The sequence below is a fragment of the Nitrosospira sp. Nsp14 genome (assembly GCF_900113575.1).
Taxonomy (GTDB): Bacteria; Pseudomonadota; Gammaproteobacteria; order Burkholderiales; family Nitrosomonadaceae; genus Nitrosospira.
This window is the reverse complement of sequence record NZ_FOPV01000001.1, coordinates 229883-329868: the sequence shown is the minus strand read 5'-3', so window position 1 is coordinate 329868 and position 99986 is coordinate 229883. Positions and strand designations below refer to the sequence as shown.

Below are 99986 nucleotides of genomic sequence, written 5' to 3'. Positions count from 1 at the left end.
CACTCGAAACTGGGCTACCTGTCGCCCGTCGTCTATGAACGGAAAATGGTAGCAATACCACCTATCACGGTGTCTGAAATGATTTGACCACCACATCCAAGGGGACCTGCCTTATCGATAGTCGGCGTTCTATATCAGAAAAAGCGATAAACAAATCAATACTTATTAGTTGCCGTCATAAGGATGGGCTGATAACGTTCTCCCCAAGTTCATATTGGCTTAGCAAACAGCAACAACTAGTAATAACGAGGTGCAGATCCCATGACTGGATGCGGTCGAAACAACAACGCCGCGCCTGATCCGGCCACCGAGTTTATTTGGAGAAAACAATGAAACATTTTTGGCGAATCGCGCTTGCACCCGCGATCGGCTTATTATTCACCAGCACTAGCCAGGCGGAGGAAACCACCAGGCTGTCGAAGAACCTGCTGCTTAGCCAGGGGGTAGAACAAAAGAATGTTCGGAATGGAGTAACGGATCTTGATAAATCGTCTTTAAATGCTTCAGACCGTAAATACAAATGGACAATCCCATCATTGGATAGCAGTGATAAGTGGGCTATCCCGTCAGCGGCGAATCCTGTCCCATCAGACAAATCTGCGGCAAAACCGGAAGCCAGCAAAAAATCTACAAGCTACTACAGACCTGCAAGCAGCTATAGTACCCAACCGGAATCTGATCCACCGAGATATGTGCGTAATCTGAGCAAAACCGGTATCGAGGCTTTCAAGGACATCACGTGGCTGGATGTAGGACTGGATCACCGGACACGTTACGAATTCCGCAGTAACGACATAAGGCGGACTGATCTCACCCTCGATCAGCCGTTCCTGCTCCGTTCGCGGGCTTATCTGGGCATTAAGGAGATTCTTGATCCATTAAGGGGCGCGGTCGAGTTTCAGGACTCGCGGCGTTATAACGGTAAGTTTCCCCATGACGATCGCGACTTCAATTACTACGAATTGATCCAAGCCTATGGCGAACTTTATTTCAAAGGCGCGCTAGGGGAAGACGACAGGAAGCAGCAACGACCGTTACGATTCCGAGCGGGCCGGATGGCCTATGAAGCGCTTGACCGGCGTTTCATCGGCCGCAACGAGTGGCGCAATACTACCAATACGTTTGAGGGGTTCCGCCTGAATCTCGGCCAGGAGGCCAATGACTGGGAAGTAGATCTGTGGGCATACCAACCCGTCAAACGCCTGTTGACCGATTTTGACCAGCGCGTGGAAAACCAATGGTTTTACGGTGCCATCACCCATTGGCGGAAATGGTCGGACATCATTACACTCCAGCCGTATTACATGGGGCTGATGCAGGATGGCAGTAAAGTTCCAGGCCAGATAGACCGTGAAATTCACTCGCCTGGCTTGCGCGGCTACGGGAAGATAGGCAGCACGAACCTTGACTATGACTTCAACCTGATCTACCAATTTGGAAGAAATGGCGCGGATCGGCATGATGCCCATGGCTATACCCTTGAAGCCGGATATACCTTCAAGCACGAGTGGAAACCACGGATCAGCGCGTTTTATGGCTACGCAACCGGAGACCGGAATCCGAATGACAACGTAAACAACCGCTTTGAACGCTTCTTTGGTTTTGCGCGGCCCTGGTCGGCGGACGACTACATCGTATTCGAGAATGTCAAGGCGCCAAAGATAAAGCTGGAGCTTCAACCAGCCAAGGACCTGCGTATAGATGGCGGCTACAGCTGGTATTGGCTTGCAAGCAGCACAGACCGCTTTAATAACCTTCTCGATGGCAATACCAGCGCACGCCCTAACCCCGGATTCAATCGTGACGCAACCGGCAGAAGTGGTGATTTTATTGGCCACAACTTTGACATACGCGCACGCTACAAGCTTACTGAACGCATCGATACCACGATTGGCTACTCGCATTTTGTCAGCGGCAACTTCACCCGTAACCGTCAGGTGGCCGCACTTGGTCGGAGTCCGGGAAGTTCAGATTTTTTCTACGCGGAGGTCGTAATCAGCGCGTTCTAAATGAAGCGTTTCCTGTTTCTCAATCGGTTACTAAAAGTAGTTGAAGACTTATTTATTAAAGGACAAATAAAATGAAATTGAAAACATTCCTTTCGACGGCTCTGCTGGCAGCGAGTTTTTTTTCCGTCAGTGCGTTTGCGGAGAAAAACCTGCTAAACGTCTCCTATGATCCGACCCGGGAGCTTTACCAGGAATTCAACGCCGCTTTCGCGAAGTACTGGGAGTCCAAAACCGGGGAGAAGGTCTCAATCAAGCAATCCCACGGCGGGTCGGGCAAGCAGGCCCGATCGATCATTGATGGCCTGGAGGGCGATGTTGTGACGCTTGCACTGGCAAACGATATTAACGCGATCGCCGAGAAAGCAAAACTGCTGCCGGAAGATTGGCAGAAACGATTGCCGCAGAATAGCACCCCGTATACCTCGACGATTGTTTTCCTGGTGCGAAAGGGGAACCCAAAAGGAATTAAGGACTGGAACGATCTAGCCCGCCCCGGGGTCGCGGTGATCACGCCGAATCCGAAGACTTCCGGAGGAGCACAATGGAACTACCTCGCGGCCTGGGAATTCGGCAAGCGGCATTTTGGCGACGCCAAAGCAAAGGAATTTGTCGCGGACATCTATAAAAACGTTCCTGTACTCGATTCCGGCGCGCGCGGCTCGACCACGACCTTTGTAGAGCGCGGTGTCGGGGATGTGTTCATCTCCTGGGAAAACGAGGCTTTTCTGGCGATCAAGGAACTGGGCCCCGGGAAATTCGAAATTGTCGTGCCGTCACTCAGCATTCTTGCGGAACCTCCGGTTGCAGTGGTAGACAAGGTGGTTGATAAGAAGGGCACACGAGCGGTTGCCGAAGCGTATCTCCAGTATCTGTATTCGGATGAAGGGCAGGAAATAGCGGCAAAAAATTTCTACCGTCCCAGCAATTCCGCTATTGCCGAGAAGTATGCAAAACAGTTCCCGGTTATCAAGCTGTTCAAGATCGACGACGCATTTGGCGGTTGGAAAAAAGCTCACAAAATTCATTTTGCCGACGGCGGGACCTTTGACCAGATTTATCAGAAGTAGCAGGCTTGGATATAACACCAAACCCGATAATCCGGAGGTACGATGACTGCATTGCTCGTAGGCGGTGACTATATAGAAACACTCAAACGAGAACTTATCGCCCACGGCTTGACTCGCGTGGAGCACTGGGATGGACGCGGGTCCAGGTTTACCAAACGCACAATTCCGGGGAATGCAAGGCTCGTGGTGATACTGTACGATTATGTCAGCCATAGTGTCTCGAATGCGCTTAAACAGCAGGCTAACAAAAGTGGCATCCCATTAGTCTTTTGCCGCAACTCGACCCATGAATTGCGCGGTAAACTGGAAAGCTTGGCGCTCAGCCCCACCCCCTGTCGCTGCTGCGACATAATCAGTCATCTAAAAGATTTCATTGGACATTGGGCTTTTCGGGCAACTGAAACTACATTCACGGCTGAACAGGGGAAAGAGCATAGATATGAAAGCGACAAATGCGCGGGACAACTTGTTCCAGGTTCAGGCAACCACCGATTACCTGCTGCAGCGTCTGGAAGATAACTGGATAGTTGGGCATTTCGCTAATAATCGGCTGGCAAGCGTGTTTCAACCGATCGTTGCCGCGAATGCACTACAGGTTATTGGACATGGCGCCTACATTCAATGCGATCCTGACAGTAAAAACTTCGTTTCGCCTTGGGAAATTTTTTCGCTGGGGACGGAGGACTCAATGCTGGTTAAGCTGGATCGCCTGTGCCGCACAGTGCATGCGCTCAATTATTTCCACGCCGGTTCCGGACCGGGCAATCTCTTTGTCAACGTCCAGCCCCGTCTGCTTGAGAGTGTCAAGGATGATCATGGTCACGCGTTCGCAAAAGTGCTTGATCTCATTGGCATATCTACGTCTCGCGTGGTCATTGAGATCCCTGCGGAAGTAAATCGCAACTGGAAACTGCTCGGGCATGTGATCGGTAACTATCGCTCGCACGGCTACCGCATCGCAGCTAATCACAGCGGTACAGGTGAGAACTGGATGGCCGAATTGGGGAGTCTGTATCCCGATATTGTCAGGCTGGAGGCTTCGGCGCTAATGGGCCGGTTCGGTGCGCGGACGCTCGTCGATTCGATACACCAGTTTGGCGCATCAGTGCTGGTGTGCGAGATCGAAACATCACAGCATAAGGCGGCGGCCCTCCAGGAAGGGGCGGATTTATTGCAGGGCCGAGCCTTGGGTGTGCCGGTGCGCGCGGTTGAGCCTTCGGTACCAGTACCTGCGGGTAATCATTACCCGGCGCCGTCGGAAAATTATCGTCAGAGATCGTTTAGGGGAAGCCCTGATTGAACAAATTCAAACAACACAGTGTCCTGCCAGGATTTAACCTGGCACTGGGATTTACGCTGCTTTATCTCAGCCTGATCGTACTGATTCCTCTTTCCGCCACGTTTATCCGCGCATCAGCTCTCAGTTGGCCGGAATTCTGGAGCATAGTAACCACCCCGAGGGTGTTGGCTTCCTACCGGTTGACATTTGGCGCATCTTTCGCAGCGGCGCTCGTCAATGCGGTGTTTGGGCTATTGGTCGCTTGGGTATTGGTACGTTACCGTTTCCCCGGCAAAAAGCTGGTGGATGCACTGGTTGATCTTCCGTTTGCGTTGCCAACGGCTGTGGCCGGAATTGCGCTGACGGCGCTCTACGCTGGCAATGGCTGGATCGGGCAGTTCTTTGAGCCGCTTGGTATCAAGATTGCATTCACGCCTATTGGTATCTTTGTGGCCTTGACCTTCATCGGCCTCCCCTTCGTGGTGCGGACAGTCCAGCCGGTCCTCGAGGACATCGAAGCAGAGCTGGAGGAAGCGGCGGCGACGCTCGGCGCCACCCGCTTTCAGACCTTCTCGCGAGTAATCTTTCCGACCGTGATGCCCGCGTTGATGACAGGTTTCGCACTTGCGTTCGCGCGTGCCATTGGGGAGTATGGATCAGTTATTTTTATCGCGGGCAACATGCCGATGGTTTCGGAGATCACGCCCCTTCTTATCATCACGAAGCTTGAGCAATATGATTACGCAGGAGCAACCGCGCTCGCGGTTGTGATGCTGGTGATTTCGTTCATTATGCTTCTGGTCATTAATTTACTGCAATGGTGGACCCGGCATCGGAGCGCTTTAGCATGAGGACATTGCAATGAGCGCCATCGCGATTTCCTCGCCCGGCCGCAACCGTAACGCGCGAGCCACAACCGAATCCGCGTGGATACGGAGGAGCTTGATCTCAATCGCGCTTGCATTTCTGACTCTTTTTCTCTTTGTCCCCTTAATTTCAGTATTTTATGAGGCATTGAAGAAGGGTCTGGACGTCTATGTCGCGGCAGCAACTGAGCCAGAAGCGGTATCTGCCATCAAACTGACGCTTACCGCCGCTGCAATTGCTGTACCCCTTAATGTGATATTCGGCCTCGCGGCGGCCTGGGCGATTGCCAAGTTTGAATTTCGGGGAAAGAGCGTTCTTACCACCCTGATAGATCTACCTTTTTCGGTATCTCCAGTGGTAGCCGGGTTGATCTATGTGCTCATGTTCGGCTTGCAGGGCTGGCTTGGACCCTGGCTTGCAGAGAATGACATCAAGATCATTTTTGCTGTGCCCGGAATTGTGCTTGCGACCATTTTTGTAACCGTTCCGTTTATCGCTCGTGAGTTGATTCCACTGATGCAAGCGCAGGGAACCGAGGAGGAGGAGGCGGCGGTAATTCTGGGTGCAAGCGGCTGGCAGACTTTTTTCCGCGTCACGCTACCAAATGTAAAATGGGGTGTACTGTATGGCACCATTCTCTGCAATGCACGAGCGATGGGTGAATTCGGAGCGGTATCCGTCGTATCTGGACATATTCGCGGCAGTACAAACACGTTGCCGTTGCATGTGGAGATTTTATATAACGAGTACAACTTCGCGGCAGCATTTGCAGTAGCCTCACTACTGGCCTTGCTTGCGCTGGTGACGCTGGGGTTGAAGATGCTGGTGGAAACGCGCGCCAAGCAACAAGAGGAGAATGTCGGTGAGCATTGAAGTACGCAATCTTTCCAAACGCTTTGGCAGTTTCTCGGCGCTTCGCGACGTCAGCCTTGAAGTCCGTCCAGGGGAATTGCTTGCACTGCTAGGGCCGTCGGGGTCCGGAAAAACCACTTTACTCCGCGTTATCGCCGGACTGGAAACGGCGGATACCGGACAGGTGCTGTTTCACGGCGAGGATGCAACTAACCAGCATGTGCGCGAGCGGCAGGTGGGTTTCGTATTTCAGCACTATGCGTTATTCAGAAATATGAGCATACTGGAAAACGTTGCTTTCGGATTGCGTGTACGTCCGAAGAAATTCCGTCCCTCCGATGAAGAAATTCGTCGGCGCGTGCATGAATTGCTGAAACTGGTGCAGCTGGACTGGCTTGCTGACCGCTACCCGCATCAGCTTTCGGGGGGGCAACGTCAACGCATCGCGCTGGCTCGGGCCCTGGCAGTGGAGCCGAATGTTTTACTTCTGGATGAGCCCTTCGGCGCGCTGGACGCAAGGGTACGCAAGGAGCTGCGGGCATGGTTGCGACGACTACATGATGACATGCACATCACCAGCGTGTTCGTCACCCATGATCAGGAAGAAGCGTTGGAGGTTGCGGACAGGGTGGTTGTCATGAATGAAGGGCGTATCGAACAGATCGGAACGCCAGACGAAGTGTATGAACGCCCGGCAAGTCCTTTTGTCTACGAGTTTTTAGGCAAGGTCAATCTGTTCCATGGCCGGCTTCACCGCGGCCGCGCCTGGGTTGGAGGAATAGAGATCGATGCGCCCGAGCATCCCGAAGCCGAGGAACTGCCGGCAGTGGCGTACGTAAGGCCTCATGATATCGAAATCGAGCGTATTCCCGCCGTTAGCGGGTTGAACGGAGACGGGGATAGCGGTACGAGCCTCGTCGCGCAGGTAAGTCATGTGCTCGCAATCGGCCCCGTTGTGCGCCTTGAACTGATACGTAACGGCGATAAGGATAAAGAACACCAGGAGCTGATAGAGGTTGAAATCAGCAAGGAACGGTTCAGGGAATTGAATTTGGCGCGGGGCGACGAGGTTTTAATTAAACCCTCACGCTTCGATCTTTTTCCACGCCAGATCCACTAGGGTTCCTCGGCGCTTCGCTTGGTGAGCGAGAATTCGTCTCGTCATCAGGATAGCTTGCCGAGTCGCCGCCGGCCGGGCTCATACGCTTGAGCCAACCGATAGGTGAGGTACGTGAAAGGATGGCTCATTCGACTCCAATAAAAAAGCCCCGACTCTAACGAGCGGGGCTTTTTCTTATGGGGTGCCTGGCAGTGACCTACTTTCGCATACGAATGCATACTATCATCGGCGCGACTTCGTTTCACGGCCCTGTTCGGGATGGGAAGGGGTGGGTCCAAAGCGCTATGACCGCCAAGCGTAACTTTTATCGCGCCACGACCGAAAAGCGACCATGGTCTGATTCTCGAATCGCAAGCAACGATCTGGAAGAAGTAAATTGGGTTGATTATATCGGCAAACACTATTTCTTAAGGTTATAGGATCAAGCCGCACGGTCAATTAGTATCGGTTAGCTTAACGCATTACTGCGCTTCCACACCCGACCTATCAACGTCGTGGTCTTCGACGAACCTTTAGGGGGGTTAAACCCCCGGGGAAGTCTCATCTTGAGGCGAGTTTCCCGCTTAGATGCTTTCAGCGGTTATCTCTTCCGCACTTAGCTACCCGGCGATACGACTGGCGTCATAACCGGTACACCAGAGGTGCGTCCACTCCGGTCCTCTCGTACTAGGAGCAGGTCCTCTCAAACTTCCAACGCCCACGGCAGATAGGGACCAAACTGTCTCACGACGTTTTAAACCCAGCTCACGTACCACTTTAAATGGCGAACAGCCATACCCTTGGGACCGGCTACAGCCCCAGGATGTGATGAGCCGACATCGAGGTGCCAAACTCCCCCGTCGATATGAACTCTTGGGAGGAATCAGCCTGTTATCCCCGGCGTACCTTTTATCCGTTGAGCGATGGCCCTTCCATACAGAACCACCGGATCACTATGACCTGCTTTCGCATCTGCTCGACTTGTCAGTCTCGCAGTCAAGCACGCTTTTGCCATTGCACTATCAGCACGATTTCCGACCGTACCTAGCGTACCTTCGTACTCCTCCGTTACACTTTGGGAGGAGACCGCCCCAGTCAAACTGCCTACCATACACGGTCCCCGATCCAGATAATGGACCTAGGTTAGAACCTCAACAACATCAGGGTGGTATTTCAACGTCGGCTCCATGAGCTCTGGCGAGCCCACTTCAACGCCTCCCACCTATCCTACACAGACATTGTCAAAGTCCAATGTAAAGCTACAGTAAAGGTGCACGGGGTCTTTCCGTCTAGCCGCGGGGAGATTGCATCTTCACAAACATTTCAACTTCGCTGAGTCTCAGGAGGAGACAGTGTGGCCATCGTTACGCCATTCGTGCAGGTCGGAACTTACCCGACAAGGAATTTCGCTACCTTAGGACCGTTATAGTTACGGCCGCCGTTTACCGGGGCTTCGATCAAGAGCTTGCACCCCATCACTTAACCTTCCGGCACCGGGCAGGCGTCACACTCTATACGTCCACTTTCGTGTTTGCAGAGTGCTGTGTTTTTATTAAACAGTCGCAGCCACCATTTCTTTGCAACCCCCATCCGCTTCACACGCGAGGTGCTACACATACCGGGGGCACACCTTATCCCGAAGTTACGGTGTCAATTTGCCGAGTTCCTTCTCCTGAGTTCTCTCAAGCGCCTTGGAATTTTCATCCCGCCCACCTGTGTCGGTTTGCGGTACGGTCCTCATCCAACTGAAGCTTAGTGGCTTTTCCTGGAAGCAGGGTATCACTCACTTGGCGCCCCGAAGGGCGTTTCGTTATCACGCCTCAACTAAGCCGCCCGGATTTGCCTAGGCGGCACGTCTACACGCTTCAACCGGGACATCCAACACCCGGCCGAGCTAACCTTCTCCGTCCCCACATCGCATTGGACAAAGGTACTGGAATATTAACCAGTTTCCCATCAGCTACGCATTTCTGCCTCACCTTAGGGGCCGACTCACCCTGCGCCGATGAACGTTGCGCAGGAAACCTTGGGCTTACGGCGAGGGAGCCTTTCACTCCCTTTATCGCTACTCATGTCAGCATTCGCACTTCCGATACCTCCAGCAGCCTTCTCAAGCCACCTTCGCAGGCCTACGGAACGCTCTCCTACCATCTACACTTGCGTGTAAATCCCTAGCTTCGGTGCACAGTTTGAGCCCCGTTACATCTTCCGCGCAGGACGACTCGATCAGTGAGCTATTACGCTTTCTTTAAAGGATGGCTGCTTCTAAGCCAACCTCCTGACTGTTTTAGCCTTCCCACTTCGTTTACCACTTAACTGTGTCTTTGGGACCTTAGCTGAGGGTCTGGGTTGTTTCCCTTTCGACACCGGACGTTAGCACCCGATGTCTGTCTCCCACGCTCGCACTCTTCGGTATTCGGAGTTTGCCATGGTTTGGTAGGCCTAAACGGCCCCCTAGCCATAACAGTGCTCTACCCCCGAAGGTGATACGTGAGGCACTACCTAAATAGTTTTCGGAGAGAACCAGCTATTTCCAGATTTGTTTAGCCTTTCACCCCTACCCACAGCTCATCCCCTAATTTTTCAACATTAGTGGGTTCGGACCTCCACGAGGTGTTACCCCCGCTTCATCCTGGCCATGAGTAGATCATCTGGTTTCGGGTCTACACCCAGCAACTAAACGCCCTATTAAGACTCGCTTTCGCTGCGCTTCCCCTATTCGGTTAAGCTTGCTACTGAATGTAAGTCGCTGACCCATTATACAAAAGGTACGCAGTCACGGAACAAGTCCGCTCCCACTGTTTGTATGCATGCGGTTTCAGGGTCTATTTCACTCCCCTCCCGGGGTTCTTTTCGCCTTTCCCTCACGGTACTGGTTCACTATCGGTCGATTACGAGTATTTAGCCTTGGAGGATGGTCCCCCCATATTCAGACAGGATTTCACGTGTCCCGCCCTACTTGTTCCAACCCTAGTTCCACACTCAAACTTTCGCCTACGGGGCTATCACCCACTATGGCCCGACTTTCCAGACGGCTCGGCTGGTTCGAGTGCTAAAAATTGGAGGCTGATCCCATTTCGCTCGCCACTACTCTGGGAATCTCGGTTGATTTCTTTTCCTCTGGCTACTTAGATGTTTCAGTTCACCAGGTTCGCCACGCTTGACCTATGTATTCAGTCAAGGTTGACCCTTGCGGGCCGGGTTTCCCCATTCGGACATCTCCGGATCAAAGCTTGTTTGCCAGCTCCCCGGAGCTTTTCGCAGGCTACCACGCCCTTCATCGCCTGTAATCGCCAAGGCATCCACCACATGCACTTATTCGCTTGATCCTATAACCTTAAGGGCTCGGGTTCAGAAACATGATGCGTTTCATCATCCAAACCGGTGTTACAGGTGTTTGCTTGCATCGCATCCGACTAAAAATGCGATGCATCGATACAATCTAACCCGGTATTCCGTTGCGAAAGATGCGACCCGCGCAAAAGAGCGCTGCGCACCCCGTCGAGAACGGAATACTTTACTTCTTCCAAATTGTTAAAGAACGTCGGTCGCCAGTGAAAAAACCAGAGTCTAATAAGACCCTTAAACTTTCCATCGGTTTCCGAAATACAGCCGCTGGTTAAAAACCAGAAGTAAACGCTTTACGTTTACTTCTACTTTCTAGATAAATCTGTGAACTATCGTTTTCTAAATTGGTGGAGGTGAACGGGATCGAACCGATGACCCCCTGCTTGCAAAGCAGGTGCTCTCCCATCTGAGCTACACCCCCGTTAGCTGGTGGGTCTGGGTGGACTTGAACCACCGACCCCACGCTTATCAAGCGTGTGCTCTAACCAACTGAGCTACAGACCCGGAACAGAGCTTAGACGCGGCGGATAGGCTTCTATGCTTCTCCAGCCTCTATTCCTCAGCCCCTAGCCTTGCTTTATAAACAACCGATAGGTTGTGGGCGCTTGACGGGAATTTCTCTTGAAAGGAGGTGATCCAGCCGCAGGTTCCCCTACGGCTACCTTGTTACGACTTCACCCCAGTCATGAATCTCACCGTGGCAGGCGCCCTCCTTGCGGTTAGACTACCTGCTTCTGGTGGAACCCACTCCCATGGTGTGACGGGCGGTGTGTACAAGACCCGGGAACGTATTCACCGCGACATGCTGATCCGCGATTACTAGCGATTCCGACTTCACGGAGTCGAGTTGCAGACTCCGATCCGGACTACGACGCGCTTTCTGAGATTAGCTCCCCCTCGCGGGTTGGCAACCCTCTGTACGCGCCATTGTATTACGTGTGAAGCCCTACCCATAAGGGCCATGAGGACTTGACGTCATCCCCACCTTCCTCCGGTTTGTCACCGGCAGTTTCATTAAAGTGCCCAACTGAATGATGGCAATTAATGACAAGGGTTGCGCTCGTTGCGGGACTTAACCCAACATCTCACGACACGAGCTGACGACAGCCATGCAGCACCTGTGTTACCGCTCCCTTTCGGGCACACCCACCTCTCAGCGGGCTTCGGTACATGTCAAGGGTAGGTAAGGTTTTTCGCGTTGCATCGAATTAATCCACATAATCCACCGCTTGTGCGGGTCCCCGTCAATTCCTTTGAGTTTTAATCTTGCGACCGTACTCCCCAGGCGGTCAACTTCACGCGTTAGCTGCGTTACCAAGTCCGTTAAGACCCGACAACTAGTTGACATCGTTTAGGGCGTGGACTACCAGGGTATCTAATCCTGTTTGCTCCCCACGCTTTCGTGCCTGAGCGTCAGTGTTAACCCAGGGGGCTGCCTTCGCCATCGGTGTTCCTCCACATCTCTACGCATTTCACTGCTACACGTGGAATTCCACCCCCCTCTGCCACACTCTAGCCTTGTAGTTTCAAACGCAGTTCCCAGGTTAAGCCCGGGGATTTCACATCTGACTTACAAAACCGCCTGCGCACGCTTTACGCCCAGTAATTCCGATTAACGCTCGCACCCTACGTATTACCGCGGCTGCTGGCACGTAGTTAGCCGGTGCTTCTTCTTCCGGTACCGTCAGTAGTCACAGGTATTAGCTGTGACCGTTTCGTTCCGGCTGAAAGAGCTTTACAACCCGAAGGCCTTCTTCACTCACGCGGCATGGCTGGATCAGGGTTTCCCCCATTGTCCAAAATTCCCCACTGCTGCCTCCCGTAGGAGTCTGGGCCGTGTCTCAGTCCCAGTGTGGCTGGTCGTCCTCTCAGACCAGCTACTGATCGACGCCTTGGTAAGCCTTTACCTCACCAACTAGCTAATCAGACATCGGCCGCTCCAAAAGCGCAAGGTCTTGCGATCCCCTGCTTTTCTCCGTAGAGATTATGCGGTATTAGCACACCTTTCGGTGCGTTATCCCCCACTTAAGGACACGTTCCGATGCATTACTCACCCGTTCGCCACTCGCCACCAGGGTTGCCCCCGTGCTGCCGTTCGACTTGCATGTGTAAAGCATGCCGCCAGCGTTCAATCTGAGCCAGGATCAAACTCTTCAGTTTAATACTGGTAAAACTCTCGCATGACGTATTCAATTCCAGCGCTTACCCCGACTGATCGGGATAAAACCAGAACCTTGTTACATTGTGCGAGCACATCGACTTTTGATTACCGGTTAGTTTCGCCCCTAAAGACGAATCTACCCGGCTGTCCCGGTCAAGTGCCCACACCTATCGGCTGTAAATTTTTAAAGAGCAGTGCTGGCTAACAACTTGCGCCAAGCAACGGGAAAGGCGGCATTATACAGATACTAGGAGGGCGGTCAAGAGTTTTTGTAATTTTTTTATTCCCTGTAAGGTGACCGTCGCCCCCGGGAATTTTCGCTCGCCTACCTACCACTGTTACTGCTTCGACTACGACCTAATCTGATGGTTTGATCGGCAGTCACCAGCCTTCCACAATTCGTATTCTACACTACCTTGCAGTCAAGCGTAGTTCTTTCGTCCACTGCTGTAACACTTTGATGGACGACCTCTGTTCATTTTACCGGCTCATCACGAGATCGTCACCTTCGCAAATTTTCGCTTGCCTACTTGTACAATAGCAGTTTGACCACGATTTAGCTTGATGGTTTTGTCACTTACCTTTTCACCATTCAATTTTATGCCGCCTTGTTCGATCAGGCGTAGCGCTTCCGTCGTACTTGCAGTGAGCCCGGCCTGTTTGAGCAACTGGGCAATTGGTAACCCATCTTTCTCGGCGTGCAATATTTTTTCCAGCATTTCATCGGGTATCGCGCCCCGCCTGAAACGCGCCTCGAAATCCAGCGACGCAGCTTCCGCGTCCCGTTTACTGTGAAAACGCGCGACAATCTCTTGCGCGAACCCCACCTTGACGTCCCGAGGGTTGCGGCCCTGGTTCACCTCCTCCCGCAGTGTGTTGACGGCGTCCATCGGCTCAAACGAAAGCAACTCGATGTACCGCCACATCAGTTCGTCAGATATGGACATCAGCTTGCCAAACATGTCGGAAGGATTCTCTGTGATTCCGATATAGTTACCGGCAGACTTCGACATCTTGTTGACGCCGTCGAGGCCCTCAAGCAAAGGCATGGTGAGAACACATTGCTCCGGCTGCCCGAAATGCTTCTGTAATTCTCTGCCCATGAGCAAATTGAATTTCTGGTCGGTACCCCCGAGTTCCACATCCGCTTTCAGCGCAACCGAATCATAGCCCTGAATCAATGGATATAGAAATTCGTGAATGGCGATAGGCTTATTGCTCCGATAGCGCTTGCCGAAATCGTCTCGCTCCAGCATCCGCGCGACGGTGTGCGTTGCCGCCAGCCTGACCAGATCGCCAGCCCCCAGCTTGTCCATCCAGGCGGAATTGAACACCACCTCGGTCTGCTCCGGCTTCAGGATGCGGAAGACCTGGTTCTCGTAGGATCTCGCATTCTCGATTACCTGCTCCCGCGAAAGCGGCGGGCGGGTAGTGTTTTTCCCGCTGGGATCACCGATCATGCCGGTAAAATCGCCGATCAGGAACAGGGCATGATGCCCCAGATCCTGGAAGTGGCGCATCTTATTCAGCAGAACCGTGTGACCTAGATGCAAGTCGGGGGCGGTGGGATCAAATCCAGCCTTGATTCTGAGCGGCCGGCCCAGAGCCAGCTTCTGCTCCAACTCGTCTTCCAGCAGAAGCTCGCCGCAACCGCGCCTGATTATATCCAGCTGTTCTGTAATGGGCTTCACGGGGTAAAGTCGCGGATACTACCGGTCATTGTCTGCCGCAAAACTCCAGTTAATCAGCTTCTCCAGAACGGCGTTCACATAATCTACCCTGCGATTCTGGTAATCGAGGTAATAGGCATGTTCCCACACGTCGATGGTCAGCAGCGGCTTCATCCCTTTCGTCAACGGCAGATCGGCATTGCCGGTCTTGGTAACCTGCAGCTTGTCCCCATCTTTCACCAGCCATGCCCAGCCGCTGCCGAATTGCGTCGTCGCGGCGGTCGCCAGCTCTTTCTTGCATGCCTCAACGCTGCCGAACGACGCCTCGATCTTTTGCTTCAGTGCCGTCGGAGGCTCGCCACCGCCCTTCGGCGAGAGGCTGTTCCAATAGAACGTATGGTTCCAGACCTGCGCAGCATTATTGAAGATTCCGGCTTTGTCCGCCTGTCCAGCTGTTGACTTGATTACCTCCTCCAGGGACAGGTCCGCCAGATCCGTGCCTGCTATCAGCTTGTTGAGGTTGTCCACATATGTCTTGTGATGCTTTCCATAATGAAATCCCAAGGTGTTTGCCGAAATAACAGGATCCAGCGCATTATCTGCATAGGGCAGAGGTGGCAGAGTATGACTTCCAGTCTTTTGATTGCTCATCGTTTCGCTCCTGTGTGGTAACAAAAAATTCGGTCCGTTCATTTATTCATCGGCAGGAAGAAAAAAGAATGATCGGATAGGGGATGAGGGATATGGCATGTTTGATTGTTAGGCAAAACCCGGTTTCAGCTCGCAAACCACGATGTACGCAGTGTAATAACTGTAAAGTTACATGCGCTGATAAAAGATAGCCAATGAACGATAATTCTGATTTGACTGCGCATTGAATCGGTGTCGTCAAACAAGTATATCCGAAAACATCTGCTTCGATGTACGGACGCGCGACGGCAGTTGAGGCCGCTTAGCGGTTGGAAAACAGTTGGGCCCAACAGCGCGCTGCTCTACGCTTGCAACCATTCATAACCTTTGATTCACAAGGCTGGAACAGAATATGACCGAACCCATCATTACGTGCCCCCATTGCAAGACTTCAATCCGCCTCACCGAGTCCCTGGCCGCACCATTGTTAGCCGCCACGCGCCAACAGTTCGAGCAGCAGCTTTTGCAGAAAGACGACGAGATCGCCCGTCGGGAACAGGGTATCCGGGAACAGGAAAAAGAGATTGTGGAGACCAGGCGCACGCTGGAAGATCGAATAGCGAATCAGGTAGCGGCACGGCTGACAACGGAACGAGCCCGCATCACTGCCGAGGAATCCAGGAAAGCAAAGCTTCTCAATTCCACCGAGTTAGATAACAAAATTCGTGAGATTACCGATCTACAGGAAATTCTTAGAAGTCGTGACGAAAAACTTGCTGCGGCGCAAAAAATTCAGGCAGAGCTTATCCGGAAACAGCGAGAACTCGATGATGCCAGACGCGAGCTGGAGCTCACGATAGAGCAACGCGTTCATGAGGCGCTAAGTGAAGTCCGAGTTCGGGCTAAACAGGAAGCAGAAGACGGGCTCAAGCTCAAGGTAATGGAAAAGGACCAGACCATCGCCTCCATGCAACAAAAGATAGAGGAACTGATGCGCAAGGCCGAGCAGGGATCGCAGCAGTTGCAGGGAGAGGTCCAGGAACTTGCGCTTGAACACCTGCTACGCTCCAGGTTTCCGATCGATGAGATTCAGCCGGTACCTAAAGGCGAATTTGGCGGAGATGTGCTGCACCGGGTTATCGGGAGTGGCGGACACACTGGCGGAACGATTCTATGGGAGACGAAGCGTACCAGAAACTGGAGCGATGCCTGGCTAATCAAGTTGCGCGAGGACCAAAGAGCGGCAAAAGCCGAAATTGCGGTGATCGTAACTCAGACATTGCCGAAGGGCGTGGAGACCTTCGAAATGCTCGACGGGGTGTGGGTAACCCACGCCAGCGCGGCCCTGCCAGTCGCGCTCATCCTTCGTCACTCGTTACTGGAACTCGCGCTTGCGCGCCAATCGTCCGAGGGCCTGCAAACCAAAACGGAAATGATCTACCAGTACCTTACGGGCCCGCGTTTTCGTCAGCGAGTGGAGGCGATTGTAGAAGCATTCACAACGATGCAGGATGATCTGGACAAGGAACGCAGGGTGATAATGAAACAATGGGCCAAACGTGAGGAACAGATCATCCGCGTCATGAGCGCGACAGTCGGTATGTATGGTGACCTGCAAGGAATCGCGGGCAGATCCTTGCAGGAGATCGAAGGGCTGGAATTAAAGAGCCTGGGCTTAACCGAAAACGAGGAAAACGATGGGGCTGCGGCCCCAAGAACACTCTCCCCCTTGCGACCAAACGGAAAAGACTAGGTTTCGCAGAGTTCCACTATCTGCCTGTCGGGATAGCGCTCCAGCTGATATCGTTGCCACAGCCGGGTCCCGATGTGGAACGCGAGCATGTCGGCATTGAATTGCAACGCCGGATTGTTCATTTCGCCGGTAGTTTGACGAAAAAGGCGTAGCCACGTTTCGAACAGCTCAGCGCTGAGTCCCGGTAGGGCTACATGCTTAGGCATCGGCATTCCGCGGAAGCGGTTTGTTCCACGCAGCTTCATTGACCAAAAATTGATCATCTGGATGAAGTGCGCGTCCCAATCTTCGACGTGTGCCTCAAAGATCGGACCCAGGGCGGGATCACGCCTGGCCCTGGCGTAAAAAGTGTGAACAAGCTGCGAAATTTCGTCCTCAGTGCAAAGACTGGGGTCGGGGGCTGTAAACTCTAGTTGTGATGACATAGCGATAAGTGGTCAAGTAGTAACGTCAAACCGCAACCTGCGGTCCCGGTTTCAATCTCTCGGGAATGGGAAGATACGGATGTGCAGACTGCATACCATCCGAACTTTGCACAGTATTTTATGTGATAAGGTGGATTATGTAAAGAGGCGAGCGGGAGGAGTTTCATCAACGCACAAGGCCGTTGAATGATGTCTTAATAATCCCTATGAACCAGCCACGCAGTTCGCGCGATTTAATAGAGGTCCCCACAACTGGGCTTCAAAAAATGATCGCTCATACCGAAGACGAGGAGGGCGGAGTCAAGCAATAACTGCTTAAAATACGCCCTCTCGCGACACACCTTCACATCTTAATATCGCCCGTAGCGTTTGCAAAGCTTCCAGTTGAATTTGGCGGACGCGCTCACGGGTTAAATCGAGACTTGCGGCCAATTGTTCCAGCGTCTGAATCTCGTATCCATTGAGCCCGTAGCGCTTTTCAATGATATAGCGTTGTTTTTCATTCAACCGGTTCAACCAGTCGTGCACGCGATCTTTGATCTCGGTCTGTTCCATCATCAGGTCCGGGCCGGGACTGCGATCATCGGCAATGGCATCGCCGATGGAAAGCAGCGGATCGACATCAAGTGGTGCGTCTAAGGACATCATGCTCATGTTTAAAGAAAACATCCTCTGCACGTCCTTAACCGGTCGTCCCAGCAGATGAGCAACATCCTCCGGCCTGGGGTCTTTGCCGGTATGGGCTTCGAGGTGACGTGCCGCTTGCAGAATAATGTTCAGGTCCTTGATGACATGTACTGGCAGACGGATGGTACGCGATTGATTCATGATGCAGCGCTCGATGTTCTGACGTATCCACCATGTTGCATAGGTCGAAAACCGGAAGCCCCGCTCGGGATCGAATTTTTCCAGCGCGTGCATCATTCCCATATTTCCTTCCTCAATCAGATCCAGTAGCGCTACGCCGTGATTAGTGTAATGCTTGGCTATATTGACCACGAGGCGCAGATTGCATTCAATCATCTTCTGCCGTGCAGCAAAATCGTCCTGCTTCACCCGGCGAGTTAACTCCGCCTCTTCCTTGGGAGTCAAGAGAGCATTGTTGCCGATTTCGTTGAAATAAAGCTGGGTTACGTCTGTCAGCAGGAAATCGCCCGCAGGCTCGGTGCTGACGCTGGCGGGTGCTTCTACCACATCGAGCGCATCATCCGGATCCAGCGGCTCCGTCTTATCGTAAGACTCTTCGTCCTCGTGAGTAATTATAGTAATCATTGGCTCACCCTGAAATGCCCGGCAGATGTTTGAGCGGGTCCACCGGTCGCCCGTTCTTGCGAATTTCGAAATGAAGCTTAACTAGATCCGTATCCGTACTTCCCATCTCACCAATTTTCTGTCCTTTCGCTACTGTTTGCCCCTCCTTCACCAATATCTTGTTGTTGTGGGCATAGGCGCTGAGGTAGGTATTGTTATGTTTGATAATGATCAGCTTGCCGTAGCCACGCAAGCCTGCGCCGCTGTATACAACTTTCCCGGCGGCGGAAGCGGTCACCGGTTCCCCCGCTTTGCCAACGATATCGATTCCCTTGTTTGCTTCCGAAAATGCCTCAAGTAGCCTGCCTTTCGCAGGCCAGATCCAGTCGAGCCGATCGGGGTCGGAAATCACCTCTGAAGGTGACTCTGCCGGCGGCAGTATGGTACCGGTTTGTTTCTCAACCATCGGGTCGACTTTTGCCAATACACTACGAGGCGCATCGACGACGCCCTTCAACTGCGCGACAGCCGGCTCCGAATACGGTAATTTGAAAGCCTTAGGTTCGGTTTTAAATCGCTCGGTGTTTGCCGGCACCTTTGCTTCCGATGGAACGGCTGGGCCCGGCGTTACCCCGGGCGCAGATGGCGGAGAAGATTCAGGGAGCGAGAACAGCGATGGCCCCGCTTGCGGCGAGGGCGGAGAGAGGGAAAGCTGTTGGCCAATATGAATTGTGCCGGTGTCCGGAACATTGTTCCACTCCGCCAACTCCTTTCGATCAAGACCATGGTTGAGCGCAATGCTGTAGAGCGTATCGCCTTTCTGTACGATGTAGACGCCCGGTTGCTCAGTGCCAGCTTGGGCTCCGGTTGGCGCTGCGCCCACCGTGGCGTCCTGGACTGGCGCTGGATAAGGAGTAGACGCGCAGCCCGCCGCCAGTAGACCACAGAGAACAAGAAGTGCGCCAGTCCCCCCAAGGATATGCCTGGCGTACGACGCGTTCGGAGTCGAACCTGGGCCTGGGCTCCGGGGCACCCCTCCAATATTTGGATTTCTATGAGTAATTGTTTTACTCTCCATCTCGCCTTTGCCCATATCCTCAGCGCTTTAAGATGCCGGGCAGTATCGGAACGAACCTGACCTCTTCAAGCATTATCTCAGTGTAGCCAAGCGAATTGCGTTCGATAACGCACAGAAATTGTTGCTGAGTCCCTTTCGGAAAAATCATGCGCCCACCGATGGCGAGCTGGTCCAGCAGCAAGGTGGGGACATTAGGCGTGGCGGCCGTGAGGATAATGGCGTCGAAGGGCGCCGCTTCGGGCAATCCTATCAATCCATCGGCATGCCTCAGGCGGACATTGCTGAGCCGCAGTTCGCGTAGCCGGGCTCGGGCGCGGGTGAGCAGCGGTCCGACCCGTTCAATCGAGTAAACCTCGGCGGCAAATTGCGCCAATATGGCCGTCTGATACCCACAGCCGGACCCGATCTCAAGTACCTTCCCCAGTTGGGATCCCGCGCGCAGCAATTCACTCATGCGCGCCACGATATACGGGCTTGAAATCGTCTGGCCGAAATTTATTGGCAGTGCGACGTCATCGTAGGCACGTGTCGCAAGCACTTCCTCCACAAAAATATGGCGGGGAATTGCGCTCATTGCCGCAAGAACCACTTCGTCCGCGATACCTTGATTGCGCAGCCGCTGGACCATACGCGCGCGGGTGCGCTGTGATGTCATGCCAATCCCGGAGTGGTGGGTGTTCAAACGCGTAGTACCTTGGACAGTCGTGCACCTGCACACGAAACCGAAAAATGTTTTGGTGCTATTTCAACCACTCTTTTACTGCATCCAGTTGCCCGTAGCGGGTCAAGTCGATCTGCAGCGGCGTCACCGAGACGCGGTTGTGCTTAATAGCCAGGAAGTCCGTGCCTTCACCCGCATCTTGCGCAGGCCCTGCCGCGCCCACCCAGTAGACCGTGTCACCCCGCGGGGTGTGCGATTTAACCACCGGCTCAGCCTTGTGCCGACGGCCCAACCGGGTCACCTCGATGCCCTGCAACTCCTCATATGGAACGTCGGGCACGTTGATATTAAGCAGTACCGGGCCAATTAATGCGTTGTACTGGAAGCGTTGTACTATTTCGGTGGCAATGCGCGCGGCGGTGGGATAATTCCCCGCCGAAAAGCCGGCGAGTGATACGGCGAGCGAAGGGATTCCGAGTAGAAAACCTTCTGTGGCAGCTGCCACCGTGCCGGAATAAATGGTATCGTCGCCCATGTTGGCGCCAACGTTGATGCCAGACACCACCATGTCGGGAAGCGCGTCGAGCATACCGGTCACGGCCAGATGCACGCAATCAGTGGGAGTACCGTTGACGTAGAAAAATCCGTTGTGGGATTTGTGTAAGCTGAGGGGCCGATCGAGCGTAAGAGAGTTACTGGCACCGCTTCGATCACGTTCCGGAGCCACTACGACGATATCGGCAATAACGGCTAGCGCTTCCGCAAGACAGGCAAGGCCTGGCGCAAAATATCCGTCATCGTTGCTGAGCAATATGCGCATCCGGATAGTGCCCCAGGTGATTTTTTAGCTTATCGGGGAATATTATACTCAGACATCCGCAATTATCGGACCGCAAGGCGGAAAAGAACGAATTACGTGCGGTCTTATTGGTCGGGGCGAGAGGATTTGAACCTCCGACCACTTGCACCCCATGCAAGTACGCTACCAGGCTGCGCTACGCCCCGAGGTCCGAATTATAGCAAACAAGCCAGACGCATAGGTATTGCTATCGATGCTTCTGAAGCGAAGCTTTGGGAGAAAACCGTCAAAACGGCATCCGCGTTCCACTTTCAGGCATCCAGGCGATCGTTCTCGCCCCGCTGACATCGCATCGTAACTACTTCAAGAGCGGAGCAACAAGACCACGCTTTTAATTTCACTCCGCAATGACGCCAGATCGACCATTGAGGAGACCGGCACAGCTGAGCCGGGAGTGTAACCTGTATCCCCCTTCCCCTGACCCAAGCGGGCGCGAGCCCCTTGGATGGTGAAACCTTGCTCATAGAGCAGTTCACGGATACGACGAATCAGCAGCACTTCGTGATGCTGATAATAGCGCCGGTTACCTCGACGCTTGACAGGCTTCAATTGCGTGAATTCCTGCTCCCAGTAACGCAATACGTGCGGCTTAACCCCGCATAGCTCGCTTACTTCGCCGATCGTGAAATAACGCTTTGCCGGAATCGGAGCGTTGCTAGCCTTTGTGTTTTCCATGCTGGCTTTTTTCAACCATTGCCTTCAATTTTTGGCTCGCATGAAAAGTCACGACGCGCCGTGCGGTAATAGGAATTTCCTCCCCAGTCTTGGGATTACGTCCCGGACGTTGTGGCTTGTCCCGCAGGTGAAAGTTGCCAAAGCCAGAAAGCTTGACGCCATCGCCATTTTGAAGCGCAATGCGAACCTCCTCGTAGAAGGACTCCACCATATCCTTGGCTTCGCGCTTATTAAATCCTACTTTTTCAAACAGCAAATCCGCCAACTCGGCCTTTGTTAAGGTCATTGTCTCTCTACCCCTGTTCATGGCTTTCGGACCTGCAATTTCAATGGTTGCGTAGCGTTGCCCCAAACTCGCTTTCGAGAACGCTCAACAGTTTCGCAACGGTCCGATCTGCTTCTGCATCAGTTAATGTTTTTTCAGTATCTTGCAATAACATGCGGAATGCAAGACTTTTTTTGCCCGCTTCCACCCCTGCTCCACGATACACATCGAATAAATGAATTTCGGAAATCAAGGGTATTTTTTCACCACGCATACGGTCCAGTGTTGTCTGAACTGCCACATTCTCTGGCACCACCACGGCAATATCCCGTCGGATGGGCGGATACTTTGAAATCTCCGCAGCCTTCGGCAAGGGGCGGTCCGTCAACATATCGATCTCGAGCTCGAAAAGAACCGCAGACTTGGGCAAGCCAAGTTTTTGACGCCAACGGGGGTGGAGTTCCCCCAGATATCCGGCGATTCTATCACCCAGGCAGATCTGAGCGGACTTCCCTGGATGCAAAGCGGGGTGAGAAGCGGAGACCACTCGGACCGCCCTGGGCCAAAATAGCGCCTCTATATCTGCTTTCACATCGTAAAAATCGACGTCGCGCGCGGGCGCTCCCCACTGTTCCGCCAGCACGTCGCCGTAGCATAACCCGCCAAGCTTTTCCTGTTGCGCCACAGCGTCGCCCAGTCCCTCGAAACAGCAACCAATTTCGAATAAGCGCACCCGGGTTTGCTTGCGGTTCAAATTGAACCCGAGGTTCGCTATGAGGCTGCCGAACAGGCTGCTGCGCATGACGGCCATCTGGCTTGACAGCGGATTCTTCAACGCTACCGGCTTGTTGTTGCCCGCCAGCTCATGCTCCCATGCAGGGTCCACGAACGAATAATTGATAACCTCCTGATAATCTCGTCCGACTAGAATTTGCCGCAACTGTGGCAGCGTTCGTCCGGTTTCAGGTTCAGGCAGCATGCTGAGCCGGGCACGAGGCACGGCGGCGGGAATGTTGTCATAGCCGTATACCCGTGCCAATTCCTCGATCAGATCTTCTTCTATGGCCAGGTCGAAGCGGTAAGGAGGAGGTTTTACGTTGAAAACACCTTCTGTGCCCGTGAAACTTAATTGCAGGCGCTGCAATAGCTGGGCTGCCGTCCTTTCTTCAAGATCGATACCCAGAACCCTCTGCGCCCGACTCAATCGCAGGCAAATCGGATCGTGTCCGGGCAAGCGGCCTTTAAACTCCCTGATCGCCCCACTTCGACCGCCGCAGATATTCGTTATCAGGCGGGTGGCGCGTTCCAACGCGTTTCTAGTCTGCGAAAAATCCACGCCACGCTCAAAGCGGTAGGCCGAGTCGGAACTGAAGCCAAGCGAGAATGACTTGCCGGCGATAACATCGGGACTGAAAAAAGCGCTCTCCAGAAACAAATCCTTGGTTCCGGCGCCAACGCCGCTTTCATCTCCTCCCATGATACCTGCCAGCGCCAGCGGCTTGACCTGATCCGCGATGACCAGCATGTCGGGCTGCAGCGCAAGATTTTCGCCATTGAGCAGCTTAAGCGCTTCTCCCGCCTTGGAATAGCGGACATGAATGGAACCCGATAGCGCGCCCGCGATCTTGTCGAGATCAAATGCATGCAGTGGCTGGCCGGTCTCCAGCATCACATAGTTGGTAATGTCCACCACCACGTTGACGCCACGTAATCCGCTGCGCCCCAGCCGGCGGATCAGCCAATCCGGTGTAGTCGCGTCGAGATTTACGTCGCGCACTACTCTGCCGCAATAGAGCGGGCACGCCCCGGGCGCATCCACATTTATCGCCAGGCCTTCGCCGATCTGCACCTCTACCGGTATGATCTCCAATGGCTCAAGTTTTGCGGAGGTAATTGCCGCCACTTCCCGGGCGACGCCTGTCATGCCCAGGCAATCACCGCGATTGGGCGTCAGCTTCAGCGTAAAAATGTTATCCTCAAGCTCGTAGTAACGGCGAAAATCCAAACCGACCGGGGCGTCACCGGGAAGCAGGAGGAGACCCGGCGCCACGTCGCTCAGGCCCAGCTCCCTTGCTGAACATAGCATTCCGGCAGATTCCACGCCTCGTATGGCGGCATGACTGATGGTGATGCCCGGCAACTGCGCGCCAGGCAACGCACAGGGCACTTTTACCCCCTCGCGAACATTCGCCGCGCCACAGACAATTTGCAGTGGTGCCCCGGCAGCGGCTCCTGCGTTTACTTCACAGACACGAAGAAGATCCGCGTTGGGGTGTTTGCGCACCGATAGCACTTCCGCCACCACGACCTTATTGAAGGAGGCGGCGGCGGGCTCAATGGATTCCACTTCGATCCCCGCCATGGTCAGCACATGTCCGAGATCATGCGCGGATAGGGGGGGATCAACGAAAGTGCGTAGCCAGTTTTCCGAGAATTTCATCAGTTAATGTTGTGCAAAGAAAGGCCATTTGTCACTCGAAAGAGCGCACGCCTGGTAGTGACTTAGTTAAACTGCCTCAGAAACCTCAAATCATTCTCGAAAAATAATCGTAGATCGTTTACGCCATACCGAAGCATCGCGAGCCGTTCCACCCCGAGGCCGAACGCAAAACCAGTATATTTTTCACGATCGATATTGACGTGCTTGAAAACATTTGGATGCACCATGCCGCAACCCAGCACCTCGAGCCAGCCGGTATGGCCGCACACACGACAGCCGTTGCTGCACATTACGCAACCGATGTCCATCTCGGCGGAGGGTTCGGTAAAAGGAAAGAAAGACGCTCGGAAGCGCACCCGCAGGTCGTCGCGCTCAAAAAAATGTTTCATGAAATCGGAAAGCACGCCCTTTAGCGCAGAAAAGTTGACGTCTTTGTCAACCCACAACCCTTCCACTTGATGAAACATAGGCGTATGAGTCAAATCAGAGTCACGTCGGTAGACTCTGCCCGGCGCGATCACTTTTAAGGGCGGCGGATTGGTTTGCATATAGCGGATTTGGACTGGCGACGTATGCGTACGCAGCAAATTTCCGTTGCAGACATCGGTGTAGAAGGTGTCATGCATTGCCCTTGCGGGGTGATTTTCAGGAATATTCAGGGCGGTAAAATTGTAATAATCGGATTCAACCTCAGGGCCAGCCGCCACCGTGAATCCAACTGAGTGAAACAGCGATTGGATGCGCTCCAGCGTACGCGTGACCGGATGCAGACCGCCCATTCCCAGGCCGCGGCCCGGTAGAGTCACATCGAGCGCTTCGCCGATCAGCTGCTCCCCGAGTTTTTTTTCGCGTATCGCATCGCGCCGTTGGTGAAGCGCCGCTTCCAGCTGCTCTTTTACTTGATTGATGCGATTGCCCATCCCTGGGCGATCTGCCGCTGGCAGCTTGCCCAATCCCTTCAGTAATTCGGTGAGTTTGCCTTGCCGGCCGAGATAGCGCGCCTTTGCCTGCTCCAGTTCAACAGCATCGTCGATACTACTGAACAGCGTGAGGGCTTCATGGAGCAGGTCGTCCAAATTAATCATAAAAACCTTGAGTCAGGAGAGCTCCAAGCGGTGCACAAGAAAAAAGGAGGCCAGGCGTCTCTGCCCTTCGGCCTCCTCATCGCTTTCTTGCAGTTATGGTCTAGACTGCCAGACTGGCTTTGGCCTGTTCAACTAGCTTTCCAAAGGCCGGCTTGTCAAATATTGCGATATCGGCCAGAACCTTGCGGTCTACCTCGATCGACGCTTTTCTCAAGCCATTCATGAACACACTATAGGACAAACCACATTCGCGGGCGGCGGCATTGATTCGAGCAATCCACAGCGCCCTAAACTGCCGCTTCTTTTGACGGCGATCACGGTAGGCATATTGCCCCGCTTTCATCACCGCTTCCTTGGCTACACGATAAACATTCTTGCGGCGTCCGCGATAACCCTTCGCCAGATCCAACACCTTCTTGTGGCGCGCATGAGCCGTTACACCACGCTTTACTCTTGGCATAGTGATCGCTCCTTATGCGTAAGGCAGCATGGCACGCACCGAGGCCACGTCACTGCAATGAACACCCACGGTTCCCCGCAACTGACGCTTGCTCTTCGTCGTTTTCTTGGTAAGGATATGGCGCTTGAATGCTTGGGAACGTTTGACGCTCCCACCCGCGCGCACTACAAAGCGCTTGGCCGCGCCACTCTTTGTTTTCATCTTTGGCATTTATTACTCCTGTTTAACATGATGCCTAGGTGTTTCCCGAACGGAACCTTTAAACCCGGAATCACTTGTTTTTGAGGTGCCAACGCCATCCCTCTACCATGGATGGCTTTACACCTGTGCTGCATTACTCTATCGCAATGCTTCTCAGCCTATTGACCCTCCGGTTGTGCGGAGTTCCCATTACTGGCGGGCGCTGAACTATTATCTGTCGCCTCCGGCTTTGCTGCTTTCGGCTTCACCAACTTCACTTCTTTCTTACGCGGAGATAGCACCATGACCATCTGGCGCCCTTCCATCCGTGGAAACTGTTCCACTATTGCGTAGGATTCCAGATCTCCCCGCAGTCGCTCCAACAGCCGCACGCCAAATTCCTGGTGCGCCATTTCACGTCCGCGAAACCTTAACGTAATTTTGGCCTTATCTCCCTCTTCCAGGAAAATGATCAGGTTGCGTAACTTTATGTTGTAGTCACCGTCGTCCGTATTAGGACGGAACTTGACTTCCTTGATCTGGATTTGCTTCTGCTTCAGCTTCGCCTCGTGCTTTTTCTTGCTTTCCTGATAGCGAAACTTGCCATAATCCATCAGGCGGCACACCGGCGGCTGAGCTGTAGGCGCGATTTCAACCAGATCCACCTCGGCTTCCTCCGCCAATGTGTTGGCGACCGCCAAGGAGACTATGCCGATCTGTTCTCCATTTGCACCAATCAAGCGCACTTCGGGCGCATTAATCTCATGGTTGATGCGGGCTGCTTTTTCTTGAACTATAGTAACTCCCCGGTTCGGTTAATAATCAAATTGCACCAGTTCTCATGGAAATTTCTGTCTTAAGCTTTTCGGTCAACTCCGGCAAGGTCATCTGGCCAAGATCGACCCCATTTCGCGCTCGAACGGCAACCGTTTGTGCGGCAACTTCTTTATCACCCACGATAATCTGGTAGGGCAATTTCTTCAGGCTATGCTCTCGTATTTTATAGGTTATCTTCTCATTTCTCAAGTCTGAGAACGCCCGAATTCCGTGTCTACGCAATTCCTCGGCCACTTTCCCGGCATAATCTGCTTGCGCCTCCGATATGTTCAGTACTGCTGCCTGATCGGGAGAGAGCCATACGGGTAGGACTCCCGCGTAATGTTCGATAATAATCCCGATGAACCGTTCAACCGATCCGAGAATCGCTCGATGAAGCATTACCGGAACCCGACGGGAATTGTCCTCGGCTACATATTCGGCCCCCAGCCGCTCCGGCATGGAGAAATCAAGTTGGAGAGTGCCGCATTGCCACACGCGTCCAATGCTGTCCTTCAGCGAAAACTCGATTTTGGGTCCATAGAAAGCCCCCTCCCCGGGTTGCACCTCCCAGGGCAGATTCTTTTTCTCCAAGGCTGATTGCAGCGCCGCCTCAGCCTTGTCCCATTGCTCTTCCGAACCTACACGCTTATCCGGACGGGTGGAAAGCTTCACCAGCACCTCTTGGAAACCGAAGTCGGTATAGACCTTCTGCAACAGTTCGATGAATTTCACCGCCTCTTCCTGGACCTGTGATTCGGCGCAGAAAATATGCGCATCATCCTGCGTGAACGCTCGCACCCGCATGATCCCATGCAGCGCGCCGGATGGCTCATTGCGATGACACGATCCAAACTCCGCCAACCGCAGGGGCAATTCGCGGTAGCTCTTCAATCCCTGCTTGAACACTTGAACATGACCCGGACAGTTCATGGGCTTAACGGCAAATTCGCGCTCTTCAGACTGCGTAATAAACATATTGTCGCGAAAATTCTCCCAGTGGCCAGACCGTTCCCAAAGGCTTTTGTCAAGCACGGACGGGGTGCGTATCTCCAGATAACCGTTATTGCGGAATATCTCGCGCATATACTGTTCGACTTGCTGCCAGATAACCCAGCCTTTCGGATGCCAGAACACCATGCCCGGCGCCTCTTCCTGCATATGGAACAGCTCGAGTTGCTTGCCGAGCTTGCGATGATCACGTTTCTCGGCTTCTTCAAGGCGGCGCAGATAGGCGTCCTGGTCTTCTTTTCTTGTCCAGGCGGTACCATAAATCCGCTGCAGCATCTCGTTGTGCGAGTCGCCCCGCCAGTAGGCGCCTGCCAGCTTCATCAACTTGAACACCTTGAGTCTGGCGGTGGTGGGAACATGGGGTCCCCGGCATAAATCGGTAAAATTTCCCTGCGAATAAAGAGAAACATCCTCGTCGCCAGGTATGGCCTCAATAATCTGAGCCTTATAGTGCTCGCCCTGGTTTTTAAAAAAATTGATTGCGTCGGAGCGATCCCAAATCTTGCGTTCCACGTTGAGGTTGCGCGAGCTGATTTCGGCCATGCGTTTCTCGATTGCAGCCAAATCTTCCGGTGTAAACGGCCGTTTATACGAAAAATCGTAGTAAAAACCATCCTCGATAACCGGGCCGATGGTGACCTGCGCTTCCGGAAACAATTCCTTCACGGCATGTGCAAGCAGGTGCGCGGTGGAATGGCGGATTACTTCCAGCCCTTCCGCATCTTTTTCGGTAACAATACTGACATCGCTGTCTGTCTCGATGCGGCTTGAGATATCCACCAACTTACCATTCACTTTTCCGGCCAGCGCGGCACGAGCCAGGCCGGCCCCAACCGATGCAGCGACTTCACCCACGGTCACTGGGTGCTCATACTTGCGCTCCGAACCATCCGGCAAACGAATGACAGTCACAGATCTTCCTTGTGATAAAAGTAAATCAAGTCCTAGCGAATTTTACGAGTTTACAGAGTCGGGGCAAGTATAGCCACCGGCATCCCCAAACCGATCCGTCGGGTCATCAGCCTCAAACCAAATCTGGCCTCAATCTATACATTGACGCAGCTATAGCGAACAGTCAAGTGATCGGGTGAAGCGGCACGGTCGGTGAATCTGCTTGCCAAGCCTGGGGACAAATGGCAACGGAGGTCACGGTATAAGGTTGCGAGGATAAGGGAAGGAAAGCGCTGTGGGAAAGCACTGTGGGAAAGCATTGTGGGGAAGGACTAGGGGGGAAGACTGTGGGGAAAGACTAAGCGCCCAACTTAGCCATTCCCCCCACGAATCGTTTCCCCAAGTGTACTGCCGAGTTCAATTGTTGACGCTGCAATTCAGGTTACAAATTGGCCTCGCGTTTTAGTAGTTCCTCGATTCGTAGCCCTATTTCGGACTTGCCACCGAACACGGTTCCCAGTTTCTTTTTATTAAGATGCTCCAGATTCATCGCATAGGCTTGCGTCGGTAGAGGGAAGAATTTTACTTCTTTAACCAGCGCCGGGGCGTTTTTCATATAGAACTCAACAAATTGCCTGATCTCGGGCTTCTCCGCCGATTTGATGTTCACGTAAATGAAAATAGGGCGGGACAATGGCTGGTAGGTTCCATCCTCAACCGTCTTCGCGGACGGCAGTACAGGCCCGTTACCGCCGTCGACGGCAATCGCTTTTACCTTTTTCTGATTTTCGATATAGTAAGCGAAACCAAAAAACCCGAGCCCGCTCTTGTCGCTCGCGACCCCTTGCACCAATACGTTGTCGTCCTCGGACGCGGTAAAATCGCCCCGACTCGATTTTGCCTTACCGACAATCGCTTCGGTAAAGTAATCAAAGGTGCCCGAGTCCGCTCCGGCGCCGTAGAGCTTGAGCGCTTCATCAGGCCAGGCCGGATTTACCTGGTTCCATCTGGTAATTTTCTCCTGCGCCGCTGGCTCCCACATTTTCTTCAACTCTGCGACAGTAATCGTCTTGCTCCAATCGTTTTTGGGATTTACCACCACCGTTAGCGCATCGAATGCGACTGGCATCTCAACATACTGCACGCCCGCCGCTTTACAGGCGTCCATTTCGTTTTTCAGTATGGGCCGCGACGCATCTACTATATCGATTTCGCCACGGCAGAACTTCTTGAAACCTCCACCCGTGCCCGAAATGCCGACAGTGACCCTAACAGCGCCCCTTTTTTCTTTTTGAAAATCTTCCGCCACCGCTTCCGTGATCGGAAACACAGTGCTGGAGCCATCGATTTTTACGATATCCGCACTCGCTACGTTGAGGGAGGTTAGCAGCGTGATGAATACAGCTGACAGGCCAACCTGTTTACTGCTCGGCAATTTCAACATTTAAATCCCCTTTTTGATCAGATATTCTTCTTCGCCGCTAGTCATCCTATCTCACAAATATTACCATTTCGTGATACGCGTAACGGTGCGAGGCATCGCCAACTAGAACCGCTCGCCGTTGCAAACCTGATCCGGAAATTTAACGGTCCTGCTTGAGTGACTGAAAGCAGCATCGGGGTATGTTCCAATTTGGAACACGCTTCTGATCCTGGGTTATAGTGCGCGCGACTCATCGCCGACTGCGGCATGGCGTACCACATCGGCGATTTTTTCTGCCCAAAATTTCACTTTCTGCCCCGATTCGCCCTCAACCATCACACGCACAAGGGGCTCGGTACCCGAGGCACGGAGAAGGACCCTGCCACTATTATCAAGGTCGCGCTCCGCTTCCACCTGTGCCGCCTCGATCATTGCGTCAGTGCGCCAGTCGAATCCTTTCGGAACTTTGACATTAATGAGCTGCTGGGGATAAAGAGTGACGCTGTGGGCGAGTTCGGCTAGGCTCTTGCCGGAGTCGCGCATCGCATACAGAACTTGTAACGCGGAAATAATTCCGTCACCCGTGGTGTGCTTGTCGAGACAAATAATATGGCCTGAGCCTTCGCCGCCCAGCTGCCAGTCATTTTTTTGTAGCAACTCCAATACATATCGGTCACCGACGTTGGCGCGAGCAAATGGAATATTTCCTTTCTTCAGGCCATTTTCAACCGCCAGATTGGTCATGAGCGTGCCAACTACCCCGCCCTTGAGAACTCCCTTTTGCTGGCGGTGTCTAGCGATAATATAGATCAGCCTGTCGCCATCATATAGAATGCCTTTTTTATCCGTCATGACCACTCGATCACCATCGCCATCGAGCGCGATGCCGATGTCAGCCTGGTGCCGGATGACTGCTTCCTGAATTGAGGCGCTGTGCGTTGCGCCACATTCGTGATTGATGTTAAGTCCGTCAGGTTGAGCCCCAATCGCGACCACGTCGGCACCCAGCTCATGCAGCACGGGACCTACAATCTGATAGGTGGCGCCATGAGCAGAATCAGCCACTATCCGCCAGCCGCGGAGATCAAGGTGATTCGGAAACGTGCTTTTGCAGAATTCGATGTATCGTCCCCGGGCGTCATTGACCCGTCGTGCTTTGCCAAGCTGAGCTGACGGCATCGAGCGGATAGGCGCATTCAGTCCCGACTCTATTTCATGCTCGACAGCGTCCGGTAGCTTGGTGCCCGATGCGGAAAAGAACTTGATACCGTTATCTTCAAACGGGTTATGCGAAGCCGAAATAACGATACCTGCCTGCAGCCGCAAGGCGCGCGTCAGGTACGCGACCGCCGGGGTTGGAGTCGGCCCCGATAACAGCACGTCCACCCCGGCGGCGGAAAGCCCCGCCTGAAGGGCCGACTCAAGCATATACCCGGATATCCGAGTATCCTTCCCGATCAGCACCGCCGGGCGCTCTCCCTTGGCTAGATGCCAGTCGGCCGCCGCCAGCACTTTACCGGCTGAATAACCAAGATGCATTACAAACTCAGGTGTTATCGGCGTTTCACCTACATGCCCGCGTATTCCATCCGTGCCAAAATATTTTTTTGTCACTTTAAAAAACCCAGAAAATTAGTCACAAGAAGTTATGAAGGTTTGAACGAACGTTGCGACTGCCCGCTACCCGTGGCAACAACTGATCCAGCACATGAAAACACTCTTACATCCAGGGCCACTGGCAACTGCTGCGACCGTTGAAATATCTGGACCGCGTCAGGTAAAACTGAAAGTTCCGCAGATTTAGTTTAACCCTAGAACAATGCAGCCGGGACAAACTAAGGGAGTCACATTAACCGTTCACCGCATTATAAACCGCCAATGCCTCCTTGGTGGCTTTAACGTCGTGCACCCTGACGATCCGCGCACCTTTGCCTATCGCCATCAACGCTGCCGCAACACTTGCATGGAGTCGGTCATTTACCTCGGCGCCTGTGATCTTACCCAGCATGGATTTACGTGACATGCCGACCATTACCGGTACGCCCAAGTCGCAGAAGCGACCGAGCTGGCGCAACATTTGGATGTTCTGGGTCTGAGTTTTGCCAAAACCGAAACCAGGATCTATTATCAATTGCTCATGCGAAATCCCAGATTCCAGCGCGGCATGCAGGCGTTGCGATAAAAATTCTCTTACCTGACTCACTACATCATGATACTCGGGATTGAGCTGCATGCTTCGTGGCTCACCTTGCATGTGCATGAGACACGCTGCCGCGCCTCCCGCTGCCACCGCCTCGAGCGCACCCGGGGCACGTAGCGCATTGACATCGTTGATCATGGTCGCGCCGGCTCTTATTGCTGCTCGCATCACTTCCGGCTTGGAGGTGTCGACTGAGACGGGCCACTTCATTTCAACGAGTGCCTCCACCACCGGGATAACACGACGCAGTTCTTCTTGCACGTCAACCGGCATGCTGCCAGGACGGGTCGACTCACCGCCGACATCAAGCCAGTCTGCCCCTTGTTCGATCAATTGCGTCGCGTGCTGAAGCGCCTGGTCGAACGAATCGAACAAACCCCCATCAGAAAACGAATCGGGCGTGACATTGACGATGCCCATCACCAGCGGACGGCGATGGGAGGGGCTAACGAATTTCTGCTGTGGCGACAAATGAGATGTATACCGGTATCAGTGCGCCAATCAAAAAGGCGGGGATAATCCCCGCCTTTTTAGGCTTTGTCACAAAATGGCAACCCCAATGATCAAGTTTCCTGTGCTGGCGTCGCTGCCGCGGCCGGCGCCGCGGGCGGTGTATTATCCTTGGGAGGAGTCGACGCAGGTTTGGAAGGCTTCGGCGGCCTCGGCTCACGACCTTCCATAATATCGCCGATCTGATCGGAATCTATGGTCTCCCATTCCAGCAGGGCTTTGGTCATGACTTCGATCTTGTCCCGGTTTTCCTCGATCAGCCTGCGCGCCAGACCGTACTGCGCGTCAATGATACGGCGAATTTCAATATCTACCTTCTGCATGGTGGCTTCGCTGACGTTCTTGTGCGTTGTAACCGAGCGGCCCAGAAAGACTTCGCCCTCGTTCTCGCCATATACCATCGGGCCCAGCGAGTCAGACATCCCCCACTGCGTAACCATGCGCCTTGCCATTTCCGTCGCGCGCTCAAAGTCGTTCGATGCGCCGGTGGTCATTTGACCCATGAATACTTCCTCGGCGATTCGTCCTCCAAAAAGAACGGCGATATTCTGTAGGATTTCCTCGCGATCCATGCTGAAGCGATCTTCGGTGGGCAGCTGCATCGTCACCCCAAGCGCGCGTCCTCGTGGAATGATCGAGACTTTATGCACCGGGTCGGTTTTAGGCAGCAGTTGGGCTACAACCGCATGTCCCGATTCATGGTATGCGGTATTGCGCCGTTCGCGTTCCGGCATCACAACGGACTTACGTTCAGCACCCATGAAAATCTTGTCCTTGGCCCGTTCGAAGTCCTCCATGTCAACCAGACGCTTGTTGCTGCGTGCCGCGAACAGCGCGGCCTCATTCACTAGGTTGGCAAGATCCGCGCCTGACATTCCGGGTGTGCCCCTGGCGAGAATTTCCGCATGGACATCGGGGGCGATGGGCACCTTGCGCATGTGAACATGCAGGATCTGCTCTCGGCCCCGTATATCCGGCAGCGGAACGGTCACCTGACGGTCGAAACGGCCGGGACGCAACAGCGCGGGATCAAGCACGTCCGGCCGGTTGGTAGCGGCTATTACAATGACGCCTGCCGTCCCTTCGAAACCATCCATTTCGACCAGCAACTGATTCAGTGTCTGTTCACGCTCATCGTTGCCACCACCAAGCCCCGCGCCCCGTTGACGACCAACCGCGTCGATTTCATCGATAAAAATTATGCAAGGCGCGTGCTTCTTGGCTTGCTCGAACATGTCGCGCACCCGCGCGGCACCCACGCCAACGAACATTTCCACGAAATCAGAGCCGGAAATACTGAAGAATGGAACCTTGGCTTCGCCTGCAATTGCACGTGCCAAAAGCGTCTTCCCGGTACCGGGATTTCCCACCATTAAAACACCACGGGGAATGCGTCCCCCCAGTTTCTGGAATTTACTGGGGTCGCGAAGGAATTCGACCAATTCGGAAACCTCTTCTTTGGCTTCCTCGCAACCCGCCACATCAGCAAACGTGACTTGATTGGTGGACTCATCCATCATGCGCGCCTTGCTTTTTCCAAAGGAGAAAGCGCCGCCGCTGCGGCCGCCCCCCTGCATTTGGCGCATGAAGAAAATCCATACCCCGATCAGCAACAGCATGGGGAACCAGGAAACAAAGATGTTCATCAACAACGACGGTTCCTCCTCGGGCTTGGCATCGATAATGACGCCCGCCTTCAGGAGATCGCTCACCATCCACGGATCGGACGGCGTATAGGTGACGAAACGCCTGCCATCAGACTTGGTGCCCTTCAACGTGCGACCCTCGATGGTAACTTTGGCGATCCTGCCCTGCTTCACTTCGTCGATGAACTGTGAATATTCCATCGGCGCCTGTGCCGACTGCCGCGTACTGAACTGGTTGAACACCGTCATCAATACGAGGGCGATCACCAGCCAGATGGCCATGTTCTTAATGAGATTGTTCAAGATAGCTCCTTGGCTTGCGCCGTCAAAATCCTTGAAGGTTTCATTCTAAACCCATTTGGAGATTTATAATAGCGATATGCCCGCCGTGCCGCTTGTGCCGTCAAAGGCCGTCAAAGGCCGTCAAAGGCCGTCATCTTGTTGTTTTCGGTTAAGATTCAGTCTTGCTTCCCCAACCCTAGGAGATAGAGTTCCGAGCTGCGCCCACGCGATGCTCCCGGTTTACGTGTCACCACCCGATTGAATGAGGCACGCATGTTGCCTAAAAACTCATCAAAACCGGAACCCTGAAACACTTTGACGAGAAAATTGCCGCCAGAGTTCAATCGTGTCATGCTGAATTCCAAGGCAAGCTCGGCCAAATGCATGCCTCGCGCCTGGTCAACCATTCCTATGCCGCTTATATTAGGGGACATATCAGAAATTACAAGGTCAACAGGACATTTTCCCAGAGTTTCTTCCAGTTGCGCTAGAACCGACGCTTCGGTGAAATCGCCCTGGATAAATGTGACTCCGGGCAGCGGCAGCATTTCCCTGAAATCCACAGCGATGATTCTGCCGTTTGATCCCAGCCTTTCGCTGGCCGCTTGCGACCATCCCCCCGGGGCAGCACCAAGGTCAACTATCGTCATACCCGGGGCAAGCAGATGATCACGCTCCGCGATTTCGATCAGTTTATAGGCGGCACGCGAGCGATAGCCTTCTTTCTTTGCCTGCTTGACAAAAAAATCGGTCACATGCTCTCTCATCCAGGCTTTACTGGTTTTGGAGCGCTTCATAACGTAAAATGGGATTTTTGGGAAATGTTATGTCAGAAGAACTTGCGCTCGTGCCTCGGCCTGACCTTAAGGCCCGTGCTCACGCGCTGAAGCCGGTTGTATGGATAGGCTCGGCAGGGTTATCCGAAAATGTTATGCATGAACTTGATCAAGGGCTCAGAAGCCACGAGCTGATCAAAGTCAAGGTTGCCAGCGACGAACGGCACACCAGAACGGCTTTTTTGAACGAAATCTGCGAACGCCTCGGTGCGAGGCCGGTACAGCACATTGGAAAGATACTGGTGATCTACCGTCCTCAACCGGAACAAATAGTCACAGCTGAACCTAAAACCGTTCGCAAGGACCGTAAACCAGGCGGCAGCGATATCAAGCGCCGCCGACTCGCGCGTAGCAACCGGAGCTGACTGCTTGCCAGAAAACCCGTACGCTGGAACTAAACATATTTCACGTCCAGGATCTCATACTCTCGTACGCCGCCGGGTGCAAGAACCTCCGCCACATCGCCGGGATATTTACCTATCAGGGCACGTGACATAGGGGAACTGATCGAGATCTTTCCCTCTTTGATGTCGGCTTCATCATCTCCGACGATCTGGTAGGTGACTGTGGTCGCGCTGGCGATGTCTTCAAGATCGATAGTTGCCCCGAATACACAAGCGCCGCCCGCGTCCAGCAATGCCGGGTCAATAATCTGGGCATTGGAAAGCTTACTTTCCAATTCGGCGATACGTCCCTCGATAAAACCTTGCCGCTCCTTGGCCGCTTCATATTCGGCATTTTCCGAAAGATCACCGTGAGCACGGGCCTCGGCAATTGCTGCGATTACAGCCGGCCGCTGCACGGTTTTCATTTCGTGCAACTCGGCGCGCAGTTTCCCCGCACCGGTTACTGTTAACGGAATTGTGCCCATAGTCCTCTTACCCTAGTCCTTTTACCATTCGTTTTAAGATCGATTCGTTATATCGGCTCCCACCGCTCATGATGCATCCCTGGTCAGCACAACGGAATCATGGTCGCCGGTGTAAAATCCCTTTTCCTGTGACCCCATGCGCCATGCATGAAGCTTCTGCAAACTGTAGGCTTCCAGCTCGCGCATATTTGCCATGCCGATACAAGCCGCACGAGCGCCCGCTAGGGTAGTGTAATACGTTGCGCGTGCCTGCAATACGGCATGACGTATCGAATAGGAATCGTGAATCGCGCTCCGCTTGTCTTCCACTGTATTAATGATCAAATCCATCTCGCCATTTTTGATCATGTCTACTATGTGCGGACGCCCTTCGGCCATCTTGTTTACCGGTGTCACGGTCAGCCCCGCCGCATTCAGCACCGCGGCGGTACCGCGCGTAGCATAGAGCGTAAAACCTAACTGCGCAAGGTTGTGCGCGATTTCCACCACACGCGGTTTATCGACATGCCGGACGCTTATAAAAACCTTGCCCGCGAGAGGCAGCTTGACGCCAGCGGCAAGTTGCGACTTGACAAAGGCCTCGGCAAAGCTTTGCCCCACGCCCATAACCTCACCGGTGGATTTCATTTCCGGTCCGAGTATCGTGTCCACGCCGGGAAATTTTATGAAAGGAAAGACCGCTTCCTTGACTGAATAATAGAAAGGAACTACTTCTTTGACAATACCCTGCCGCGCGAGCGTCATACCCGTCATGCAACGCGCAGCGATTTTCGCCAGTTGCAGTCCCGTAGCCTTGGAGACAAAAGGCACGGTTCGCGAGGCACGCGGATTTACTTCCAGGACAAATACCGTATCGCCCTGGATGGCAAACTGCACATTCATCAACCCCACAACCTTTAGCGCACGCGCCATCGCCGAAGTCTGGCGACGCAATTCGTCCTGCATTTCAGGCGACAAGCTGAAAGGTGGCAGCGAGCATGCAGAATCACCGGAATGAACGCCCGCCTGTTCAATGTGTTCCATGATGCCGCCTATCAGCAGTGCCTCGCCGTCTGAGACTGCATCCACATCCACTTCAACGGCATCATTCAGAAAGTGATCGAGCAGAACCGGGGCGTCATGCGAGACCTTGACTGCCTCGCGCATATAACGTTCCAGGTTCACCTGCTCGTGGATAATTTCCATGGCTCTGCCGCCCAATACATAGCTGGGGCGTACGACTAGCGGATACCCGATTTCAGCAGCCGCGGCGATCGCCGCGGCTGCGTCGCGAACAGTACGGTTGGGGGGTTGTTTCAAGCCGAGCTGGTGCAGCATTTTCTGAAAACGCTCCCGATCCTCGGCGCAATCGATCATGTCCGGGCTGGTACCAATGATTGGCACCCCTGCGGTCTCAAGGTCACGTGCGAGTTTCAGCGGTGTCTGGCCGCCATACTGCACGATGACGCCGACGGGTTTCTCTACTGCCACGATCTCGAGCACATCCTCGAGCGTGAGCGGCTCGAAATAAAGACGATCCGACGTATCATAATCGGTGGAAACGGTTTCCGGGTTGCAATTGACCATGATCGTTTCGAAACCATCGTCGCGTAACACCAACGCCGCATGGACACAACAGTAGTCAAACTCTATGCCTTGGCCGATGCGATTGGGCCCGCCGCCCAGCACCATTATTTTTTTTCTTCCGCTGGGTAACGCTTCACACTCCTCTTCATATGTGGAGTACATGTAAGCTGTGCGAGTGGCAAACTCGGCTGCGCAAGTATCCACGCGCTTGTATACCGGCCTCACATTAAACTGATGGCGTCGGGCGCGAACGGCCACCTGGGTCGTATTCATCAGTTTTGCCAAACGTCGGTCGGAAAACCCGCTGCGTTTGAGCCTGCGCAACTCGGCTGCATCAATCCCATCCAACACTTTCCCGGCGAGCGCCTGCTCCTGTTTGACCAGGTCCTCGATCTGGGCAAGAAACCAGTGATCGATGTGGGTATGTCGGTGTAGTTCGTCCAGCGGCATCCCGCAACGTATTGCGTCCGCAACATACCAGATCCGATCCGGACCGGGATCACTCAGCTCGGCGGCAATGGTTTCAATATCCGACGTTTTTTCGTCCAATCCGTCGACGCCGATTTCCAGTCCGCGCAGGGCTTTCTGCAAGGATTCCTGGAAAGTGCGCCCGATGGCCATCACCTCCCCCACTGACTTCATCTGGGTTGTAAGGCGATCGTTCGCCTGCGGAAACTTCTCAAAAGCAAAACGCGGCACTTTGGTAACGACATAATCTATGGTTGGCTCGAAAGATGCAGGCATCGCCCCGCCGGTGATGTCGTTCTTGAGTTCATCCAGCGTATAGCCGACCGCCAGCTTGGCGGCCACCTTTGCAATGGGAAATCCGGTTGCTTTCGACGCAAGGGCCGAGGAGCGCGACACGCGCGGATTCATTTCTATGACAAGCATGCGTCCGTCGCGGGGATTGATGGCGAACTGAACGTTTGAACCGCCCGTCTCCACGCCGATTTCACGCAATACCGCGATCGATGCGTCGCGCATGATCTGGTATTCCTTGTCGGTCAATGTTTGCGCGGGCGCGACGGTGATGGAATCGCCAGTGTGGACTCCCATGGGGTCGAGGTTCTCGATAACACAGACGATGATGCAGTTGTCTTTCTTGTCGCGTATCACCTCCGTCTCGAATTCCTTCCAGCCGATGACGGATTCCTCGATCAGCAACTCCTTGGTGGGCGAGGCTTCCAGTCCGCGCTCGCATATTTCCAGAAACTCCTCCCGATTATAAGCAATGCCGCCCCCGCTGCCGCCCATGGTGAATGACGGCCGTATAATTGCGGGATAGCCAACCATCGCCTGTACCTGCAGCGCCTCTTCCAGACTGTGGGCGATGGCGGAACGGGCCGAGCCCAATCCGATACGGGTCATGGCCTGCTTGAACTTTTCACGATCCTCGGCCTTGTCGATTGCCTCGCGAGACGCGCCGATCAACTCGACGTCATATTTGTTCAGCACGCCATTCTTTGCCAGATCAAGGGCACAGTTCAACGCTGTTTGACCGCCCATCGTCGGCAGCAACGCATCGGGGCGTTCGATAGCGATGATTTTTTCCAGCATGGGCCAGATAATGGGCTCGATATAGGTCACGTCGGCCATTTCGGGATCGGTCATGATGGTAGCGGGATTCGAATTCACCAAAACGATTCGATAGCCTTCTTCCCGCAAGGCCTTGCATGCCTGAGCTCCAGAATAGTCAAACTCGCACGCCTGCCCAATGACGATAGGACCCGCGCCGATGATGAGAATGGATTTGATATCGTTACGTTTAGGCATAGAACTGCAGGAAGTGGTTAGGCGAAAAAAGCGCGAGATGTCTTGAAACACATGCAAGTGAAACTACCTGCCTGTAGCATACTAGCGGCAGCCGAAAGTCCAGTCTTAAGATTTACTTGGAGGTTGCGCTCCCGATATTTTCTCTTGTCCGTTTCTGCTCCATCAATCCGATAAATTTGTCGAACAGATAGTCGAGATCGTGAGGTCCCGGACTGGCTTCGGGATGGCCCTGAAAACAGAAGACGGGCTGGCCGACCAGCTCAAATCCCTGCAAACTGCCGTCAAATAATGACAAATGGGTAATACGTGCATTCTTTGGTAATGTGCTGCTATCGACCGCAAAACCGTGATTCTGGCTGGTGATGAATATTTTTCCACTGTCCAGATCCTGCACTGGGTGGTTTGCGCCGTGATGACCCAATTTCATCTTTATAGTACGCGCACCACTGGCCAATCCCAGCAACTGGTGTCCCATGCAGACACCAAAAATCGGCAGCGCTGCGTCGAGCAACTTCCTGGTCGCGGCGATAGCGTAATCACACGGTTCCGGATCGCCCGGTCCGTTGGAAAGGAAGACACCATCGGGCTGTAAAGCCAGAATCTCATCCGCGCCTGTCTGTGCAGGAAAAACAGTAACTCTGCAATTGCGCTGCGCCAACTTCCGAAGCATATTGCGCTTGATTCCAAAATCGAGCGCAACGACATGAAAGCGGGGGTTCTCCCGAGTCTGGTATCCATGGCCCAGCTTCCATTCGCCTTCATTCCACTCATAACGTTCGGCACAACTCACTACTTTGGCGAGGTCCATCCCGACCAAGCCGGGAAATGCCCTGGCCTGCTTCAGCGCCTCCGTCTCGTCGGGCGACCCGGTCATGATACATCCGGCTTGCGCGCCCTTTTCACGCAAGATACGTGTGAGCTTGCGCGTATCGATATCCGCAATCGCCACAACGCCCTGTTGTTTAAGATATTCAGGCAGAGTCCGAGTCTGGCGCCAACTGCTGGAGACAGGGGGGAGGTTGCGGATGACCAATCCCGCCGCGTGAACTCTCTCGATATTGCCGGATTCCACATCCTCTGGATTGGTGCCCGTATTTCCAATGTGAGGGTAAGTCAATGTGACTAGCTGGCGGCAATAAGACGGATCGGTGAGAATTTCCTGATACCCGGTCATGGAGGTGTTAAACACCACCTCTCCCGTACTAATGCCTTCAGCGCCAATGGATAAGCCACGAAAGACTGTGCCGTCGGCGAGCGCGAGAACGGCGTGCGTGGGTTGCGACACGAAAAGCTCCTGGGGAATGCGGACACGGACTGAAACGGCACAAGCGCACTTGTTCCGTTCTTGAAGCAATAATTATACGTTCAAACCAAGTCTACTTCAATAAAACGGGTGGGCCCCGCGATGAGCGGGATGGCTCGACCAGGGCGGAAGGGAATCAATTGGGACGGAGAATCGATGGAATAATGGCCCCAGCAGATTGATAGTCAAGAAAAGAACAAGCATTAAACCGTCTGGGACTATCGGAACGGCGGCTGTGACAATTTATTTCTTAACCTAGCCCGAGCACGTCCTGCATATCGAACAGGCCGTTCGGCTTGTCGGCTAGAAAACGCGCGGCCCGCATGGCGCCTTCGGCAAAAGTCGCACGACTACTCGCCTTGTGGGAAATCTCGATGCGCTCGCCCGTGCCCGCAAACATCACCGTATGGTCCCCGACGATGTCTCCCCCACGCACAGTGGCAAAACCAATCGCGGCAGGCGCGCGCTCGCCGGTATGGCCCTCGCGTCCAAAAACGGCAACCTTCGCGAGATCTCTACCAAGCGCTGTTGCCACCACCTCGCCCATCCGCAGCGCCGTACCGGACGGGGCGTCCACCTTATGCCGATGGTGAGCTTCGATGATTTCAACATCATAACCCTCATTCAGAACCTTGGCCGCCATTTCCAGCAACTTGAGGGTGACATTCACGCCCACGCTCATGTTGGGAGCGAATACGATGGCGGTGTCCTTGGACGCAGCCTCAAGTTCTTCTTTTTGCGCGGGCGAAAAGCCTGTGGTTCCGATGACCATTTTGACACTTTTTCCACGACAGACGGCGAGATGCGCCAGCGTTCCTTCAGGGCGCGTAAAATCGATCAGCACATCGCTTCCTTTGAGCGCCACGCCCAAATTATCGGTAATTTGAACGTTGCATGGAGCGCCGATCAACTCGCCCGCGTCCTTCTTAAGGTAAGGGCTACCGGCACGCTCCAGCGCAGCGGTTAATCGAAGATCCGCGGCTCCCGCGATGGCTTCCAGCAACGCACGCCCCATGCGCCCGGAACTTCCGGCAACAGCAATATTCAATGTCCTCATCTTGTTTCAAACAACATTATTTTCAAGACGACGTCCTACTCCTTTAGTTGGTCCGCTTCACTCGCGCCCCTGTCCGTCGCTTGGGAGGGCGCTTGCCTGGGTATCCGTTTTTCCGGCACGGGCGAATTCGATGTATCGCTTGCCGGAGGGATGCCACTTGAACTCGTCATACTGCCGGGAGCGGGATTTTGCTGAGCCGGCGTTTCCGCTAAGATCGGAACCCTGTCCGGCTCTTTGCGGTCTTCTTTAACCAGAGGCGTCTCGGACTCAATCGGCGTGGCGTGCTCGACCACCGGCGGCGGGATAAAGGCCGCCGCCGTCTTGAAACTGCCATCGATGCGCATCAGCTTGTCATCTTCGAAAAACACGGTCAGCTGTCTTTGCTCAACCAGTCTTCCTTCCTGTTCCAGGCGATACACATAATCCCAGCGGTTATTGTGGAAAGGGTCGCTGATCATCGGCGAACCCAGGGCAAAACGCACCTGAGACCGCGTCATGCCTGGCTTCAGCTTATCGACCATTTCCTGGGTAATAATGTTTCCCTGCTGGATTTCTATTTTATAGAGCAGAGATGGAACAGACGAACATCCGGCGAGCAATATCGAAACGACCAGCGTGAGTAGTATTGCGCGCATGCGGCAGCGTAGTGTTTCCAAAGCAAACCCAACGTTATATGATACAGCAAATAACCTATTGGATGACATCGCTATGAGCAAGCCAAACAATCTCAAAACCATGGGCTTGAAGGCCACATTACCGCGACTCAGAATTCTGAGCTTGTTCGAGAGCAGCCCCGTTCGACATCTCTCAGCGGAGGATGTTTACCGAACACTGATCAGTGAGGGCGAGGACATTGGTCTTGCCACTGTCTATCGGGTGCTCACCCAGTTCGAGCAAGCCGGATTGCTCGAGCGCCACCATTTTGAAGGCGGCAAAGCTGTGTTTGAACTCTCCAGCAGCACCCACCACGATCACCTGGTCTGCCTGCAGTGCGGCAGGGTCGAGGAATTTTATGACGCCGAGATCGAGAAACGTCAAATAAAAATCGCCAAGGATCGGGGGTTTGCCTTACACGAGCATTCGCTTTCGCTTTACGCAGACTGCATTAAGCCGGCTTGCCCGTATCGAAAAGAAGGCGCGGATAACGCGAAAAGTTGAGACTCTACGCTATGTGTGCCGGTATTCGCGCGGGTGTGAGTCATTAACCACCATAACTGGGTAAAAAGCTGGATAACGGTGCAAATCGCAGAGGTCGGGTACTGGATGCTGAATCTGTCATTGTACTCAAAAATTTTCTGTTCTCTCTTTAGCGTCAGGTCGACAACTCCCACCCCAGCTCTTCACTTGTCGTTGCGCCCTTGTCATGTTTAGCCAGAAATATTTGACTAGCGCGGCCGCACGCGTGGTCGCTTATTCCGCAACTCTCCTGTCAAGGGGTTGACCAATCACCGCCTAACCGTTACTGTTCAGTGTTTTACTTAATATTTTGCCGCACCCAACATTGGAAACGAAGAAAGCATGAGCACGGAATTGACGGGCGCTGAAATTACGGTGCGTTGTTTGCAGAAGGAAGGCGTGGATTATATTTTCGGCTATCCAGGCGGCGCCGTGCTGTTTATTTACGACGAGTTATTCAAACAGGATAAGGTCAAGCACGTACTAGTGCGGCACGAGCAAGCGGCGGTGCACGCAGCGGATGGCTACGCCCGCTCCAGTAACAAGATTGGCGTGGCCCTGGTCACGTCGGGGCCCGGCGTCACCAACGCCGTCACGGGGATCGCAACCGCCTACATGGATTCCATTCCCCTGGTCATCATCAGCGGGCAGGTCCCCACCCATGCCATTGGCCTGGATGCGTTTCAGGAAGTTGATACAGTGGGTATAACGCGCCCCTGCGTCAAACATAACTTTCTGGTGAAGAACATCGATGAGCTGGCGGCGACCATCAAGAAAGCATTCTACATTGCTTCTACGGGCCGCCCCGGGCCCGTGCTCGTAGATATACCCAAGGATGTGAGTCAGCAAAAAGCAGAATTTATCTATCCGAACAGCGTCACGATGCGTTCTTATAATCCGGTTACCAGGGGGCATGCGGGACAGATCAGAAAAGCGGTGCAGCTGATACTTGAAGCCAAACGGCCGATGATCTACACCGGGGGCGGGGTCATACTGAGCGATGCGGCGGAACGGCTCACCGAGCTGGTACAAATGCTGGGCTTTCCCTGCACAAATACATTGATGGGTTTGGGGGGGTATCCTGCCACGGACAAGCAGTTTGTCGGGATGCTGGGCATGCATGGCACCTATGAAGCCAACATGGCCATGCAACACTGTGACGTGCTCATCGCCGTGGGGGCTCGATTCGATGATCGAGTCATTGGCAATCCCAAGCATTTCTTCAATGAAGATCGCAAGATCATACACATCGACATCGACCCTTCATCCATATCCAAGCGTGTCAAGGTCGATGTTCCGATTGTGGGCAATGTTACTGACGTACTGGATGAATTGATAAAACAGCTCAAGGCGCGCAAGGAAAAGCCCGAGCAGACCGCGCTTGACGCGTGGTGGACTCAGATCGATGCGTGGCGGGCACGTAATTGCCTCAAATACGACCGCTCCAGCACAGTCACCAAGCCGCAATGGGTGATTGAAAAGCTTTATGAGGTGACGGAGGGGAATGCGTTCATTACCTCCGACGTGGGCCAGCACCAGATGTGGGCTGCGCAGTTTTACAAGTTTGACCTTCCCCGCCGCTGGATCAATTCGGGGGGACTGGGAACGATGGGATTCGGTCTGCCGGCGGCCATGGGGGTCCAGTTTGCGAACCGCGAGAACGTGGTCGCGTGCATTACCGGCGAAGCCAGCATTCAGATGTGCATCCAGGAGCTGTCTACGTGCAAACAATATAATCTGCCACTCAAAATCATTAATTTGAATAACCGTTATATGGGCATGGTAAGACAGTGGCAGGAATTCTTTCACGGCAATCGTTATGCTGAATCTTATATGGATGCGCTGCCGAATTTTGTCAAATTGGCGGAGAGTTATGGCCACGTCGGCATGAAAATTGAACGCCCGGAAGATGTGGAAGGCGCCCTGAAGGAGGCATTCCAGCTCAAAGAGCGATTGGTATTTATGGATTTTATTACCGACCAGACGGAGAACGTATTCCCTATGGTGCCCGGCGGGAAGGGTCTTTCTGAAATGATTCTGGTATAACAAATGCGCCATATCATTTCTTTATTAATGGAAAACGAGGCGGGCGCGTTGTCTCGCGTCGCCGGACTCTTCTCCTCCCGCGGTTATAATATCGAATCTCTTACCGTCGCAGCCACCGAAGATCCCACTTTGTCCCGCATGACGCTCGTTACCGCCGGTTCAGACGATGTGATTGAGCAAATTACCAAACAATTAAACAAGCTCATCGACGTAGTCAAGGTGGTCGATTTGAGCGATGGAGAACACATTGAGCGCGAGCTGATGCTGATAAAGGTGCGCGCGCTCGGCAAGGATCGCGAGGAAATCAAGCGGATGGCCGATATCTTTCGTGGCCGCATTATTGATGTCACCGATAAATCCTACACCATCGAACTGACCGGTACCGGCTCCAAGCTCGACGCATTTCTTGAGGCCGTCGAACGCAGCTCCATCCTGGAGACAGTACGGACCGGCGCCTCCGGCATCGGCCGCGGCGAGCGGATACTAAAGGTCTAGTACGGTCCTGCATGATGGGTAAAAACCCGTTCCCCGGCGCTTGCATGCGCGCTTTCTCTTTCTACTTCTTTTAAGCATAAGGAAAACATGAATATTTATTATGATAAAGACGCGGATCTGTCCCTCATCAGAGACAAGAAAGTTACCATTGTTGGTTATGGCTCGCAGGGTCACGCTCACGCCAATAATTTGCACGACTCGGGTGTAACGGTCACTGTTGGGCTGCGCAAGGATGGTGCTTCCTGGGGCAAAGCGGAGAAGGCCGGCCTGAACGTCAAGGAAGTGGCAGAAGCCGTGAGCGGTGCCGATGTAGTAATGGTGCTGCTCCCGGATGAACAGATCGCCGCTGTTTATGCCTCCGAGATCGAGCCCAACCTGAAAAATGGTGCCACGCTGGCGTTTGCTCATGGCTTCAACGTGCATTACGGGCAGGTAGCGCCACGCGAGGATCTCGACGTCATCATGATCGCGCCAAAGGGGCCCGGGCATTTGGTGCGCTCGACCTACGTGCAGGGGGGTGGCGTGCCCTCGCTCATCGCCGTGCATCAGGACAAATCCGGCAAGGCGCGAGACCTGGCGCTTTCCTATGCAGCTGCCAACGGCGGCACGCGCGGGGGCGTGATTGAAACCAATTTTCGGGAAGAAACCGAGACTGATCTCTTTGGCGAACAGGTGGTCCTGTGCGGTGGGCTGACCGCCCTGATTCAGGCTGGCTTTGAAACATTGGTCGAAGCGGGATACGCGCCGGAAATGGCCTATTTCGAGTGTCTTCACGAAGTGAAGCTGATTGTCGATCTGATCTATGAAGGTGGGATAGCGAACATGCGCTACTCCATCTCCAATAACGCCGAATACGGGGACATATCGCGTGGTCCGCGCATTGTCACCGAGGCCACCCGGGCCGAAATGCGCAAGATCCTGCATGAAATTCAGATCGGGGAATATGCGCGGGAATTCATTCTGGAGAACCGGGCGGGAGCGCCGATGCTTAAAGCCAGCCGCCGCCTTGCTTCAGCTCATCAGATTGAAACTGTCGGCACCCAGCTGCGGGACATGATGCCCTGGATCAAAAAAAATAAGCTGGTCGATCAGGCAAAAAATTAAAATAGACCGGGACGGCGCGAGGGGTTTCCGCACCCCTCCCCGCGTCATCCGGCGCTTTCATCCATATTTCCTCGTTCTCCAGCCTTCCTTTTCCACGGTATGTTCGTGGCGAATCGCAAATGCTGCGGCCGGTATTCTTCGGTCCGCCAGTCGGGCTGATTCGGTTCGCAGCTTCGTCCGAATAGTCGAAGCGTGATTTATTGCATGGGGTAACAGATGCGAACACGCAGCTCTCATGTTTCCGGATGTGGGAGGACCTTGCACGCTGGACTTCTGTTTACCGTCGGCCAATAACGGGTTAACATCTTTCGGTCTCCTCCGGTATTGCATGAACGATGCATGATCCTCATCCACGCCTTCTCAAATCCAATCTCCGCCGGCGCGGCATATATCTGCTGCCCAACCTTTTCACCACTGCCGCGCTGTTCGCCGGATTCTATGCCATTGTGCAGGCGATGAACGGCCGGTTTGAACACTCGGCCGTTTCCATCTTCATCGCCATGGTACTGGATGGACTGGATGGGCGCGTGGCCCGTTTGACCCACACGCAGAGTGAATTCGGCGCGGAATACGATAGCCTATCAGACATGGTTTCGTTTGGCGCAGCGCCTGCGCTGGTTATATACGAATGGGCGCTCAAGGGTATGGGCAAGCTTGGCTGGATCGCCGCTTTCATCTATTGCGTCTGCGCCGCGCTACGTCTAGCCCGCTTCAATACCAACATCGGGGTCGTGGATAAGCGTTTCTTTCAAGGCCTCCCGAGTCCTGCCGCGGCAGCACTGATTGCCGGTTTGGTCTGGGTAATGCTCGACTTTGAAATAGCCGGCACGGACGTCCGCTGGCTTGCGTGGAGCATCACGCTGTTCGCGGGCTTGACAATGGTAAGTAACATCCCTTATTACAGCGGCAAGGAAATCAATTTGCGCAAAAGTGTGCCCTTCATCACCGTTCTGCTGCTGGCACTCTTTTTCTTCGTGCTGATTCCCAGCCATCCACCTGTTGTACTGTTCTGCCTTTTCTTCCTCTATGCGCTCTCCGGCTATGTGTTGCGGGCGTGGCGATGGATCAGGAAGAAGAGAACGAGTAGCGAGAGCCCACCACCATGACTCCCTCCATTTCCAATTCCCTGACAAAGCGCCCCGCATGGCATGCGCTCGAAGATCACTACCAGTCCATGAAGGATGTGCATCTGCGGCAGCTCTTCGCCGAGGATCCCCAACGCGGTGAGCGCTTTGTAGCGGAAGCAGCCGGCATCTACCTCGACTACTCAAAGAATCGGATCACCCGCGAAACGCTGCGGCTGCTGTTGCGTCTGGCGGATGAGTGCCAGCTGAGGGAACATATAACCGCGATGTTCAAGGGCGAACCGATCAATTCTACGGAGCAGCGTCCGGCCCTGCATATTGCCTTACGAGCGCCCAGGTCGGAGAAAATTGTCGTTGAGGGCATTGACGTCGTGCCGGAAGTACATGCGGTCCTCGACCGTATGGCTGACTTCGCCAGCAAACTGCGGGATGGGCAATGGCGGGGATACACCGGCCAACGGATTCGCAATATTGTCAATATTGGCATCGGTGGCTCGGACCTCGGCCCGGTCATGGCATATGAAGCGCTTCGCCATTACTCGCTTCGCGACATGAATTTCCGCTTCATATCCAATGTCGACGGCACCGACTTCGCCGAGGCGACGCGCGCGATCGCGCCTGAAGAGACCCTCTTCATCGTCTGCTCGAAGACTTTCACCACAACCGAAACCTTGGAAAACGCGCATGCGGCTCGTCAATGGCTTCTTGCCAAACTCAAGGATAGCCTGGCGGTGAGCCGGCACTTCGTTGCCGTCTCGACCAATACGGAAGAAGTATCCAAATTTGGCATCGACACGGCCAACATGTTCGGCTTCTGGGATTGGGTAGGCGGACGATACTCGCTGGATTCTGCCATCGGGCTCTCGACCATGGTGGCCGTCGGACCCGACAATTTCAGGGCAATGCTGGAAGGGTGTCACTCGATGGACCAGCACTTCCTGACATCTCCGTTCGATCGCAACCTCCCGGTTCTTATGGGTTTGCTGGCTGTTTGGTACAACAATTTCTTTGACGCAGCCTCGATTGCCGTGCTGCCTTATGAGCAATACCTCAAGCGCTTCCCGGCATATTTGCAGCAATTGACTATGGAAAGCAACGGCAAGCACGTCACGGTCGGCGGTGTTCATGTGGACTACCAGACGTCGCCCATCATTTGGGGGGAACCTGGAACGAACGGTCAACACTCTTTTTATCAGCTCATCCATCAGGGTACACGCCTGATCCCATGTGATTTTATTGGCTTCTGTCAAACCTTGAATCCGCTTGGAAACCATCACGACGTACTGATGGCGAATCTTTTTGCCCAGACTGAAGCGTTGGCTTTCGGAAAAACCGAGGATGAAGTGAAAGCCGAAGGAACGCCCGACTGGTTGTGCGCGCACCGCAGTTTCGAAGGTAACCGCCCGACAAATACGCTCCTCCTCGAGCGCCTCACACCCTACAGCCTTGGCGCGATGATCGCCCTTTACGAGCACAGTGTTTTCACGCAAGGGACAATCTGGGAGATCGATTCGTTTGATCAATGGGGAGTTGAACTGGGCAAGGCGCTGGCTCGCCGCATTATCACAGAACTCGATAATCCTGATGAAACCCCTTTCAGGCACGATAGCTCAACGAGCGCACTGATGCGGCGCTATCTACGTTTAAAAAACGCGGCCGCCTGAATCCAAAACGCGCGCTGGTTGAAAACGGCGCCGTTATATCTATACTACATAAGCTACGTGAATCCGTCTCCCGCGAGCCGAGGCGCTTACGTATTAGAGGAACGAAAGTCTAGTCTTTAGAAATTATCTGCTGCTTGGCACAGCGAACCTATGTAACCGGACACTTCCATGACCGATCAAACACAAATTGACCGGATCTGTATCGCTACGCTCCGCAGCTTATCCATCGATGCGGTCGAAAATGCACATTCCGGCCATCCCGGCACGCCAATGGGCGCGGCAGCGACAGCATACTGCCTGTGGCAGTACTTTCTCCGCTATGATCCCGATGACCCGGAGTGGCCGAACCGGGACCGGTTTGTACTTTCGGCGGGCCACGCATCGGCGTTGCTTTACAGCCTGCTTCATCTTACTAGTGTAAGAGCGATGGGTCCCCGCTATGATGAAAGCAACAGGGAGGCCGTAACCCTCGACGATCTGAAGCGTTTCCGGCAGGCGGGCAGTCGTTGCACAGGCCATCCCGAGTATCGTTGGACGTCCGGTGTGGAAACGACAACCGGGCCGCTCGGCCAGGGAGCGGGTGTCAGCGTTGGGATGGCGATAGCCGGTCGCTGGCTCGCGGCCACGTATAACCGCCCCGGCTTCGACCTGTTCAACCACCATGTTTATGCCCTTTGCAGCGATGGCGATATCATGGAAGGAATCAGTGCTGAAGCCGCATCCCTGGCTGGGCATCTTCAACTCGCCAATCTTTGCTGGATCTACGATGATAACCGCGTCACGATCGAGGGGTCGACTGACCTCACCTTTACCGAAGACGTGGCCGCGCGGTTCACCGCCTATCGATGGAAGGTGGAGCATGTTGACGACGCGAACGATCTAACGCAGTTGACGCGCGCGTACGAGAAGTTTCGCACCTTGCAGGACCGTCCCACACTCATCATCGTGCGCAGCCACATCGGTTATGGAGCGCCGCACAAGCAGGACACGCGCGAAGCGCATGGGGAACCACTGGGTCCTGAGGAAGCGCGGCGGGCCAAGGAGTTTTACGGTTGCGACCCGGACGCGCAATTTCACATCCCGGATGGCGTCAAGGAACATTTTAATGCCCATTTTGGAGAACGCGGCAAAGCAGCCCATATGGCCTGGAAACAATTGCTGACCACTTACCGTTCGCAGTACCCAGATCTGGCCGAACAGATCGAATATATGCAGGACCGTCGCCTGCCGCCCGACTGGGACGCCGATCTGCCAGCCTTCCCTCCGGACGCGAAGGACCTCGCCACGCGCGAATCTTCGGGTACCGTGCTGAACGCCATTGCCTCGAAGGTACCTTGGATCCTTGGTGGCGCCGCAGACCTCGCACCCTCGACGAAGACGGAATTGAAGGGCGCGTTATCCGGTGACTTTCAGGCTCCGGCACTTCCCACCGATCACGAGCGAAGCTATCGCGGACGCAACTTGCATTTCGGCTTGCGTGAACATGCGATGTGCGCCATTTCCAACGGGATGAGCTTATCGAAACTTCGTCCCTATGCGTCAAGTTTTCTTGTCTTTACGGACTACTGCCGCGCCGCGCTCAGACTTAGCGCGATGATGGAAATTCCAATCATCTATATATGGACGCACGATTCAATCAGCCTCGGGGAGGATGGGCCAACGCACCAGCCAATTGCTCACCTGGCGTCCTTGCGTGCAACGCCCGGCATGATTGTGCTGCGGCCAGCGGACGCGAATGAGGTGGTTGAAGCATGGCGCGTGATCATGCGACAAACTGAGCGCCCGGTCTGCCTGATCCTGTCTCGGCAGGCCGTGACAACGCTCGATCGCAGCCGGTACGCGTCAGAAAGTGGGGTTTCCTGCGGCGCATATGTCCTCGCCGATGCACCCGACGGAAAACCAGACGTGCTGCTGCTGGGTACCGGGAGCGAGGTTTCTCTCTGTGTGTTCGCATATGAACAGCTAAAGTCGGAAGGAATCAATGCCCGTGTTATCAGCATGCCTTCCTGGGAGTTGTTTGAACACCAGAACCAGGAATACCGCGACAGCGTTCTGCCCCCCAAGATCATCGCCCGCGTCGCCGTGGAAGAGGCATCGATCTTCGGATGGGAACGCTATGCTGGAACTTCGGGAGCGATTCTCGGCATGCGCTGTTTCGGCTTGTCCGGCCCCGGGAAAATTGTCGCCGATCACTTCGGATTTACCCCCGGACATGTCGTTGTCGCAGCAAAGGAACAAATCGCCCGGCACGCCCAGGGATAGTCATGATGTGGCTTAATGTCCGGCACCGGCACTCAAATTGAGCCTCGCAGAATCGCAATACGTTACGGAAAAATAATTATGGCGACCAGTCCTCTCGCGGGAAAACCCGCTCCCGCATCCCTGCTGCTGAACGTACCCGCGGCGGTTACTGCCTATTACACGCGGATTCCCGACGAATCCGAGCCGGGGCAAAGGGTCAGATTCGGTACTTCCGGTCACCGCGGTTCTTCGATGGAACACAGCTTCAATGAATGGCATGTCCTCGCCATCACTCAAGCAGTTTGTGAATATCGCGCAAAAGAAAATATCAGCGGACCGCTATTTGTTGGCATCGATACCCATGCACTTTCCGAGCCCGCATATGCCAGTGCCCTCGAAGTACTGGCGGCTAACGAGGTTGACGTAATGGTAGCAAAAAATGGGGAGTACACTCCCACCCCTGCGGTTTCCCACGCCATACTGAGTTTCAACCGCAGCAAACCGCGCGGACAATCCGACGGCATCGTGATTACACCCTCTCATAACCCGCCCGACAGTGGTGGCTATAAATACAACCCGCCACACGGCGGCCCCGCGGGCGTTGATATAACCGGCTGGATCGAAGCCCGATCCAATGACTTACTCAAGAACAAACTCGCGGGTGTGAAACGGATCCGTTTCGAAAACGCATTGCGCGCGCCGACAACGCATCAGCACGACTTCCTCAACAATTACGTGAATGATCTGCCCAATGTGATTGATGTGAATGCGATACGGAACGCGAACATTCGCATCGGGGTCGACCCGCTTGGCGGCGCCGGAGTTCATTACTGGCCGGCAATAGCAGACCGTTTCGGGCTGAATCTTGTTGTGGAAAACGAAATGGTCGATCCAACCTTCCGTTTCATGACTGTTGACTGGGATGGCAAAATTCGCATGGACCCATCTTCCCCCTACGCCATGCGAGGCTTGATCGATCTGAAGGACCGTTTTGACATTGCCTTCGCTTGTGACACGGATCACGACAGGCATGGCATCGTAACCCGGAGCTCAGGTTTGCTACCGGCAGATCATTATCTTTCTGTTGCTGTGCACTACCTCTTTCAGAACCGCCCGGAATGGGATGCGGGAGTTGCAGTAGGCAAGACGGTAGTCAGCAGCAGCATGATCGATCGGGTAGCCGCCAAGCTCAACCGGAGGCTCTACGAAGCGCCGGTTGGGTTCAAATGGTTTGTGGACGGGCTGGGCGCGGGCTCGCTCGGATTTTGCGGTGAGGAAAGCGCGGGGGCCTCATTCCTGCGCCGTGATGGCAGCGCCTGGACGACCGACAAGGATGGGATCATCGCGGCATTGCTGTCCGCCGAGATCACGGCCTGCACCGCCCAGGATCCGGGCGAGATATACCAGAGACTCGAGCACGAGCTTGGCAAGACCGTTTTTGCACGCGTCGATGCCGCAGCAACGCCGGCGCAAAAAGAGATTCTGTCCAGGTTGTCGCCCACGCAAATTACGGGCGGCGCCTTGGTTGGAGAAAAGATTCAGACGGTGCTTACGCGGGCGCCTGGCAATGACGCTGCCATTGGCGGCGTGAAGGTAATCGCGAAAAACGGGTGGTTTGCGGCTCGCCCATCCGGCACCGAGAATATTTACAAGATCTACGCCGAAAGCTATCTGGGAACGGATCACCTGAATCGCATCATTGAGGAAGCCCAGTCTATCGTTGGCGATGCGCTGTCCTCTTCCTCGAAGCGCGAATTCTCCTGACGGTTCGCGGAATACCAGGCCAGCGCATGCGCTGGCGTCTGACTCTAGGGTCACAGATATATGAGAATATGCGGATAGCGACCCTCGTGTGGCGCATCCGCAGTAACAGCGGGATACCCAACCGGCCCACGCGTAGCGAGATACGCTGTAGAGATCCGGATATAGAGAACGAGGAGGAGGCTAAAATGCAGGAGATCAACAAAGGCACCGCGCCGTCGGACGCCTTGGTGCTGTTCGGCGCAACCGGCGATCTGGCCTACAAGAAAATTTTTCCAGCGCTTTATGCATTGGTAAAACAAGGCTTCCTCAACGTTCCGGTGGTCGGGGTCGCATTCTCGCCGTGGAGTCTCGAGCAGGTTCGCGAGAGGATAGCCCAGGCCGTAAGCCCCTCCGGAAAGGTTGACGACCAGAACGCGCTCGACCACCTGCTTTCTCTGTTTCGATACGTGCGCGGCGATTACAATCACCTCGATACGTTCAAGGAGCTCAAGCAGGTTCTCGGGGACGCCAAGCGGCCCGTGCATTATCTTGCCATCCCGCCATCCCTCTTTGAGAACGTGATAAGAGGGCTACACGCTATGGACTTGGCAAGCGATGCTCGAGTTATTGTTGAAAAACCGTTTGGACGCGACTTGGCTTCGGCACGTGAGCTCAACCGCATCGCGCGGTCTGTATTCCCGGAAGAATCGATTTTTCGCATCGATCATTTTCTCGGGAAAGAGGCCATCATGAATATTTTGTATTTCAGGTTTGCCAACTCGTTCCTTGAGCCGATCTGGAACCGACACTATGTCGCCAGTGTTCAGATAACACTCGCAGAGCATTTCGGCGTAGAAGGAAGGGGTGCGTTTTACGAATCCGTCGGCTGCCTTCGCGACGTGATTCAGAACCATCTATTCCAGATTGTCGCCTTGCTCGCCATGGAGCCACCCCCCTATGCCGGCCTGGGTACCGTTCAAGCCGAAAGAGTGAATATCTTTCGTGTCATGCGGCCCGTCGCAGCCGATGATCTGGTGCGCGGTCAGTATGACGGATATCGCGATGAAGCGGGGGTAGCCAAAGATTCAGATGTTGAGACTTTCTGCGCCTTGCGGCTTTTCATCGATTCCTGGCGCTGGGAAGGCGTGCCCTGGTATTTGCGCTCGGGTAAGTTTCTCGCGGAAACCGCCGCTGAGGTGGTTGTCCAGCTAAAGCCGCCTCCGCAACGGCTGTTTGCCGACTCGGTGTCAGAGGCATGCGAAGCTAATTATTTACGCTTCCGGCTGTCTCCCATCTCTGCCGTTGCCATTGCAGCCCGTGTCAAACTCCCAGGCAAGGCGTTTATCGGCGATCAGCGCGAACTCTGCCTGGTAGAAGAGCATTTTGGACGTGAATCTCCTTATGAACGGCTGCTGCATGATGCCATGGTTGGCGATGGAAGTCTTTTTACACGAGAAGACGCGGTAGATGCAGCGTGGGCCGTGATCGATCCCGTGCTGGCCGAACATCATCCGGCGGTAATATATGAACGGGGCAGTTGGGGACCTCCTGTCGCCGAAGAATTGATCGCCCGGGATGGCTGCTGGCACAATCCTGACTCGAAAGTCTGACCAGAAACATATCTGGGGTGGCCCCATTTCAAGCAGGATGATTCCGTCGTAACTCCAGCGTCGAACCCTAGCTTGACGATTTTTTGACGTTTCCGCGACGCTTTGCTCACACCGCCCATGCTACCTTAAGCCCAGCAACGTGGTTCGTTTCATCTTTGGCGTCATTCGTTTTTTTTCCTTCACGAGGTGCACTTTATGAAAAAATCATTTTTGGGACTGTTACGGCTAGCGCCCCTTGCTTTGATCGTTCCCTTGCTGGCACCGCCTGTGGCACAGGCGGCGGGGGAGGGCCAGAGCCCCATCGACATTCGCCCGGAAAATTCGGTTTTCAGCGCATTGCCCCCGTTGCAATTCAATTTTAATTCCGACACCGCCTTGAACGTCGTCAATACCGGTTCGCCTGATCCGGAAAAATCCCTCAGGGCCAATGTCAGTTCCGGTGCTGGCAAGCTGATGGTTTCGGGTCATGAGTGGGACCTGGCGCAGTTTCACTTTCATACCCCGGCGGAACATTTGCTGAACGGCGTTGTTGCTCCGATGGAAATGCACCTTGTGTTCAGCGACCCATCCAGCAGTAACCTGCTGGTGGTCGGGCGTTGGATTAACGAGAGCAATAGCGCTAACACCGCCCTCGATCCGATTTTTTCCCATTTGCCCCAAACCACTTCAGACACGCTCAATATCGATCACTTCAATCTGAATACACTCCTGCCAGCCAATCTGGAGTCTTTCCGCTACCCAGGTTCACTGACGACACCCCCATTCTCTGAAAATGTAAGCTGGATTAATTTGGCGCAACCGCTGGATCTATCCAAAGGCCAGATCGACGCATTCCGCGCGCTTTTTCCGGAAGGAAATGCGCGTGAGGTTCAGGATGTTCATGGACGGTTTGTACAGACCGATGTACCTGGGTTCGCCACTGCCGTTCCCGAACCGGAAACGTATGCCATGTTGCTAGCCGGGCTTGGCCTCATAATACTTGCTACGCGGCGTCAACATAGCATGCGTTCGATTATGCCAGCCGCCTTGGTTTCTATCGCCTGAGCTTTTCGGTCCGCTGCCCCATAGCTTCACTCTAATCCATTTTCCGCTATTGCATGTCTTGGCGGAAAATGGAACTACCCATTTAGTTTACCCCTCCCATCCATGAGTCATCCTGACTACCGGGTGATGAAATGAAACCGGTCCCCATCATCTAGTTACTCCTTCTTCTGCTTTTACTAGCCTTTCAGGCGTCTATTCATGCTGGAGAACAGGAATGGATCAATTTAAATGACGCCGCAAAATTACTTTATCAGGGGCGGCAATATGAGCGGGCAACAGACCTGTTAAACGATGCTCTTGAGGTCGCGCCGCATGAGTGGGGTGCCAGTGATCCGGATGTGGCGTCAACTTTAAATAATCTCGGGAATCTCTATTATATCGAGGACCAATACATGCTGGCTAAGCGGTTGCTCGAGCGCTCGCTCGGGATTTGGCAGAAAGTGCTCGGGCCGGAGCACCCCATGTCGCCTTGAGTCTGAATAATCTTGCCGCTCTCCATGAGGCGATGGCACATCATGCGGAAGCAGAGCCACTTTTCACCCAATCCCTGGAGATTCTGCAAAGGAGGCTAAGTCCCAGCCATCCGCAGGTGATCAAAAGTCTCAATAAGCTGGCGGAACTGTATAGAAAGTCGGGTAGGGAGATAGAAGCGGCAGAGATGGAAAAACGCGCGCCTGTCAAATAGGACAGCGTGTCCAGCGAGGAAAGGGGATAGAAGGTGACGTTTATAGTTGTATGAAGGCATGGCGGCTTGCAGGATGGTATCCGATGAGTTGATCAGCTTCACGTAGCCAATTCTGTTCTTCATTCTTTTATTCGGAAGCAGTTCCCGGAGAACGCGTATTTTCTCCGTTGCTTCCGCTAGTCGCAGGGGGACAAGATAATGAAGCACGCATGTCCAGGGAGGTCGATGACGCTATACGTCATACTGGGAATAATTATTTTCATGATGGGCGGTGTCACTTCTGCTCAGATCATCATAGCGGAACAGCGGAGCGATTCCGCACCATGACTGCTTGATAAAACTGCCAAGCCATTGCCGGGTGGAAAAGATGACGCCAAAACCTCAGAACCCCCGCCAGCAGACGCGCGTAGAAAAGATGAGGCCAAAACCCCGGAGCGCATGCCGGGAGAAAAGAGTGCTTCCAGCGCGGGACAAGAAGTATCTGCCGAGTCAAGCTCTTCGTCGGGCTGGTTACCACCAAGCCGAGGTTATGCCTCATGCCGGCACTCCGCGCCAGATCAGGAGGATTTTCTCTGCACGCTCGGAAGAATTTTGTTTGGATCGACCCCGTCTGGCCCGAACAGGGACGTGGACGAAAACATCTCCGCAGGAGGTGCCGGCGATTGATTTTTTCCTGGGCGACAAATTGAGTCGCTTATCCGCAAAACGCAGGATGAACAGAAAGGGTTTATTTTGGGAAAACCGGCAACGTGTATCAGGATACTTGCCCAAATTATATTGCTAGGCCTCGTAGGCGTCCTGCATGCAGGCGTCTCCATCGCCGGACATGTTATCGCCCATTCGCCCACGCCTGCCCCTCAGCTGAACAGTTCCGCCCAACGGGGACGGGCGATATATGGTACGGACAAATAGGTTATTTAATGGCCAAGGATTTGCTAGGCAGTAACAATGGACAGCTGATGCCATATTTTTCGTTCACAAGCACAAATTTCCAGCGCCTGCGCGATCAAATGAATGTGTTCAACGTGGGAGTAACTGGCTCATAAAAGGACACAATAGTAAAGTTACGTTTGATTATCAAAACCGACGGTATTCAATACCGCGGGAAGCAAAATCGCTAATCGCGGTCAGTTCGTTTTGCAATACCAGACAGCCTTCTAGCATTAGTTTTTACCCAAGTAGCCGTCTTTGGAGGAGGGTAATCAGCATCGGAAACAGGGAGCCGGCCTGCGCAAGTGCTCGTTAGATTCATGCGCGGTCCCGCTCCCGTTGCTCTATCCTCTGCTGATCGTGGAGCCGTCACTACTGGGACTTCTCCTGCCGGGAATCATCTAAGTTACCCTATTCATTAGGGACTATTGCGTGAACATGGGAAAGCCTTTATATTTCTTCCATGGACCATCACAGCTGCTTTTCTCCTGCCACTTTCCAGTGGTACCTGCCGCAACTGGCAAGACCGCTGCTGCGCCCCGCGCGCTAACTTCCCCTCCCCGCTCTAACTTTTTCACCCCTCGGAATCTGTCCCTGGATTCTGTTTCATAGTTCGAGTATTCTTTCGGAAACGGAGAAAGCCCTTGAAAGAGCATTTGATTATTTTTGACACCACGCTCCGCGATGGCGAGCAGAGCCCCGGCGCCTCAATGACAAAAGAGGAGAAAGTGCGTATTGCACGACAGCTGGAACGCATGCGCGTGGACATAATTGAAGCGGGTTTCCCCGCCGCTTCGAATGGCGACTTCGAGGCGGTTAAGGCTGTGGCTGACTCGATCAGGGACAGCACCGTATGTGGCCTTGCCCGGGCAATAGAAGCGGATATCAAACGCGCCGGCGAAGCTTTGCAGGGGGCCCGTTCGGCGCGTATTCATACGTTTATAGCCACTTCGCCGATCCATATGGAGAAGAAACTGCGCATGTCTCCAGACCAGGTGGTGGAACAAGCGGTGAAAGCGGTAAAGTGGGCGCGTCAATATACGGATGATGTAGAATTCTCGCCCGAAGATGCCGGCCGCTCCGATATAACTTTCCTCTGCCGAGTACTTGAAGCGGTCATTAATGCCGGCGCCAGGACCCTGAATATTCCCGATACCGTGGGTTACACCATGCCGGAACAATTTGGAAGCCTGATACAGACGTTACGCGAGCGTATCCCGGGTTCCGACAAGGTTGTGTTCTCGGTGCACTGTCATAACGACCTCGGACTAGCGGTAGCAAATTCCTTATCCGCGGTGTCTCACGGCGCGCGGCAGGTGGAATGCACGGTGAATGGCCTGGGCGAACGTGCAGGCAATGCCTCGCTGGAGGAGATTGTGATGGCAGTTCGCACTCGACAGGATTACTTCGAGTGCGATACCCGAATTGATACGGTACACATCGTACCGACCAGCAAACTGGTATCGGGCATAACCGGTTTTCCGGTGCAGCCTAACAAAGCGATCGTTGGCGCCAACGCGTTCGCTCATGAATCAGGCATACATCAGGATGGCGTGCTCAAGCATCGTGAAACATATGAAATCATGCGTGCGGAGGATGTTGGCTGGGGAGCGAATAAGTTGTTGCTGGGGAAGCATTCCGGGCGCAACGCCTTTCGCAGCCGTCTAGCGGAGCTGGGGATCGAGTTTGGATCAGAGGAGGTGCTTAACACCACATTCATGCGTTTCAAGGAACTGGCGGACAAGAAGCATGACATTTTCGATGAGGACCTGTATGCGCTGATTTCAGACGACGCCATGACCTTGCATGAGCACTACAAGCTATTATCGCTTACAGCTCATAGCGAAACTGGGGAAATGCCACACGCAAGCATCGTGATCGCGGAAGAAGGGAGGGAATCCCGCGCCGAGTCCGAGGGCAGCGGTCCGGTGGATGCCACTTTCCGCGCGATAGAAAAAATACTGAACAGCGGCGCCGAGTTACAGCTGTTTTCGGTTAACGCGATCACCAGCGGTACCGATTCGCAAGGCGAGGTGACGGTACGATTGCAAAAATCAGGGCGAATCGTCAACGGTAACGGGGCCGATACCGACATTGTGGTCGCCTCAGCGAAAGCCTATCTCAGCGCCCTCAACAAGCTTCACAGCAAGCTGGAGCGCGCCCACCCGCAAGTGTAGGCAAGGCCTTGCCGGGCGGAACACAATTCTCGTTGTCGCGAGGGGGAGAGTGTTGTCTGGACAAGGGCGCGTTGAGTTCCTTTCTCAATCCTATTAGGCAGCCCGACAACTCATGAAATCCTCTCGGTTTCTGGATTTCGCCACCTACGTTCTCGCCCGCTTCGTGCAACACAACTGTACGCAGGTGGCCGGCAGCCTCACTTTTACAACTTTGCTCTCACTGGTACCGCTCATCGCCATCGCACTATCGATCGTTGCGGCGTTTCCCGCCTTTGCCGAGTTTTCCAGCCAAATAAAGATATTTCTTCTTACAACCATGGTACCCGAGGCTGCAAACAAGGCTATCGCGGTATATATGCAGCAATTTGCCGACAATGCGGTGCGATTGACAGCGATCGGTACCGCTTTTCTTGGCGCGACCGCGCTCGCGCTCATGCTCACCATCGATAAGGCGCTGAATGGAATCTGGCGTGTGCCGCGACTCCGCCCGCTCTTGCACCGTCTGTTGATTTACTGGGCGACGCTGAGCATCGGGCCGTTATTGATTGGTGCGAGCCTGTCGCTGACCTCCTGGCTGATCGGCGTCTCAATGGGTCTGGCCCAGGACGTTCCAGGCATCAGCGTCGCACTTCTGCAACTTGCGCCGATCATACTGACGAGCATTGCTTTTTCCGCCGCGTATCTCATCGTGCCCAACCGGCTGGTTTCATGGCGCCATGCCGTCGCCGGTGGCGTGGCGGCGGCCGTGGGATTCGAAATAATGAAACAGGGGTTTGCGTCCTATGTCACTCATTTCCCCACATATCAGGCGGTTTATGGCGCATTCGCCGCCATCCCTATTTTTTTAATGTGGGTTTATCTATCATGGCTCATGGTGCTGTTGGGAGCAGTGATCGCCGCGTCGCTTTCAAGCTGGCGCTTTGGCGAATGGCGGCGCGACGCAACAGCTCAGGGCAAGCAGTTTGTCGACGCGCTACGCCTGCTGCAAGTGCTTGCAGAGGGATTTAGCAGCGGTAAAGTTGAAACATACTCCAGTCTCCGCGAACGACTTAAGCTCAGTCTAGAAGAGATGGAGCCGATACTCGAACTCATGGGGGATGCCGATCTCGTGCGGCAGGTAAAAGGAGGAGGGTGGGTGCTGATACTGGATCCCGCAAAAATCACGGTCGCTGACATCTATCGCCTCTTTACATTTCGCCCCGAAGCCGCCCGCGCGGCCACAGCGGGCAATTCGAGGCTGGAGCAGCTGCTTGACGAAATTACGGCTGGCATGAACGATAAAATGAATCTACCGCTGACGCAACTTTTTAATCCATCTTCTATCGGTAATGCAGTACCTGGCATTACGTCTACCTGACAAAATGATGCGCTACCTCGCTACCCTGCTTTGCCTGTTGCTGTCGCTATCCACCAGCGCTGAAGCCAAAGGTTTTAATTTTACCGATCATATGGGCAAGAAGCTTACGTTATCGGATTACAAGGGCAAATGGGTCCTTATAAATTTCTGGGCGACCTGGTGTCCACCTTGCTTGAAGGAAATTCCTGACTTGATATCACTATATGAAAGCCGCAACGACGTGATGGTGATCGGTATAGCCATGGATTATAGCGATCCCAAGACAGTGCTGAAATACGTCAAATCCATGGCCATCTCCTATCCAATTGTGCTAGGCGATAGAAAGATCGCTTCCCAGATCGGCCCGATTTCGATGCTGCCCACCACCTATGTGTTCGATCCCGCAGGCAACCCGGCCGTCTACAAGGTGGGGCTGATTTCGCGCGAAAGCCTGGAAGAATACATGCGTGACTATTCGCCACCAAAACCGCAAAATAAGGACCGTGGGCCGGCAATCAAGCGCAAAGAAAACTAGCGCCCATCAGAACATGAAATATGTTCGCAGGTGCGGCATTTCCCCTGGTCAAGTTTGACTCACGCGCTTTTACCCGTACCTATGCGCACTTTCAACAACTCAATGATGTTTCGGGAGGGCAACGGCACAGCCTGAGGCTCTTCATCCTGACGCCCCTGGTACTCGAGATGCTGTGTCTTCAAGCTTCTTTCGCCCAAGACGACACGATGAGGAATACCAATCAGTTCCATGTCGGCAAACATCACGCCTGGACGGTCGTCGCGGTCATCAAGCAAAACCTCGATGCCCGCAGCGCACAGCTCCTCGTATAGTTTTTCCGCTTCAGCCTTCACCTGTGCATTCTTGCGTAGTCCGATGGGAATAATGACAACCTGGAACGGCGCCATTGCCCCGGAGAAAATGATGCCGCGCCCGTCGTGATTCTGCTCGATTGCCGCCGCCACGATTCGCGATACCCCGATTCCGTAGCAGCCCATTTCCATGAATCGTGGCTGCCCAGACTCATCCAGGTAACTGGCATTCATTGCTTCGGAATACTTGGTATGCAGCTTGAAAATATGGCCCACCTCGATGCCGCGGCATATTTCCAGTCGCCCAAGACCATCGGGTGACGGATCTCCGGCTACCACGGTTCGAATGTCGAGAATGTGGTCGGGTTCTCTCACATCCCGGTCAAAGTTGACATTGATGAGATGACAACCTTCCTCATTCGCGCCGCAAACGAAGTTGCTCATTACCGCTACCATGCGATCCGCAACCACAGGAAGCTGAAGACCGACAGGTCCGATATATCCTGGAACGCATCCAATTTCTATCCGGATTTCTTCTTCCCTCGCCAGCCTGAAATCCGCCAGAAAGGGGATCTTGCGAATTTTGGTCTCATTCAGGTGATGGTCGCCACGCAAGAGCAGCAGATGCATCCTTCCTTGGGCAATAACCGCGATGGTCTTTACAGTCTGCTCGACGGGAAGGTTCAGAAACGCGGCCACCTCATCGCAGGTTTTTTTCGCCGGCGTCGCTACCTTTTGCATCATCCCGTCGGCTGCGCGCGGTGGCGCTTCAGGTAATAACGCCTCGGCCATTTCGACGTTTGCCGCATAATCCGAATCTGGACAAAAGGCGATCGCGTCCTCGCCGGAGTCGGCGAGAACGTGAAACTCGTGTGAACTGCCGCCTCCAATCGCTCCGGTATCGGCAGTTACTGCGCGAAATCTCAACCCCAGACGGTCGAATATGCGGCAATACGCATCATGCATGACACGATACGTTTGCTCCAGGCTGCCAATGTCGGTATGGAAGGAATAAGCGTCTTTCATCACAAATTCGCGTGCCCGCATTACACCGAAGCGGGGCCGGATCTCGTCGCGAAATTTGGTTTGGACCTGATAAAAGGTCAGAGGCAATTGGCGATAACTCTTGACTTCACGTCGAACAATGTCGGTAATTACTTCCTCGTGCGTGGGACCGAAGCAGAAATCGCGTTGGTGCCTGTCCTGGATTTTCAACATCTGAGGACCGAAAACGTCCCAGCGGCCGGTTTCCCGCCATAATTCGGCCGGTTGTATCGCGGGCATCAGAAGTTCTATCGCATCGTTTGCGTCCATCTCCTCTCGTACGATATTTTCTACCTTGCGCAGGACTTTCAAGCCAAGCGGCATCCATGTATAAAGGCCGCTACCGAGCCGTTTAATAAGGCCGGCACGCAACATCAGCTTGTGGCTGGCCAATTCCGCTTCCGCCGGCGCTTCCTTAAGAGTGGAAATAAAAAAATTGGATACACGCATACGCTTCCCGATGTACGATTTCAGCGGTCACGATTCTACTCGAAAGCAATACTGTTTTGGTTAATGCTGTAGCGGAACCATGCCCCCCTGCTGGCACAGGGTCGGCTCTTCCAGTCATCGACGGGGCAAATCGCAATACGGCCGTTCATTACGCCGGCGTCCAAGGTCCGCGGATTTGCCCATAACAGCTTTCAATCTGCGATAAAATGTGGAAAAATCTTTTATTGTGATGGACCAGACGGGTGAATCGCATGATCGACCGTAACGGGTACCGCTCCAATGTCGGTATCGTTCTGCTGAACTCGAAAAACGAGGTATTTTGGGGCAAGCGCGTTAAACAGGATTCCTGGCAATTTCCTCAGGGAGGTATCAAGCCGGGAGAAAGCCCGGAGCAGGCGATGTATCGCGAGTTGACCGAAGAGGTGGGTTTGCATCCATGGCATGTCGAGATTATCGGCCGTACTCGTGACTGGTTGCGCTACGAAGTACCCGACCAGTGGATAAGGCGCGACTGGCGCGGCAACTATAAAGGCCAGAAGCAGATCTGGTATTTGCTGCGCCTGCTTGGACGTGATTGTGACGTGTCGCTGCGCGCCAGTGTCCGCCCCGAATTTGACGCGTGGCGGTGGAATCAATATTGGGTGGAACTGGAGTCCGTGGTCGAATTCAAGCGCCAGGTTTATCGGCAGGCCTTAACCGAGCTCGCGCGTCTGCTAAATCGCCCCCCCCTTCCGCGTGGCGGCAGCGATTATGGCTGGTCGGGCTATGGCGCTCAGGAACAGCTCGCGACCCGGCCTGCCAAGCGAAGCGAATGATGCGACAGACCCCGTTTTTGTCGAGCGGCAATATGGTTGTCAAGGCATTACGGAGAGCTCTGAATTCAGATATGGGCGCTCGCGGCGATGATTATCACGTTCTCTATCTTGTCGCACATCGCGCCGTTTCACGAAAGCATATCTCGGCAAGGATCAGGCGTGCGACTCGACGAGTTCAGTCGGGTGCCATTCGCCGCCAAAGACACATTTTTCAAGTTTACAATTACCCAGAGGGTAAAATTTGTGAGGCGTAATCGGCTGCGCCATTTACAGCCGCGTTTTTAGGGAGATTACCGATGATAAAGCGCGCATTGATCATATCGCTGCTATCTATTGGAACCATTGCCGTCCCGCTGGGCGCATCTGCTGCTGATGAGCCCATCCAGCCGATTTCGGCCGCCAAGCCAAAAAATGAAAACATGGTGGAATTGGGTAAGATGTTGTTTTTTGACCCTCGGTTGTCCAAATCTGGGTTCATTTCCTGTAATTCGTGCCATAACCTGAGCATGGGAGGAACGGATAACCTGCAGACTTCCATCGGGCACAACTGGCATGAGGGTCCAATCAATTCCCCAACAGTGTTGAACTCGAGTATGAGCCTTGCGCAATTCTGGGATGGCCGCGCCAAGGATTTGAAGGAACAAGCCGGAGGCCCCATCGCAAATCCGGGGGAGATGGCGTTCTCCCATGAACTGGCAACGGATGTGCTACGGTCCATTCCCGAGTACCGGACTCGTTTTAAGCAAATATTTGGCTCAGATAAGATAACCATCGATTCGGTAACTGACGCGATTGCGGCATTTGAGGAAACGCTGGTAACACCCGATTCCCGTTTCGACAAATGGCTCAAGGGTGACAAGAGCGCCATTAACCAAACCGAACTGGAGGGTTACAAGATATTCAAGGAAAGCGGGTGCACCAGCTGTCACAACGGACCAGCAGTAGGCGGCGCATCATTCCAGAAGTTTGGAATCCATGAACCGTATCAAACGAAGAGCAAGGCCGAAGGCCGTTTTGCAGTAACCGGCAAAGACGCGGACCGCTTCATGTTCAAGGTGCCCACATTGCGAAATGTGGAGTTGACCTACCCGTATTTTCATGACGGCGCCGCTGCAACTCTGGAAGAAGCAGTGGATATCATGGGACGGTTGCAATTGGGGCGCAAATTCACGAAGGATGAAAATGCCAAGGTTGTAGCGTTCCTGAAGACGCTCACTGGGAAGCAACCGGAATTCAAACTGCCCATTTTGCCGCCCTCAACCAAGGAAACGCCTAGGCCCAAACCGTTTGGCTAGTTTGGCTAACGCGACGCCTTCAACTGCACATCTTCAGGCACGCGCAAGCTGCGCCCCAGCTTGGGCGTGCCTGTCAGATATAGAAATAGTAGTCGCCTACACGCGCTCACGCGGTTATTGATGGTGACGGGCGGCGCGTTATGACACAATCGCCCCCCCGCAAAGCCGTCCATCGCCTTTGTCTTGAGTAAGACTGGCTGCTTTAATTAATATTGCTCCGGAAGCAGTAGGTTCCGAAACGCGAGTCCCTAGGGTCACATGGTCGGAAAATGCGCTCGGCAATGGCGAGCGCATAGCTCTACCTATCTTCCGAAAACTACCCTGGCTACAAAATTATCTAAACATTGCCGCCGTTTTCTCTTATTTTTCTGCTATTTTTCTTATATGTCCGTGTGATTTCCATCAGCTCGATTTTCCAGCAATGCCGTTGGCGGCGGCTAATTGTCAAGCTGATCGCATTCACAAGACAGTTCTAAATCCTCCCCTTCAAGGAATATGGATTTAGTCTAGAAAATCAAGTAGAGTTATCTCTTGAATAATCAAAACACGGAGTCATCAATGAGCGCTAAGGGGCAATTATTACAAGACCCGTTCCTTAATACGTTACGGAAAGAGCATATACCCGTATCGATTTATCTGGTAAACGGAATCAAGTTGCAAGGGCATATCGACTCCTTTGATCAGTATGTGGTACTGCTGAAAAATACGGTTACGCAGATGGTGTACAAGCACGCCATCTCCACCGTCGTTCCCGCGAGGGCCGTAAATATTCCATTCGAGGCTCCCGCTACACCTGATGCTTGACCAACCCGCTGGGCAAACGCTTAACACTCACACCTCGGTAAATGCCGCTGTATTGGTCAGTTTCGATTTTGGCGGCGGATATTCAGCTGAAAGCCTAGAAGAATTGCGCCTGCTGGCGGCAAGCGATCAGCTTGAAATCTCGGCGATCGTCAAAGGCAGACGGGCCCGGCCTGATCCAGCGACATTCGCGGGTAGCGGCAAAGTCGACGAAATTACGGCCGCGGTCGCGCAGACCGGCGCATCCCTGGTTGTTTTCAATCATGACCTCTCCCCTGCCCAGCAACGTAATCTGGAGCAGCGTCTGGGGCGGCGCGTCATTGATCGCACCAGTCTCATCCTGGATATCTTTGCGCAGCGCGCGAAAAGCCACGAGGGTAAATTGCAGGTAGAGCTGGCTCAACTTGAGCATCTTGCTACCCGTCTGGTGCGCGGGTGGACCCATCTGGAGCGTCAAAAAGGCGGCATTGGCCTGCGCGGCCCGGGTGAGACACAGCTGGAGACCGACCGGCGCCTGCTCGGCAAGCGCGTTAAACTCCTCAAGGAAAAACTCGCAAAATTCCAATGTCAACGTTCGTTACAGCGCCGTTCCAGACAACGTGGACAAGTGTTATCGGTTTCCATTGTCGGTTATACCAACGCCGGCAAATCCACTCTTTTTAATAGACTAACCCGTGCACATGCTTATGTTGCAGATCAGTTATTCGCGACTCTGGATGCAACGACACGAAAGCTGTTCATACCCGAGCAAGGTTCCGTCGTCATCTCGGACACTGTTGGGTTCATCCGCGACCTGCCTCACACGCTTGTCGCCGCTTTTCGTGCCACGCTAGAGGAAACCGTTCAGGCGGACTTGTTACTTCATGTTGTCGATGCAGGCAGCCCCAACCGGGCTGAGCAGATCGACGAAGTAAACAAGGTACTAAAGGAAATCGGCGCCGATTCCATCCCGCAAATACTGGTACTGAACAAGATAGATGTCATCGATTTATCAGCGGGCGCAGCGGGATATGGGCGTGATGAGTATGGTAGAATCGCACACGTGCGGCTGAGTGCAAAAACTGGCGAAGGGCTGGAGTTAATCAAGCTCGCGCTCTCCGAAGCGGTTGTGGAGCGCGCTTTGCAGGGGCATGAGCACGCGGGACAGGAAAATTCATTAGCGGACAAGCAGGTATGACGCAGCAGTACATAGGCGACGCCACGTAGGATAAGCTCGGTTCCGGTTTTCCACATGCCGTTTAATGCTATCTACATTAAGCAGAAATATAGGAATCATCATGGGATTAAACGATCCTCAGTGGGGGAGAAAAAAAGGCAATTCCGGTCCACCTGATCTGGATCAACTGTGGCGCAACTTCAATAAGAAACTCAACAACCTATTCAAACGCAAGGGCGGCGGCGGCAATGGGCCCGGCGGTGGCGAATCCGGCGGCGGAGGCCCCAGGCGCTATGGTGGAAGTATCGGACTACTTGTCGGACTACTCCTGTTGTTGTGGATAGGCAGTGGATTTTATATCGTGAACGAAGGCCAGCGCGGCATCGTCCTTAGGTTCGGTAAATACGTGGAGAGTACCCAGGCGGGCCTGCGCTGGCATCTGCCGTATCCGATCGAAGTGGTGGAATCGGTGAACGTGAGCCAAGTGCGCACGGTAGAGATTGGTTACCGGAATAATGTAAGGAGCAAGGTTCTCAAGGAATCGCTGATGTTGACGGATGATGAAAATATCATCGATATTCAATTTGCCGTGCAATACATTCTTAAGAATCCCGAGGAGTTCCTGTTCAACAACCGCGAACCGGAAAACGCGGTGTTGCAGGCCGCAGAAACGGCTATCAGGGAGATCATCGGGAAAAGCAAAATGGATTTCGTGCTCTACGAAGGACGTGAGCAGGTGGCAGCAAAAGCAACTGAACTGATGCAGGGAATTCTCGACCGATACAAGATAGGGATTGCCATCAGCAAGGTAACGATGCAAAACGCGCAACCTCCGGAGCAGGTACAGGCAGCATTCGATGACGCGGTTAAAGCGGGCCAGGACAGGGAGCGGCAAAAAAACGAAGGTCAGGCTTACGCTAACGATGTGATCCCAAAGGCAAAGGGTAACGCAGCCCGTTTGCTCGAAGAGGCCGAAGGATATAAGCAACGGGTCATCGCCAGCTCCGAGGGTGAGGCGAGCCGCTTCAAGCAGGTGCTCGTCGAATATAGCAAGGCCCCAGGCGTTACTCGCGACCGGCTTTATATAGACATGATGCAACAGGTACTTACTAACACGAGCAAAATTATGGTGGACCAGAAAGGGGGCAACAATTTGTTGTATCTGCCGCTGGATAAATTGATTCAGACGAGTGGACCATCAACCCCACCCGGTCCCGTGACGGAATTACCGCCCGCTTCCATGCAGGAAGCCGTGCCTGACAGTGCAGCTCGGACACGCGAGGCGTTTCGTGGTCGTGAGCGGGAGACAAGATAAGTGAAAAACTATACGTCGACGCTATTAGGTGTTCTCGTCGCACTGTTGCTCCTAGCCAGTTCCTCGCTGTACATTGTGGACCAGCGTCAGCAAGCGATACTGTTTCAGCTTGGAGAGGTGGTGGATGTCAAGACAGCGCCGGGACTATATTTCAAGATTCCTCTTGCCCAGAATGTACGCTACTTCGATTCGCGCATTCTAACCATGGATACAGCTGAGCCGGAGCGATTCATCACTTCGGAAAAAAAGAATGTTCTGGTCGATCTTTTCGTGAAATGGCGCATCGTTGATGTCAAGCAGTATTACGTCAGTGTGCGCGGGGATGAAATGCTGGCACAGACCCGCCTTGCGCAAACGGTAAATTCTAGTCTTCGCGACGAATTTGGGAATCGTACGGTACATGATGTGGTGTCCGGAGAGCGCGACAAAATCATGGAGATCATGCGTCAGAAAGCCGACGCCGATGCGCGCAAGATTGGCGTGGAGGTAGTGGACGTTCGCCTGAAGCGGGTGGATTTGCCACAGGAAGTAAGCGAATCGGTATATCGGCGCATGGAAGCGGAGCGGAAGCGGGTAGCAAATGAGCTGCGTTCCACGGGTTCGGCGGAGTCAGAAAAAATTCGTGCGGACGCCGATCGTCAACGCGAAGTCATCCTCGCGGAAGCGTACCGCAAGGCTCAGGAGGTAAAAGGTGAAGGCGATGCCAAAGCCTCGGCAATTTACGCTGGCGCCTTTCAGGCCAATCCCGAATTCTATGCCTTCTATCGGAGCATGGATGCCTACAAGCAGAGTTTCAAGAATAAGGGCGACATGCTGGTCCTCGAACCTACCTCGGAGTTTTTCAAGTACATAAAAAACTCCGGACGGGCCGCTCCTAAATAGAGATCCTTGCCTGCAGGTTGAAGACACTTCGGTGCGCGTCATTACAGCATGCTGGCGGCCAGACTATCAGCTGGCCCGGTAAGCGGCGGCCCGGTATTTCGTGACTTTTAGCAATTCGTCGCGATTCTCTTCGAAAAATTGCACATGCACCCTGAAGGCCCTGTAGCGGCATGTTGGACACTATACTAATGGCGTTTGCCCTGATGCTGGTACTAGAGGGACTGCTGCCATTTTTGGTACCTGGCTTTTGGCGTGAAACTTTTCAGAAGCTGACTGTAATCGGCGACAACCAGATACGTTTTATCGGCCTGACCTCGATGCTGGCGGGGCTGCTTCTGCTTTACCTTGTGAAATAGGTCAGCTCTGCGAGCTTCTCCATACCCCGATATCTCATCATGCCCGCGTGGATTCTTCCCGAATATATTGAAGACCTGCTTCCTGCAGAGGCACTTCGCATAGAATTGATGCGACGGCGAGTCATAGACTTGCTGCTGGCGCACGGATACGAACTGGTTGGACCGCCGTTGTTGGAATATGTGGAATCATTACTCACGGGCAGTGGTGGCGACACAAATTTGCGAATGTTCAAGGTGGTCGATCAGTTAAGCGGGCGTATGATGGGACTTCGAGCGGACATGACACCGCAGGTTGCACGAATCGACGCCCACTTATTGAACCGTAAGGGCGTAGCGCGTCTTTGTTATGCGGGCAGCGTACTACACGCCGTGCCGTCGGGCCTGACGCGTACTCGCGAGCCACTCCAGATAGGCGCCGAATTATATGGTCATGCTGGACTGGAAAGCGATCTGGAAGTTCAGCAGCTTATGCTCCGATCCCTGGCAATCGCAGGGATGGAAAGAATTCACATTGACTTGGGACATGTTGCCGTGTTTCGTGGCCTCGTCAGAGGTGCGGGCATTCAAGCTGAATTGGAAAAAGAGTTATTTGGGGTGCTACAGGCAAAAGATACGTACGCGCTAAAGCAACTGTGCGGGAAGCTGGAAAAAAATGTGGAGGCGCGGGTTCGCCAGGCATTATTAATGTTGCCTGAGCTGTACGGCGACGAAAATGTATTGGCGGCGGCACGCAAATACCTTCCGGACTATCCGGAAATCCGGACGGCCCTGGATGAACTAAGGATCGCAGGTGCCGAGCTACGCCCATTGGTAGATACGCTCGCGTTCGACCTGGCTGATTTGCGCGGCTACCACTATCACAGCGGCATGGTATTTGCAGCTTATACGAGTGGCAGTCCGAACGCGATTGCTTTGGGAGGACGATATGACGAGGTTGGCAAGGCGTTCGGCAGAGCTCGTCCCGCCACGGGCTTCAGCATGGACATACGCGAACTCTCCAGTCTGGTACAGATGGACCCTTCTCCGCGAGGGATTCGCGCGCCTTACGTGAAGGGGGATAAGAAACTTGAAGAAAAGATCGGGCAGCTCCGTAGTGAAGGGCAGGTAGTGGTGGTCAATTTGCCCGGGCATGAGAATGGTCAGGATATGCCCAATTGCGACCGTAAATTAACACTGATCCAAGAAGTCTGGTCGGTTGTGGATATTTAACTAGAAGCCGCTGCTGTCGATACGGCGAAACATTTTCGGAGAGGTTCTTTCTTCGCTCTCCAGGCTCAACGATGTATTAATCCTACAGATTGGCGAACATGAACAAAAATGTGGTTGTCATCGGCACCCAATGGGGTGACGAAGGCAAGGGTAAAATTGTGGACTGGCTTACGGACCATGCCCAGGGAGTAGTCCGCTTCCAGGGGGGGCACAACGCTGGGCACACGCTGGTCATTGGTGGCAAGCAAACGGTGTTGCATCTGATCCCGTCAGGGATCTTGCGGGCGAATGTAGCCTGCTACATTGGCAATGGCGTGGTGATATCTCCCCAGGCACTGTTGGATGAGGTGGACATGCTGGAACATGCGGGGGTCGATGTACGCGGGAGGCTCCGTATTAGTGAAGCCTGCCCTCTTATCCTTCCCTGTCATATCGCGCTGGACAACGCCAGGGAGACAGCCAAGGGGCTGGAAAAAATCGGCACCACCGGACGGGGCATTGGTCCGGCGTACGAGGACAAAGTAGCACGTCGTGCCGTTCGGCTGCAGGACCTTTTCCACCGTGACAGGTTTGCCGCCAAATTGGGTGAAATGCTGGATTATCACAACTTCGTGCTGAAAAATTATTTCCAGGCCGCTGTGGTGGATTTTCAGCAGACCATGGATGACACACTCGCTCTGGCCGATCGCATCAAGCCCATGATGGCGGACGTTCCGCGGCTTTTGTTCGAGGCGGATCGAGCCGGTCACAACCTGTTATTTGAGGGTGCACAAGGAACCTTGCTTGATATCGATCACGGCACCTATCCATTCGTCACATCCAGCAACTGTATCGCCGGTGCGGCGACCACCGGAAGCGGTATCGGGCCGCAAATGTTGCATTACGTACTGGGCATCACCAAGGCCTACTCCACCCGGGTTGGTTCCGGTCCCTTTCCGACAGAACTGGATAACGACGTTGGCCGGCATCTCGCCAAGCGGGGTAACGAGTTTGGCGCAACCACCGGACGTCCTCGACGGTGTGGATGGTTTGATGCCGCCGCCTTAAAGCGCTCTATTCAGATCAACGGTGTTTCGGGATTGTGTGTTACTAAGCTCGACGTGTTGGATGGCGTGGAAACGTTGCGCCTGGGTGTGGGCTATAAACTGAGCGGGCGTGACGGGGATGAATTCAGGAGTATCCTGCCAGTGGGTGCGGACGAGCTCGCGTGCTGCGAACCAATTTATGAAGAAATGCCAGGATGGGCTGAAAGTACGGTGGGGATCAAGGATTTCGAAAAATTACCGATCCCCGCGCAAGCATATCTTAAACGCGTGGAGGAAGTTTGCGAAGTGCCGATCGATATGATATCGACGGGACCGGACCGGCAGGAAACGATCGTACTGCGTCATCCCTTCAAGTGATCTTCGGTCCTGCGGTGGTGGGTTTGTCTGGCTATATACCGCTCACGCTCTATATAATCCGCCATTGCTATTGGACTGTCAGCCGATAAATTATCATATGGCCGAGTATACGTTGCGTCTGGCAAGCTGGCAGGAAGACAGCTGGGCGCTCAAGCGGGTACGAGAAGCAGTTTTTATCCACGAGCAGGGCATATCCGTCGAACTGGAATGGGATGGACTCGATCCCGGCTGCATACATGTGCTAGCGTCGGACGCCATGCTTCATCCTATCGCAACGGCGAGGATGCTATCCGACGGTACAATTGGACGCATGGCGGTGCTTAAGGAATGGCGGCGCCGCGGTGTCGGTAGTGCACTCATGGAGCGATTGCTCGGTGAGGCCAGATATCGTCAAATTCCGCAGGTCACCTTGAACGCGCAAGCATATGTGACGGACTTCTACCGCAAGTTCAGTTTCGAAGCGACGGGAGAAGCATTCATCGACGCCGGCATCCCCCATGTAAAAATGGTGGCCAAGCTGAAGGGAAGACTGGATAATTAAGCTATGCTGGGGATCAGCTCCCGCAAAGAATTCACGTAGTTTGCGCCTGTTACGGGTTTACCGTTTGCCGGCTGATCAAATCGTCCAGCCTAAAATTAGAATGGCACCATGAAATCGAGGGATAACACAACCTGGTCTTTATGACCCCCAAAAGGACGGTAGTCGAAGCCATGCAATCCGTCCGCCGCATCGTAGCGGACATTCGGCCGCACATTGAACTGCTGCATCGCCTTCCAATCAAGCTTGAGAGTCTTCGCAGCCTTCCAGTTCATACCTACAGTCACCGCGTAATAGTCGGCTGGGGCGGCAACGCTATTGTTAAGCTGATTCTGGCCAAGTGCATAACTGAACCCCCGGTTATTCGTCGCGGCAGCCACCCGGCCAGGGGAAAAGACACGAAACCCATCGCGATCGCGGAACCATTCCGCACGAACACCCACGGATAGTTCCGGCATCAGGTCATAGTAAAAGTGCGTGTTAATGCCGTACCATTCAGCATCTTGAATTACCCCGTTCAATAAAACTCCACCAGCGAAACCATGGTCGTGTTGAAAGACAAAATGGGTTTTAGGGGTAAATTTATGCTTCAGTACCAAGCTATATAGCATCCATGGCTCGCTGCTCCGGGTAGAGGTCGCGCTATAGCTGCCACTGAGATTGGCCGAACTGCCCATATCGTCGCTGGTCCAGGTGATGCCCGCCAGCCCGCCCCAGTTACCCAGTTGCTTATCGAAGCCTCCATCCCATCCGCCGGTCGCGCTGCCCGTGGTAACTCCGCCCATGAACATCCAGTTCTTGTTTATGTTGTAATTTCCCAGACCACCGGTATGAGTGAACGGCTCCCCGTATTGCATTGTATAAGCGTGAGAATAAAAGAAATTGTCCGGCGCGGGTACGGATTCATACCCAATGGGTGTATAAAAATGGCCAACCTTGACATTGAGTCCGTTACCGACCGGCACGTACACCTCTGCAAAGGCCTGGGGAAACGCGACGCCGTAATACTTGGTAGAGGCGCAGCATAAGTCGAGATCCCAGTTGCTTCTGCTCAAGGGCTGGCCGGTAGTGACATCAAACGCGGGAACACCATACGCCTGGGTAAAAATGGCGTCGCTACCGAACATGAAATCGGCGCGAAACCCGAAGTCCCAGCTGCTACCTTCTGCCACCACCGGGCGCTGTAAATAAACATAGAATTGATTCAATTGCGCTCGATTCGATTGGTCGGTAAAGGTGACCGGACCGTTGAAACCGTTCAGCTGGCTGGGGTTGAAAGTCGCGCCACCATTAATCCAGCCACCGATTCTGATACCGCTATCCTTGTACCATTCCACCGCAGCATTCAACGCAGTGTTGCCCATGCCCGCGCCATTGCTGCGATTATTACCATTGGAACTTGCGTTTGCGTTGGCATAGGTGTCAGCATTCGCGGTCGTTACGTTAACAAAGGTTGCTAACATGCCAACCACGGAGGCGAATATGATTCGACTTCTTATTCTAGGTATGCGCGACATATTGTGGCTCCCCTCCTAAAACACTATCGATAGAGTTGTTATTTTCACCCGAAATTAACACGGCATATGTAAAATAATTGTGATGGAATTGTGAAGAAAATGTGAGGTTTCGCGTTAAGGTTCTGGATCGGCATGAGGTACTGCCTCAATGAATTGTCCATCCCAACTGGCACAGTAAACAGCACCAGCGTCCGAACACGTCTGCCTGCGGGACTGATAGGGGGACAGCCATTTACAGAGGAAATGGAAGCATGATGCGAGCTGGGATAATTCGTCCGTCAATATTTCGCGGCGACAGCGTTGATATGTTTTACTTCAGCTTTTGGAATCGACAAGAAGCTGATCCGGGACATCTATTCTTCTTTCGATTTGAGTTTGAATCGACAGATACTTCCACCCCACGCCATACACTCGTGGTGCTCAACGTTACTGTCGGTAAAGGTTTCCATCAGCCCCCTGCCCAGATGGCAGATGGCCGAATCCTTTTTTGCCATTGCATGAAAAACGCAGTTATCCGCCTCGATAATTGACTCACCGCCAGGCAGGCTTGCATTTCTCGCACTGTAGCCAAGCTGGTCCATCACTTCGGTCAGCTTCTCGACCTTCTCTTTATGCGTGCTGAGACCGGGATATTGACTGCGGATCTGCTGCGCTACATTCGCGCCGATTTCGGTCATGCGCTTAGCCATGTCGATGCCCTCCTCGCGCCGAACCGATGCCACGACCAGTTGCGCAAGCCACGAATATTGACGAGGAGCGGTTTCCTTGCCAAGCTCGGTGAGGATGTGGAGTTGCTGCGGCCGGCCTCCCCCAGAAGGGCGAGTTACGCCAGCCGTCACAAAGCCCGCGACCTCAAGAGACGCGAGATGCCGTCGTACCGCGTTGCGGGTAATCTCAAGCCCTTTGGAAAGCTCGTCCACGCTTAGACCAGGCTTACTCCCGCGCAGCAGTTGTAGCAATTGTTTCTGCCGCTCACCCATATATCCGAGCCGGGCCGTTTCCGCGCCCTATGACAAATTTATTATCACCATTAATACACGATTACAGCATAGATAACAAGAGAATAGCTTATAAAACAGCTTATAACACTATATACTTGACAAAGTGTATTTAGATTACTATAGTATTCGTGAACTGCTTCGGTCCGCGTTGGCTATTTTCTTGGCCCGTTACGGGGGATGCCATGATGAAAGCAAGGATGCTGTTTGCGGCTTTTTCCCTTGGCCTGATGGCGTCTTGCGCTCAGATGACCCTCTCGGAAGCTCCTCAGACTGAGTCTGTCCCTGCAATTGCACAGAATGCGAGAATGCCAAGTGATCATCTTGCCTTGACCCGGCACTATGAAAATACGGCCAGAGAAATGGGGAACAAGGCGGAGGAACAGAAAAAATTACTTAAGCATTATGACAAAAAAAGCTATCTCTACGGTAGGCAAGCTCAGGATTTAAAATCGCATGCTGCTGCTCTGGTCCGCAAATATAATGAAGTCATGGCAGAAAACATAAGAGAGGCTGCCGCTCACCGTCAACTGGCTTTGGAACAGACCCGGCGTGACAAGGTCGCCCGTGACGGATGGACCGTTCGCTCCGCCACTGCCCGCAAGGCGGGGCAGGAAAGCAACTGACGCTTCGGTATCAGAAGGGGATTGTGGCGTCGAGGGAAAACAAGAACTGATCTTTTCTGCTATCAAATGGCCTGTACGCTTGATCGATACCATCCGCCCTGTCATAACGGATATTTGGCCTGATGTTCAGCTTTTGTATCAGCTTCGAGTCCACCTTCAACCGTTTGGCAGGCCTCCAGTTCATGCCCAGCGTAACCGCGTAATAATCAGCGGGTGCGCTGGTAAAAGAACTACCCGCAAAGCTGAATCCGGTGTTATCGGTCGCCGCCATCACGCGAAACGGGGAAAAAACACGAAAACCGTCCCGGTCGCGAAACCATTCGCCCCGAATGCCGATGGTGAGGTCATTCAGCAGGTCATAATACAAGTGCGTATTAATGCCATACCACTCAGCATTTTTGTGTTCCCCATTCAGCAAAACCCCGGCGGCATACCCGTGGGCGTGGTGTAGGACCAGATGGGTTTTCGAGGTAATCCGATGCTGCAAAACAATACTGTACATGCCCCAGGGCTTATTGCTGCGCGTGGACGTCTCGCTATACGTACCCGTGATGTTCGCCGAGGTCCTGGAATCATCGCTGGTCCAGGTAACTCCGCCCAATCCCCCCCAGTTACCCAGCTGTTTGTCGAAAGTGCCATCCCATCCGCCAGTGGCACTGCCCGTTGTGGCCCCGCCCATGATCGACCAATTCGAATTCAGGCCGTAGTTACCCAGCAGTCCGGTGTGGGTAAACGGTTCGCCGTTTGTAAAAGTATACGCATGGGTATAGAAGAAATTGTCAGGCGCAGGAACCGTTTCGTACCCCGTAGGTGAATAAAAGTGCCCAGCCTTGATATTCAAACCCCTGCCCACAGGAACATAAGCTTCAAGATATGCCTGAGGAAGCGCAATGCCGTAAGTACGAGTAGAGGAGCAACATATGTCGAGATCCCAATTTCCTCTATCCAGCGGCTGACCGGAATTCACGTCGAACGGAGGGATCCCGAAGGCTTGGGTATAGATCGCGTCGGTTCCAAATAGAAAATCGAATCGACCGCCGAAGTCGAATACATTTCCCTCTGTAACGACCGTTCGTTGTAGAAACACATTGAACTGGTTTAACTGGAACCGATTGGCCCTGTCGGCGAAGGTAACAGTGCCGTTGTATCCATTAGCCGGGTAGTTGGGATTATACGTCGCGCCGGCATTGACCCAACCCCCGATCTTGATGCCGCTTTCCTTGAACAGATTGACCAGATCACCTGCCTGTCCATCGCCTGGACTTAAGACAAGCGCGAATAAGCTGCCTAGCATGCCTAACAGGATTCGACCCTTGCACCGGGGCAAGCAATTCATTTATACATTTCCCTTAAACCTTGAATAAGCCCGCAGTGTTGCCGTCGAACCTGAATGGTCGGCTCATGGCCGTGCAGACGCACCAGACGCATTTTAGGTAAAGGGCGCCCCATGGGAGGGTTCCGATTTTACCGCAACCTGGGTGGGGCAGGTCTTTTCAGACGAGAACCGGATGAAGGACGCGGCTCATTCTTGGGAAAAGAAGCGGCACCAATCTTGTCAGCATAAGTGCAGCTGCATTCCATTCATTGGGGGCCGATTCAAAAATGAATTGCTGTATCCAGCGAGAACAGGAACTGATCCTTCTTGCCCTGGAAGGATGAGAACGCGACACTAATCCCATCCGTTCGGTCGTAACTAATATTCAATCGGATATTCAGTTCCTGCATGTGTTTCAAATCGATCTCAAGTCTCTCTACCGGCTTCCAGTTCATTCCCAGGACGATGGCATATCGTCAGCGGTCGTACTGATAAGGTAATAGTCCTTGTGGAACTCACTCGCTTGTTTTTCCTCGCGGAAAGTATCCGTATGGTGAAAAGACGCGTCCGATGCCCTGTCAAAGCACCGCCCGGGTCGGATCACAATATTTCAGGTACTCTTCATGCGCCGGATCTAACCCAGGAACAATTTATAAGCCGGATTCCTGCTTTCATCCCAATAGTGATTGTCAAGTTGATCGAGAAAGGTTTTGAACTGGTCTTTCTCTTCGGGCGGAACTTGTATTCCCACCAGTACGCGGCCATAGTCAGCGCCATGGTTACGGTAGTGGAACAAGCTGATATTCCAATGATGGCTCATACTGTTCAAAAACTTCATCAGCGCACCCGGACGATCAGGGAATTCGAACCGGTATATAAGCTCATGTTTAATTTCTCGGGCGCGGCCGCCGACCAAGTGGCGCACATGCAATTTCGCCATTTCGTTGTCGGTGAGATCCACCGTGTGCAACCCGCTTTTCTCCAGACTCTTGATCAGTTTTGCTGCTTCCGCGCGGTCGCGCACGGACACGGCAACAAACACATGCGCTTCCTTTGGATCGGCGTAACGATAGTTAAATTCGGTAATGCTTTTCGTTCCCAGCAGCGCGCAAAATTTTTTGAAACTCCCGGGTTCCTCCGGAATCGTCACAGCCATGACCGCCTCGCGCTGCTCACCCAGCTCCGCGCGCTCGGAAACATGACGCAACCGATCGAAATTCATGTTAGCGCCGGAGCAGACCGCAACCAAATGTTTGTTTCGGAATCCCTCACGCTTAACGTAAGCTTTTGCCCCAGCGATGGAAAGGGCTCCCGATGGTTCCAGAATTGCGCGCGTATCCTCGAACACATCCTTGATGGCGGCGCATATGGAGTCGGTGTCAACCAGAACAATTTCATCGACCAGTTCCTGGCACAAGCGCAGGGTTTCCGCCCCTACCTGCTTTACCGCAACTCCGTCCGCGAACAAGCCTACTTGAGGGAGTCGAACCACTCGTTGCTGCTTCAGGGATTCATACATGGAGTTGGCATCGACCGGCTCAACTCCAATCATCTTGATTTCCGGATACAGCCGTTTTACATATGAGGCAATACCGGAAATAAGCCCGCCTCCGCCTATGGGCACGAAAATGGCGTGGATCGGACCCGTGTGCTGACGTAGGATCTCCATCCCGATGGTTCCTTGGCCCGCAATGACGTCGGGGTCGTCATACGGATGTACGAAAGTCATGCGCTCGCCCTTGCCAAGTTTCACCGCATAGGCATAAGCCTCGTCGTAGGAATCGCCATGCGTCACTACCGTCGCGCCACGCGCCTCGACCGCCTGCATTTTTATTTGCGGAGTCGTGATGGGCATCACAATTGTTGCGCGGCAATTAAGCCTTTGTGCCGCCAGCGCCACGCCCTGCCCGTGATTGCCCGCTGAGGCAGCGACTACTCCACGTTTCAGCACCGCTGGGGAAAGCTTGACCATTTTATTGTAGGCGCCACGCACTTTGAATGAAAATACCTCCTGCATATCCTCGCGCTTCAGAAATAACTGATTGTTGAGCCGCGCGGACAAGTTGGGTGCAAGCTCCAGCGGAGTCTCCACGGCGACGTCGTAAACTCGGGCGGTGAGGATTCGTTCGAGATAGTTGTTTTGCATGAAATCAGCTTTTTTCGGGTGTGGGGACGAGAATTTTAACACGCCGGAAACACCTGAACGCCCGGCTTAATTGTTAAAATCGATAGATAGGATTATCCTGCTAAATAATTTTTAATTTTTATCTTCCCACATCACATATGACGCAAGATGAACAAAAACGCGCGGCCGCAAAAGCGGCTATTCAATACGTTCCCGCAGGCTGCATTATTGGCGTGGGGACCGGTTCTACCGCAAACTACTTCATAGACGAGCTGGCAGGCATCAAACAAAACCTCGAAGGCGCGGTCGCAAGCTCAGAGACGACTGCACGTCGACTGAGAGACCGCGGGATAGAGGTGCTCGATTTGAACAGTGTTGATGAACTTCCCGTGTATGTGGATGGTGCGGACGAAATCACGGAACATCTGCACATGATAAAGGGCGGCGGCGGCGCCCTGACAAGGGAGAAAATTGTCGCCGCGGTGGCAAGGAAGTTCATTTGTATTGCCGACCAAAGCAAGCTCGTGCCGATACTGGGCAAATTTCCTCTCCCGGTCGAAGTGATTCCGATGGCCCGCGGGTACGTGGCGCGCGAGATAACGCGGTTAGGCGGCCAGCCCGCGCTTCGGCAAGGATTCACCACGGATAACGGCAATGTGATTCTCGACATACATGGCCTGCAGATTCTGGACCCGGTTGAGCTCGAGTCAGCGCTTAACCAGATTACAGGCGTAGTCATGAACGGACTATTTGCGCGGCGGGGCGCCGATATATTGCTGCTCAGCAGCGAAAACGGCATCCGGACGATTAATTTCTGATTACCGCAGCGATAAAGTCATAACCAGGAAGTATCCTTTCCACTCTTTATTCTTTTCCGATCTACGAGGTAAGCGATGGCAAGCAGCGAACATATCTCCAAGCAATTCGACGCTGATCTTGAAGCCGTGCGTACGCGCGTGTTACATATGGGCGGATTTGTAGAAGAACAGATCGAGAAAGCCATTGACGCACTCATCAGTGGAAATGAATCCCTGATCGAAAACATTATCGCGGATGATCACCGCGTCAATGCCATGGAGGTGTCGATAGACGAAATCTGCAGCCAGATTATTGCGCGCCGCCAGCCGGCCGCAGGTGACTTACGCATGATCATGACGGTTATAAAGACCATAACCGATCTGGAGCGTATCGGCGATGAAGCGGAAAAAATAGCACGCATGGCCAAACTGATCTACGAGAACGACCGCATGCATATGCCCCGCTTCGTGGAAATCCGGCATGTCGCCCACATCGCGATGGAAATGTTGCGCAAATCTCTGGACGCGTTTGCTCGTCTGGACTTGACTGCGGCGGCTCAAGTAGTGCGGCAGGATGAGCTGGTTGACGAAGAATTCCGTTCCATCATGCGGCAGCTCATCACTTTTATGATGGAAGATCCGCGTAATATTTCAACTGCACTTGAGATTTTGTTTATAGCGAAAGCGATCGAGCGCATCGGCGACCATGCCAAAAACATGGCGGAGTATGTGATATACATGGTCAAAGGCAGGGATGTGCGGCACGTTACGGTTGAAGAAATCGAACGCGAAGTAAGCAAATAGGCCCTTTGGCAATCTCGGGCAAATTATGCGCGAATATTCCACCCTCGCGGCGGTCGACCTCGGCTCCAACAGCTTCCGTTTGCAAGTCGCGCGAGTCGTCGGAAAACAGCTTTATCCGCTGGACAGTTTGGGTGAAATGGTTCGGCTTGCCGCCGGGCTTACTGCCGACAAACGCCTGGATGAGGATGCTCAGGCACGCGCCCTGGATTGCCTCAAACGTTTTGGGGAAAGGCTACGCGGCTTCCCTGCGCATTCGGTTCGTGCAGTGGCTACGAACACGCTAAGAGTAGCAAAAAACGCGCCCGCCTTCCTTAGAAAAGCTGAAGCCGCTGTCGGTTTTCCGATCGAGGTAATCTCCGGTCATGAGGAAGCGCGGCTTATCTATTTGGGCGTAGCCCACAGCCTTCCCATTTCAACGGGCCCCCGTCTTGTAATGGACATTGGTGGCGGCTCTACCGAATTTATTATTGGCAAGCGTCTAAGACCCGTCAGGATGGAAAGCCTGTACATGGGTTGCGTCAGCTATAGTCTGCGCTGCTTTCCTGACGGGAAGATCACAAAGAGCGCCATGAAGCGCGCCGACCTGATGGCGCGCAACGAAATTCAAACGATCGCCGCGGAGTTTACGAGTTCCCACTGGGAGGAGGCATTTGGCTCATCCGGCACCGCGCGGGCACTCGGGGACATTATCCATTTGAACAGCTTCGATAGCGCCGGCCGCGAGGGAGACATAACACTCGAGGGGCTGGAAAATTTTCGTGAGTACTTGCTTAAGGTCGGTGACGTAAAGAAGCTGGAATTAACCGGACTACGTCCCGACCGCGCGGCGGTTATTGCCGGAGGCTTCGCAATCATGTCCGCAGCATTTTCCGAGCTCGGGATCCGCCGCATGTCTCAAGCGGTAGGCGCGTTACGGCAAGGCGTGCTCTACGATCTGCTGGGACGCTTCCACAACCACGACATGCGGGAAACAACCGTAAAGCAGTTTATGCAACGCTATCGGGTGGACGCCGCCCAAGCGACACGGGTTGAATCGCTGGCGTTATTGCTGGGGAGGCAATTGTTGAGGGATTTTCCAGATGATTTGGAAGAGTTGCTTCAGGTTCTTTCGTGGGCCGCCAGACTTCACGAAGTCGGCATTTCAGTAGCGCATTCCGGCTACCATAAGCATTCCGCATATATTCTCGGCAATGCCGATATGCCCGGTTTCTCACGGAGAGAGCAAGATCGCCTCAGCATGCTTGCTCTCGCTCACCGGGGCGGGGCTGTAAAAGTGCGGGATTCCGTTACCGAACGGTTGGACTTCGCGCTGATTTTTTCACTTCGCCTGGCAGTAGTTTTTCATCGAAGTCGCAGTGACATCAAATTACCACGGTTGGAAGTGAGTTTGAGCGATAAAGCATTCGAACTGCGGATGGACCGAGTCTGGCTCGATCGCAATCCCTTGACGGATACGGCGCTGTCTGCCGAAATTGAACAATGGCTCCCCCTCGGGTTCGATTTTCAAATCGATACGCAAGGGGAAAACGCCGACGGTGAGGCAGACAAAACAAGAAAAATTCTATAAGCAAATAACCGCGTGACACTATATGTCATCCCATGTAAAAAGGCGATCCACGAAAGCAGGGCTCCCGCCCGGCACATTGGTGCACATCGGCGCCAAGAAAACCGCGACAGCTCATATCACCCTGCTGGATTATGACGCTAACGGCGTGCGCGAATCACGGGTAATGGCTGCCGAGCTGAGCGACAAGCTCAAGCATGCGCATGGGATAAAATGGGTCAACCTCCACGGCTTGAGCGATATTAGTGCGATAGAGCAGATCGGTACCTGTTTTAACCTTCACCCGCTGGTGCTGGAAGATATCATCAATACCGACCAGCGCCCCAAGCTGGAGGATTACGGCGACTATCTGTATGTGGTCCTGAAAACCTTCGACTGCGAAAAGAGGGGCGGAGAAGAGAGAATAAGTTCCGAACAGGTCAGCCTCGTACTGGGAAAAAATTTCGTGCTGTCATTCCTCGAAACGGATGGGGATCAGTTTGCGGTGGTGCGTGAACGTTTACATTCTGGAAAAGGCCAATTAAGAAAATTGGGGGCCGATTTTTTGATGTACAGCTTGATCGACGCTATCGTGGACGGTTACTTCCTTTTTCTTGAACGTTTTGACGAAAAAACAGAAGGACTGGAAGCGGAATTGGTCACCCGTCCTCAACCCGGAACCCTGCATTCAATATACTCTCTCAAGCGCGAGAATGTTTTCCTGCGCAGATCATTGTGGCCCCTGCGCGAAGTGATCAATTCATTGCAGCGGGGTGACTCCCCGCTCTTCACCCGCAATACGCTGCTTTATTTGCGAGACGTCTACGATCACACCATTCATATCATTGAATCGGTAGAATCCCTGCGCGACCTGACCGCCGGGATGCTGGATATCTATGTGTCCAGCGTGAGCTACCGCCTAGGTATAATAATGAAAGTTCTCACTGTCATCACGACCATATTCATGCCGTTAACCTTGATCAGCGGAATCTATGGCATGAACTTCCAGTACCTCCCCGGCCTAGACTGGCACTGGGGATTTTTCGCGGTGCTTGGAACAATGGCGGTAACCACGGGAATCATGCTTCTTTTATTCCGCTGGAAAAAGTGGTTGTAACAAAAAAACTGCGTAGCGATCAGGCTCATACCTCTGTACATCGAGAAACGCGGCACCGTTTTTGTTAACTATATTTAAATGCCCGCCGGTGCTCCCGCTCCTGCACAAGTTCACTGCTACCTGGAATTCCCCCCGAAGTAGTTCACTACACCGCGCATCAACTCGTCAGGCAAACCTCTTCCGTTTAGAAGCGCATTCAAGGTCGAAGCAGCTTTGGTGTGCAGTCCGGTATTGTCGCTGCCCTTTCCCAGGAAAGCACTTTTAGCCCACGAATACCCGCCCAGAAAATAAGTGACGCGCGGAGCAACCGTGAAACGCCAGGCAGCACCCATACCTCGGAAATGCGCTTATCGGCCCGCAAACCGCGCAGCAGAAGACTAAACGCGGCCCCGACCCCCACGGAGTTACTGCGCATCTGCAGGCATGGAAGCGGTTGCGAGGGGTCCGGCGTTAGCCAGTGGACATAGCCGCCTTTTTTAAGCACGCTCTCAAGCATCTCCCGAAGACTTGACGGAAACTGCGTCAAGGTCCAGTTGCCGGAAAGAAGCAATACATTACGGCATGCGGCGGGGTAGCGCGAAAAGTAAAGGCTGCGGTTGCGCCGCACCAGCTCTCGGAAGGAGCGTCCGCGTCCAAAAGACCCGCCTCCCTTGTGTTGAATGCTTGCGTCAGGATGGACGCCAAGCCGCCAACCGCGGTGATTAAGGCGGCGGCCAAGATCGACGTCCTCATAATAGCCACGCCCAAACGCAGGGTCAAAACCGCCCACTTCCTCGAAAACATCGCGGCGGATGAGGAAGGCATGGCCCTGGAGACGATGTGTTTCGATGTATCCGCCCGGCCCACGCTGGTACTGCTCCGAATCGTGCCGCGCATAGTCGTTTCCATTTGGAATCACGACTGCTAACAGCGGATCTGCTTCCAACGAGGCGCACAGCATGGGCAGAAAATTCTCGCTTACGACGGTGTCTGAATTGAGCACCAGCACATAAGACGCATCCGAGCGTTTTATCGCCGCATTTACCGATAAACCGAAGCCTTGATTTTGCTCGGCATGGTGAACATGTATCTTCTGATACGGCAATTGATCCAGCATCCGACGCGTCTTATCGCCCGATGCGTCATCCTGGATATAGACATGGCCTATGGTATTGCCAAGGCAGGTGACGACGGAATCAATACAGCGCAATGTCAACTCTGGCGCATTGTAGACGGGAATGACCACATCTATTGATGGCAGTGATATCATTCCGCCCGTATTCTCTCTGAGATATCGATCCAGGCAGCGCTACTCATGCAACCGCAAGATCAGCGGTGCTCGGATGGATTTGACGTTGATTGGGCTTCGGCTGTATCTGCCCCTCCAGCAACGCTACGTAACGCGACAATACATCAGGATCGCCAACATTGATCATTTCGTTCAAAAAGCGCTGGCGATGTTCTTCTATATAAAACGAGCCGCATCCGTGTGAGAGAAACTTTTCCATGTGCTTATATACATCATCCCTGCAGCGCAGTTCAGCCTCGGGCATGTACTCAGCCAAAGCGGAGCGGCCCGCATGCAGGTAATCGGCCGCCAATACCGGCTTGTTGGCCTTTACCGCTTCAAATACAACTGACGTGGCCAAATCGATTATGACGTCAGCCCAATTCATGAGATAAATGGAATGAATATCGCCCGCCACGGTCACATTCGGCAGTCGGCGCAGCGAAACATCCTTTGTCAGGGACTGCTGCCATCCCCCGCGGGTGTGCGGCTTGATGACCAACTCCACCCCGGGAAAACCAGCCACGATACGAACCACCTCTCCCACTTCTTCCCAAAACGTCGAGAAGTTGCTCTTCCTGAGAAACATAACGATTTTCAGCCGGCTATCCGAGCGAGTGAGCGGCGAAGGCGGCATAAGCGTCGCTAATTTTGCCAACCATTCATCGCAGTATCGGGGCGAACCGAGCACCGCGAGCTTCTGGTTGTCCATAAACGGGCGAAAGCGCACCGAGCATAACTCGTTTGGAACCACAACCTTATCGAAAATGCCGGCATTTGCAAATGTAGTGTCAGGCTCCAAACGCAGCTCACGGCGCCGAATCAGTTGGCTGGCATGCGGGCTATCCCCATGCGGGAGCGATACTGTTCCAAGGCCCATGGAACGCGCCGTGGATAGCACCACCTTGACCCATTCTACGCAAATAGATGAATTTCGCTCAATCCAATCAAATACAACAACGCCCCCTTCATTATCCTTGAAGGTCCTCGACAGCAACCGTCTGGCGGTACTCTGCCAGATCGGCTGGCGCCGCTTTGCGTCATAAAATTCTTCCAACGCCTTCATGATCGGTCCGATGAAAGGCCGGCGCAAACTTCGGATCAGTATGAGGGTTTGAAAAAACCATCTCACAAACTCGACGGGTGGCAACACGTCGGCGATGTAGGCCATGCGCGCGCCTTTGAGTCCCTTCAGGAAGTTGATGCGATAATCATTCTTGAATCGTGAGTTACCTATCAAAACTATGTCGCATGTATGACCAGAATCGATCCATTTCGAAATGACCGGCGTAATATGATCGATGTCGTTATAATGGCGCAGGAAAAAAAGGGCTTTCATACCGCGATATTCATCCTTTGGATGTGAACAACAAGCAGTAGATTTCCATTGTTTAACCGTGCATCAGATCGATTTTGATGCGAAAAATTTTTGATTGTACACTTGCGTGTATTGCTTTACTAGCACAGCCGTTGTTTTAACATCACCACAGTTTGCTAAAATATAGCGATGTGTTCCAGTCACCAGGAGTAAAAATTTTCGAGTTGTAGATTATGACTCCCAAACCCACTGCTCCCTCTGTTCTCTATATTGGCTCGCGACACCCGCACATAAGCCGGCTAGGACAGTCGGCTAGGACAGTCAGTAACGGGACACATCGCTTTGACCATAAATGCAAGGAAATATTAAATACTAATGAAAACGATTGCTGTAATACCGGCACGCATGGGTTCAACGCGTTTCCCGGGGAAACCGGTGGCAAAACTACTAGATCGCACCATGCTGGAGCACGTCTATAAACGTGTCGCCCTAAGCCGGTCGCTCGACACCACGTATATCGCCACATGCGATGAGGAAATTCGCCGTGCGGCGGAGGATTTTGGCGCGCCGGTGATAATGACGGCTGATACCCATGAGAGGGCAAGTGATCGTGTTGCAGAGGCGGTAGCTGAAACTGACGCTGAACTTATCGTCATGGTGCAAGGCGATGAACCGATGACACACCCAGAGATGGTTGATGCTGCGATCGAACCTTTTCGGCATGATCCCGAGCTGGGCTGCGTAAACCTGGTGCGTCCTATCGACAACCAGGCGGACTTTAGCGATTTTAACACCATCAAGGTGGTCATGGATCAGTGCGGCAATGCCCTTTACATGTCGCGGCAACCGATACCGACTATATCATCCTCATCTCAAGCGAATTTTCCTTTTCCAATGGCTTTAGCCTTCAAGCAGGTATGCATTATCCCGTTCCGGCGCCAGGTATTGCTCGATTTTGCGCGATTGCCTTCCACGCCGTTGGAAAAGCTGGAATCAGTCGATATGCTGCGGTTGCTGGAGCATGGATACAAGGTAAAGATGGTGAGAACCGCGTTCAACACGCAGGCAGTCGATACCCCGGCCGATCTGGAGCGTGTTGCTATCCTCATGAAGACCGATCCATTGCTCGCCTTGTACATGGAATCGGTTTAGTCAATCGAGCCGCTCGAACGGCTCTTTGAAGGAATAACTCATGCAACTTAAAGCAAAACTAGCGCGAAATGCTTTAACCATTGGTTCATGGATCACGCTGGGCCATCCGTCGATTGCTGAGATCATGGCTGCAGCAGGGTTCGACTGGCTCGTGTTGGATACCGAGCATAGTGTCCTGGAACTGAGCGACGTCCAGAAGCTGATCCAGGTATTGGATGGACAACGCTGCCCGGCGATTGTGCGGCTCACGTCGAATCATCCTGATCAGATCAAGCGCGTGATGGACGCGGGCGCGACGGGTGTAATGGTTCCCATGGTCAGAACCGCGGCAGACGCCGCGGCTGCCGTTCAGGCCGTATACTATCCGCCCCGCGGCCAGCGAGGGGTAGGGTTGGCTCGCGCTCAAGGTTATGGGGCGAGATTTCAACAATACCGGCGGTGGCTGGAAGATAACGCCGTGGTGGTAGCGATGATTGAACATATCGATTCGGTCAACGCGATTGACTCTATCCTTTCGGTGGACGGAATCGACGCCTACATCATCGGACCTTACGATTTGTCCGGCTCCATGGGGCGTCCCGGCGAACTGGATTATCCCGAGGTTCAGTCTGCGATAGAACGGGTAAAAGAGGCGGGGCGCCGTATTGGCAAACCGGGGGGCATCCATGTGGTCGAACCCGACCCGGACCAATTGGTGCAGAACATTAAAGCCGGCTTTAACTTTCTTGGCTATGGCCTGGACATTCGTATCCTCGACACACTTTGCCGGGGACATATGCATCAAATAAGGGAAGCACTATGAGCAAAGTCGTTATCTCCACCTCTTCGTTTGATACCGATAACAATCCTCATATTCAGGATTTGACGAAAAAGGGCTTGGGCATCGCCAGCAACAGTTACGGACGCAAACTAACTGAAGACGAAGTCATCGCATTGCTGGGTGATGATACTGTCGGAATGGTGGCCGGCATAGAACCTTTGACAGAGCGCGTTTTTGCCTCGGCTAGAAGCCTTAAAGTCGTTTCCCGGTGCGGAAGCGGCCTGGACAGTGTGGATCTTGCCGCGGCAAAACGGCATGGCATTACCGTTCTGAATACGCCGGAAGCTCCGGCACAGGCGGTCGCGGAACTCACAATGGCCCTCATGCTGGCCGCTCTGCGACAGGTGCCCACTACTGACAAGCTGGTCCGCATGGGGCAATGGCCCCGAACACAAGGACGTTTACTCGCTGCCCAGCGGGTGGGCGTCATCGGCTTGGGTCGGGTAGGCAGGCGTGTGGCACGCTTGTGCCAGGCATTCGAATCCACAGTGATGGCGCATGACACATATGTGCGTGAGTCACCGGAAGGGGTAGAACTGGTGACCTTGGAAAAACTGTTGGCAGAAGCGGATGTCATCAGCCTTCACCTCACCTACGATGCTGCCACTCACCATCTGCTTAACAAAGAAAACCTGGCGCGAGTAAAACGGGGGGCTGTCATCATAAACACAGCGCGGGGTGGGCTTATTGACGAAACAGCCCTGGCTGAAGCATTAAACTCTGGACAACTGGGGGCGGCGGCTCTCGACGTTTTCGAGGAGGAACCGTACCGTGGGCCCCTGCTAAAATGCGAAACTGCTATTCTGACGTCACACATCGGCTCGCTCGCGAGGGAGTCGCGCCAACGCATGGAATGGGAAGCAGCGGATAATCTACTACGTGGCCTGATTGAAGCACGCGCGATGGAGAATGGGTAAACGGTAATGTCCAACGAAATTGCAATCGTGTACGGTGCCAGTGGTTTTCTGGGTAGCCATGTGGCGGACGCATTGTCCGCTGCCGGTTACCGGGTACGCTTGTTTGACCGCACACCCTCGCGCTACCTGACTCATGATCAGGAAATGATCATCGGCGATATCATGAATCTGGATCAGGTGACGGAAGCGGCCAAGGGCGCCGATGTGGTCTATAATTTCGCCGCCATCGCCGATATTGATGAAGCGACCGATAAGCCGCTTGCTACGGCTACAATTAACGTCCTGGGAAATATGCACGCGCTGGAAGCGGCGCGTATCGTTGGCGCCCGTCGATTCGTCTTCGCCAGCACCATTTATGTCTATTCGGAGTCGGGGTCTTTTTACCGCGCAAGCAAGCAGGCCGCCGAGCGCTTTATCGAAACCTACCATGAGCGCTACGGCCTGGACTATAGTATTTTACGCTACGGATCTCTGTATGGCAGGCGTGCAGACGCGCGTAACGGTATCTACCGCATGTTGCATGAAGCATTGGAACGGCATTCCATTACATACCATGGTAGTGGCGAGGCGATCCGTGAGTATATCCACGTGGAGGACGCAGCACGCATGAGCGTGCAAGTGCTGGCGCCGGAGTTTGCCAACCGCCATCTGATCCTGACTGGACAGGAGCGATTACGCATCAAAGATGTCATGACGATGATCTCGGAAATCATGCCCTGGAAAATTGATTTGCATTTTGACCAGGCCAGGGCGGGGCATCATTACGAGGTTACGCCGTATGCCTTCCAGCCTCGCATTGGCCACAAACTGGTGCTCAATGAGCACGTCGATCTGGGCCAAGGTATTCTCGACTGCCTGCAGGATATTCACCAAAGCATGCACCACTCTGGTGAAGACGACGAGGCGACGCCATCCGCGTCCGACAACAGAGCATGAAGACCCTAGCCTGGCACGCCATTATTTTCGACTTTGACGGTGTGGTGGTCGAATCGGGAGAAATTAAAACCCAAGCCTTCGCCAATCTCTATCGGAGCTATGGGGAGACGGTAATGAGCGAAGTGGCAAGATATCATGTCTTGCACGGGGGGATGTCGCGTTACCAGAAATTTCGTTATTTCCAGGAAACGCTGCTGGAAAAGCCCCCGCTCACACCAGAGGAAGAGCGGCATCTCGACCAGCGTTTTTCCGAACTCGTGCTTGAAGCCGTGATCGCAAGCGATCCGGTACCGGGAGCGGCAGAACTGATACGCAGGGAAGCCGGCAAAATACCCTTGTTCGTCGCCTCCGGTACACCTGAAGTGGAACTGAATACAATAGTAAGTCGCCGCGGCCTGGCGTCCTATTTTACCGCTGTGCGGGGTTCCCCCACGCCGAAACAGCAGCTGATCGCGGATATTTTGTCAGCCCACGCTCTCCTTCCCGAGCGCGTGTTGATGATCGGCGACGCTTTGATCGATTACCAAAGCGCGCACGTCAACAAGGTCGCATTTGTGGGACGTGTGCGCCCAGGGGATGAGAACCCTTTTCCGCTCCACGTTGACGTAATACCTGATTTGAACTCCTTGCTCACCTGAGTTTCCCAGGGGATGAGAACCCTTTTTCGCTCCACGTTGACGTAATACCTGATTTGAACTCCTTGCTCACCTGAGTTTCCTCGTGTGGGACTGTGCGGCTTCAGTCGGCATTCCATCAGATTCGGGAATCGTGCATGATGGGAGGAATTTCCGCATGAATTGCGGTAAAAGGATGCAGGGCATAAATTGGAGATAAGAATTGAATTTTAAAACTGGTTGCAATGAGCGGCATTAAAGCAAGTTATCGTCCAGTTAAAACAGTAATCCTTAGCGCCGGGCAGGGACGGCGACTGCTGTCTTTAACAAAAGATATTCCGAAATGCCTGATCCCGATTTCGGGCAAACCGATCATTGAGTGGCAAATCGACGCTCTCCTGGCTTATGGAATTGATGATATTACCGTCGTCACCGGTTTTAAGTCCGAACTTGTTGAGACTGTGTTGCAGCAACGCTACAACAATCGTGCGCGAGTCAATACGATTTTTAATCCTTTTTTCGAGATTACAGATAACCTTGTGAGTTGCTGGGTTGCGCGTTTTGCAATGCATCACGACTTCCTGTTGGTCAACGGGATACAGTTTTTGATGGGTCCGTACTGGTTGAAGTGATGAACTCAGAGCCCGCCCCAATTACTCTTTGCGTGAGCCAAAAATCTGTGTATGACATGGACGACATGAAAGTTCAGCTGGATAAGAGAGGATGGGTGAAGAATGTAAGCAAAACCTTACCCGTGGACCGAATAGACGCTGAATCCATTGGCCTCGTCTTTTTCCGACAGAACGGCCCTCAGATGTTTTGTGACGCGGTCGAGAATGCGCTGCGAAATCAGTCAGAGTTCAGATCATGGTATTTCACCATTATTGATGCACTGGCCGGAAAACAAATGGTTAATGTATGTCCCGTGTCCAGGAACCGCTGGTGTGAAATAGATATTGCCGCAGATCTGGCGATAGCGGAAGAACTCTTCGGCGAAATGGCCGTCAGGCAAAACTGCAGCCAAACTCCTGCCTAGCTTTGCTGGTCAGGACTAGATTGAGCTAGACCTGACACTGCGAACCCGCCGCACAGTTTCACTCACCAGGAATTCGCAGAAAGATGAACTTGAACTCCATTGGTCGGTACTATGTGGATCGACCGCTTAACCGGGGATAACATGTAAGCACTGAGCAACGGATCGCCCTAGCGCCAGCCACCTGAGCACTTCCAACATCCTGCCCCGGAACGGCACCGCCCGTCTATGTTCCATAGCATCGGTAGAAGTTGATGAATACGCACTACGCAAGATGGCTATTGGCGTGTGCACGATCGTCACTCGAACCCCACCTACACGAACTAGCAATACGTTATATTTGGCCAAAACAAGCCCAAGCGCCTTGTTCAAACGGGAAAAAACAAACCACACCGCGCCGCTCGGAAGACGGAAAGACGATACGACTTAAGCGTTAGATACCAGCTTCGTAGAAGAAAGGTAAAAGCCAGAATGCCAGGAGTGTTGCAACAATCCCATCACGTTGGTAAACACGCTGGCGGAAATGGCGCAGACTGGGAAGCTTACGATTTTATTCTCAAGGCAAGCACGGCACAGCCACTTTAGCGGTTTTACACGACCATTACCGCATTACACCGCGCCGCAATAGCTGCCAGGACACCTTCAGACCCCACAGTACGGGATGCCGCCGCAACATGGGCGTTACTTCGACACGAACGCCGGTATGCCGTTCGATCTTCCACGCGGCATAACTAATGCTGTCGTGAAAGGTAAATGCCGCCTTTGAGAGTCGCAGCACAGACAGGACTTTTCCCTGCCAGCGGCGCAACCGCCAACCCCATAGAGAACCTCTGTGGGCTGCCGCATCTATCACGCATTGATAATTTCCATTGTGCAACACCTTCAGCATTTCAGCCAATGCTGGAGCGGCACACGCCGTTAATCGGGAATATTCGTCCAGATTTAACTGGACCAACTGCCGAGCGCGTGTTTCTCGCTCAGGCCGCAACTCCGCCGCATAGGTTCGGCTCAGGCCGTTGATCCAGATCGCTTCGGCGTTCACCACGCCCGAGCCCAGCGCTGGAAGAGTTGATTCCAGAAATGTGATTACAGAATAAGCGAGCGCACGATGAATACGCTTGCCGACGAATTCGTCACGCGCATATAACAATCGTGAAGGTTGAGCAAATCGAGCCCACAGATATGGGTGAAACCACTGTCGTGTTCCCCGCTCAAAATCTGCCATCGAGACCACCGCATACTTGGCGCGGAATTTCTGCTCCCGCCGGGATACCTCAAGATAAAATACATTGGGTGGCAACCACGCATTAATCTGCCTCAGATAACGTTCAGGATAGGCTTTATCGTAACTGTCTACGACGATATAGAAATCCGCGACACCCTCACCAATTTCGTGTGCGCGCAAGCAGGATCCGTAAAGAAGCACGGCATCGAGCGATGACGCAAACCGCGCTTTCAATGCTTCAACGAAGACAAGAAAATCTGGCGAGACAGCCTTTGAGCTCAACGAGGCCATTTCCGCCTCCAGTTCATCCGGAACGTGCTGACCCACGGCTGATTCAGGTTCTGCCATGGTTATAGTTTCTCCTTTACGCCCTCCGGCGCCAGAAAACTGACCGGACCGGCTGCCGTAATACGAAGGGGTCCATCTCCGCCAGCTGCCCGGTAAGATTCGCCATCTACAACGTAAACGTCATCTACCAGCAACTCTAGCGCTTGGGTATTTCGGCTGTAATAACCGTTTTTCTCTTTGAGGGCATCGCCGTGTCCTGAAAGTAATTGCAGTAATGAGCGCAGGGGATGCTTTCGCTGTTGCTGGATGAATGTGACATGCAGGGGTTCCTGCTCCTGCCCCCAATACGGCCGCATTCCAAACAACAAGCGATCCAGCGTGCTGGCAAAAAGAAACGCGAAGGCTCCCCTGTGCAGCTCAGCATTCCCTTCAATAATCGACATCTTGACGGGTGCCCACGAGCCTTTGCGGAATCCTAAAAGTACGCCGGCAAGATAGCCCAGTGTAATAATCGCGGCATAAATCTCCCCGGTAATGCCCAACTTTTTTATCCTGCTTTGCGAAAATATCACTGCCCGCGCGATAAGTCCTACGCCAAAGAACATCCCGTAAATCTTCGCCACCCCGGTCTGCTCAATGCATAGCACGTGACGTTGGCGTAATACAGGAGGTGCCTGCTTCAGTAAGGAGTTTCTCAACTTTTGCAGAACCGACTCCGGGTCGCCCAAGATACCAAGATCAAGCGCGGTCATATTAGTGGTGCCGCCCGGTACCACTGCCAAAATGGGCCAGCTTGAGCGTGGCTGCGTTGCAAATAAATGACACAGCACGCCCTGAAGCGTCCCGTCCCCGCCGACAATTACAAGCAAATCAACACCAGCATCGATAAAAGCCCCGACGGATGCATTAATCTCATGTGCGTTCGTCACTTCCCTGCAGGTTGCGCCTGGGATCTCGGTAAGCGCGCGTCTTATTGCATCCTTGCGTTTACGAATACGTCCGCTTAAGGGATTAAAAATCAAGCCAATGGTGGCTGTTCCAGAACCCAGTCTATCCACTCGTGACTTTTCTATCATCTACCTTAACCGTTAAAGGAGCAAAAATACGAATAGCCAATTTCCCGTCATCTTGCCCAGGGACAATTTCCTCAAACCAGGATTGTAAATGGCCGTGGGACCGCCGAGCCTGCCAGCCCATCATTACTCTTACAGAAAGAAAGACCGTCGAGAGTAGATGCCAGGCAATCACCGAAAAGAGACCAAGGTCTGGTCTGTCCACAAACCAGCTGACAGTTAACAAGATCAGGTTAGGATTGCGCCGGGCAGTGATGAGCCGGTTAAATGAGTCGAGTGGGCGCCAGATGAAAATATCAAATGATGCGATCCAAAATTGAAATGCGCCTTCACATATCCGGCCACCAACATACCCGATAAGTATCAGCCAGCACAATAGCGGCAAGTCCACCGCGGCAGCTGACGTTGCGGTCAGCCCCACACCCCAGGCGATATACCAAAGCGGCGGGTGAATGATATCCAGACCGTGATCGAGCACATCTCCAAATTGGCTTGAAGTGACAGTCACTCGTGCCAGCTTTCCATCGACGGTGTCCAGAAAGGTCATCAACCATCCCAGCAGCAGACCCGGGCCGTAGTAGCTATGCCAGAACGCAATTCCGGCCGCGACCGCAAACACAAGGCTAAGGACCGTGACCTGATTTGGCTTCAAACCGAAGCGGACGCAAAAACGTACAACCCAGAATGCGGGGAGCGGCCAGAGCCATTTTGTCACCAGATCGGTCACGCCCTTATAGGAGCGGGTAAACAGTTCAGCCTCAAGCGTTTGACGGTTATCGGTTCTGATGGGTAACACGTAAGGCGGATCCCTTTTCTTGAGCCTTTGCCGAAGGTCCAGCAGATTCAGGTCCTTTAGCGTACAACGAGGCAGACCAGAGATGACCGGTCCTCCTCCGCCGGACAAGAAATCATCCAGCACGCTATGCGCTTCCCCACCGGCTATCCGCACCCCAACGGACTGACCTTTATCCGTCCAAAATACCAGGTCTGTCTGCGCACTGATCAACGAAGCCAATACTCTGGAATCAAACAGATGATCGCCCCGCAGGAATAAGGCTAACGCATGCGCCGGGATCTGGTCGGGGTTGGCGACTAGGCTAACTTGCTTAAAAGGCCGCAGCATCCGCTGCAGGCGCTCGCGCCCGGTCAAACCCCAAATGGTCGTCTGGCTATCGCCGACGATGTGCACGTAGATCACTGCTGGCATATGCAAATCTTTATGTTGATCTCGTTCCGGTAACAGGGTCATGTCACCTTCAACGGTAAACGATGGTGGGAATCACACAGATGGCGACATGATCGATATAAACGCCTAAAGTAGCTGGCGGCTGGCCGTTTGGCAACAGATGCACGGTTCGTCATCGGCAATTCAAGACAAGCGGCTAAAAAATACGCCGTAGCCATAAAACAGCAATAGTCGCTAACATTAACCCCGGTGAAAGTGCAGTTAGTGCCGGGTTCAAACGAAGTACGAGGCCAGCATTCGAGACGATCTGATCGAACAAATACACACCGATCCCAAGCATGGTCGCAAGCACGAGTCTGCTGCCAAGACCGGCCCTTACCGATCCAAAAACAAAGGGAATCGAAAACAGTAGCATCGCGATTGTCGTCAGCCCTCCGCCCGCTTTTCGCCACAACGCAAGTGCATAAGCGTCCGCCTCTTGACCCGTGGCCCGGAGGAAACGAACATGCAAAAACAGCTCGACTGGTGAAAGACTCTCAGGCGATTTGGTCAGTGTGGAGATATCGTCCGGATTCAGGAATGATCTCCACTTCGTCGATTGCTCATTGACCGATTCAATCCGGTTTCCAGTAAATGTCTTCGTGGTGACGTCCTGCAGATCCCACAAATCACCACCGTTGAAGTCGGCATATTGTGCGTGGGTGTAAGTCAGCAGAAACCCGTTGTCGTCAAAATGCATGATCTCGATATCTGCCGCCCTTCCGGAGTGCAACATCTCCCCTATACGCAATATATTACGTTCATCGCGCGTCCATATACCCAGGTTTTTCCCCAGGGCGGCGCTCTTCTCAAGCGCGACAGCCCTGGATGATATAGCCTTTTGTTGAAGTTGCGGGGCAACGAACTGATCCAGCACAGCAATGGATACCAGAAGGAGCAGTCCGACCGCGAGCGGGGCCCGACTGATACCAATGGGCGATACTCCGGCAACACGTAGCGCTGTCAGCTCTGACCCAACCGCGAGCCGCCCCAGGGCGATGACATTACCCAGCAACGCGATAAAGGGCGCCAACTGGATAAACCTGCGTGGCAGAAGCAAGGCTGTGTTCAGGAACGCATCCTGAACCCGGTAAGTCCCTCTGCCGACATCGTCAAGCTGATCCAGCAAATCGAGAAAACCGAACAGCGGCAGTAGTACTACCGTCGCGATCCCCAGACCCATCAGGACTTGCACGGCCAGGTACCGGTTTATTACATTCATCGTCGCACAAACACTTTCTGACGGAAACCCGGCGCGAGCAGAGCAAAAGCAGCCAGGGACATTAAAACGTAAAGCCACCACACACCGGGCATTTTTCCGATCGTGCCTTGCTCCACCCAGGTCTGGGCCAATCCATTCAAGATATAGTAGATCGCAAAAACGACAGCTGCGGCATAGTAATTTTTTTCCCCTTTTTCCTGTCGGGGTGGCACGCGACTGAATGCGACGGCAATAAGCGCCAGCAGGATCGTAGCAATGGGACGCGACAGCCGCCATTGGAATTCGGCAATATCTCGCGGCTGATCGGATTTCATCAACGCCGAGGTAGGAGCTGCCTTGCGTTTATAGTCCAACACATTCCCGCTGTCAGTGTAATAAACCAATTTTTCAAATTGGACCACCGTGTCCTTCGCCCCCGAATGCATGAGCTTGTAAATAAACCCTTCTCCTAAATGTATTTGTGGGCGCTCGCCGGGTCTGAGCTCTTGCTGGTGAGCCTGTTTTGCAAGAATGATCTCGCTGCTGCCGCTCTTATGGATGTAATGAAATACATTTTGCATCTGTTTCCCGGAATCGTCCTTGGCTTGCACAAAAACGACTCTGCCCTTGCCCTCGTTGCCATAAAAGCGCCCGGCCTGAAATCGATCTATATTTAACTCCGCCTCTGCCTGCGCATTCAGCATGTAGCTTTCTTCATATGCCCACGGCCGGACGAAAATGGAAAGCACGCCACTTGCGATCCCAACCGGAATGGCAACAATGAGGACTGCAAAGAGCGCGCGGTTCTCGCTAACCCCGGCCGAGCGCAGCACACTGATCTCCTGGTCTCTGTATAACCTGCCCAGCCCCATGACTACCGCGACGTATAGCGCGATCGGCATCAGTACTTCGAGAGCGATCGCTGTTTTTAACAGTATGAACTTGAGCATGGCGGCAAGGCCAAGCGATTCGGACGCCGCGCTTGCCAAAAAACGGGCGCTACTGAAACTTGAAAACAGTGTCGCGAGAATAACCGCCACCACGGTGAACGGTATCAGCAATTCGCGGGTGATATATCGGTCTATTATTTTCAAAGATTATCCCCCGCCAAGGCTTGATGGGATCGCCTTCGGGATCGGTAATAGGAGTGGTGAATCGTTTACCCCCGCGTAGCGGAGCGTGCTTCGACCAACACGGATTCCGCGAGCAGCAAATCCTCAACCTTATCGACATCCACGCCAGCTTGCGGATAAGGCAAAAACACAGGCTGCACTTTGATGCCCGTTCTGGCCGTGACGGTCGCAAGCCCCTTATTGATCGACAACAGTCCCAGCAAATACAAGATAACAGCGACGGGGCCAAACGTCTGCGCGATCAGTTGCCAGGGGCGTTTTCGGAGATCTTCCGCCCGCTGCCAGAATGAGACCAACCCGCGGCCCCGAGGATTAAGAAACGCATAAAGGTTGCAACCGCAAAGGCCCCCATCCCGCAACTTTATTACTGTTCGCTTCGAATTGGGAAACGCCGCTGCCACATCTTCGTACCTGACGACGCCCACAGCAGCATCGCTGCCGGCCGCCCGAGATTTGGTCAGAAAATACTGCACGATCGCAGGCGTCAATAAGGCATGGTCGGCTGTCGTCAGCAATACAGGAGCCTGCTGATCAATCTGTGCGAGCGCGCTATTGGCGCTCCGGCTGGGCGAATCCAGGTTCGGCAGCCAGATCGCTCGCCCGGAGCGAATGCGGTCTTCCAGTTCCGGACACTCAGCGATTATCGCTGCGGGCGGACCGCAAACAACGATTGTCTTTACCATTCCACTCGCTTCCAACGCATCCAGTACACGAATGATCATGGGCATCCCACCCACGGGTGCAATTGCCTTGCAGGCCGAACCCGTCTTACGCGCGATTGGATCGTTGGCTGTGCGGTCAGCCGCCAGCACCACAGCGATAAACTCACCCCTTGTGCTCATTGGCTAAAGTTGGCTCCTAGCGTGAATCTCTCGGTTGATCACAGCGTTTTTCCGTAAATCCGGTAACGCTTATATTCCCTGCAGCCCAGGCTAGCCAGAATGGCACGCATGGGTTTGTTATCCTCAAGTATCCAGGACAACTCTACCGCCTCGACCCCCATGGCACGTCCTAGCTCCCTGGGAGCGTCGATTACCATAAAGGCCAGCGCCATCCCTAGCGGAGTATTATGAAACTGCTTGCGTACCCCCATCAGGGGTATTCGGCCAGTACGTACCCCTCCGCTGGATTTAATCCTGAGCAGCCTGACCCAGCCAAATGGAAACAGACTTCCGTTAAGCTCGGCAAAAATTTCGTTAAGGTTCGGTAGTGCCACCA

Annotated in this window: 86 protein-coding genes, 3 tRNA genes and 3 rRNA genes (1 of these 92 cut by a window edge); 46 read left to right on the top strand and 46 right to left on the bottom strand. The window is 53.6% G+C overall.

The window, feature by feature from the left end; translation table 11 throughout:
- The first annotated feature begins 329 nt into the window (after positions 1 to 329).
- From BM022_RS01430 to BM022_RS01400, 7 genes are all read left to right on the top strand, one after another.
- A complete protein-coding gene (locus BM022_RS01430) occupies positions 330 to 2009 on the top strand; it encodes an alginate export family protein (RefSeq protein ID WP_091136058.1) in 1680 nt (559 codons plus the stop codon).
- Positions 2010 to 2080: 71 nt separating this feature from the next.
- Entirely contained in the window at positions 2081 to 3076 is a 996-nt protein-coding gene (locus tag BM022_RS01425) for a sulfate ABC transporter substrate-binding protein (RefSeq protein ID WP_091136056.1), read from the top strand.
- Positions 3077 to 3118: 42 nt separating this feature from the next.
- Positions 3119 to 3595, top strand: coding sequence for a DUF2325 domain-containing protein (locus BM022_RS01420; RefSeq protein ID WP_091136054.1), 477 nt, complete (start codon positions 3119 to 3121; stop codon positions 3593 to 3595).
- Entirely contained in the window at positions 3516 to 4376 is an 861-nt protein-coding gene (locus BM022_RS01415) for an EAL domain-containing protein (protein WP_091136052.1), read from the top strand. Before BM022_RS01420 ends, BM022_RS01415 begins: the two co-directional genes overlap by 80 nt.
- Positions 4373 to 5206, top strand: coding sequence for a sulfate ABC transporter permease subunit CysT (gene cysT, locus BM022_RS01410; RefSeq protein ID WP_091136048.1), 834 nt, complete (start codon positions 4373 to 4375; stop codon positions 5204 to 5206). Before BM022_RS01415 ends, cysT begins: the two co-directional genes overlap by 4 nt.
- A gap of 10 nt (positions 5207 to 5216) precedes the next feature.
- A complete protein-coding gene (gene cysW / locus BM022_RS01405) occupies positions 5217 to 6095 on the top strand; it encodes a sulfate ABC transporter permease subunit CysW (RefSeq protein ID WP_091136045.1) in 879 nt (292 codons plus the stop codon).
- A complete protein-coding gene (locus BM022_RS01400; protein WP_091136137.1) occupies positions 6085 to 7194 on the top strand; it encodes a sulfate/molybdate ABC transporter ATP-binding protein in 1110 nt (369 codons plus the stop codon). The genes cysW and BM022_RS01400 overlap by 11 nt, the downstream gene beginning before the upstream one ends.
- Before the next feature lie 183 nt (positions 7195 to 7377).
- Here the strand turns inward: BM022_RS01400 and rrf are convergent.
- The 7 genes from rrf to BM022_RS01365 form a co-directional block, all read right to left on the bottom strand.
- Positions 7378 to 7490 (bottom strand): 5S ribosomal RNA (rrf, locus tag BM022_RS01395).
- Between the two features lie 121 nt (positions 7491 to 7611).
- Positions 7612 to 10502 (bottom strand): 23S ribosomal RNA (locus BM022_RS01390).
- A 364-nt stretch (positions 10503 to 10866) separates the two neighbouring features.
- A tRNA-Ala gene (locus BM022_RS01385) sits at positions 10867 to 10942 on the bottom strand.
- 6 nt (positions 10943 to 10948) lie between these two features.
- A tRNA-Ile gene (locus BM022_RS01380) sits at positions 10949 to 11025 on the bottom strand.
- Between the two features lie 120 nt (positions 11026 to 11145).
- A 16S ribosomal RNA gene (locus tag BM022_RS01375) occupies positions 11146 to 12681 on the bottom strand.
- Together the 16S, 23S and 5S rRNA genes with 2 tRNA genes alongside form the textbook arrangement of a ribosomal RNA operon.
- Before the next feature lie 492 nt (positions 12682 to 13173).
- Entirely contained in the window at positions 13174 to 14373 is a 1200-nt protein-coding gene (gene tyrS / locus BM022_RS01370) for a tyrosine--tRNA ligase (RefSeq protein WP_091136043.1), read from the bottom strand.
- An 18-nt stretch (positions 14374 to 14391) separates the two neighbouring features.
- The gene (locus BM022_RS01365) at positions 14392 to 15003 is read right to left on the bottom strand and encodes a superoxide dismutase (RefSeq protein ID WP_091136041.1); all 612 of its coding nucleotides are present in this window, start codon (positions 15001 to 15003) and stop codon (positions 14392 to 14394) included.
- A 391-nt stretch (positions 15004 to 15394) separates the two neighbouring features.
- On the opposite strand from BM022_RS01365, the gene BM022_RS01360 reads away from it, so the two are divergent.
- A complete protein-coding gene (locus tag BM022_RS01360; protein WP_091136038.1) occupies positions 15395 to 16735 on the top strand; it encodes a DUF2130 domain-containing protein in 1341 nt (446 codons plus the stop codon).
- Here BM022_RS01360 and BM022_RS15835 read toward each other — a convergent pair.
- From BM022_RS15835 to BM022_RS01265, 19 genes are all read right to left on the bottom strand, one after another.
- Positions 16732 to 16941, bottom strand: a complete 210-nt coding sequence (locus BM022_RS15835) for a globin family protein (RefSeq protein ID WP_256208799.1) — start codon at positions 16939 to 16941, stop codon at positions 16732 to 16734. The two genes, BM022_RS01360 and BM022_RS15835, sit on opposite strands and share 4 nt — an antisense overlap.
- A gap of 534 nt (positions 16942 to 17475) precedes the next feature.
- Positions 17476 to 18432, bottom strand: a complete 957-nt coding sequence (gene rpoS, locus BM022_RS01350; protein WP_091136032.1) for an RNA polymerase sigma factor RpoS — start codon at positions 18430 to 18432, stop codon at positions 17476 to 17478.
- Between the two features lie 4 nt (positions 18433 to 18436).
- Positions 18437 to 19294, bottom strand: a complete 858-nt coding sequence (locus tag BM022_RS01345) for a peptidoglycan DD-metalloendopeptidase family protein (protein ID WP_256208798.1) — start codon at positions 19292 to 19294, stop codon at positions 18437 to 18439.
- Between the two features lie 214 nt (positions 19295 to 19508).
- Positions 19509 to 20171: a protein-L-isoaspartate(D-aspartate) O-methyltransferase gene (locus tag BM022_RS01340; protein ID WP_091136030.1), complete on the bottom strand. Its 663-nt coding sequence runs from the start codon at positions 20169 to 20171 to the stop codon at positions 19509 to 19511.
- 58 nt (positions 20172 to 20229) lie between these two features.
- Positions 20230 to 20970 carry a 5'/3'-nucleotidase SurE gene (surE, locus tag BM022_RS01335; protein WP_091136027.1) on the bottom strand — a complete coding sequence of 247 codons (741 nt, stop codon included), beginning with the start codon at positions 20968 to 20970 and terminating at the stop codon, positions 20230 to 20232.
- Between the two features lie 108 nt (positions 20971 to 21078).
- A tRNA-Pro gene (locus BM022_RS01330) sits at positions 21079 to 21155 on the bottom strand.
- Positions 21156 to 21312: 157 nt separating this feature from the next.
- The gene (locus tag BM022_RS01325) at positions 21313 to 21684 is read right to left on the bottom strand and encodes a MerR family transcriptional regulator (RefSeq protein WP_091136026.1); all 372 of its coding nucleotides are present in this window, start codon (positions 21682 to 21684) and stop codon (positions 21313 to 21315) included.
- Complete coding sequence (locus BM022_RS01320; protein ID WP_091136023.1) at positions 21665 to 21970, bottom strand: integration host factor subunit alpha; 306 nt, start codon at positions 21968 to 21970, stop codon at positions 21665 to 21667. Before BM022_RS01320 ends, BM022_RS01325 begins: the two co-directional genes overlap by 20 nt.
- 40 nt (positions 21971 to 22010) lie before the next feature.
- Entirely contained in the window at positions 22011 to 24389 is a 2379-nt protein-coding gene (gene pheT / locus BM022_RS01315) for a phenylalanine--tRNA ligase subunit beta (RefSeq protein WP_091136021.1), read from the bottom strand.
- 62 nt (positions 24390 to 24451) lie between these two features.
- Positions 24452 to 25474: a phenylalanine--tRNA ligase subunit alpha gene (gene pheS / locus BM022_RS01310; protein ID WP_091136018.1), complete on the bottom strand. Its 1023-nt coding sequence runs from the start codon at positions 25472 to 25474 to the stop codon at positions 24452 to 24454.
- 100 nt (positions 25475 to 25574) lie between these two features.
- Positions 25575 to 25934, bottom strand: a complete 360-nt coding sequence (rplT, locus tag BM022_RS01305; protein ID WP_091136016.1) for a 50S ribosomal protein L20 — start codon at positions 25932 to 25934, stop codon at positions 25575 to 25577.
- Between the two features lie 12 nt (positions 25935 to 25946).
- Positions 25947 to 26144: a 50S ribosomal protein L35 gene (gene rpmI, locus BM022_RS01300; protein WP_090828696.1), complete on the bottom strand. Its 198-nt coding sequence runs from the start codon at positions 26142 to 26144 to the stop codon at positions 25947 to 25949.
- Between the two features lie 149 nt (positions 26145 to 26293).
- The gene (gene infC, locus BM022_RS01295) at positions 26294 to 26911 is read right to left on the bottom strand and encodes a translation initiation factor IF-3 (protein WP_091136014.1); all 618 of its coding nucleotides are present in this window, start codon (positions 26909 to 26911) and stop codon (positions 26294 to 26296) included.
- Between the two features lie 25 nt (positions 26912 to 26936).
- Complete coding sequence (gene thrS / locus BM022_RS01290) at positions 26937 to 28853, bottom strand: threonine--tRNA ligase (protein ID WP_091136011.1); 1917 nt, start codon at positions 28851 to 28853, stop codon at positions 26937 to 26939.
- Positions 28854 to 29274: 421 nt separating this feature from the next.
- Positions 29275 to 30276 carry a PstS family phosphate ABC transporter substrate-binding protein gene (locus BM022_RS01285; RefSeq protein WP_091136009.1) on the bottom strand — a complete coding sequence of 334 codons (1002 nt, stop codon included), beginning with the start codon at positions 30274 to 30276 and terminating at the stop codon, positions 29275 to 29277.
- A 213-nt stretch (positions 30277 to 30489) separates the two neighbouring features.
- Positions 30490 to 31869: a phosphoglucosamine mutase gene (glmM, locus tag BM022_RS01280; protein WP_091136005.1), complete on the bottom strand. Its 1380-nt coding sequence runs from the start codon at positions 31867 to 31869 to the stop codon at positions 30490 to 30492.
- A gap of 235 nt (positions 31870 to 32104) precedes the next feature.
- Positions 32105 to 32875 carry a dihydropteroate synthase gene (folP, locus tag BM022_RS01275; protein ID WP_091136002.1) on the bottom strand — a complete coding sequence of 257 codons (771 nt, stop codon included), beginning with the start codon at positions 32873 to 32875 and terminating at the stop codon, positions 32105 to 32107.
- A gap of 143 nt (positions 32876 to 33018) precedes the next feature.
- Positions 33019 to 34914, bottom strand: a complete 1896-nt coding sequence (gene ftsH / locus BM022_RS01270) for an ATP-dependent zinc metalloprotease FtsH (protein ID WP_091136000.1) — start codon at positions 34912 to 34914, stop codon at positions 33019 to 33021.
- A 155-nt stretch (positions 34915 to 35069) separates the two neighbouring features.
- Positions 35070 to 35690, bottom strand: coding sequence for an RlmE family RNA methyltransferase (locus BM022_RS01265; protein WP_091135997.1), 621 nt, complete (start codon positions 35688 to 35690; stop codon positions 35070 to 35072).
- Between the two features lie 29 nt (positions 35691 to 35719).
- Here BM022_RS01265 and yhbY point away from each other — a divergent pair, with 29 nt between their 5' ends.
- Complete coding sequence (gene yhbY, locus BM022_RS01260) at positions 35720 to 36094, top strand: ribosome assembly RNA-binding protein YhbY (RefSeq protein WP_091136132.1); 375 nt, start codon at positions 35720 to 35722, stop codon at positions 36092 to 36094.
- A gap of 29 nt (positions 36095 to 36123) precedes the next feature.
- Here the strand turns inward: yhbY and greA are convergent, their stop codons facing one another.
- The 5 genes from greA to bamE form a co-directional block, all read right to left on the bottom strand.
- Entirely contained in the window at positions 36124 to 36600 is a 477-nt protein-coding gene (greA, locus tag BM022_RS01255; RefSeq protein ID WP_091135996.1) for a transcription elongation factor GreA, read from the bottom strand.
- A gap of 66 nt (positions 36601 to 36666) precedes the next feature.
- The gene (carB, locus tag BM022_RS01250) at positions 36667 to 39939 is read right to left on the bottom strand and encodes a carbamoyl-phosphate synthase large subunit (protein ID WP_256208791.1); all 3273 of its coding nucleotides are present in this window, start codon (positions 39937 to 39939) and stop codon (positions 36667 to 36669) included.
- 112 nt (positions 39940 to 40051) lie between these two features.
- Positions 40052 to 41224, bottom strand: a complete 1173-nt coding sequence (gene carA, locus BM022_RS01245; RefSeq protein ID WP_091135993.1) for a glutamine-hydrolyzing carbamoyl-phosphate synthase small subunit — start codon at positions 41222 to 41224, stop codon at positions 40052 to 40054.
- A gap of 268 nt (positions 41225 to 41492) precedes the next feature.
- Positions 41493 to 42299, bottom strand: a complete 807-nt coding sequence (gene dapB / locus BM022_RS01240) for a 4-hydroxy-tetrahydrodipicolinate reductase (protein ID WP_091135991.1) — start codon at positions 42297 to 42299, stop codon at positions 41493 to 41495.
- A 35-nt stretch (positions 42300 to 42334) separates the two neighbouring features.
- Positions 42335 to 42934, bottom strand: a complete 600-nt coding sequence (gene bamE / locus BM022_RS01235; RefSeq protein ID WP_091135989.1) for an outer membrane protein assembly factor BamE domain-containing protein — start codon at positions 42932 to 42934, stop codon at positions 42335 to 42337.
- Between the two features lie 73 nt (positions 42935 to 43007).
- On the opposite strand from bamE, the gene fur reads away from it, so the two are divergent.
- From fur to BM022_RS01155, 15 genes are all read left to right on the top strand, one after another.
- Positions 43008 to 43457: a ferric iron uptake transcriptional regulator gene (fur, locus tag BM022_RS01230; RefSeq protein WP_091136130.1), complete on the top strand. Its 450-nt coding sequence runs from the start codon at positions 43008 to 43010 to the stop codon at positions 43455 to 43457.
- Positions 43458 to 43817: 360 nt separating this feature from the next.
- Entirely contained in the window at positions 43818 to 45521 is a 1704-nt protein-coding gene (locus BM022_RS01225; protein WP_091135986.1) for an acetolactate synthase 3 catalytic subunit, read from the top strand.
- Positions 45522 to 45524: 3 nt separating this feature from the next.
- Positions 45525 to 46016, top strand: coding sequence for an acetolactate synthase small subunit (ilvN, locus tag BM022_RS01220; RefSeq protein ID WP_091135983.1), 492 nt, complete (start codon positions 45525 to 45527; stop codon positions 46014 to 46016).
- Between the two features lie 87 nt (positions 46017 to 46103).
- Complete coding sequence (gene ilvC, locus BM022_RS01215; protein ID WP_091135981.1) at positions 46104 to 47120, top strand: ketol-acid reductoisomerase; 1017 nt, start codon at positions 46104 to 46106, stop codon at positions 47118 to 47120.
- 335 nt (positions 47121 to 47455) lie between these two features.
- Entirely contained in the window at positions 47456 to 48226 is a 771-nt protein-coding gene (gene pssA, locus BM022_RS01210; protein WP_091135978.1) for a CDP-diacylglycerol--serine O-phosphatidyltransferase, read from the top strand.
- Positions 48223 to 49869 carry a glucose-6-phosphate isomerase gene (gene pgi, locus BM022_RS01205; protein WP_091135975.1) on the top strand — a complete coding sequence of 549 codons (1647 nt, stop codon included), beginning with the start codon at positions 48223 to 48225 and terminating at the stop codon, positions 49867 to 49869. Before pssA ends, pgi begins: the two co-directional genes overlap by 4 nt.
- 168 nt (positions 49870 to 50037) lie before the next feature.
- Positions 50038 to 52131 (top strand): transketolase, encoded by a 2094-nt coding sequence (gene tkt, locus BM022_RS01200; protein ID WP_091135973.1) that lies wholly within the window; start codon positions 50038 to 50040, stop codon positions 52129 to 52131.
- Between the two features lie 78 nt (positions 52132 to 52209).
- Complete coding sequence (gene pgm, locus BM022_RS01195; RefSeq protein WP_091136128.1) at positions 52210 to 53874, top strand: phosphoglucomutase (alpha-D-glucose-1,6-bisphosphate-dependent); 1665 nt, start codon at positions 52210 to 52212, stop codon at positions 53872 to 53874.
- Positions 53875 to 53900: 26 nt separating this feature from the next.
- Entirely contained in the window at positions 53901 to 55463 is a 1563-nt protein-coding gene (gene zwf / locus BM022_RS01190) for a glucose-6-phosphate dehydrogenase (protein ID WP_371264274.1), read from the top strand.
- A 195-nt stretch (positions 55464 to 55658) separates the two neighbouring features.
- Positions 55659 to 56507, top strand: a complete 849-nt coding sequence (locus tag BM022_RS01185; protein ID WP_091135969.1) for a carbonic anhydrase family protein — start codon at positions 55659 to 55661, stop codon at positions 56505 to 56507.
- A 338-nt stretch (positions 56508 to 56845) separates the two neighbouring features.
- On the top strand, positions 56846 to 56980 hold the full coding sequence (locus BM022_RS16315; protein WP_177191590.1) for a tetratricopeptide repeat protein: 135 nt from the start codon (positions 56846 to 56848) through the stop codon (positions 56978 to 56980).
- Positions 56977 to 57192: a tetratricopeptide repeat protein gene (locus BM022_RS01175; protein WP_091135964.1), complete on the top strand. Its 216-nt coding sequence runs from the start codon at positions 56977 to 56979 to the stop codon at positions 57190 to 57192. Before BM022_RS16315 ends, BM022_RS01175 begins: the two co-directional genes overlap by 4 nt.
- Positions 57193 to 58766: 1574 nt before the next feature.
- Complete coding sequence (locus BM022_RS01165) at positions 58767 to 60299, top strand: 2-isopropylmalate synthase (protein WP_091135963.1); 1533 nt, start codon at positions 58767 to 58769, stop codon at positions 60297 to 60299.
- Positions 60300 to 60411: 112 nt separating this feature from the next.
- Positions 60412 to 61656: a YihY family inner membrane protein gene (locus BM022_RS01160; protein WP_091135960.1), complete on the top strand. Its 1245-nt coding sequence runs from the start codon at positions 60412 to 60414 to the stop codon at positions 61654 to 61656.
- Between the two features lie 4 nt (positions 61657 to 61660).
- Complete coding sequence (locus tag BM022_RS01155; protein ID WP_091135958.1) at positions 61661 to 62170, top strand: TlpA family protein disulfide reductase; 510 nt, start codon at positions 61661 to 61663, stop codon at positions 62168 to 62170.
- A 59-nt stretch (positions 62171 to 62229) separates the two neighbouring features.
- On the opposite strand, the gene BM022_RS01150 is transcribed toward BM022_RS01155, so the two are convergent.
- Positions 62230 to 63954 (bottom strand): proline--tRNA ligase, encoded by a 1725-nt coding sequence (locus BM022_RS01150; RefSeq protein ID WP_091135956.1) that lies wholly within the window; start codon positions 63952 to 63954, stop codon positions 62230 to 62232.
- A gap of 251 nt (positions 63955 to 64205) precedes the next feature.
- On the opposite strand from BM022_RS01150, the gene BM022_RS01145 reads away from it, so the two are divergent.
- From BM022_RS01145 to BM022_RS01095, 10 genes are all read left to right on the top strand, one after another.
- Positions 64206 to 64769, top strand: coding sequence for an RNA pyrophosphohydrolase (locus BM022_RS01145; RefSeq protein WP_143079501.1), 564 nt, complete (start codon positions 64206 to 64208; stop codon positions 64767 to 64769).
- 296 nt (positions 64770 to 65065) lie between these two features.
- Entirely contained in the window at positions 65066 to 66064 is a 999-nt protein-coding gene (locus BM022_RS01135) for a cytochrome-c peroxidase (RefSeq protein WP_091135952.1), read from the top strand.
- A gap of 558 nt (positions 66065 to 66622) precedes the next feature.
- A complete protein-coding gene (hfq, locus tag BM022_RS01130; protein ID WP_091135949.1) occupies positions 66623 to 66868 on the top strand; it encodes an RNA chaperone Hfq in 246 nt (81 codons plus the stop codon).
- A complete protein-coding gene (gene hflX / locus BM022_RS01125; protein WP_091135947.1) occupies positions 66861 to 68042 on the top strand; it encodes a GTPase HflX in 1182 nt (393 codons plus the stop codon). Before hfq ends, hflX begins: the two co-directional genes overlap by 8 nt.
- A 100-nt stretch (positions 68043 to 68142) precedes the next feature.
- Positions 68143 to 69336 (top strand): FtsH protease activity modulator HflK, encoded by a 1194-nt coding sequence (gene hflK, locus BM022_RS01120; RefSeq protein WP_091135945.1) that lies wholly within the window; start codon positions 68143 to 68145, stop codon positions 69334 to 69336.
- Positions 69337 to 70218: a protease modulator HflC gene (gene hflC, locus BM022_RS01115; protein ID WP_091135943.1), complete on the top strand. Its 882-nt coding sequence runs from the start codon at positions 69337 to 69339 to the stop codon at positions 70216 to 70218.
- Positions 70219 to 70388: 170 nt separating this feature from the next.
- Positions 70389 to 70574, top strand: a complete 186-nt coding sequence (locus BM022_RS01110; RefSeq protein ID WP_091135941.1) for a DUF2065 domain-containing protein — start codon at positions 70389 to 70391, stop codon at positions 70572 to 70574.
- Positions 70575 to 70613: 39 nt separating this feature from the next.
- Positions 70614 to 71783, top strand: coding sequence for an ATP phosphoribosyltransferase regulatory subunit (locus tag BM022_RS01105; RefSeq protein ID WP_091135939.1), 1170 nt, complete (start codon positions 70614 to 70616; stop codon positions 71781 to 71783).
- A gap of 98 nt (positions 71784 to 71881) precedes the next feature.
- On the top strand, positions 71882 to 73186 hold the full coding sequence (locus BM022_RS01100) for an adenylosuccinate synthase (RefSeq protein WP_091135935.1): 1305 nt from the start codon (positions 71882 to 71884) through the stop codon (positions 73184 to 73186).
- Between the two features lie 97 nt (positions 73187 to 73283).
- Positions 73284 to 73727 (top strand): GNAT family N-acetyltransferase, encoded by a 444-nt coding sequence (locus tag BM022_RS01095; protein WP_091135932.1) that lies wholly within the window; start codon positions 73284 to 73286, stop codon positions 73725 to 73727.
- A 95-nt stretch (positions 73728 to 73822) separates the two neighbouring features.
- Here BM022_RS01095 and BM022_RS01090 read toward each other — a convergent pair whose 3' ends face one another.
- Both BM022_RS01090 and BM022_RS01085 read right to left on the bottom strand, forming a co-directional pair.
- Positions 73823 to 75241 carry a porin gene (locus tag BM022_RS01090; RefSeq protein ID WP_371264272.1) on the bottom strand — a complete coding sequence of 473 codons (1419 nt, stop codon included), beginning with the start codon at positions 75239 to 75241 and terminating at the stop codon, positions 73823 to 73825.
- 353 nt (positions 75242 to 75594) lie between these two features.
- Positions 75595 to 76221: a helix-turn-helix transcriptional regulator gene (locus BM022_RS01085; protein WP_091135931.1), complete on the bottom strand. Its 627-nt coding sequence runs from the start codon at positions 76219 to 76221 to the stop codon at positions 75595 to 75597.
- A 203-nt stretch (positions 76222 to 76424) separates the two neighbouring features.
- Here BM022_RS01085 and BM022_RS01080 point away from each other — a divergent pair, with 203 nt between their 5' ends.
- A complete protein-coding gene (locus BM022_RS01080) occupies positions 76425 to 76865 on the top strand; it encodes a hypothetical protein (RefSeq protein WP_256208789.1) in 441 nt (146 codons plus the stop codon).
- Positions 76866 to 76875: 10 nt separating this feature from the next.
- Here the strand turns inward: BM022_RS01080 and BM022_RS01075 are convergent, their stop codons facing one another.
- The 3 genes from BM022_RS01075 to ilvA form a co-directional block, all read right to left on the bottom strand.
- Positions 76876 to 78201, bottom strand: coding sequence for a porin (locus BM022_RS01075; RefSeq protein WP_091135928.1), 1326 nt, complete (start codon positions 78199 to 78201; stop codon positions 76876 to 76878).
- 260 nt (positions 78202 to 78461) lie between these two features.
- Entirely contained in the window at positions 78462 to 78635 is a 174-nt protein-coding gene (locus BM022_RS15365) for a hypothetical protein (RefSeq protein ID WP_177191589.1), read from the bottom strand.
- A gap of 179 nt (positions 78636 to 78814) precedes the next feature.
- Complete coding sequence (ilvA, locus tag BM022_RS01070) at positions 78815 to 80326, bottom strand: threonine ammonia-lyase, biosynthetic (protein WP_091135927.1); 1512 nt, start codon at positions 80324 to 80326, stop codon at positions 78815 to 78817.
- Positions 80327 to 80463: 137 nt separating this feature from the next.
- Here ilvA and rpiA point away from each other — a divergent pair, with 137 nt between their 5' ends.
- From rpiA to corA, 4 genes are all read left to right on the top strand, one after another.
- On the top strand, positions 80464 to 81123 hold the full coding sequence (rpiA, locus tag BM022_RS01065; RefSeq protein ID WP_091135925.1) for a ribose-5-phosphate isomerase RpiA: 660 nt from the start codon (positions 80464 to 80466) through the stop codon (positions 81121 to 81123).
- A 75-nt stretch (positions 81124 to 81198) separates the two neighbouring features.
- Positions 81199 to 81906, top strand: coding sequence for a phosphate signaling complex protein PhoU (gene phoU, locus BM022_RS01060; RefSeq protein WP_091135923.1), 708 nt, complete (start codon positions 81199 to 81201; stop codon positions 81904 to 81906).
- A 25-nt stretch (positions 81907 to 81931) separates the two neighbouring features.
- A complete protein-coding gene (gene ppx, locus BM022_RS01055; RefSeq protein ID WP_091135921.1) occupies positions 81932 to 83473 on the top strand; it encodes an exopolyphosphatase in 1542 nt (513 codons plus the stop codon).
- Between the two features lie 22 nt (positions 83474 to 83495).
- Positions 83496 to 84566, top strand: coding sequence for a magnesium/cobalt transporter CorA (gene corA, locus BM022_RS01050; protein WP_091135919.1), 1071 nt, complete (start codon positions 83496 to 83498; stop codon positions 84564 to 84566).
- A 196-nt stretch (positions 84567 to 84762) separates the two neighbouring features.
- Here the strand turns inward: corA and BM022_RS01045 are convergent, their stop codons facing one another.
- Both BM022_RS01045 and BM022_RS01040 read right to left on the bottom strand, forming a co-directional pair.
- Complete coding sequence (locus BM022_RS01045; RefSeq protein WP_091135917.1) at positions 84763 to 85815, bottom strand: glycosyltransferase family 2 protein; 1053 nt, start codon at positions 85813 to 85815, stop codon at positions 84763 to 84765.
- Positions 85816 to 85858: 43 nt separating this feature from the next.
- Positions 85859 to 87172: a hypothetical protein gene (locus tag BM022_RS01040; RefSeq protein ID WP_091135914.1), complete on the bottom strand. Its 1314-nt coding sequence runs from the start codon at positions 87170 to 87172 to the stop codon at positions 85859 to 85861.
- 354 nt (positions 87173 to 87526) lie between these two features.
- On the opposite strand from BM022_RS01040, the gene BM022_RS01035 reads away from it, so the two are divergent.
- The 7 genes from BM022_RS01035 (at position 87527) to BM022_RS15825 (ending at position 92626) form a co-directional block, all read left to right on the top strand.
- On the top strand, positions 87527 to 88303 hold the full coding sequence (locus BM022_RS01035; protein WP_091135912.1) for a 3-deoxy-manno-octulosonate cytidylyltransferase: 777 nt from the start codon (positions 87527 to 87529) through the stop codon (positions 88301 to 88303).
- Positions 88304 to 88343: 40 nt separating this feature from the next.
- Entirely contained in the window at positions 88344 to 89105 is a 762-nt protein-coding gene (locus tag BM022_RS01030) for an HpcH/HpaI aldolase family protein (RefSeq protein WP_091135910.1), read from the top strand.
- Positions 89102 to 90040, top strand: a complete 939-nt coding sequence (locus tag BM022_RS01025; protein ID WP_091135908.1) for a phosphoglycerate dehydrogenase — start codon at positions 89102 to 89104, stop codon at positions 90038 to 90040. The genes BM022_RS01030 and BM022_RS01025 overlap by 4 nt, the downstream gene beginning before the upstream one ends.
- A gap of 6 nt (positions 90041 to 90046) precedes the next feature.
- Positions 90047 to 90976, top strand: a complete 930-nt coding sequence (locus BM022_RS01020; protein ID WP_091135906.1) for an NAD-dependent epimerase/dehydratase family protein — start codon at positions 90047 to 90049, stop codon at positions 90974 to 90976.
- Entirely contained in the window at positions 90973 to 91614 is a 642-nt protein-coding gene (locus BM022_RS01015; RefSeq protein ID WP_091135903.1) for an HAD family hydrolase, read from the top strand. The genes BM022_RS01020 and BM022_RS01015 overlap by 4 nt, the downstream gene beginning before the upstream one ends.
- 221 nt (positions 91615 to 91835) lie before the next feature.
- Positions 91836 to 92222 (top strand): phosphocholine cytidylyltransferase family protein, encoded by a 387-nt coding sequence (locus BM022_RS15830; RefSeq protein WP_256208787.1) that lies wholly within the window; start codon positions 91836 to 91838, stop codon positions 92220 to 92222.
- A gap of 65 nt (positions 92223 to 92287) precedes the next feature.
- Positions 92288 to 92626 carry a glycosyltransferase family protein gene (locus BM022_RS15825; RefSeq protein ID WP_256208786.1) on the top strand — a complete coding sequence of 113 codons (339 nt, stop codon included), beginning with the start codon at positions 92288 to 92290 and terminating at the stop codon, positions 92624 to 92626.
- A gap of 598 nt (positions 92627 to 93224) precedes the next feature.
- Here the strand turns inward: BM022_RS15825 and BM022_RS01005 are convergent.
- The 7 genes from BM022_RS01005 to BM022_RS00975 all read right to left on the bottom strand — a co-directional run.
- Complete coding sequence (locus BM022_RS01005; RefSeq protein ID WP_091135901.1) at positions 93225 to 94196, bottom strand: hypothetical protein; 972 nt, start codon at positions 94194 to 94196, stop codon at positions 93225 to 93227.
- A gap of 2 nt (positions 94197 to 94198) precedes the next feature.
- Positions 94199 to 95212, bottom strand: coding sequence for a diacylglycerol/lipid kinase family protein (locus tag BM022_RS01000; RefSeq protein WP_091135899.1), 1014 nt, complete (start codon positions 95210 to 95212; stop codon positions 94199 to 94201).
- Positions 95187 to 96458 carry a CDP-alcohol phosphatidyltransferase family protein gene (locus tag BM022_RS00995; RefSeq protein ID WP_256208785.1) on the bottom strand — a complete coding sequence of 424 codons (1272 nt, stop codon included), beginning with the start codon at positions 96456 to 96458 and terminating at the stop codon, positions 95187 to 95189. The genes BM022_RS01000 and BM022_RS00995 overlap by 26 nt, the downstream gene beginning before the upstream one ends.
- A gap of 133 nt (positions 96459 to 96591) precedes the next feature.
- On the bottom strand, positions 96592 to 97656 hold the full coding sequence (lptG, locus tag BM022_RS00990; protein WP_091135896.1) for an LPS export ABC transporter permease LptG: 1065 nt from the start codon (positions 97654 to 97656) through the stop codon (positions 96592 to 96594).
- Positions 97653 to 98729, bottom strand: coding sequence for an LPS export ABC transporter permease LptF (gene lptF, locus BM022_RS00985; RefSeq protein ID WP_091135894.1), 1077 nt, complete (start codon positions 98727 to 98729; stop codon positions 97653 to 97655). The genes lptG and lptF overlap by 4 nt, the downstream gene beginning before the upstream one ends.
- Positions 98730 to 98794: 65 nt before the next feature.
- Positions 98795 to 99610, bottom strand: a complete 816-nt coding sequence (locus tag BM022_RS00980; protein ID WP_091135892.1) for a nucleotidyltransferase family protein — start codon at positions 99608 to 99610, stop codon at positions 98795 to 98797.
- A gap of 38 nt (positions 99611 to 99648) precedes the next feature.
- Positions 99649 to 99986, bottom strand: partial view of an N-acetyltransferase gene (locus BM022_RS00975; protein WP_091135889.1) — the final stretch only. The gene runs 817 nt beyond the window's last position; the window shows 338 of its 1155 coding nt (coding positions 818-1155); its start codon lies off the right edge, out of view — the gene reads right to left on this strand; it ends in the stop codon at positions 99649 to 99651.

What these genes read in the sequence shown, in the direction of transcription:
- ilvN (WP_091135983.1), top strand. Translation starts at nt 45,525, where the DNA reads ATGCGCCATATCATTTCTTTATTAATGGAAAACGAGGCGGGCGCGTTG.
- BM022_RS01150 (WP_091135956.1), bottom strand. Translation starts at nt 63,954, where the DNA reads ATGCGTGTATCCAATTTTTTTATTTCCACTCTTAAGGAAGCGCCGGCG.
- rpoS (WP_091136032.1), bottom strand. Translation starts at nt 18,432, where the DNA reads ATGATTACTATAATTACTCACGAGGACGAAGAGTCTTACGATAAGACG.
- dapB (WP_091135991.1), bottom strand. Translation starts at nt 42,299, where the DNA reads ATGAGGACATTGAATATTGCTGTTGCCGGAAGTTCCGGGCGCATGGGG.
- pheT (WP_091136021.1), bottom strand. Translation starts at nt 24,389, where the DNA reads ATGAAATTCTCGGAAAACTGGCTACGCACTTTCGTTGATCCCCCCCTA.
- phoU (WP_091135923.1), top strand. Translation starts at nt 81,199, where the DNA reads ATGGCAAGCAGCGAACATATCTCCAAGCAATTCGACGCTGATCTTGAA.
- ilvA (WP_091135927.1), bottom strand. Translation starts at nt 80,326, where the DNA reads ATGCAAAACAACTATCTCGAACGAATCCTCACCGCCCGAGTTTACGAC.
- folP (WP_091136002.1), bottom strand. Translation starts at nt 32,875, where the DNA reads ATGGGCATCGTCAATGTCACGCCCGATTCGTTTTCTGATGGGGGTTTG.
- BM022_RS01035 (WP_091135912.1), top strand. Translation starts at nt 87,527, where the DNA reads ATGAAAACGATTGCTGTAATACCGGCACGCATGGGTTCAACGCGTTTC.
- BM022_RS01360 (WP_091136038.1), top strand. Translation starts at nt 15,395, where the DNA reads ATGACCGAACCCATCATTACGTGCCCCCATTGCAAGACTTCAATCCGC.
- BM022_RS01145 (WP_143079501.1), top strand. Translation starts at nt 64,206, where the DNA reads ATGATCGACCGTAACGGGTACCGCTCCAATGTCGGTATCGTTCTGCTG.
- hflK (WP_091135945.1), top strand. Translation starts at nt 68,143, where the DNA reads ATGGGATTAAACGATCCTCAGTGGGGGAGAAAAAAAGGCAATTCCGGT.
- pssA (WP_091135978.1), top strand. Translation starts at nt 47,456, where the DNA reads ATGCATGATCCTCATCCACGCCTTCTCAAATCCAATCTCCGCCGGCGC.
- BM022_RS01420 (WP_091136054.1), top strand. Translation starts at nt 3,119, where the DNA reads ATGACTGCATTGCTCGTAGGCGGTGACTATATAGAAACACTCAAACGA.
- zwf (WP_371264274.1), top strand. Translation starts at nt 53,901, where the DNA reads ATGCGCTGGCGTCTGACTCTAGGGTCACAGATATATGAGAATATGCGG.
- rpiA (WP_091135925.1), top strand. Translation starts at nt 80,464, where the DNA reads ATGACGCAAGATGAACAAAAACGCGCGGCCGCAAAAGCGGCTATTCAA.
- pgi (WP_091135975.1), top strand. Translation starts at nt 48,223, where the DNA reads ATGACTCCCTCCATTTCCAATTCCCTGACAAAGCGCCCCGCATGGCAT.
- hfq (WP_091135949.1), top strand. Translation starts at nt 66,623, where the DNA reads ATGAGCGCTAAGGGGCAATTATTACAAGACCCGTTCCTTAATACGTTA.
- greA (WP_091135996.1), bottom strand. Translation starts at nt 36,600, where the DNA reads ATGGGCACAATTCCGTTAACAGTAACCGGTGCGGGGAAACTGCGCGCC.
- cysW (WP_091136045.1), top strand. Translation starts at nt 5,217, where the DNA reads ATGAGCGCCATCGCGATTTCCTCGCCCGGCCGCAACCGTAACGCGCGA.
- BM022_RS15830 (WP_256208787.1), top strand. Translation starts at nt 91,836, where the DNA reads ATGAGCGGCATTAAAGCAAGTTATCGTCCAGTTAAAACAGTAATCCTT.
- tkt (WP_091135973.1), top strand. Translation starts at nt 50,038, where the DNA reads ATGACCGATCAAACACAAATTGACCGGATCTGTATCGCTACGCTCCGC.
- BM022_RS01425 (WP_091136056.1), top strand. Translation starts at nt 2,081, where the DNA reads ATGAAATTGAAAACATTCCTTTCGACGGCTCTGCTGGCAGCGAGTTTT.
- BM022_RS01095 (WP_091135932.1), top strand. Translation starts at nt 73,284, where the DNA reads ATGGCCGAGTATACGTTGCGTCTGGCAAGCTGGCAGGAAGACAGCTGG.
- BM022_RS01045 (WP_091135917.1), bottom strand. Translation starts at nt 85,815, where the DNA reads ATGATATCACTGCCATCAATAGATGTGGTCATTCCCGTCTACAATGCG.
- pheS (WP_091136018.1), bottom strand. Translation starts at nt 25,474, where the DNA reads ATGATTAATTTGGACGACCTGCTCCATGAAGCCCTCACGCTGTTCAGT.
- lptG (WP_091135896.1), bottom strand. Translation starts at nt 97,656, where the DNA reads ATGAATGTAATAAACCGGTACCTGGCCGTGCAAGTCCTGATGGGTCTG.
- BM022_RS01285 (WP_091136009.1), bottom strand. Translation starts at nt 30,276, where the DNA reads ATGTTGAAATTGCCGAGCAGTAAACAGGTTGGCCTGTCAGCTGTATTC.
- BM022_RS01430 (WP_091136058.1), top strand. Translation starts at nt 330, where the DNA reads ATGAAACATTTTTGGCGAATCGCGCTTGCACCCGCGATCGGCTTATTA.
- BM022_RS01325 (WP_091136026.1), bottom strand. Translation starts at nt 21,684, where the DNA reads ATGGAAAACACAAAGGCTAGCAACGCTCCGATTCCGGCAAAGCGTTAT.
- ppx (WP_091135921.1), top strand. Translation starts at nt 81,932, where the DNA reads ATGCGCGAATATTCCACCCTCGCGGCGGTCGACCTCGGCTCCAACAGC.
- fur (WP_091136130.1), top strand. Translation starts at nt 43,008, where the DNA reads ATGAGCAAGCCAAACAATCTCAAAACCATGGGCTTGAAGGCCACATTA.
- BM022_RS01015 (WP_091135903.1), top strand. Translation starts at nt 90,973, where the DNA reads ATGAAGACCCTAGCCTGGCACGCCATTATTTTCGACTTTGACGGTGTG.
- BM022_RS01265 (WP_091135997.1), bottom strand. Translation starts at nt 35,690, where the DNA reads ATGAAGCGCTCCAAAACCAGTAAAGCCTGGATGAGAGAGCATGTGACC.
- BM022_RS01110 (WP_091135941.1), top strand. Translation starts at nt 70,389, where the DNA reads ATGTTGGACACTATACTAATGGCGTTTGCCCTGATGCTGGTACTAGAG.
- BM022_RS01135 (WP_091135952.1), top strand. Translation starts at nt 65,066, where the DNA reads ATGATAAAGCGCGCATTGATCATATCGCTGCTATCTATTGGAACCATT.
- BM022_RS01080 (WP_256208789.1), top strand. Translation starts at nt 76,425, where the DNA reads ATGATGAAAGCAAGGATGCTGTTTGCGGCTTTTTCCCTTGGCCTGATG.
- BM022_RS01415 (WP_091136052.1), top strand. Translation starts at nt 3,516, where the DNA reads ATGAAAGCGACAAATGCGCGGGACAACTTGTTCCAGGTTCAGGCAACC.
- hflX (WP_091135947.1), top strand. Translation starts at nt 66,861, where the DNA reads ATGCTTGACCAACCCGCTGGGCAAACGCTTAACACTCACACCTCGGTA.
- yhbY (WP_091136132.1), top strand. Translation starts at nt 35,720, where the DNA reads ATGTCAGAAGAACTTGCGCTCGTGCCTCGGCCTGACCTTAAGGCCCGT.
- pgm (WP_091136128.1), top strand. Translation starts at nt 52,210, where the DNA reads ATGGCGACCAGTCCTCTCGCGGGAAAACCCGCTCCCGCATCCCTGCTG.
- BM022_RS15825 (WP_256208786.1), top strand. Translation starts at nt 92,288, where the DNA reads ATGAAAGTTCAGCTGGATAAGAGAGGATGGGTGAAGAATGTAAGCAAA.
- carB (WP_256208791.1), bottom strand. Translation starts at nt 39,939, where the DNA reads ATGCCTAAACGTAACGATATCAAATCCATTCTCATCATCGGCGCGGGT.
- BM022_RS01030 (WP_091135910.1), top strand. Translation starts at nt 88,344, where the DNA reads ATGCAACTTAAAGCAAAACTAGCGCGAAATGCTTTAACCATTGGTTCA.
- BM022_RS01005 (WP_091135901.1), bottom strand. Translation starts at nt 94,196, where the DNA reads ATGGCAGAACCTGAATCAGCCGTGGGTCAGCACGTTCCGGATGAACTG.
- BM022_RS15365 (WP_177191589.1), bottom strand. Translation starts at nt 78,635, where the DNA reads ATGAACTGGAAGCCGGTAGAGAGACTTGAGATCGATTTGAAACACATG.
- BM022_RS01225 (WP_091135986.1), top strand. Translation starts at nt 43,818, where the DNA reads ATGAGCACGGAATTGACGGGCGCTGAAATTACGGTGCGTTGTTTGCAG.
- BM022_RS01320 (WP_091136023.1), bottom strand. Translation starts at nt 21,970, where the DNA reads ATGACCTTAACAAAGGCCGAGTTGGCGGATTTGCTGTTTGAAAAAGTA.
- BM022_RS00995 (WP_256208785.1), bottom strand. Translation starts at nt 96,458, where the DNA reads ATGACCCTGTTACCGGAACGAGATCAACATAAAGATTTGCATATGCCA.
- surE (WP_091136027.1), bottom strand. Translation starts at nt 20,970, where the DNA reads ATGCGCATATTGCTCAGCAACGATGACGGATATTTTGCGCCAGGCCTT.
- BM022_RS00980 (WP_091135892.1), bottom strand. Translation starts at nt 99,610, where the DNA reads ATGAGCACAAGGGGTGAGTTTATCGCTGTGGTGCTGGCGGCTGACCGC.
- corA (WP_091135919.1), top strand. Translation starts at nt 83,496, where the DNA reads ATGTCATCCCATGTAAAAAGGCGATCCACGAAAGCAGGGCTCCCGCCC.
- BM022_RS01160 (WP_091135960.1), top strand. Translation starts at nt 60,412, where the DNA reads ATGAAATCCTCTCGGTTTCTGGATTTCGCCACCTACGTTCTCGCCCGC.
- BM022_RS01365 (WP_091136041.1), bottom strand. Translation starts at nt 15,003, where the DNA reads ATGAGCAATCAAAAGACTGGAAGTCATACTCTGCCACCTCTGCCCTAT.
- rplT (WP_091136016.1), bottom strand. Translation starts at nt 25,934, where the DNA reads ATGCCAAGAGTAAAGCGTGGTGTAACGGCTCATGCGCGCCACAAGAAG.
- BM022_RS01090 (WP_371264272.1), bottom strand. Translation starts at nt 75,241, where the DNA reads ATGTCGCGCATACCTAGAATAAGAAGTCGAATCATATTCGCCTCCGTG.
- BM022_RS01100 (WP_091135935.1), top strand. Translation starts at nt 71,882, where the DNA reads ATGAACAAAAATGTGGTTGTCATCGGCACCCAATGGGGTGACGAAGGC.
- BM022_RS01025 (WP_091135908.1), top strand. Translation starts at nt 89,102, where the DNA reads ATGAGCAAAGTCGTTATCTCCACCTCTTCGTTTGATACCGATAACAAT.
- rpmI (WP_090828696.1), bottom strand. Translation starts at nt 26,144, where the DNA reads ATGCCAAAGATGAAAACAAAGAGTGGCGCGGCCAAGCGCTTTGTAGTG.
- BM022_RS01000 (WP_091135899.1), bottom strand. Translation starts at nt 95,212, where the DNA reads ATGATAGAAAAGTCACGAGTGGATAGACTGGGTTCTGGAACAGCCACC.
- BM022_RS01040 (WP_091135914.1), bottom strand. Translation starts at nt 87,172, where the DNA reads ATGAAAGCCCTTTTTTTCCTGCGCCATTATAACGACATCGATCATATT.
- BM022_RS15835 (WP_256208799.1), bottom strand. Translation starts at nt 16,941, where the DNA reads ATGCCTAAGCATGTAGCCCTACCGGGACTCAGCGCTGAGCTGTTCGAA.
- BM022_RS01105 (WP_091135939.1), top strand. Translation starts at nt 70,614, where the DNA reads ATGCCCGCGTGGATTCTTCCCGAATATATTGAAGACCTGCTTCCTGCA.
- ilvC (WP_091135981.1), top strand. Translation starts at nt 46,104, where the DNA reads ATGAATATTTATTATGATAAAGACGCGGATCTGTCCCTCATCAGAGAC.
- BM022_RS01085 (WP_091135931.1), bottom strand. Translation starts at nt 76,221, where the DNA reads ATGGGTGAGCGGCAGAAACAATTGCTACAACTGCTGCGCGGGAGTAAG.
- BM022_RS01020 (WP_091135906.1), top strand. Translation starts at nt 90,047, where the DNA reads ATGTCCAACGAAATTGCAATCGTGTACGGTGCCAGTGGTTTTCTGGGT.
- BM022_RS01185 (WP_091135969.1), top strand. Translation starts at nt 55,659, where the DNA reads ATGAAAAAATCATTTTTGGGACTGTTACGGCTAGCGCCCCTTGCTTTG.
- BM022_RS01075 (WP_091135928.1), bottom strand. Translation starts at nt 78,201, where the DNA reads ATGAATTGCTTGCCCCGGTGCAAGGGTCGAATCCTGTTAGGCATGCTA.
- bamE (WP_091135989.1), bottom strand. Translation starts at nt 42,934, where the DNA reads ATGCGCGCAATACTACTCACGCTGGTCGTTTCGATATTGCTCGCCGGA.
- BM022_RS01155 (WP_091135958.1), top strand. Translation starts at nt 61,661, where the DNA reads ATGATGCGCTACCTCGCTACCCTGCTTTGCCTGTTGCTGTCGCTATCC.